Source organism: Brevibacillus sp. YAE8 (genome assembly GCF_057543335.1).
The window spans coordinates 230,687-345,763 of sequence record NZ_BAAIYG010000002.1; the positions used below are offsets into that span (position 1 = coordinate 230,687).

Below are 115,077 nucleotides of genomic sequence, written 5' to 3' on the forward strand. Positions count from 1 at the left end.
CGAGGCATACGGTGACAGGACCAGGCTCGCATCCCCTGTTTCGATTGCCGTGACAAACGCCCGGTCTTGCTTCCTGTACATGTCCACCGTTGCTTCTGTCGTGCGCGTTCCCGCCTCGTCCGTGATCGTCAGCTTTCGGCCGTCGATCTGGACGCGGAAATGCTTCCCGAGAATTTCCACCCCTGTGCGGTGATCGGCCTGGATGAAGCACGTATCGAGCTGCCCGATCGCCCCTGTTGCAAACGACAGGCTGACCGCCGATACATCGGGAATGTCGATGCCGTCGATGTCTTGCGAGGCCAAAAGCGCCATCTGGGCGTACACTTTTTCCACGTCCCCGGCCAAAAAGCGCATCATGTCGAGCGTATGCGTCGCCTGCTCAACAAGCTGGCCCCCGGATTTGCCCATCTGCCGCCACCACGGCGTCTCCACAAATTTGGTCAAATAATGGCCGCGCACCAGCGCGATTTGCTTGTCAGCCAAATAGTCGCGGGCCTGCTGCACGATGTCCAGATAGCGCAGGCAATAGCCTGTCGCGCTGATAATTCCTGCTTTCTCGATCGCCGCCTGCTTCCTCGTGACTGTCTCCAGATCCAGTCCGATCGGCTTTTCCACGAACAGGTGAATGCCTCTGGCCGCAGCCTGCTCCTCGATTTCTTCATGGGCAAAAGGCGGAACGCAGACAAACAGCGCATCGAGCTGTTCATGCGCGAGCAGCTCCCGCCAGGACGTGTAGCCCGCAGCCCCGATCTGCTCAGCCGTAGACGCCGCCGCTTCCTTGTTCACGTCGCAGACGGCTGTGACTCTCACCCGTTCGTCAGCGAGCAAGCCTTTCAGATGATGCTGTCCAATCCCTCCAACGCCAATCATTCCGATCTGTATGCTCACTCTCGTTCACCGTCCCAGCTAGCGTATGACTACCGGCTGCTTCTGCTCAGCCGACTGGTAGGCAGCAAGCGCGACTTCCACCGCCCGCATGCCGTCCTCTCCCGTTACCGATGGCGCTTTTTTCTCCCGGACGCTCGCGACAAAGTCGCTCACCAACTGGCTGTCCATGTCGTCGCCCCAGTTCACCCACTTCAAGCCTTTGTCGTTGCTGTACACGTCGAGCTTTTGCGAAAAGGCGTCGAGCGAAATCGTGCCTTCCGTGCCGATAATCTCCATCGTGACGTCGCCCCAGACCGGAAACGTCTTGTTGCGCGACCAACTGCAATCGAGCGTGGCAAACACGCCGTTTTCAAATTCGAGCGTCAAAATGCCGCAGTCGTCAATCGGAGTAGCGGAAAACTTGCTGTCTACCTCCGCGTACACCTCGCGCACTTCTGCGCCCATGAACCAGCGCATCAAATCGACGACGTGCACCGTATGGTCGATGACTGCGCCGCCGCCGGATTGGGCCGGATCGACGAACCAGCCGCCCGGATTTTGCCCCCGGTTCGTCCCGCGGATCGCCATGATGCGGCCGATCTTGCCTTGCTCCACGAGCTGTTTGGCCCGCACGACCGCCGGATGGAACCGGACCGGGAACGCCGTCTGCAAAATGACGCCTTGCTCGCGGCACACGTCGATCATTTCCTCGGCCGCCGCCAGCGTGGTCGCGAGCGGCTTTTCGCACAGGATATGCTTGCCTGCCTTCGCCGCTGCTACGGTATGCTCATGATGCTTCGCATTTTCCGAAGTGATGATGACCGCGTCGATGTCCGTTTTCAAAAGCTCGCGATAATCGCGGTAAAACGGTACGCCCCACTTCTCTGCCGCCGCCTTGCCGCGCGCTTCGTCCTCGTCGGCAACCCCGACCAATTGTACGCCCGCAAGCTTCCCGACAGCATTCGCGTAGCTGTACGCATGCATATGTGCGACACTGATGATTCCCAGTTTCATATGTGGTCCCCTCCTACACTAGCGTTACGGGCTTGCCCGTTTCGATTGACTCAAGCGCGGCTCGCGCGATTTCCACTGCCTTCACGGCATCCTCGACCGTCACGCGCGGCTCGCGGTCGTTTTCGATGCAGTCGATGAAGTGCTTCAGCTCGCGGAAATACGGATTTTCCCGCAACGGACTCTCCGGCACCGCCACTCCGGTCATGCCCGCCTGCTTCGCGCGGTTGACCGCGATCAGCGGCTTTTCCTTCGCGCTGTCGTACTGAATGATGCCTTCGCTGCCAGCCAGCTCCATTTTCATCGAGAAGCCTTCATGCGCCCACGAGCCTTCCACGTGCGCGATCATCCCGTTTTGAAACCGCAGCGTCACCAGCGCGTAATCCATCCGCGCGAATCCGCGCCCGAGCAAGCTTTTCGCATAGACGCGCTCCACGTCGCCGAAGCACCAGCGCAAAAAGTCAAAGTCGTGAATAATCATGTCCAGCACGAGGCCGCCGCTGTTTTTGTAGTCGGCATACCAGTCGTTCCACGCGGTCGGAAAAATCCCGCCCCGGAACGTCCGCGCCACGCCGACATTGCCAATCGCGCCGTCCTGCACCAGTTGACGGGACTTCTCGTACTCGGGGAAAAAGCGCAGGACGTGGCCGACGAACAGCTTGACGTTTTTCTCGCGGCAGTAGTCTACGATGGACTCTGCTTCTTCCTTGTTGCGCGCCAGCGGCTTTTCGCAGATGATGTGCTTGCCGGCGTCGGCTGCTTTTTGCACGTACGTCTTGTGCAGGTAGGTCGGCAGGCACACGTCAATGATGTCTACCCGCGCGAGCTTTTCCATCGCTTCCTCATAGCTTGCGAACCACTCTGTCTTCGTCTCGGCCGCCAGCTCGCGACCGCGTTCTGCGCGAATGTCGACAATGCCGACCAGCTCAACGTTTTCCATAGCAGCGTAAGAGCGTGCGTGAACAGTTCCCATCGTACCTGCTCCGATTACCAGAACATGATGCATATTGGTTTTTCACTCCTTCTGGGGAAAATGGCTATTTGGACCCGGTTAGGGTAATTCCCTCGACAAAATGCTTTTGCAAGAAAATAAAGACAATAATCATCGGCCAAATGGCAAGAACGGAGCCGGCCATCAAAATCGGATAGTTCGTCATGTTCGTATGTTCTCCGGTCAGATAAGCCAATCCTGCGGACAAGGTCATTTTATCCGGCGTACTGTTGACGATCAGCGGCCACATCAGGTCGTTCCAGGACCAGAGGGCGACGAAAATCGCCAGTGCGATCAGCCCGGGCTTGGCCAGCGGCAGCATGATCCGCCAGTAAATCTGGAAGTGGTTGCAGCCGTCCAGCTTCGCCGCTTCCTCCAGCTCTTTTGGCAAGGACATGAAAAACTGGCGCAACAGAAACGTTCCGAATGCGCTGAACAGTCCCGGCACAATCAACGCCGTGAGCGTATTCAGCCAGCCCAGCTCCTTCATGATGAGAAACTGCGGGAGCAAAAACACTTGCCCCGGCACCATCAAGACGGACAAAAACACGATGAACAAGGCGTTTCTCCCCGGAAACTCGATGCGGGCGAACGCGTACGCCGCAAGCGAACACAAGAACACTTGCCCGACGACTTTCACCACGGTAGTCAAGATCGTATTCCAGTAAAAATCGTAAAAAGGCAGCATCTCGAAAATATGCGTGTAGTTCTCCCATTGCAGCGCCGTCGGCCAGATGACAGGCGGCACCTGCGTCGACTCGCCCAGCGTTTTCAGCGAGGTGAGCACCATCCAGACAAACGGCGCGACCATCACCAGAGCGCCAGCGATCAAAACAAGATGAATCAATACGTTTTTGGCTGCTCGATTACGTCCTGTTCGGACACTCATCCCTCATTCCTCCCATCCCGTCATGCTCGCTTAATCGTAGTGAACCCATTTTTTCTGCATTTTCATCTGGACGGCCGTCACAATCAGGATCAGCACGAGCAGCACGACAGCCACTGCGGCTGCATAGCCTCCGTTGCCCGACTCGAAGCCGTTGGTGAAGAACAAATACGCGACTGTTTGCGTAGCCTCGGTCGCCGGATTGCCCAGCTTGCCGATCATCAAATAAATCAGGTCAAACACCTGGAAGGCGCCAATCAGCGACGTAATGCTGACGAAAAAAATCGACGGCGTCAACAGCGGCAGCGTGATGGTGAAAAACATGCGCACAGGTCCGGCGCCATCCATTTCGGCCGCTTCGTAGTAGCTGCGCGGAATGCCCTGCAAGCCCGCGAGGAAAATGACCATGTTGTAGCCGATCGAGCTCCAGACCGCCACGATAATGACGGCGTACAGCGCGATCGCCGGGTCGGATATCCAGCGCGGCCCCTCAATTCCCACCAGCCCGAGCAAGTAGTTGATTAAACCGTAATCGGCGTTGTACAGCCATCTCCACACCATCGCCACGGCAGCCGCCATCGTCACGACCGGCAAGAAATACAGCGTGCGGTAAAACGAGATGCCTTTGATTTTTTGGTTCAGCAAAACGGCGATCAATATGGAGATGGCGATACTGGCAGGCACCGCGAGCACCGTATAGACGAACGTATTTTTCAGCGCGATCCACATGTTCGGGTCCTGGAACAGCAGCACGTAGTTGTCGACGCCCGTCCATTTGTACTTGCCGAAGCCTCCCCATTTGGTAAAGCTGAGATAGATGGTTTGCACGACTGGCCATATGTAAAACACACCCAAACCGATCAGCGTCGGCGCGATCATGAGATACGCCCAAAGCCAGTCGCTTCGCTTCATCCGGTTCAACGATTTTTCCGCTTTTGGCCGGGCAGCGGCATGCACCTCAGGCTGAAGTTGGCTGCTCATCGCAATATCCCCCCTGACAATAAGCTCGTAGCAGGGGATGGCTCCGTTCACCCTCCGAAGCCATCCGCCCGTTGAAACCCTACTCTTGCGCCAGCAGCTCGTTCATTTTTTGCGCAAGCTCTTTGGCTGCATCCTCCACACTCATTTGGCCCGCCCAGGCTTTGGTCATGTACTCCGTCTCCAGCTTGGCCCACTTCGCCGTATCTTTGGAAATCGGGTACGCCTTGGCGTTCGCTGCCTGATCGATGAAAATTTGCAGATTGAAGTTCGGCATCGACTTGACCCACGTATCCTGGGTGCCGTTGAACGCCGGAATCGCCGCGCCTTTGCTCGCCTGAATCTCAGCCGCTTCCTTGGAGCCCAAGTACTTCACAAATTCCCACGCTTCTTTCGGATGCTTCGTGTTCGCCGCGATCACATTGCCCAGGCCGTGAATGACGCTGGTGTTTTCCTTGCCTTTTGGCAAATACGCGACGTCTACCTTGTCTTTTGTATATTCGTTGGTGTGAAAAGCGCTCGCCATCCACGAACCCGTGTAAATCATCGCCACCTTGCCCGACTCGAACAACTGCGTGGACTCGGTTTCCGACATTTGCGCCGCAGACGGGGACACTTTGTCGTTAATCATGTCGACCCACAGCTTCAGCCCCTCGATCGTTTCCGGTTTGTCAAAGCCCGACGACTTCTTGTCCTCGGAGATGACGTACCCGCCGCTCTGGAAGATCGTGTTGTAGTAGTTGTCCTGTCCGTACGGCGCTGCCGCGATGCCCCAGATGCCTTTTTTCTCGTCTGTCAGCTTTTTCGCCGCTTCCTTCAGCTTGTTCCAGTCCCATGTCTCGTCCGGATAAGGCACGTTCGCTTCATCAAACAGTTTTTTGTTGTACCAGAGGCCAATGGTGTCAAAATCTTTCGGCAATGCGTAGTTTTGTCCCTCGTATGTGTACAGATCAACCAGCGCCTTCGGGTAGTTCCCGAGGTCGATGCCGTCCGCCTTGATCTGGTCTGTGATCGGCAACAACACGTCGTTTGCCGCGTACTTGATGATCCGCGGGCCGTTGATCCAGAAAACGTCCGGCAACGTGCCGCCAGTCGCAGCCGCTTCCATCTTCGTCCAATACTGTTTGTTCGGCGTCAGCTCGATCTTGATGTCAATATTGGGATTGGCTTCGTGGAATTTCTTCGCAATTTCCTCCATGGCCGGCATCTGGTTTTTGTCCCACAGGGCGTACGTAAGCGTTACCTTTTCTCCGCTTGCCGCACCCGGCTGTTGCCCTTCAGACGGGGCGGCGCTTTGTCCGCCACCGGAACATCCTGCCACCGCTACCAACAGAGCGGCCATCGCCAATGAAACCAACTTTTTCATGTGAAATCCCTCCTCGACATTACGTTCTCCTCTGTTTTACCCCCAGCTTTTGATTGAAACGACTGTGCCTTGACCTCCGCGGCTCCCCCCTTTCACCATCCGAGGCTCACTTTCTTTTTCCAATGCTAAAATAAAGTCTGCAAAAAGGAACTACAGGCTGAAATGAAAAACGTCCTGTAGCAGTACGGCAGCGGCTGCCTTGACTTCAAAGTCCGCTCCCAGCATAGTCGGGCGGAACTCCAGCCCTTCCACCATGATGCCCATTGCCTGCTCCCGCACCTGTTTTTCGATGCGCTCGAACAAGACGTGGTTGTCGCGCATCATTTCCCCGCCGAGAATAATCAGGCTCGGGTTGAACAGATTGACCAGATTGACGATGCCGATCGACAAATACGACGCGATCTCTTCCACGATGTCCTCGCACACCTGGTCTTTTTGCTGCAAGGCTTGGCGGAACACGTCAAACGTAATTTTCGTCAAATCTCCGCCAGCCAGCTCCAGCACGAGCGTCTCTTTGCCGCGCGCAATCGCGGACAACAAGCCCGTGTAGATCGCCGGCCAGGCGACGTAGTTTTCCAGACAGCCGACATTGCCGCAATCGCAGCGCATGCCGCTCCGGTCCACTGTCGTATGCCCAAACTCGCCCGCGCCCCCGCGGCTTCCGCGGAAAATGGAACCGTTTACAACAAGACCTGAACCTACCCCTTCTCCGACTGTCACAAACAGCAGGTTGTCGGCATCAAGCCCCACGCCGAAGTTTTTTTCCGCCAGCGCGATCGCATTGGCGTCATTGTCCAGCCACGTCTCCATGCCAAAGCGCTGCTCGGCGAGATCCTTCAGCGGAACATCCGTCAGCCGCAGCTTGGAGTTGAAGCGAATCACGCCGCTTGCCGCATCGACAATCCCCGGCGCGATGATCGAAATGCCGAGGCAACGGGTGACATCCTCCACCTGCCCCAAGAAGTCCGCGATCGAATCCAGCACGTACTGCACGATCCGCTCGCTCACCATGCCAGGACCGACCGGGTACACCTGCTTGCGCTTGGTCGCCGCCTCCAGGTTCATCTCGGCAATCGTAATCGCCGTATTCGTGATGGAAACGCCGATCAAAAACTTCCCGTCCGGGCAAAAGCGCACCATGATTGGCTTGCGCCCGCCCTTCGATTCCCCTGTGCCATCCTCCGCTACCAATCCGTCGCGAATCAGCTCGTTGACGGCCGAAGTGACGGTGGTAGGGCTGATGCCTTGCCTTTTGGCGATGTCGCTGCGCGAGATGGGCCCATGCTGGCGGATTGTATCGAGTATGATAAAGCGATTCAGTTCTTGAATGAGTTTCAAATCTCCAGTCCTGCGCATCGTATAAGCTCATCCTTTGTTTTTCCAATGACTTTATAAAGTCATCTTAGCAGAATATTCAAACTTGTGTCAATTTGGATTTTTCAGTTTTTTATGAGTTTTCTTCGTGTTCCGGTTGCTGTCGGGAGCTTTGGAAATGGCATTGTCTTCCTGTATGATGGGGAGAGGAAGGTCTGCTTCTTGCCCCAAATCTCGCAACTAAACCAAAGGTGGTGCTGTCTATGGGTTCTCATCATTTGCTCCATCGAGAGATCAGAAGCTGCTTGCTGCCCTATCTGTTTTATTGCTTCCTCTCAAAACTGACGTTGCAAAGGTTCCGCCCGATTGAGGGCAAGAAAAAAGAATACGAGACAAAATGGCGCGAGAGCCGCTATTTGTAGGAGGTCTACCTGCGCATGTGCAATAACCTAATTTTTGGTATAATTAGAAAAAGTAGAATACTTATCCGACAAAGCAGGTGATTCGATTGGCAAGTTTGGGCGACTCTTCGATTGTGATGTTTCTGCCCTTGCTATTATTTTTGCTTTTCAACGCGATAAACATCCTCATCAGCATTTGGGCCTACCGCGATTCGCGGCGCAGAGGCAACAGCAAAGAATTTTCCGTTATCGTGCTGGTTGCGCTGCTTTTTTTCCCGGTGATCGGGTTGATTGTGTATTTGATTATACGGAAGGATTAGGCTTTGCCGGGATGCGATATTGAGCATCCCTCTTTCGTGTTCACCTGCCAGCCCTGCCAATCTGGCTCGACGGAATCACCGTTCAGCTTTGCGAAAAGGAGCATTTTCATAGACCGGCAGGCTCGAAGCTAAGCCAGCAGTCATTTTTTTGCGTGCCAAACAGCTCAACATGTCACCTATGCGGAGGGAACGATGAAGGAAACAAATCCCTAGATGGTTTTTTGGGCGCTGCTTGCTTGCCAGTGCCCAAAATCGCGTTGAATGGTGGATTGATCGGAAAAACAACGTCCGAGCGGTATGGCTGTTCGGCAGCTTTTTTATGTTTTATTTGGCGATGAACATCCCGTTTCTTGCTTCTATGCAGGAAAACGCAGCTTTTCACTGGGCAATCATATCGTGATGCACTTCGCGGCTTTGCAAGTAGTTAAGCAGTATTTTTCCAAATAAAAACATGAAAAGGAAAATTTTTCTTGATAGCTATTGCGAACATTAATATAATAATAGTGAATTTGGAATTTTAAGGAGGGGCTTTTGTGAACACTGCCATTGCGATTCTCACTTTTATCGGAGATCTCATACCATTAATCGTTCAACTGCTAAAAGCCTTTGCTTAATTTCCGAACGATCCGCAATGCAAGGGGCTGTTCCTCTGTCATTTTCCATGACGTAAGGGACAGCCCCTTCTCTCATTTAGCTCATTGTCTCAATTTCATTCCTATTGATGAGAAAACAATCGCCAGGTTTATCGCTAATTCTTTCGTGAACAAAAATAATCGTCCAGTCCATGGTCGAGTCAAACAGATACATATCAAAAGTGAAACGCGTGTAAGATTGCATCAATTTTGCTGCATCCATCGTAAACACTTTGCCGTATGCGAACTCTTTGCCTAACTTGCTTGTTGCGTCCCAGAAAAACAGCACTTCTTGTTTGCTTTTCAAAAAATCTGTTGCTTCTGCCAAGCTCATCCCTTGCATTTTGCAGCAAGCCTCTTTTCCTAAAAACTCCCAAAGGAATCCTCTGTGCAATGTTACATATCTTTTATAGAGAAACTTGCGAATTTGGTTACTGTCTACATCGAAAAATGTTTCTATGTACTGCCTGCGAAGCAGTTTTGCCCTCGCTTCTGGCAAAACGGGAATCTGCCGCACATTCACGACATCTGGCAAGTATTCTACTGAACGATAAACGTACATGTGATAATTGCCGCCTGATCCAAATACAAACTCTCTATATTCGCTATATTCGTCCTCTTCAAGCACCTCGTAATTCGTCATCGAAAACATGTCGTGTGAATAGTCCTCTAGAAAATAAGGTACTTTGGCATAAAGCCCCGCAGGTATTTTCGAGGCTATACACCTCTCCGGAAGATTTTCTATGGAACTGACTCGCTTGCCAATAATATATTTTTCCCCACTTGAAAAGAAATAAAAGACATTATTTTTCATCACATGTTCAATCTCTGACAAGATAGGGTCAGGCGCTTCGAAAAATTCATCCCAATCAAAACCCATATCAACTTCAATACCTGCGATATAAAATTCTTCCGTTGCTACAATGTTTAAGCGCATTCTATCCTCCTTATTTTACCAGAATCATAGCAGGAAAGGACGCAACTGTATATATGTTACGCCCTTTCCATTAGATTTATTTCAAACCACGCCACGGGAAGAAATGATGACCCCCCAGTCTTTGCCAAGAACCGTTTTTCATCTTCAGTAAGTGATAATGAGGAAGATTAGCGAGCCTAAGTTCCCCACCAGAGTAGTAATGAGGGTCTTCATATTTTTTATCATAATTCTTCTGTGTGACAACTTTTTCAGCATAATCTTTACGAACACTAAATGTGTCTCTTTCCTGACGAGCCAACAGTTGAGCTTCACTAAGAGTTAATGGATCCCCAACAATCACTCCACCCAGCCGATTTAAAAAAGCTCTAAAATGCTTCACTTTATTTCTTTTAATTTCGTATGTAACTGTTTCGCTAATCGACAGACTTTCTGTAACGATTTTAATAAATGACCTGCCTTCGTTATTCCCAATATCTTGAGCAAGTCTATCTTTTCTTGCAACATAGTCACTCAAATAATCGCTGACAATGATGGCTCCCGTAACAAGAGCAACAAAATCCCCTACCGGAAGTGGACCATCAATCGCAGCAATCACTCCCAATGCAGCCAAGCGCGCTGCCAACTGTCTTTCTGTCATACGAATCCCGGCATTTTTCAATACAGTTAGCGCTTCACTCGTTGCCATACTCCTAAGAGATACTTGTTTGGAAGACTCATCTTCTGGAAACTCGTTATGAATCTGGTAGTAATCATAATATTCTTGAGCAAGTGTATCTATGCGCTCGAAATCTCTCTGTAGTGCTTCTGGATCTACTTCTTCCATATATCTCATTGCATCAGTCTGATTCGTCGTATCAGGAACTTGATATTTATCAACAATTGATGCTACTTCTGCAAATAAGTACTCCTCATTTTCTTCCATATATTTGGTTAATTCATTATTCATTTCTCTTGCTTGTTCTGTCTCGGTTTCAGCCATTATTTCCATGAAATGCTCAATCTCGCTACGTTGAATATAGCCATCGTCTTCCTCAGTAGTGCTGGCGTAAACACCATTGGCATTTACAAAGAGAAGCCCCAAAATTAACAATACTGTTAACCACCGCTGATTTTTCAGCATAATAACTTGTTGATACTACTATCCCAGTAGCTCAACATTTCACTCCCTCCATTTTTAATTGGAAACTTTGGTTTTTGTTACCATTTATACTTATACTATACTTTTAATCTGCTTGTAAACAATTTTATGGATAAAATTTCCTATAATTCCATATTTTAAGCAAAGAACAATATTATGTATTGCCTATCTCCCCCGCTCCCCCAAAATAAAAAAACCCTCCCTTCCGACCATGGGAAGAAAAGGGAGGCTGGGTGGACTGGGTTCAAATCTCTAGTTCACCAAGTCGAACGAGTTCGACTACTGCCTGAGATCGACCTTTGACACCTAATTTTTGCATGACATTACTGATGTGATTGCGCACAGTCTTTTCGCTGATGAAGAGTTGTCCGGCAATCTCTTTGGTTGTCTTATCTTGGACCAAGAGTTCAAACACTTCTCTTTCGCGATTCGTTAACAACGGCTTGGTTTGGTCGCTACCCTTCAATCGTGCCACCCCTCCTTGTGGGCTCTACAGGAACAAGGTTGAGGGATTACAGAGTCACCTTATCCTATGATGGGGGGTGGGTGATGGTGCCGGAATTTCAAGGATTTTAGGCTTTTGCCTTACATCCTATTCAGAAAATGGGCAATGGGTTCCGAAACACCACACAAGAAACATTTTTGGCTTTGCCGCCGTGGCGAAAAAATTTTGTTGAGTCGACGGGCTGCCTGGCGTCTCTTTGGCCAAACAGGCTTCGTAATGCCCGCTTGGGGAGGCTGGCGTCGGAACCCAAAGGCCAACACCGCCCCCGACACTTCAGTCTATTCAAGTAGCGCGCTTGCTGCTCCCTTCTTTCCGGTTCCTTTTTCCAGCTTCTTTGCATGCTTGGTTCCCTTCCCTTGGAGCAAACGCCGCAAGCAAAAAGCCCCGATCCATTCAAGACTGGGGCTGCATGCGCTAAGCTTCCATCCTTTAAATAAACGGCGTCCGATGATACGTCTGCTCAAACTTCTCACGCAGTCCCTTTGCCAGCAGCGTAAACGAGCCGACCGCGATCACGAAGGCAACCAGCGGCGTGAGGAAAATCCAGGTGTAATTGCTGTACACGAAGCCCCGGTACGAACCGAGCAGCCCTGCCCACTCGTGCGTGATCGAGTGGAAAAGAACCGGGTCCATCGTCATTTTTGTCCCGCCCACGAAAAGGTCGAACATCCCGAGAAGCCCCATCAAGGTCATGATCGCGACCATTTCCGTGACCAATATAATGATGATCTGCTCCTTCAGATGCGGCAAGATATGCCGGAAAATGATCTGCTCGCGGCCCGCCCCGAGCGAGACGGCAGCCAGGACGTACTGCGACTCCTTGATCTGCTCCGTCTTTTGCCGGATCGAGGAAGCGACAGAGGGCGCTCCCAGCACGCCGACGACCACGATGAAAAACAACACAAGCGTGGATGTCGGCATCAGCGGGTTGATGCTGATCCCTTTCAGCAAGAAATAGACAGGGATGAAGATCGGCATGTAGCTCCAGGCATTTTCAATCGCCAGCCACCAGCGCTGGGGCTTGTCCTGCACGCCAATGTACAGGCCGAGAAAAATCCCGATCAACAATCGCACGGCGGCCACTGCCAGCGTGACGAACACGGTGTAAGGCGCGCCGTGAAGCAGCAAGGTCAGCAGGTCGTACCCCCATTTATCCGTTCCCAGCCAATGCTCCGCGGATGGAGGCAGCGGCGGTGCGACAATGATCGTTTTGCCGTTGACGACCTCGTTGCGCAGCTTTTCCTGAAAGTCCAGCTCATACGGGGCGATATACGGCCCGATCACGCCGATGAGCACGAGCAGCGCCACCAGGATGCCGCCGATCCACAATGACCAGTTGAATCGTTTTTGCATAGAAAAACCTCACTCGTTCCGAATAAAAATCGCGTTATTTGTAAACGACCACCCGTTCAAACAAATACAGAACCGCGCGGATGAGCACGTAGACCAAAATCGAGAGCAAAATGATCCCGAGCAGCCCCATCACCGCCGCGTTGAACTGGTAGCCGCCATCTTTGCTGAAAATAAAGCGGGTCAGGCCGACGACGTTGAGCAGGTACTCCACGATGAACAAGTTTGCTACCGTAATCGCGATCGTCTTTTTCAAATCCGCCACGAGAAACGGCTTGATGTTTTTGTACACGTGATGGGTGAGCACGTGCCAGATGCCCATTCCTTTTGCAAGCGCTGTCTTGATGTAGTCCTCGCCGCCGATCTGCGCGTACTTGAGGCTGACTACTTTCATCAGGAAAATCGTCGGTCCGATCGCCAGAAGCGTCATCGGGAACCAGTCGTTGGCGGAGTCGCTGGTAGGCGACAGCGTGATGATGCGAATATTCGTCAGCTTGTAAAAGGCAACGGCTGCCAGAATCGACATAAAAATCAGAATAAAATCAGGAATCGTGGCAACGAGGTTCAAAACCTTTTGCAGTTGACGAACCGCACGGAAGCGCTGCAAAAACAAGCCGAATACGAGACTGGCTACGACCGCGATGCTGACGCTGGCAAACAGCAGCTTGAACGTGTTCATGGCAAACGGTACGATATCTTCTGCAATGCTTCTCTCATTTTCGCCCAAATAGTACGTGCCGAGAGAACCACTCGCGATCTGCTGGATCAAGAATACGGTGTGAACGACGATCTCTTCCGGCGCGAAGACGATTTCGTCCTTGACCGTGTATAGCATAAACGGCCCGCCGCAGACGACGATCACTAGGAAGAACATCCCAAGCAGTTGTTTCACATATGCCAAGCACTCCTACCCCCTTACTAATTCCAACAATACACCATCTAAAAAAAATCATCTATACAATCAAAAAATATTTTATGTTTTTTTATATTTCAGACAATACAACCCGCAGGTGCAAATAGATTCAAAGTTGTGCGCATTAGAAAACCCGATGGCGCGAAGCCATTGCCAGACTCTTCGCAGCCAGCGGATACAAAACTTGCTTTCTCCCCCTGCTTCGAACTCTCGCTACGGTGCCCTTCTTCTGGCGAAAACCGCTCTTTCCCATTCTTACCTGCACAAAAAAAAGACGGCCGCAGCCGTCTCTTACCGAATGACGATAATTTGAATTTCCATCCGTCCCATGTCGTGCAGGTCGAGCGGAGCAGTCAAGGCTGTCCCTGTCACGTCCTTCAAATCGTGGTGCTGCACAAACAGCGGCGGCGTAATGTCGACGATCACACCGCGATTGGACAAAAGCGTACTGGCGTTGCCAGAGATCATGTTCCCCAACTCGGAAATCGCACTTTTCCCGAGCTCATCCATCTCCTGTACAGGAAAACCGCCCATCATGGCAGAGACGATGCGCAAAGCCAACTCCTCTTGCAGACCAAAAAACACGTCTCCTTGCAATTGACCTGTCATCCCGATACGAATCCAGGTGTGACCTTCCGAATTGCTCCATTCTTTTTCAGCTAATTCCCCACGCGAAATGTCTACATTGCACACTTGTTGAATCACGGAGGAGGCTGATTCAAGAAACGGATCTAGGTATTGGACTATCATTTGCGATCTCTTCCTTTCCCGGGCAATTATCTCTGCTATAGGACTATCATAATGTCGATATTTGGCAGATGCAAGACTATCACAAAAACTTTATAGGCAAAAGGTCACTTGTTCTGCGAATTTTCGGAAACCAATCCTCTACTTTGGCATCATTCCTTTTGGTATAAATGGCCGAGCACGTGCGCAAATCGAGCACTTCTACCCCGACCTCATGCCTGCTTAGCTGCCACATCGGCAAGCTGAGCTGCTCAAACGCAAACACCGTATCGCCAAACGCCAAGCATTCCCTGATGCACCGCTCGTCCGGATAGCTCTCATCGGATTCGAGCAGATGGACAGGCTCCAGGCCAAACTGCTGAAGCAGGTGCAGCCGATCCATGCACTGCTCCTTGCCGTGTTTCCCGGCAATTCTTCTCGGCGACAGCAGCGGAAACTCTCTCGTAACATATTCCCACTTTATCCCGTGGTAAAACATCGAATTTGCTTCCCCCCAAAGGAGCAGGCCCGGCTCTAGCGATTATCCGCTGTTGCCGGGCCATCCCTATTGCTTCTTTTTCCCGATCACATTCATCTCGGCACGAGCTTCCCGCCCCAGCGAATCAGTCGCGACAATCGTCAGTTTTTGCTTGCCTTCCTCAATCCGGTCCAGCACCAGGCGAAACCCTCCCCGGTCGTTGACGTCGACAGGCACATGATGATCGCCGTACGTAATTCGCAAGCTGACCGGCCCGGCTCCCGTCACCTTGCCCTCAATCGGCAGGAGCTCGCCTTCCTGGCCTTCCACCTGATTGTTCATCAGCTTGATCGTGGGAGCCGCGATCGTCCTCGCCCGGTAGTTCAACCGCTGTTCCCCCTGGCTGAGCACGACCGTGCCTGCGCTCGCATCTACGTACGCGTACAATAGCAGCGTGCTCTGGTTGCCTGCTCCATCTTTTCCTTCGATCAAGACGCGGTTTTCTCCTTGTTTCATCGGCAAAATGTGCGTCAAATTTTTATGCACAGGAATTTCCAACTGGTCTTCCTCGAAGTTGGCGACGATCTGGCCGTTGACGCTGGCCTGCCCTTTGTACGTCTGGTCGCGGTACAGGAAGCGGATCGGCAGCAGCATCGTTTTCGTCGCTGGATCAAACTGAATGTCTTCGGTCCCGTCGTTTTGGAGCTGGAGCATCGGCGGGCTTGTGTCGACGATGACCCGTTGCGTAAACTGCCGCGTGTTGCCGTACATGTCGGCAGTACTGTACACGACGTAGTTCAGCCCTTCCTGCAGCCGGAGAATCGTCTCGAACGAACCGTCTGCCTCCAGCTTGACAGGCGTTTTGTTGATCGAGAGCCGGACCCGATCCAGCAGCTCCTCGCCTGTGACCTTCCCGCGCAAGGCGACATCCGGCTGTTTGGATATTTTCAGATAGCTGAACAGATCGTCGGGAAATTCCACGAACGGCGGGACGGTGTCGCTTTTCCCGTTAATGTTTGCTACGCTGATGTTTCCGGCGTAATCGAAGGCGACTACGCTTATTTTTTTCTCCGGCTGATTGATGATCGTGCTGGTGATTTTCGGCGAATACGGGCCGCCTACTTTTTTCCCGTTGACGTAGAGCAGATAGCCTTGCACGTCTTTGTCGCGGCTGCTCCACTGCACCTTGTTTCCGGACAGAGAAGCGTTGAGGACTGGCGGCTTCGTGTCGACCCGGATCGGCAGCGTCATCGTTTGCCAATTGGCATCGCGGCCGTCGATTTTCGCCTTGATTAAAAACTGGTACGCTCCATCCGGCGCTTGCACATAGCTGCCTTTTTGCGGCGAAAAAATTTTGCCATCCCAGCTCCACGCCTCGCGCTCGGTGTAGTAATAAGGCGTTCCCAGCTTGGACTGGTCGTACTTGCTGACTTTTTCATCCCGCACCAGCGCGCGTATCGGCTTGCCGGACTGATCCGTTACTTCCACGACCACTTGCCGGGCGTTGCGCAAAAACGTAATCGAAGGAGCCGCGATATCGTAATGGCCGTCTCCGTTGGGAGAAAACGCAATCTGGCCTGGATCAATCTGTACGGTTCCGTCCTCTTTGACCCCGGTCACGCCCAAATAATCGCGGTAGCGCCATTTGTCGTTGCGCTTGTCGTGGTACCAGCTCGTCTTGACGCCCGTCCGCTTTTCCTGACTGCCAGCCTCCCATACAGGCTGGTCCATAATGCGCGGCTCGTCCCAGTCGCCGAAAAAGCCGAAGTAAGGGACGCGCAAGGCAGGCAGCGACTTGTCATCCGGCGCAAAGGAGATAAAGCCTTCGGCAAACTGGTTGCGGGCTGCTCCCTGCGGGATGGCGAGCGTCACCTTGACCTCGGCGCGCTTGCCAGGCTCCACGGTTACCTTCGGAGCGGAAAAGCGCAGTTGCGCCCCTTCCAGCGCGGTTGCCGTCAGCATGTTCAAGCCGTCCTTGCGCAAGTCGGTCATGACGCCGAACTCGTCGTGGAGCTGGTACGTTATCGGCTTTTTCCCGAACTTGTTATCAACAAACAAGGAAAACGTTGTCGTGTTCCCGATCTCTCCCAGCGAGACGCCAGCCTTGCCTTTGGCATCGACCACCACGGCAGGCGTCTGGATCGCTTTGGCGATTTGCATCAAGCCTGCTCCTTGAACGCGCGGGCTGTACGGATATTTTTTCACTTTGGCCTTGTCGGAAGCAGCCACGCTCACCCGCGGGTCCAAAATCGGCTCGGCTGTGTTCATCGCCGCTGCCTTCAACGTTTCGACCAAGGCCCGGCCTTGCAAGTTGCGCCCCTGCTTTTGGTAGGCTTGCTTGAGCAGCGCCATCCCGCCTGCTACGTGTGGCGTCGCCATGGACGTTCCGCTTTTGACTGCGTACTCCGAATCGCGGACGAGCGACAAAATCCCTCCGCCCGGCGCCGAAATTTCCGGCTTGAACTGCAGGTCAGGAGTCGGTCCCCAGGAGGAAAAGCCGGAAATCGTTCCGCCGTCCGGATAAGGCATCGGGTTTTGCGCGTACTCGCCATTGAAGGCGACCGTCACTTTTTTCCCTTTTTTCACCGCCTGCGCCAACTGCTCGCCCATCTGCTTCAGCACCGCCACCGCCGGAATTTGCTTCAAATGCTCCGCGCTGATGATGAGCGGCCCGGGTTCGTTGTTGTAAATAATCGCGCCGACGGCACCCGCTTCTTTGGCAAGGCGGAGCTTTTCATCAAAAGAAGTATCCCCCCGCTCCAAGAGCACGATTTTTTCCTTGACCGATACGTTGTAGTCTTCTTTTTTCCCTTTTCCCATGTAAACGAGCGGATACGGCTTCACCAGAGAAGCTATCGGATTGAGCGCCGACCCGCTCTCCACGTGCCCAGGCAAGTAGACGACGCGTTCCAGCCCTGGCACTCCCTGGACGCTGAAGCTGTTGCCCGCAAGCGTCGTCGCGTTGACGGATGCGACGGAAAACGCATCAGGGCTGAGGCCGGGGGAGCCGATCATGGCCACGTCCGGATTTTGCGCCCGCACCTTGTCGCTGCCGAAGTACGAGTCGTTCCCCGCTGCCGCCACGACGATGACGCCGTTGTCCACCGCCTTTTTCACGGCCATTTGCTCGACGTTCGACTCGTCCACATAACCGGCGGAGGAGCCGAGGCTGAGGTTGATGACATCGGCTTTTTTGGCGATCGAATCGTTAATCGCAAACAAGATCGACTCGCTCAAGCCTGGCACTTCCCCCTGGTAGTTGGAAAATACTTTTTGGCTCATGATTTGCGATTCCGGCGCGACTCCTTTGACTTTGCCGTTGGCGGCAATGATCCCGGCGACATGGATGCCGTGCTGCGATTCGGCTACGTCCTCGGTCGTCTGATTGCGGTCTGCCCAGTTGAAGCCCGGAATTACTTTTTGCGGCGAGCCTGACTTCTGCACAGCCAGCCGCTTGTCGTGCGGCGGCGGCAAATCAGGATGCCGCGGGTTTACGCCTGTATCAATGACCGAGATGAGCATTCCTTCTCCTTTAACCCCTGCCTCCCGCCAGGCGCGGTTCGCTTCGATCATCTCCAGCGTAGAGGCTTGTGCGCTGACAGCCTGTTCGCCCAGGACGACATGCTCGGAACGCTGCCACTCGTTGGCCCGCTCAGCGCGGACATGATTTCCGGCCTCGCCCGGCGCGTGGCTTGTATGTGATTGCTCCTTCATTTCCGCCAAATCGTGCATGACCACACTGCGCAAGCTGATGGCGTCGCCGTATGCAAAGACATCCGCGCGTGTATGGCCCACTGTCGTTACGGGAAGCAAAACCAACACTAACCCTAAGCTCATCACCTGTTTTTTCATCGTTTGCCCCCTTGTTGGAAGTACACCCATTATGTATCAGTTTTCACTGGGAGCCGCTCGGGTATTCTCGTCTTTTGCCCTAAGGTTGACAAAACAGGTGAATCAGCCTATATTTAATACCGTTAAATATTTCCTGTCCGAAATGTATTGTTATTAAGCTGCAAGGAGCTGAAACCAGCATGTCCTCCCCTTCCCCCGAGTCCATTGACCGCCTGCAAGAAGCTTTTCGCACCATCATGCGCACGTTGGGGACGCATATGGCCGAGCCTGTTCCCGGATTGACAGGTCCGCAATTTTACATCCTTCATCAATTGGAGCAACGCCAAAGATGTACCGTCGGCGAACTGGCCGATTCGATGATGGTCAAGCCCAGCGCGATTACCGCGATGATCGACCGGCTGGACAAGCACGGCTACGTCAGCCGGGAGCGCGATGAGGAAGATCGGCGCGTCGTCCATATCAGTCTGCTGGAAGCCGGAAAACACATTTTGGCCCAGGCGAAGCAGACGCGGCTGGAAACGCTCCGGCAACTGTTTTCCCACCTCACCGAAGAAGAGTGGGAGCAGTTCGTTCGCATGTTCGAAAAACTGGCAGTCGCCGCTGTCGCTGACGCAAGAAAAAAAGGCGTGCATTCCGGTTAAACCGGCGCACGCCTTTTTCTTTTGCCAAACGATTAGGAGAAGAAGAATTTCTTCACCGCATGTTTGGTCGTTTCTTTGTTCATGTGAGCAATCGAGGTCGTGAGCGGGATGCCTTTTGGACAAGCTTGCACGCAGTTTTGCGAGTTACCGCAATCGCCGATACCGCCGTCTTCCATCAGAGCTTCCAGACGCTCATGCTTGTTCATCATACCAGTTGGATGCTGGTTGAACAGGCGAACTTGGGAAATCGCAAACGGTCCAATGAACTCGGACTTCGCGTTCACGTTCGGGCAAGCCTCCAAGCATACCCCGCACGTCATGCACTTGGACAGCTCGTACGCCCATTGACGCTCTACTTCCGGCATGCGCGGACCTGGTCCCAGATCATGCGTACCATCGATTGGAATCCATGCTTTTACACGTTTCAACGCATCGAACATGCGGCTACGGTCAATCGACAAGTCGCGTTGTACAGGGAACGTGCTCATTGGCTCCAGACGAATTGGCTGTTCCAGTTTATCGATCAGCGCCGAGCAAGCCTGGCGCGGTCTTCCGTTGATGACCATCGAGCACGCGCCGCATACTTCTTCCAAGCAGTTCGATTCCCAGTTGACCGGAGAAGTTTTTTGGCCTTGCGCGTTGAGCGGATTGCGTTGAATCTCCATCAGCGCACCAATGACGTTCATACCAGGACGGTACGGGATTTTGAACTCTTCCTTGTATGGAGTGCTGTCAGGGCTGTCTTGGCGAGTAATAATCAGGTGAATCAATTTTTCTGCCATGATCCGTTTCCTCCTCTCTTAATGCTTCTTGTCAGACGTATAGTCACGTTTCCGTGGCGGGATCAACGAAACATCGATGTCTTCGTAGTAGATTTCTGGCGCGGTTGTTTCCGGATTGAACTTCGCCATAGTTGTCTTCATGAAGTTCTCGTCATCACGCTCAGGGAATTCCGGTTTGTAGTGAGCGCCGCGGCTCTCGTTACGCATGAGCGCACCGATTGTGATCGCACGGGAGAGGACGAGCATGTTCCACAAGTGACGAGTGAAGGAAGCACCTGCGTTGCTCCATTTGCTTGTATCGTTGATGTTGATTTTTTTGTAGCGCTCCATCAACTCTTGAATCTTTTCATCTGTTTTTTGCAGACGGTCGTTGTAACGAACTACCGTTACGTTGTCTGTCATCCACTCACCCAGCTCCTTGTGGATCAGGTAAGCATTTTCCGTTCCGTCCATTTTCAAAATGCTGTCGTATTTCGCCTGTTCTTTGCTCGTGTAGCTGTCAAAGAGAGTAGAAGACAGATCATCCGAAGATTGATTCAAGCCTTTGATGTACTCGATCGCTTTTGGACCGGCAACCATACCGCCGTAGATCGCGGACAACAGGGAGTTTGCACCCAAACGGTTCGCGCCGTGCTGGGAGTAATCGCACTCACCCGCTGCAAACAGACCAGGGATGTTGGTCATTTGGTTGTAGTCTACCCACATTCCGCCCATGGAGTAGTGAACGGCAGGGAAAATCTTCATCGGCACTTTGCGCGGGTCATCCCCTACGAATTTTTCGTAAATCTCGATAATACCGCCCAGTTTTACATCCAGCTCTTTCGGATCTTTGTGGGACAGATCGAGGTACACCATGTTTTCGCCGTTGACGCCCAGTTTCATGTCTACGCAGACAGAGAAGATTTCGCGAGTCGCAATATCACGCGGTACCAGGTTTCCGTAGGCAGGATATTTTTCCTCCAGGAAGTACCAAGGCTTACCGTCTTTGTACGTCCATACGCGACCGCCCTCACCGCGCGCGGATTCAGACATCAGACGCAGCTTGTCGTCGCCCGGAATCGCAGTCGGGTGAATCTGGATCATCTCACCGTTGGCGTAGATTACGCCTTGCTGGTAAGCGGCAGACGCTGCTGTACCTGTGTTGATGATCGAGTTGGTCGATTTACCGAAGATGATACCAGGGCCGCCTGTTGCCAAAATAACGGCATCTGCACGGAAGGATTGAATTTCACCGGAACGCATGTTTTGCGCGGTAATCCCGCGACAGGTTCCTGTCTCGTCCAAAACGGCTCCGAGGAAATCCCAATATTCGTACTTGGTAACCAGACCTTCTGCTTCGTAGCGGCGTACTTGCTCGTCCAGCGCGTACAGCAGTTGTTGTCCGGTTGTCGCACCTGCAAACGCAGTACGGTGATGTTTTGTTCCCCCGAAACGGCGGAAGTCCAACAGACCTTCTGGTGTGCGGTTGAACATGACGCCCATCCGGTCAAGCATATAGATAATTCCAGGTGCTGCATCGCACATTGCTTTTACTGGTGGTTGGTTTGCCAAGAAGTCTCCACCGTAAACTGTATCGTCGAAGTGCTCCCATGTGGAGTCGCCTTCCCCTTTGGTATTTACCGCACCGTTGATACCGCCCTGTGCACAAACAGAGTGGGAACGTTTTACCGGAACCAGGGAGAACAACTGAACGGGAACGCCTTTTTCTGCAGCTTTGATAGTAGCCATCAAGCCGGCCAATCCACCACCGACAATGATAAGTTTACCTTTTGCCATGATTTAGTCCCCCTATCCCTACAGAATGAAAGCCGACATCGCACGCAATCCGATGAAGGTTACAACTACGAATACGACCATAGTGAAGTATGTTGCAATTCGTTGGGAACGTGGTCCAACCGTAATTCCCCAGTGAACCAGGAACGACCAGAGTCCGTTGGAGAAGTGGAAAACCGTGCTGATAATCCCGATTGTGTAGAATACGATCATTGCTGGGCTGCTGAAAATGTTTGCGACCATGTCGAAGTCAACATGTGCACCCAATGCCTTCTGAATGCGAGTTTCCCATACGTGCCAAACAATGAAAATGAGGGTAATGATACCTGTTACCCGTTGCCACAGAAACATGTGGTTTCTGAAGTAACCGAAGTTCCCTACGTTTTGTTTCGCTTGGAACGCGATGTAGAGACCGTAAACAGCGTGAAACAGGATCGGGATGTAGATGAAGACAAATTCAACTACAAGCAGAAGTGGAACGTTTTCAATCAGACCTACCGTCTGGTTGAAAGCTTCGGCTCCACGGGTCGCCTGGTAGTTGGCTGTCAAGTGGAACAGCAGGAAGAGCCCGATCGGAAACAAACCAAGAAGTGAGTGCAGCTTGTGACTGAGAAAGCTATGGCCTTTCGCCATACAATGGTCCCCCTTTCAGTGTATGTAGCGCTCTTTTATGGACCTTTCTCCCATATCCTAACCCATTGCCTGACCCATTAGACATGCCAAAAAACCGTTAGCTCTCTCCACGCCTAACTTTGTCGGAATGTGTCAAAATACGAAAAAAAGTTGGGCAAAACTTTGACCAAATCCAATTGTACTCTTGTCGACACATAGCGTCAAGACAATCAGTAGACTAAATACATTGATAGAATAACTTTGTTTAGTTTCACTATTTTTTCTCTTAATCGGTCATGAAGCAAGCCTCCCTCTCATAATCTAGTACAGACAGGAGGGAAGCGAGATGAAAGATACCGATCAGTTGGCAGCCCTGTTGCCGCCCCACACGATTCCGGTGGCCGAACGCATGCACATGCCCTATCTCGGCTACCATCTGCTCCGCGAAACATTGACGAACGCCTTATTGGGAGACAGCGAAAGCCCGATATTGTACTGGCTGGGCAAAGACATCGGCCGGAAAATTCCGGTTCAGTCTTCCACGGGCCCGATTCTCCCTTTTATCCGCCTTGGGCTGGGACAGCTCGATCTCGTGGAAGAAACGGCAGACGCGATCGTCTACAAGCTCTCGCACACTATCTACAACTACCAAACGCCCGAGCGGCTCAGCCGCGCCTTGTCACTGGAAGCCGGAATCATCGCCGGCAGCATCGAGCAGTGGAAGGGCAAGGACACGTCCGCACAACTGGAGATCGAAAGCTCGTCCCGCATTCTTATCAAGGTGCGGACGCAAAAATAAACAAGCCGTTCGCCTTTGTGCGGGATACTGCCATACTTTTGTCATTGCAAAAGGCAGCGGGAACCCGCACTCGCGAATCATTCAAAAAGATGCCCCCTCTGCCAGCGGGCGAGGGAGCATTTGCTTCTTATAAGCCGTGCACGACTGCTGTTTCCGCCACATCAAGTCCGTATGCCGTATGCAGGCTGCGAACGGCAAGCTCGGTTTGGCCAGCAGGAATAACGCAGGACACTTTGATGTCCGACGTCGAAACCATTTTAATAGAAATTTCTTTTTCAGCCAAAACGCGGAACATCTCAGCGGCAACCCCCGGATTGTTCACCATGCCGGAGCCGACGATGGACACTTTGGTCAAGTTTTGCTCGAAGTCGACTTTTTCGAAGCCCAGCTCCGCTTTGTTGTTTTCCAGCGTATCCAGCGCCTTTTTCAAGTCATCTGCCGCGACCGTAAACGAAATGTTCGTGACAGCGGCATCGTAGGAGCTTTGAATGATGATGTCGACGTTCACCTGGTTGTCTGCGAGTGTATTGAACAGGCGGGAAAGAGTCCCCACCTTTGCAGGCATCCCGACAACCGTAACTTTGGCGATATCTTCGTCATGCGCGACTCCACTTACTACTCTTCCTGTTTCCATGTTGGCAACCTCCTCAACGTACGTACCCTCTTCGGCAGTAAAGCTGGAGCGGACCACCAGCCGTACCTTGTATTTTTTCGCAGCCTCCACCGAACGCGGATGCAGGACGCCTGCGCCGAGATTGGCAAGCTCCAGCATTTCATCATACGAGATCGTATTCAGCTTGCTTGCTGCCGGCACCATGCGTGGGTCGGCCGTGTAAACGCCAGAAACGTCTGTAAAAATCTCGCATTTGTCAGCATTCAGGCTGGCTGCCAGCGTAACCGCCGATGTATCCGATCCACCGCGGCCGAGCGTTGTAATTTCTCCTTCGTCGCTAAGACCTTGGAACCCTGCCACAATCACGACGCGGCCTCGACCGAGCTCCGCCTGAATGCGCTGTGGATCAATTTGCTTGATCCGCGCCCGGCCGTGGATCGCTTCTGTCGTCACTCCGGCCTGCCAGCCAGTCAAAGAAATGGCATCGTAGCCTTTGGAATGCAAGGCCATCGCGAGCAATGCGATCGATACTTGCTCCCCCGTGGTCAGCAGCATATCCATTTCACGCTCGGAAGGGTAGGCGCTGATCTGTTTGGCCATATCTACCAGGACGTCGGTAGATTTGCCCATCGCAGACACGACGACTACCAGGTCATGCCCTTCTTCTTTGTAGCTGATAATTCGGTCCGCAACTCGTAAAATTCGCTCAATAGTCCCTACAGAGGTGCCTCCGTATTTCTGCACGATCAACCCCATGCGGCTTCTCTCCCTTTTCTCATATCCAATGTTTGTAGAATGTATCGTTTTCTCTCGTTTTATTAGCTTGTTTTCGCTTGTTCGTTTATGGAAAATTTTACCTGTCACTTTATAAAAAAGGCACCGACAAGGAATAAGTACCTGCCGCTGCCTACTGTTTCGACATACCGGTTCCTCCCTCCCAATACACGCGGACAATGCAGCACATGACAGGACAACACCTATCACCGCTCACATTGACACACCGTGAGATAGCACTCCATCTGACGCCGGTTAAGAGCCAGATGACAGTCCTGCACTTGTTCAATGCAGACCCAGCATGGAGAACTACGGGTTTTCCTCCACACTTCGGCGAATTCCCCTTTCCCGCTCCCTTCACAGATACCCGATCTCAGGGTGGTACTCTTGGTTTTCGCGCCTCTACCTCACTTCATAAGGGAAGTGAGGCTAACTATTCTGTTTGAAACGCATTATATCACGGGAATCCGAACGGTTCAATTGCTTTTTGAAAAAAACGTTACGATTCCAGCTTGCGCAAATGGGCGATAATCTGCTTCGCCAGCTTGTCGCCGATCCCCAACTGCCGGAAATCCTCCACCGTCGCCTCGCGCATTTTTTTCAGCGAGCCAAAATGGGTAAACAACAGCTTGCGCCGCTTTTCGCCGATGCCCGGTATTTCGTCGAGCTGGGAGGAGAGCATCGTCTTCGTCCGGGATTGTCGGTGAAACGTAATCGCAAACCGGTGCACCTCGTCCTGAATGCGCTGCAGCAAGTAAAACTCGTAGCTGTCCCGCTTCAGATTCACCGGCTCCGGCGGATCGCCGTACATCAACTGCGCGGTTTTGTGCTTTTCGTCTTTGGCCAGGCCGCAGACCGGGATGTACAGCCCCAGCTCGTTTTCCAGCACGTCCATGGCGGCGCTGATCTGCCCTTTGCCCCCGTCGATGACGATCAGATCGGGCAGCGGCTGGTTTTCCTTCAGCAAGCGCGAATACCGTCTGCGGATTACCTCGCGCATGGAGCCGTAATCGTCCGGCCCTTCGACTGTCTTGATCTTGAACTTGCGGTATTCCTTTTTGTCCGGACGGCCGTCCGTAAAGACAATCATCGCCGACACAGGCTCGGTTCCTTGGATGTTGGAGTTGTCGAACGCCTCGATCCGGTGCGGGACGCCGATCCCCAGCACATGCCCCAGGTTGTGCACCGCCTGAACGGTCCGCGCGTCGTCCTTGGACATCAGGGCGAACTTTTCCTGCAGGGCGATCCGCGCGTTTTCACAAGCCATCTGTACCAGCTCGCGCTTTTTGCTGCGCTTGGGCGTCAACACCTTGACTCCCAGCCATTCACTCAACAGCTCCGGCTCGCTTTCCTCCGGCAGCAAAATTTCTTTGGGCAGCGCGTTTTGCTTGTCGTAGTAAAACTGGGTGACGTACGACATGAAGTCCTCGCTCTCGTTTCCGTAGTAAGGGAAGGAGGTCGTCTGCCGCTCGATCATCTTGCCCTGGCGCATGTAAAAAATTTGAATGCACATCCAGCCTTTTTCCACGGCAAAGCCGATAATGTCGCGGTCAACCGTATCGGTGAACGTAATTTTCTGCTTCTCCATCACCGCTTCGATGCTCTTGATCTGATCGCGGAACTCCTTGGCCCGCTCAAACTCCATCGCCTCTGCGGCCTGGAGCATTTTTTCCGTGAGCTGCTGCTTCATCTGCTCGTGTCCGCCGTCGAGGAAGCGGCTGATCTCATCTACCAGTCGCTGGTTTTCTTCAGCCGAAACCTCGTACACACAGGGGGCGAGACATTGGCCCAAATGGTAGTACAAACATACCTGCTTGGGCATGTTGCGGCATTTGCGCAAAGGATAGAGCCGGTCGAGCAGCTTTTTCACCTCGGACGCGTCGCCTGCATTCGGGTACGGCCCGAAGTATTTCGCCTTGTCTTTCAGCACCTTGCGGGTAATTTCCAGCCGCGGCTGCGCTTCGTTCGTAATTTTGATGTACGGGTAGGTTTTGTCGTCGCGAAGCATGACGTTATAGCGCGGGTCGTGCTTTTTGATGAGGTTGCACTCCAGCAATAACGCCTCGATCGCAGACGACACCACGATATACTCAAAGTCCGCGATCTCGCTGACCAGAAGCTGCGTCTTCCCGTTATGGCTTCCGGTGAAGTACGAGCGCACGCGGTTTTTCAGCACCTTGGCTTTTCCGACGTATATAATTTCCCCGTTTGCATTTTTCATCAGGTAGCAGCCGGGCTTTTCTGGCAGCACAGCCAGCTTGTCTTTCAAGGTACGGTTCATGGCTGCACCTCCTTTTTCCTTTTAACGGCTTTCGCTTTAGCGTTTTTTCATGACGGGCTGTTCCAGGACGTACAGCTCATCCTCCAGGGCGTTCATCCGCTCCAGCAACAGCTTGCGGCTGTCCTGTACGCCCTGGTTATAGTAAAACGGCCCGAGCTCTCTGGAAAAGAAGGCGATCAGCTCTTCCGTCTCCAGGTTGCCCAGCTCCTCGCCGTGTTCTGCGTGAAAATACCGTTGCACTTGCAACACGAGATATTCCGTTTGCTCTCTCGTCAGTTTGGTTGGCATCCGCATCTGGCTTCCTTCCATGGTTTTCCTCTGATAAGAATATACGTTCTACTCCCATAGTACCACGGATCGGGCAGCAAAAAAACTGCCGCTTCGATCTGAAAGCGACAGTTTTCCTCTGACAGCCAGCTTTTAATGCTTGCGTCCGCCTAAGTACGCTTCTTTGACGCGCTCATCGTTCAACAGCGCGTCAGCCGCCCCGTCGAGAACAATCTGGCCGGCTTCCAGCACATAGCCGTAATCGGCGATTTTCAGTGCCTGCTTGACGTTTTGCTCGACGATCAGCACCGTCGTGCCTTCCGCATTAATCTGCTTGATGACTTTGAAAATGTCTGCCACCACAATCGGGGCCAGTCCCATGGACGGCTCGTCCAAAAGCAGCAGCTTGGGGCGCGACATCAAAGCTCTGGCAATCGCCAGCATTTGCTGCTGCCCGCCAGACATCGTACCGCCCAACTGGGTCAGCCGTTCTTTCAAAATCGGAAACCAGGTCATCATTTTTTCCATGTCGTCCTTGATGCCTTGGGTGTCGTTGCGTTGGAAAGCGCCCATTTCGAGGTTTTCCAGCACGGTCATTTTGCCGAGGATCGCCCGCCCTTCCGGCACGAGCGCCAGTCCGCTTTTCACGATCTGGTGCGGCTTTTTGCCGTCCATGCGCTCCCCGCAAAACGTAATGCTGCCTGCCTCCGGCTTTAGTTGGCCGGCGATCGTGCGCATCGTCGTCGTTTTGCCTGCTCCGTTGGCGCCGATGAGAGAGACGATCTTTCCTTCCGGCACTTCCAGCGTAATGCCGCGAATCGCCTTGATTTGACCGTAGGAGGTCGAAAGGTTTTGTACGTGCAGCATGCTATTCTTCCTCCTTGCCCAAGTATGCCTCGATCACATCGGGGTTGTTTTGTACCTCTTCCGGCGTTCCGTCCGCAATTTTCACGCCGAAATTGATGCAGACGACTTTCTCGCACAAGTTCATGACCAGCCCCATGTCGTGCTCGACCAGCAAGACGGTCGTGCCGTCATCGCGAATTTTGCGCACCAGTTCCATCAGCGCTTTCGTCTCTGTCTCGATCATCCCGGCAGCAGGCTCGTCCAAAAGCAATAGCTTCGGCTCGGTCGCGAGCGCCCTGGCGATTTCCAGACGGCGCTGCTGCCCGTACGCGAGCGTATCCGAGCGGACGTCTGCCACGTCGGACAGCCCGACAAACTCCAGCAATTGTTCCGCTTTTTTCGCAACCGCCTTCTCCTCGGACCGCTGGCCAGGCGTGCGCAAAAGCGAAGCCCAAAACCCCGCCTTCATCCGCGCATGGCAACCTACCTTGACGTTGTCGAGTGCGCTCATGTGACCAAAGAGGCGAATATTTTGAAACGTGCGGGCAATCCCCATTTCCGTGATTTTGTTCGGCGGCATCCCGTTCAGCGTCTGTCCGGCAAAGGAAAAGGTGCCTGTCGTCGGCGCAAAAATTCCGGTGGCCATATTGAAGATCGTCGTCTTTCCGGCGCCGTTCGGGCCGATCAGGCCGACGATTTCCCCTTCGCGCACGGAAAAGGACACATCGCGCAGGGCCGTGATGCCGCCAAAGCTTTTTCCTACGTTCGCCAATTCCAGCAACATCTCACAGTCCCCCCTTCGCCTTGCTTTTGTCTTTTTTGAACCATTTTTTGAAAGTATCGGTACCGATCAGGCCGTGCGGGCGGAAAGCCATCACGCCGACCATAATCAGACCGTACATGAGCATTTTGTATTCGGCCAGGCCGCGCAAAACTTCCGGCAGCGCCGTCAGCACGAGCGCGCCAAACAATGGTCCCCACACGACCTCGCTTCCCCCGATCACGGCAAAGGAGAGAATTTCCACGACTTTGTGGTAGTTGAAATCGTCCGGCGTAATCGTCGTCGTAATGTGCGCGAACAAGCCGCCGCACACGCCGGCGAGCACCGATCCGATGACGAAGGCGAGCATTTTGTAGTACGCCACTTGCAGGCCCATCGCCCGCGCCGCTGTCTCGTCCGCCTTGATCGCTTCGAACGCCCGGCCGAGCCTGGACTTGTTCAGACGCAGCGTCAAAAAGAGAATGACAGCGAACAACAACAGCATGAACAGGCACGTAGACAAAGCTTTCATTTGCATGACGGAGACGCCCAATGTCGTCGCTTTCAGCCCGATCGCTTTCTCAAAATCGTACAAATAATTGCCGATGGATTGCAGGCCGGTCAGCCCCAACGCCCCGTTCGTAATCTCCAGATTGAGCAAAATGACGCGAATGACCTCGCCAAAGCCGAGAGTGGCAATCGCCAGGTACAAGCCGTGCAGCTTCAAGGTTGGCGCGCCGATGAGCAGAGCGATCAAGCCTGCCGCCAAACCGCCGATGAGGATGGCAACAAACAGCGGCATGTCCGCCTGCTTGGTCAAAATACTCGCCGTGAAGGCGCCGATGCTCATGAATCCGGCATGCCCCAGCGAGAGCTGTCCGGTGGAGAGCGTGATGTAAATGCTGATCGCCAAGATGCTGTTCAGCAAAATAAAGGTAAACACCTGTAAGTTATACGGATTGAGAATGTCCAATGTTTGCACCTCCTTTACGCTTTGCGTCCAAATAGTCCTTCCGGCTTCAGCAACAAAATCACGATGATGAGGCCGAACGCCACGGCATCGCGATAAGACGAGTCTCCGTAGGCGACGGTAAACACCTCGATGATTCCGAGCAAAACGCCGCACACCATCGCTCCGGGAATGCTGCCGACGCCGCCCAGAATCAACACCGCCAGCCCCTTGAACCCGAGCGTCATCCCCATCGTAGGAATGAGGGCGGAATACGCCATGCCGATCAAAATGCCCGCCACACCGCCGAGAGCAGAGGCGATGATGACCGTGACGACGATCACCATGTTGGTGTTGATGCCCAAAAGGTTTGCCGTATCCGTATTTTCCGCCGTCGCCCGGATCGCTTTACCCATCTTCGTCTTTTGAATCCAGAAGTGCAGGACAAACATGAGAAGGATGGAGATTCCCAAAATGACAAGATCCACGCTGCGAATTTGAATGATGCCCAGATCAAGCGGCTGACTTCCAAACGATTGCGGGAACGCCCGCGAGTCCGCGCCAAAAAACTTGTGCATCGCTTCCTCCACCAAAATGGCAAACCCGATCGTACTGATGAGCGAAGCCAGGTGGGGAACGTTTTTCTTGCGCAGCGGCCGCAGCGCTGTGTACTCCAGCACCAGCCCGAGAGCCGCCGAGATGACCACTGCCGCGAGCAGCGCGACGCCAAGCGGCATGTTCATGCTTGTCATCAGCACGAGGCCGACGAGCGAGCCAAAAATGAAAATTTGTCCATGAGCCATATTGATGATTCCGAGCACGCCGAAAATGAGCGTGTAGCCCAGCGCAATCAAGGAATAAGTGCTACCTACTGTCAAGCCATTGACTAATTGCTGCCAAAACAACTGCCTCACCTCACTGTAAAATGGTTGCCTGCCACGCGAAAACCAGCCGTTATTCTCGCTGGATCAGCAAGCGAAAGCGCACGCCTCGTCCTTTCTGATCCAGCGAGAAAACGTCATTGCCGATGGGAAAGAAGAGCCCGGGTTGCCCCGGGCATCATCCTATTCAAACGGGACGAATTTTCCATCTTTCGCGACAACGACTACTGCGTCTCCGATCGGGTTGCGCTTCTCATCGAAGGAAAGCTTGCCGGATACACCCGTAAAGTCTTTCAACTGGGCAAGCTGTTCGCGCAACGCTTCACGCTCGGCTTTGCCTGCTGCAAGCAGAGACTGCGACATGATGTACAGCGAATCGTACGCTTGCGCTGCGAATTGGTCAGGCTTCTTGTTGTATTTGGCTTCGAACGCCTTGACAAAGGCTTGTACCTTTTCGTCCTGCTTCTCAGGGCTGAACGGAGTCGCCACAATCAACCCTTCGGCTGCCGGGCCTGCAATTTCAAAAACTTTCGGATTATTGAAACCATTGCCGCCAAGGATCGTTCCGGTGATGCCGAGCTCGCGCGCTTTTTTCACAACCATGGAGCCTTCTTTGTACAGCGCAGATACGAGCAGCGCGTCCGGGTTGCCTTGTTTCAGCTTGGTCAGTTGGGCGGAAAAGTCGACGTCTCCGTTAGCAAAAGTCGCTTCCCCGGTAATTTCCAGGCCCATTTTTTCAGCCGTAGCTTTCATGACCTTGTAGCCATTCACAGAGAAATCGTCGTTGGAAGCGTAAATGAGCGCCACTTTTTTCAGGCCGTTTTTCTCGACTGCCGCTTTCATTGCTGTCGGAATCGCAATCGATTCAGGCAGCGAGTTGCGGAAGACGTATTCGCCGATGTCGTTGATGCCCTCGGATGTGTTGGAAATACCGAAGATCGGCGTTTCCGATTCGTTCGCGACTGGTCCGGCAGCGAACATTTCGCCCGAGAGCGTCGGCCCGATGATCGCGACGACATTATCCTGATTAATCAGTTTATTTACGGCGTTGATCGCTCCGTCTTTTTCCCCCGCCGAATCCTCGAACTTAAGCTCGATCTTGAGCTTGCCTTTATTCGCTTCATTCAGCTCGCCCAATGCCAGTTCCAAGCCTGCCTTTTGCGCTTCCCCGTATGCTGCGCCAGAACCGGAGAGAAAGCTGACCACACCGATTTTAGCCGTAAATTCTTGCCCGTCTGCACTGGCTGCCGGCTGCGAATCGCTGTTCCCTGCTGCTGGCGTGCTGGAAGTTCCTCCCCCGCTTCCACATCCCGCCATCAACACTGCGCCTAACGAAATCGTTGCCAGAGATCGCCACAACTGAAACCCCTTCACCTTCATCGAAAAGCCTCCCTTAATCTTTCTAAATAGACTGAATATATGAAGTTTAATAAAAGCATTCAAAAAAGGCAAATAATTTTCTCTGAGTAAACTTAATTTTTTGACAAACGATCGCTCGGTTGGAAGCCGCAACCATTATGTACCATCACGTTGAATGCGCTTACAATTATGCTCGTCCAAAAACGGGTGCGGCAGCGTTTCGGGAATGAGAAAAGCGGCTTGTTCTCGCCGCTTTCTCATGCTGTCTGTTTGCTTGTTTACAGGTGTTTGCCTACGGTTGCCATGAGAGCTTCTTTTGGTTGGAAACCGATTACTTTATCGACAGGCTGGCCATCCTTGAAGACGATCAAGGTCGGGATGGACATAACGCCAAAACGGCCTGCAGAATCCGGATTGTCGTCAACGTTTACTTTGACGATTTTGAGCTTGGAGCCGACTTCGCCGTCGATTTGCTCCAGCACAGGAGCGATCATTTTGCAAGGGCCGCACCAAGGAGCCCAGAAGTCAACCAGGACCGTACCGCCTTGCTCTACTTCCTGGGAAAAGGTGTTGTCAGTTGCATTAACAATTGCCATGGAAAGTTACCTCCTCGAAAAGTCAATTACTAAAAAAGGGTCAAATGCTACTTCAGTATATCATCCAAAAACAAAAATGACTATGGCGCCCCGCACTTTGTGCGCACTTCACGCTATAGTCTATCCAGTCGCTTCTTCCCTTATCGGTTGCTTTTTGCTTTATTGCCCTACTTGCTTGATGCGATTGATTTCCCGCTCATGATCGCTCACCTTTTTGTGCAGCAGGTCGATATCGGCCTCGATCAGCTTGTCTTGGCGCTCCAAACGCTCCAGCCGCTGAATCGCGTCGTCGCGGAAGTCGTACATCTCTTCACGAAATGCGTACATCTCTTCACGAAACGCGTACATCTCTTCACGAAACGCGTACATCTCTTCACGAAACGCGTACATTTCCGCCCTGAACTCGTACATCTCTGCCTTGAACTCCCGCAGCTCCTGCTGAACCTCTTTGACGATCCGGTTGTTCTCCCCCACCATGTGAATCAGTTGTTGCAACAGCTCTTCACTCATGCCGCTCACCTCTCCTTGGGTTTATTATAACAAGCAAGAACAGTGTAACGTAAGGGCTTGAGACAAAAAAAGCGTCCCCTCTTGCGGGACGCTTCTTGACATTTTCAACGGCCTGCTCAGCCTTAGACCAACACTTTTTTGAATTCGGCAGTAAGCAGTGGCAACACTTCGAACAGATCGCCTACGATGCCGTAATCCGCCACCTGGAAGATCGGCGCTTCCGGGTCTTTGTTGATCGCGACGATCACCTTGGAGCTGGACATGCCCGCCAAGTGCTGGATCGCCCCGGAAATGCCGCACGCAATGTACAGGTCAGGCGTTACGACTTTTCCCGTCTGCCCGATTTGCATCGAGTAGTCGCAGTAGTCGGCGTCGCACGCGCCACGGGACGCGCCTACAGCCGCACCGAGCACGTCTGCCAGCTCATACAGCGGCTGGAAGCCTTCCGCGCTCTTCACGCCGCGGCCGCCGGAGATGACGACTTTCGCTTCGGACAAGTCCACTTTGCCGCTTGTTTTGCGCACGACTTCTTTGACAATCGTGCGCAAGTCTTTGATTTCCAGGTCAACCGGAACGACAATCGCCTTTTTCGCAGCGTCCGGCGTGCCGATAGCGATATTGTTTGGACGGATGGTGATGAAAATTTTCCCGTCTACGAATTTGCGTTGTTGGAAAGCTTTGCCCGCATAAATCGGACGAACGAACACAGGACCCGCTTCGATGCTCGTCACATCGGAGACCAGGCCGTAGCCGAGCTTCGCCGCCACCCGCGGCGCGACGTCGCGGCCGATTGCCGTATGCCCCAAAATAACGGCATCAGGAGAGGCCAGCTCGATCAACTGCACAAGTGCTTGTGTATAGGCGTCAGGCGTGTACTGGGCGAGTGCCTCGTGATCCGCCGTGTAAACCGTGCTTGCTCCATGCTGTGCCAATACTGGCGCATGCGCTGCCGCGTCTGCCCCGAATACTCCCGCGACGATTTCGCCACCCTCGGCCAATGCTTGTGCTGCAGCCAACGCTTCCAGCGACACGTTGCGAAGTTGTCCGTCACGTACTTCTGTGAGTACAAGTACTTTTTTCATGGATATCCTCTCCCTCTCGCTTAGATCACTTTCGCTTCATTGCGCAACAGTTGCACCAATTCCGACGTCTGGGCTGCCAAATCGCCAGTGAGAATGCGGCCCGCCTGCTTTTTCGCTGGCAAGGTCTGGTCGACGATCTCGGTTTTTGCCTTCACTGCTTCGGCATTCAGGCCCAAATCGTCTGCGCTGAGTCGCTCCAGCGGCTTTTTCTTCGCTTTCATGATTCCGGGGAGAGAAGGATAGCGCGGCTCGTTCAGCCCTTGCTGTGCGGTAATCAGCACCGGCAGGCTTGTTTCCACGACTTCCAGATCGCCTTCCACGTCGCGCTCTACGCGAACAGTGGTGCCGTCTACTTCCAGCTTCACAGCGGTGGATACGTGGTTGATGCCCAGCTCTTCTGCAAGACGCGGGCCGCCCTGGCCTGCGCCGGAGTCTACCGCCATCTGTCCACCGATGATGATGTCAAACCCGACTTTTTTCGCAACCGCAGCAAGCACTTTTGCCGTTGTGTATTCATCGCCAAACAAAGACTCGTCATCCACGAGCACAGCTTTGTCCGCTCCCATCGCGAGCGCAGTGCGCAAAGAGCTTTCCACGCGGTCCGGCCCTACGCTTACCACTGTCACTTCGCCGCCGTGCTCCTCCTTGAGCTTGATCGCTTCTTCTACCGCGTACTCATCGTATGGATTGATGATGAACTCCACGCCATCCTCGGAAATTTGCCCGTTTTGGATGACGATTTTTTCTTCTGTGTCAAACGTCTGCTTCAACACAACCACGATATTCATCAGGATGCCTCCTCCTTAATGGTTCCTCGTACTGGTGATGCTGCAATCATCGGGTTACTTGTCTGTAAACTGCGGCGCGCGCTTTTCCAAAAACGCTGCCACGCCTTCCTTCATATCTTCTGACGCAAATGCCTCGCCGAATTTTTTCGCTTCCTGCTCCAGTCCTTCCGTCGAGCCAAGCTGCACGGTGTTGTGGACAGATTCCAGGGCGAGCCTGAGCGTGACAGAGCTTTTTTGGGTGATGGCGTAGGCCAGCTTCTTCGCTTCCGCGAGCAACTGTTCGGCTGGATATACCGCTTCCACGAGTCCGATGCGCAAAGCTTCCTCGCCGCCGATCATCTCAGAGGTGAGAATCAGTTGGGTCGCTTTTCCTCTGCCGACCAGTCGCGGCAAGCGCTGCGTTCCGCCGTAGCCAGGGATGAGTCCCAGATTCAGCTCCGGCAGTCCCAGCTTCGCTTCGACTGCGGCAAAGCGTATATGGCAAGCCATCGCAAGCTCCAGTCCGCCACCCAGGCAAGCGCCGTTAATGGCTGCGATAATGGGCTTCGGGAATGTCTCCAGTCGGTCGAACAACGCTTGGCCTCTCCTCGCCATCGCTTCCGCTTCAGCAGGGGCCAATTGGGTAAATTCCTTGATATCGGCTCCCGCAATGAAAAACCGGCCTTCTCCAGTCAAGACAATCGCTTTGACTTCCGCGTTGTTTTCCAACTGGTTCAAAAGTTCACTCAATTCATCGAGCACCGCTCTACCCAGTGCGTTAGCGGGCGGGTTGCTGATCGTCACGACAGCGACGCGATCAGCGATCTCTACATTCCAATGCGAATCCATGCCTCTCCCCCCAAACTAATCCCTATGAACAAACAGGCTATTTATCCCTTCTGAGCGAACGCTCAGTCTTGCTGTTTCCATTGTAACAAACGTTTTCGCACAAAAAAAGCTTTTCTTTCATTCTTTTCCCTTCATACCGAACAGGAAGAGGTTATGAATGGAATCAACATGAGAGACAAGATCGTACTTGCACTGCTTCATGACCCAAGATGTCGTCACTTCATCCAGCGTGCCAAAAATCATTTTCCTCGTCATCCTGACGTCCAGATCCGGCCGGAACACCGCTTGCTCTATCCCTTCCCGGATGATTTCTTCGATCAGGTTGAAATATTGCTTCATCACGTTGCCGATGCCTTCGCTGATGACCGGATTGGCCTGGCGCAGCTCAATCTGCGTAACTTTTGCCAAATCGTGGTCTTTGGCCAACTGGCTCAAGTGGGCATGCACGAGGACGTACAATTTTTGCTCGATGGATGTCGCTTCGAAAATCCGTTTGCGGTTTTCGTCCACGAACTGACCCATCTTCTCGTTGAACAACGAAATCAGGATATCATCCTTGTTTTCAAAATAGAGGTATATGGTGCCGTCTGCTACCTTCGCCTCTTTTGCAATCTTGGATACCTGGGCGCTGTAATAGCCTTGTCTGGCGATTACCCGTACAGCAGCATCAATAATGGCTTGATACTTTTCCCCCGTTTTTTTTGCCATAATAACCTCCATCTTTACTCGCAATGATGATAAGACAATTTCCGAAATGAATGATTATTCATTCATAAAATCAGTTTAATACAGGAACCCGGCGCTGTCAATTGCCCGGCGTGAACATGAATGACGGCGACAGCCTGTCCCGTGCAAGCTCACAAAAATGGCCGCTTCCTCAAAGGGACGCGAGCCGAACGGCAGCATCTGTGCGTCAGCTTGTTTTGATCTCGTCCTGTGCTTCCTGGCGAGCTTTGTCTTCTTCCTGCAACTGCCTGCGCAGCACTTTGCCCACCATCGTCTTGGGCAGTTCTGTGCGAAACTCGTACTTTCGCGGAATTTTGTAGGCGGCGAGCTTCTTGCGGCAATGCGCTTCGAGTTCTTCCTCGCTCGCCTGCTTGCCGTCCTTGAAGACGATGAACGCCTTTACCGTCTCGCCGCGATACGGGTCCGGAACGCCGATGACAGCCGCCTCCTGGATGGACGGATGCTCGAACAGCACTTCCTCCACCTCGCGCGGATAAATGTTGAAGCCTCCTGCGATTATCATGTCCTTTTTGCGGTCGACGATGTAGAAGTAGCCGTTTTCGTCCATGTACCCTACGTCACCCGTCAGCAGCCAGCCATCCTTCAAGACCGCGGCTGTCTCCTCCGGGCGGTTCCAGTAGCCGAGCATGACCTGCGGCCCTTTGACCGCCAGCTCGCCGACCTCGCCCTGCGGCAGCTCTTCTCCTGTGACCGTGTCGAGGATGCGACAGTCCGTATCCGGCCAAGGCATGCCGATGCTGCCGGTAATGCTTTTTTCCCAGATCGGGTTGGAGTGGGTCACTGGCGATGCTTCCGTCAGGCCGTAGCCTTCCACGAGCTTGCCTCCTGTCAGTTCCTCGAACTTGACCTTGACCTCGACGGGAAGCGGCGCCGAACCGCTGACACACGCCTCGATCGAAGACAGGTCGTGGTTTTTCAGGTCGGGGTGATTAATCAGGGCGATGTACATCGTCGGCGCGCCGGGGAACAAGGTCGGCTTGCGCTTGTCGATCATCTCGAAAATTTGTTTGACCTCGAACTTCGGCACGAGGATGATTTCTGCGGCAATGCAAATGCCTTTGTTCATCACTGTCGTCATGCCGTAGACGTGAAAGAGCGGAAGCACGCCCAAAATTCGCTCGCCGCCTCTGCGCAGCTTGTAGAGGACAGCCTGGCACTGCATCGCATTGGCGATCAGATTGGCATGCGTCAGCATGACGCCTTTGGCTACCCCTGTCGTGCCGCCCGTGTACTGGAGCAGGGCGATGTCCTGTTCCGGGTCGACTGGCACATGGACAGGGGTGACAGCGCTTTCTTTTACGGCGGAAAGAAAAGGCTCAACATCTGCGCTGTATGTAACCTGCGGAGTTTGCCCCTGTTTTTTCTGGACCAGCGGATACAGCCATTTTTTCAATAAGGGAAGAAAATCGCCAACACTTGTCACAAAAATACGTTTGAGTGGTGTGGACGAGCGGACTTGCGCTACGCGCTTGTACAGCAAATCCAGCGTGATGATCGTCTCTGCGCCGGAGTCTTCCAGTTGGTGAATCAGCTCGCGCTCCGTGTAGAGCGGGTTCGTCATCACTACGATCGCGCCTGCAAACAGCGCGCCGTAATAGCTGATGACGGCTTGCGGGGTATTCGGCAGCATGATCGCCACACGGTCGCCTTTTTGCACGCCCCGTTTGACCAGCGCGTTGGCAAATCGGTAAGACAGTTCCAAAAGCTCCCGGTACGAAATCGTCTTGCCCATGAAGTAAATCGCGTTGTTGTCCGGGTACGATGCAGCCGACTGCACGAGAAATTGCGTCAGCGGAATACGGGGGTAATCCAGTGACGGTGCAGTTTCGGACGGGTAATTGGCAATCCAAGGCTTGGCATTTGACATAGTCATTCCCTCCATCCCTTCAATGGCCTTGCCCCTCCCCTATGATCGTCATTCATAATCTCTTCCTTATTGCTATTGTATTCGAAAGATAGTTAATTTTCCAATTAAAAACGTTTTTGGATAAGAAAACGTGGCTTCGCCAAAAAGATTGGCGAAGCCTTCGTCGTCCCGTTCAAGCGGAGTATGTCTGTTTTCAGCGCCTTCCCTCGTTCGTCACGGCTGCAGCGCCGCGAGCACCTGCTGGCGAACCCGCTCGCGCTCCGCTGTCGGCACGAGATGATACCAGCCTACGATGCCGTTGTGCCAGATGCGCTCGTCCTGCCCGACCAGCGTATCGGTCTTGATTTTGTTCCGCGTCCCGTCGCCGTAGCTCAACAGCAGCGAGGCGATTTCCTGATCGGTCAGATCGGTTTTGACGTGCTGGCCCAAAATCTCCATCAGCTTGAACGCCTTCGTGTACATTTGCGCCGAAGTGCCCTTTTGCGCCAGGGCGGCCAAAATCTCCTGCTGGCGGTTGATCCGCTGGTAGTCGCTGTCTTCTTTGCCCAGGTCGCTTTTGCGGTAGCGCGCGTAATCCAGCGCCTGTTCGCCGGACAGCACCTGCAAGCCTGGCATCAGGTCAATGTACGTGTCGTCGCTCGGGTCGCTGTACTTCATCCGCTTTTTGACGTCGATCGAGACGCCGCCCAACTCGTCGACGATTTTGCGGAAGCCTTCGAAGTCCACAGAGACGTAGCGGTCGATCTTGATATCGAGAAATGTTTCCAGCGTCTCCTTGACCAGCTTCGGTCCGCCAAAAGCCATCGCATGATTCACTTTGTCATGGCCTTTGCCGGGCAGCTCCATGTAGCTGTCCCGCGGAATCGAGATGAGGTAGGCGGACTGCTTCGCGGGATGAACGGCGGCGAGCATCAGCGTGTCCGACCGCGCTTTTTCCCCGTCCCGGCTGTCCACACCGAGCAGCATGACGACGAACGGCTTCAACGGCTCGCTGCCCGTCAACAGGTCGCGCGGCGGCGGCAAAGTGGCAGCCGCCTGCTTGGCCCCGCCTTTTGCCTGTCCGTCGAGGGGCGCGTACCATTTTTCCGTCATCTGCTTATATTGATAGGCACTGTAGCCGATCGCAACGAGCGCTCCGGCCAGCAGGCAGGAAAACAGGTGAAACGCGATCTGTTTTTTGTATTGCTTCAAAAATGAAAAAAATGCCATGAAAAAAGCCTCCCCCTTTGCAAGCACAGCCGCTGCCTTTTTTTACTGCTTCAAGAGGCAGGGCTTGCTTCCATTTTTAACAGGGGAGACTTGATTTAAACGTGCTTCGTGCGCGCGGCAACAGAAAACGCTTTTGCTGCTACGCCCGCTCGACGACCATCGCCATGCCCATGCCGCCGCCAACACACAGTGTCGCCAATCCGCGCTTGAGCTGGCGGCGCTTCAGTTCGTGCAGCAAGGTCACGACGATCCGGCATCCGGTGGAGCCGACAGGATGGCCGAGCGAGATTCCGCTGCCGTTTACGTTGGTGATCTCGCGCGGCAGCTCGAGCAGCTTTTCGACAGCGAGGTATTGGGCGGCGAACGCCTCGTTCACCTCGATCAGCTCCATGTCGGCCAGCGTCATGCCCGCCTTCGCCAACGCCTTTTTCACAGCGGGCACCGGGCCGTAGCCCATCAGGTCCGGCTCTACTCCGGCTGTCGCCCACGAGACGATTCTGCCGAGCGGCTCGATACCAAGCTCCTTCGCTTTGGCTTCCCGCATCAGCACGACAGCGGAAGCTCCATCGTTCAGCCCGGAAGCGTTGCCCGCCGTCACGGTGCCATCCTCGCGAAAGCCTGGCTTCAGCTTGGCGAGGCTCTCCATCGTCACGCCGCGTCTCGGGAACTCGTCTTCCGTGACGACGACCTCTCCGGTGCGTTTTTTGATCGGCACGCCGATGATTTCCTCCGCAAACAGCCCATTGTCGATTGCCCGGATCGCGTTGTGCTGGCTGCGCATGGCGATTTCGTCCTGCTCCTCGCGGCTGATGTTGTACAAGTCGGCCAGACGCTCGGCTGTCTCGCCCATCAAAATCTGGTGATGCGGGTCCGTCAAAAGCTCCCACATCGCATCAGTCATTTCCCCGTGCATGAGCCTGCGGCCCCATCTGGCGTTTTTCAACACGTAAGGAGCGTTGCTCATGCTCTCTGTGCCGCCTGCGATCACCACTTCGTTTTCGCCGAGCAAAATTTGCGACGCGCCGCTGGCAATCGCCTGCATCCCGGACGCGCACTGACGCTGCACAGTAAAGCCCGTCACTTCCTTGCCCAGCCCCGCGTCAATAGCCGCGACTCTGGCGATGTTCGGTTCATCTGTGCGCTGGATGCAGTTGCCCAAAATAACCTCGTCGATCTGTGATGCTTCCAGGCCCGCTCTCGCCATGACGCCGCGAATGGCCACCTCCGCCAGCTTGCGAGCGCTTACATCTTTTAAGACACCGCCAAACGTACCGATTGGCGTACGTCCGGCAGCAGCAATGACGACATGCTCCATTTCTTTCCCCTCCACTGTCATGATTGTTTTTTATGTTCTCACACAGTAGTTACAAAATGGTTCACAGCCGTATTCTTCATCAACACCGTCACCCACTCGTCCGAATGGCGCTCGGTTTCCTTCTGAAAGCCCGCCTCCTCGAATGCCGCGAGCACGGCCTCCCGATTCCAGTCTACGATCCCGGAGAGAATAATTTGCCCGCCCGGTGCGATTCGTTCGCGAATCAGCGGAAGCATGGAGACGTTCTCGTCCCCTCCGATGTTGACCAAAATCAGATCAGCCTGCGGCGGGAGCTGGGCCGCGACCTCTGCGTCGGAAGCGTCGCCGATCACGACGCGAACCGCGTCCTCTGGCAGCTCATTGTTCGCCGCGTTGACTTGCACCTGATACTCGCTCTCCGGGTTGATATCAACGGCCCAGACCGGATGCTGCGCACCGTTGCGCGCACTGAACAGGGAGAGGATGCCCGAGCCTGTCCCGATGTCGAAAACGACTTTGCCCGTCAGATCCATCTCTTGCAATAGCAAAAGAATATCCTGCGTCGTCCCGTGATAGCCGGTACCAAACGCCGCCCCCGGATCAATCCACAGCACATGCTCGGCGTCGGCCAGCAACTGCGGGTCCGTCCAGCTAGGCGCCACCCACCAGTTGCCGACCCGCACCTCGCGAAACTCGTCCTTCCACGACTCGTTTTCTTCGGCTACCTGCTCGACTTCCTTGACCTGCACCTGGCCGTTCCAGCGGGAAATGTACGCCTGAAGCCGCGCGACATGCTCCTCTTCGCTATCCTGCTTCGGCTCAAACAAGTACGCCACGACAGGCCCTTCCGTATTTTCCGCGTAATCATAGCCGTTTTCCGTCGTCAAAATTTCGATCTGCGGCTCGACCCAGCCGAGCGTGTACGGGCTGCCCAACACTTCCGCCACAAATAAATCCTCTGTCATTTGCTCTACCAACAAGGTGTATTTCAACCACATGCTTTCCATGATGAATCTTGCTCCTTCCAGGTTGCTTTCGCCACATGGCAGTTGACTTGCCCGTTCCCGGCAACGCCGTACCGCTATTGTATCTGCTGTTGGCAAGTTTGCTAGGGAACATGGTATGATAGTAGAATGGACTATTTTACTGCAGGGAGGCTTGCCATGTTTGACGAATTTTTTTACCGACGCCGGAAAAACAAAGGATTGCTCGTCGTGATGATTGCCTTGATCCTGCTCGGCATCGGCATGTTTGCGATGGGGTTCTTTTATCTGTTCGCGTAAGGCGCCCATCCCGATTGTTCGCGCGCGCTTTCATTATACCCTATGAAAACCAGCTAGCCCAAGGTCTATCGCGAAAAGCCGGGACGCCAAGTTTTGTGCCGGGGTCGCTTTACTTCCTCTTGTTTACTCGATTATACTTGAGAATGTATTTTTCCTGTACGTTTGATATAGAAAGAAGGTTCACTCCATGTCGCGAATTCTCATCTCCGGGTACTACGGCTTTAACAATGCCGGAGACGATGTGGTCCTGTACGGCATCATCAGCTCTCTTACGCGGGAACAACCAAATATCTCTCTCGCCGTTCTGTCCAATCAACCTGATCGGACTGCGGAATTGTTCGGGATTGAAGCTTATGACCGCTGGAGCTTTGGAACCATCGTCCGTGAGCTTTCGCGCAGCGACATGCTAGTGATGGGCGGCGGAACGCTGATGCAGGACGTGACCAGTCCGCGCAGTGTTCTCTACTATTTGGGCATCGTCACCATCGCCAAGCTTCTCCGCAAGCCCGTGGTCTTTTACGCTCAAGGGTTTGGCCCTATTCTCAAATCACTCAGCCGCCAGGTCATCAAACGCGTAGTGAACCGGGTTGATGTCATTACCGTGCGAGACTATGAATCGGGAGAAGACTTCAAGGCGTGCGGCGTCAAAAAAGCGCCGATCCATGTCACAGCAGATCCTGCCCTGACGATCTCCCTTGACGATATACCGGATGCGCGCGGAAAAGAACTGCTTCAAGGCATGTTCGCCGACCCTGCCAAGCCTTTGGTAGCGATCTCCGTGCGGGACTGGAAGCAGGAACAGGCGTTCAAGCGGACCATCGCCAAAGCGGCGGACTGGTTTGTCTTGCGCGGCTGGAATGTCCTGTTTCTCCCGATGCACGTTCCCAGCGATTTGGCGCCATCCAAAGAAATCATGGCACAGATGACCCAGACAGGAGCACGTCTACTCGATGCGCCCGTTACTTTTCACGATATCATGTCTGTTTTGAAACAGTGCGACTACGTCGTCGGCATGCGCCTGCACTCGCTCATTCTCGCCTGCATGCTGCGCATTCCGTTTATCGGCATCTCCTACGATCCGAAAATCGACCGCTTTGTCGAGCGCGCCGGGATGCCGAATGCAGGCCACATCACGAAGCTGGACGAGACTCAGCTTCTCGCGCTGCTGGCCGAGAAAATCGACAAGCTCGACGCCGAGATTGAGGTCGTTACCGCGCATTCCCGCACGCTTGCGGTAGAAGCGGCCAAAAGCAGCGAGCTGGTGCTTCAGGCGCTGCGAAAATAAGGCTTTACAGGAAAGGAGGACGCGCTTATGTCCTTTTCTTCGCAAGTATTGCTCGGATTAAACCGGCTTTTCCCGCTCCCCGTTCACCCGTTCAACCTGGCGAACAACGGGGAGATGAGCTATACCGAATGGCAGTTTCAAAAAGGGGACCAGACGATTCAGTTTTTCCTCCCCTTCCACTCCCAAGAGCAAATGTTCAGCGACAAAACCGTGCTGGACATCGGCTGTGGCGGCGGTGGCAAAACATGTTACTACGCCACCTTCGGCCCGAAAAAGATGATCGGGATTGACATCGTTCCGCACTACGCCGAGGAAGGCAATGCCTTTGCCCGGGAAAAGGGGCTCGCTGACGTCGTTTCCTTCATGACAGGCGACGCTGCCCGCACGGATTTTGCCGACAACACGTTTGACACGATCATCATGAACGACGCGATGGAGCACGTGGGCGAGCCGGAAAAGACGCTGGAAGAGTGCTTCCGCATCTTAAAGCCCGGCGGACACTTGTACATCAACTTCCCGCCGTACTATCACCCGTACGGTGCGCATTTGTCAGACGCGATCGGCATTCCGTGGGTGCACGCCCTCTTTTCCGAACAGGCGCTGATCGACGCCTACAAAAAGCTGGTGCGCGATTTGCCGGACGGTTCTGACCGCATCTCGTTCCGCTTTGACAAACGGCCAGATGGCAGCGAGACGATCTCCTACATCAACCGGATGACGATCAAGCGTTTCCGCAACATTCAAAAAGGCGTGAAGCATCCTGCCGTCTACGAGCGCGAGATTCCGCTGCGCAACCAGCTTAAGGGCTTGGCAAACGTGCCTGGCTTCCGCGAGTTTTTCGTCAAAATGGTCGTCTGCGTGTATCAAAAATCCCCTTCCTCCTGATGTGGAGAAAGGGGATTTTCTTTTGCCCAGCCAAACTTGCGTTATTGTGCCTTCGACGACGCCTGTTTCTTGCGGATGAGGTTGATAAAGGCGCGCAGCTTGGCCCCGCCAGGCAGCCAGTCCAGCTCCTTGTCCTCGATCAGCGGGATCAACAGCAGCAGGCCCAAATAGACGACCAGTCCCACGCCTACGCCCGTAACCGTTTCGATGGCGCCAAGCAGGCGAACTTTTTCCTTGCCCGCGAGCAGCAGGCCAACGGCTTCGGTCGCGCCCCATGCGAGCAGCAGCATCAGGTTGGCGACGAGCAGCGGATAAATCGTATCAAAGCGCCAGTGGATCGGCACCTGCACGAGCTTGCTGATGACCCGCATGTTGAGAATGCAGACAAACGCGGTCGCGCACAGCCACGACAAGGACAGCCCGTCCATGCCGAACATGGAGGTGAACACGAGTGTCGTTGCGACCTTGACGATCACGCCGTACAACAGATGGCGCGCAGGAATTTTCTCTTTGCCGATCCCTTGCAAAATGCCGTTGGTCGCAAGTAGCAGCGAGAGCGGAATCGCGCTGATGCCCAGAATCGCCATCGCCCGCGTCCCTTCCATGTCGCCGTAGAGCGCCAGGTTGGCCCCTTCGGCTACGGCTGTCAGTCCAAGCCCAGCCGGCAGGCCGATCAGCCAGGCGAAGCGCAGCGACAGCTTGGTCAAGGTCGTGACGCGCTCCTGGTCTTTTTGCCGCTTGGCTTCCGCAATCGCAGGAACGATCGAGAGCGCAATGGAGGAGCCGAACAAACTCGCCATTTGCAAAAGCGGGCCGCCCCGGCTGTAAATGCCGAACCACGTATCCGCCGTCAAGCCGTCTACATTCCATATGTAGCGGAAAATATTGATCGCCAGAAACGAATCGGTCAAGCTGAAAATCGGAATGACGAGCGCGCTGACGCAGATCGGCCAGGCGATTCGCCACATGGAGCCGAAAAACGCGCGATCGTACCACCAGTCAAGACGTCCCCACTTTGCGTGTGCAAACACGGAGTTTTTCCGGTTGTGCAGCCACATGAGCAGCGCGAGAAAGCCGAGACTGAGCAGCGTGCTAATCATCGTCCCGAAGTTGACGCCCGTAATGACCGTATCGGTGTCCTCTCCCAGCCTGACCAGGTAGAGCGAAGCGACCAGAATGAAAATCACCCGCAACGTCTGCTCCACGATCTGCGACAGACCGACGTACAGCATTTTTTGATGGCCGTAAAAGAAGCCGCGAATGACGGCAATCAGCGGCACGAACAGCAAGGACAGCGAAATGGCCCGGATCGGCTCGATCAGATGCGGGTTGCCCATCAGCTTGGCAATCAGCGGCGAGCTGACGTACAAAATCGCGAACAGCACAATCCCGATCCCGCCCATCATCACCATGCTCCGCGCCAAAATCTGCCCGACAGAGCCTTGCTTGCCCTCGGCGAGCGCCTCGGCAATGACCCGCGACAGCGCGACTGGCACACCTGCCGTCGCCAAAATGAGGAAAGTCAGGTAGAGCGGGTACACCTCCTGATAGAGTCCAAGACCGTTGTCCCCGACGATCTCCTGCAGAGGGATGCGGTAAAACATCCCGATTACTTTTGACAAAATTCCCGCGATGGCCAGAATCAGCGCCCCTGCGAGAAAGTGACTTTTTTTCAACATGGGTAACTCCTTTTTGCGTCGCTTTGACTTGGGGGCTGGCTATCGCCATGAACCCACCCTCTATCCTACTATCATTTCCTCCTTCCAGCAAACAGGTATATCGATGGAATTTGGCTGGAATACTGGTGAAAAACAGATTCCATTGACTTCTTCGAATCGTCTGATGGGAAGCGTAGGAGGAATAAGGATGGCCCTAACGGGTTTTTTGATTCGCCAAGTACAGTGGCCCTTGATGGAGGTACTGAAGGAAAACCGCACGCGCCCGTACATGCGAAAGCTGCAAGCCGCCCAGCATTTGTCCAGGGAGGTGCTGGCAAGCCGCCAGCGCGAAAAGCTGCAAAGGCTGCTCGATCACGCTGTCCGGCACGTGCCGGCCTACGCCGACTACACTGAGGTCTGGAGCGAGTATCGGGAAGCGCCGGAACGCTTTTTGCAAAAGCTTGCGCCCCTCGACAAGACGCGTTTTCGGCGCAATCCCGACGCGTACTTGAGCAGCGGGATTCGCACCGACAAGCTGATCCAAAACCGCACGGGCGGCTCTACCGGGGAACCGACCCGCTTCTACCTCGACCGTCCGGCTGTCGAACATTACGAGGCGGCACGCTGGCTGGGCCTCTCGTGGCACGGCATCCAGATCGGCGACCCGTGTGTCATGCTCTGGGGCTCGCCGCTGGAGCTTAACCAGCAGCAGGTCAGGCAATATCGCTGGAAGGAGCGCTGGCTGAAAAACCGCTTGCTGCTCTCCGCCTACGAATTGGACGAACGCCGTCTGGATACGCAATTGAAGCTCATCAGACGGTTCCGCCCCGCCTATTTGTACGGCTACGCCTCGGCTCTGTACACGCTCGCGCAAATGATGCTGCAAAGAGGCACGACGCTCGGCATCCCGCTCAAAGCGGTCGTCTCCACGGCGGAGAGCTTGCACGAGCATCAGCGCCAGGCGATCGCAGCCGCCTTCGCAGCGCCTGTCGTCAACGAGTACGGCGCGCGCGACGGCGGGATTATCGCCTACCAATGCCCTGCCGGAAACATGCACGCCTTTTCCGAAAACAGCTATTTGGAAGTGGTCGATCCGCTCACGCACATTCCCGTGTTTCCCGGTGTTCCCGGCGCCCTGCTCGTCACGGATTTGCACAACAAAGCGATGCCGCGCCTGCGCTATCAACTGGGCGATGTCGTCGCGCTCTCTGCGAAAACGTGCTCGTGCGACATTTCGTTTCCGCTGCTCGAAGCGATCGACGGCAGGGAGGACGACATGTTCATCTCCCAGCACGGGCAGTACGTGCACGGCCACTACTTCAACCACATCGTCCGCAACCTGGACAGCTTTCGCACCTTCCAGATCGTCCAGCACGAGCCGCAGCGGCTGAGCCTGAAACTCGTGAAGGAGCCGGACCGCTTTTTGCCCGCCGATGAAGCGAAGCTTTTGGCGGGAATCCGCTCCGCGCTGGGCGAAGTGAGCGTGCAGGTGTCATACGTCGACCACATCCCGCCTACCGGCTCGGGAAAAATTCGCTACGCGATCCGCGAATGTCCGCTTACGAGCGTCCTGCCGCCGGAGTAGAGCGCTTCCTGACCTTTTGCAACAGCTCGGAGACGAGCGGCTCGCGCAGGAGCGCCATCACGGCCACGTAGACTAATGCGCCGCCTGCAATGCCGATCGGCAAATACAGCCAGACGGACAGAAGCGACAGCCACGGGTCGACGAGCACAATCGCCGCGCCCATGATCGCGCAGGCCAAAAGCGTCCTGGCTGCCGTTTTGAGAAAACTCGCCCGGACAGGGCTGCCTACCGCCCTCCAGAGCAGGACGAACAGCAAGAGCGCCTGACAGATGGCGGATACCGCATTCGCCAGCGCGATGCCGCCGTGTCCCAAGAGCGGGATCAACAGCCAGTTGGCCAGCACGTACACGCCAATTCCGATCGCCCCGATAATGACGGGCGTCTTGGTGTTTTCCAGAGCGTAAAAAGCGCGGGTGAGCAAATCGCGCGCTGCCAGGAAGTACAGCCCCAGGCCGTAAAACGGCAACGCCCAGGCCGTCAAGGCAACCGAGTGCTCATCAAATGCGCCGCGCTCAAAGGCGAGCCGCACGACTGGCTCTGCGTACAGGGCAAGTCCGACCGTGACGGGGACGAGCAGGATGAACAGATAGGCAAGTCCTTTTTGCAGGATTTGCTTCATCTCGGCCATCTCTCCCCGTTTCACGTGGCTGGCCAACAGAGGGAACAGCGGCAGCGTAAACGCGCCGACAAAAATCGCCATCGGCATTTGCACGATCTGGTTCGCGTTGGCAAGCGCCGAGACGACGCCCGTTCCTACCCCTTCTGCGAAGCCTCTTTCCATAAAGGTCGTCGCTTGTGCCACGACAGCGCCGATCAAAATCGGGATGACGCGCTCCCCCATTCCTTTTAAGGAAGCGTCGTCACGCCAGGCGAGCGACAAGCGGTGCCGATAGCCGAAGCCGCGCAAGGTCGGCAGCATTACAAGCATCGCCGCCAAATAGCCGATGCTCGTCGCAATCGCTAGGCCCACCGCTCCGTACAGCGGCACGAGCACATACATGCCGGCGATCACGAGCGCTCCGTTTGCTACCGTCCCCAATGTCGGGGTAAAAAAATGCTGGTGCGCATTGCACAGGCTCGACCACAAGCCAGTCAGCCCGATGAAGACGGCGGAAGGCCACATCCATTGCAGCATCTCGGCGGTCAGCGCCAACTTTTCCCCGGACAGGCCGAACATCGCGGCAAGCTGGTGGGAAAAGACGATGCCCAGCACAGACAGCAGTGCGAATATTCCCAGAATGATCGCAAGCATTTTGTGATACAGCTCGCCAGTCGGCTCTTTTTTTTCAATCAGTCCGCGCATCGTCGGGATCAGCACCGCGTTGATCGCGCCGGGCACGACCAGAAACAGCGTCAGCGGAATCGTGGCGGCGATGTTGAACGCATCCGCCTCCATCCCTGTGCCGTACAGACTGGATACGTACACGCTGCGAAAAAAGCCCAGCAATCTTCCCACGAGAGTCAGCACGACAATCATGGAAGCAATCCTCAACAAACTCATGACCCAATTCTCCTATCTCTCGTTCAAAACTACGGTGTCCGTCGCATCGACAGCAATCGGGCACAGCCTGTTTCTTCGTTCGTAGCAAGATCGAGACGTCTGGTTCCCCAGCTTGTTCCGTCTCAAACACACCTGTTATCATATCTTATTTCTAGCGTTCCTACCAACCTCTTTCCGCCCCAGCTTGCTTGCAGGTTGCCGGATTCATTATAATGGGTAGGTTAATCCCTACCTGTAGGAGGACTACAAACAAAATGAGAGAAACCGTGTTGAAGTGGGGAAGCCAATCAACCACGTGGTTGTATCTGCTGTTGGCCTATCCGGTAATCGACTATGTCTTGCGAAAGATTCTACCGATTCCAGTCGTTTCGTCTTTTTGGGATGAAGCGTTGCTCATCATCCTGATGGTGTTTACGTTCGGCGCCTTTTTGCAAACGAACCGGACCATGCCTGGAATCAAGCATTTGCTCAGTGCGTTTTTCGTCCTCGGCCTCGCCCTGATGGTGACGGACATGGCCAACTGGGAGGCGAGTGTGGAGGGTTTTCGCTCCGTCTACCAGTACATCATCGCCTTTTTGATGGGCTTTTATTTGCTGAAGTCCGCCGATGATCTGGACAAGTTTATGAAAGGACTCGCCCTGATCGGCTTTTTGGCTGCCGTCGTCGGGGTGATGCAAGTCGTGCTCGGAGTCAAAACGCCCGAATCGTGGGTGCAGGAAGGCGAAGCGATCACGACACGCGCCTTTTCGTTCGTCACCAGCCCGAACGTGCTCGGAAGCTACATGGCCTTGATCGCGCCAGTGGCCGCCGGACTGTTCATGAAAGCGACCAGCCGCAAGGAAAAATGGGTGTGGGCGATCGTCACCCTGACGACGTTGCTCGCCCTGTTGTTGACCGGATCGCGCGGAGCCTGGTTTGCGCTGGCTTTCGCTCTGTTCGTCTGCTTTTACATATGGAACAAGCGGATCGCCGGGTATTTGGTGCTCGCGGGCATCATCGGGCTCGTGGCCCTGTTCTTCGTCCCGGAATCGGTTCCGATGGTAGGTACGGTGAAAAACCGCATTTTCACCCTGTTTACCCCTGAATACTTCGAGTCGAGCAGCCAGGGCGGACGTGTAGGCCGCTGGGGTGAGGCGTATGACAAAATGCGCATCGAGCCGCTGTTTGGCGTCGGGCTCGGCCATCACGGGGGAGCCGTGGCGTCGAGGCATTTTGGCACGATCTACTCGGACAGCTACTTCTTCAAAAGTCTCGCCGAGTACGGCCTGATCGGGATTATCCTGCTGATCGGCCTGGTCGTCTCCATGCTCAAATACGGAGTCGGGCTTGTTTCCAAGCTGCAAGGCTCGCCGCACTTTTTCTCGGTGCTCGGACTGTTTGGCGGGTTGATTGCGGTCGCGACGCACAACCTCGTGGAAAATATTTTCGAGGTGCCGTTCATGGCCCTCTATTTCTGGCTGTTTGGCGGCTTCCTCTGCGCTCTGTACGTCGACCAAACACAAAACAAAAGGTGGTGAACCTATGCGCCGCAATCCTATTCTCTCTACGATAAGCTGGGCGCTGTACGCCATTGCCCTGTTTTTGATCTACCATTTGCTCGTCAAGCCCGCGTTTCTTGACTTGACGTGGATCGCTTTGCTGATTTTCCTGCCGTTGCTCGCTTTTTGCTACTACGTGATTCATCCGTCTGAACGGCGCCAGGTGCTCGTGTTTACGATCGGCTTTTTGCTGCTGGATCGCGCCCTGACCCGCGTGGACGTCAAAACGACAGCGGCTCTTTTGATCGGTGGCGCGGTTGCCATCATCGTCATTGCCCTGCTCGCCAAATGGTACGGCCGCCTGAACTGGCGCGCAGTCGGCTCGCTCGTGCTGATCGCCGTGCTGGCCAATGTCACATTCAACCGCTATACGCTGACGGCTTTGAGCCATTTTACCGTGCAGTACGAGTCCAGCCGGCTGTATAACGGCGACTGGGTGAACTACTTCCCGATGACGCTGTACGACGTCGACGGCGACGGCAAAATGGAGATCGTCACCTACGGCAACGCCGAGGAACTGCCGTTGCCCGAAAAGACAGAAAAGCCGGAGACAGAGGAAGAGAAACAGGCGTTGGCAGAAAAGCTGCGCCATTTGCAAGCGGAGCCGCTCACGCTCTACATCCTGACCTGGAAAGACGGACAAATGGTGCGGATGCCAAACGAGCAAATCCCGGCAGAAGCCATGACGCGAATCAAGGAAATGCTGCCGACCGACTACCCTGGCTTCCCGTATTACACCATGAAGGACGGGCAACTCGTACCGAACGTGCAGCGTCAGTCGTATTCCGAAGCGATGATGCAGGCGGGCACAACGGCTCACCGCGCCTTTGTGCTCGATCTGAACAACATCGCCAACATGCTGGAACAAAATCAGGGCAGCATGGATGTGCGCCAGGAGCTGGGCCGCAACTACAAAAACTTGCACATCACAAACGGCATGCTGACCGGTACGTATGACGGCAGACCATTTGGCGGCACTACAAAAGCCACCAAGCTGCTTTCGACGATGATGCTGCCGGATGGCCGCGAAGGTCTGATTGTCATTGGCGAGCATTTGAGTGTGCTGGCTGTCGAACCGGACGGCACGCTGACAGAAGCGTACCAGTTGACCCGCAAGCAGGCTGAGCTTGCAACAGGCGAGTTCATCCCTGCCGACATCGACCACGACAAAGTAGACGAGCTGCTCGTAGCAGGCCGCCCTTCGTACATTCTGAAGCCAAAGCCAGACGGTACCTGGGACATTCTCTGGGCGAGCAACGCTCACGACAAAAGCTTCCGCTTCTCCAACTTCGCCGCGGTTGGCAGCGACCAGACGCCGGAGATCATCGCCAAGGCGAGAAGCTGGGTCAGCACGACGGACGCGCCTTACTTGTCCGGCTACGACTACACGCCGGAGGGCCTGAAGCAAAACTGGCGCATTTACTTGCCGCTCATCAACGTCCAGATTGGAGACATCGACGGCGACAAGCAAAACGAAATCATCGCCTCCATGGAAAATACGCACCGCATTCTCGTGTTCAAACAGCACAGCATCCCTGTATTCTGGCTGACCATCGTTCTGTTCGCGGGACTGCTCGTTTACGGAGTCGTAAGGAGGGTTCGCCATGCGTAAACTGACAAAGGCATGGGCATTGCTCGCTGCCATCTGCACAGCCTCCCTGCTCGGCGGCTGCACGTATGAGTCCGGCACGAAGGCATTTGCCACCACCAACTTCGATACGCAGCCCGCGCCGCCGACTACGGCCCAAACCGAATCGGCTGCCGAATGGCTGAAAACCGCTCTGGAAAAAGGGAAAACGGCGGAAGAAGCACAGGCATTCTGGTACAGAGGCCACGTGCTTAACCGCATCCTCGCCCGGACGACGACCAGCATGTTCGACGGAGCCGTCCTCAACGACAAAGGGTACAACGTCGGCACGCGCATCGCCGCACAGCCTTATACGTACTATCGCATCGGCGACAAGCGCTACATCCGCACGAATGATTACTGGGTGACAGCGCCGGATGAGCCGCTCGAATTTGACGTGCTGAAAGGCTTCGAGGACTGGCTGCCGTTCATGGACCGGGCAGTGCAATTGCCGGATGAAAAAGTAATCGGCGTTGTCTGCGTGCCTTTCCAGGTGAAGATGACGGGCGCACAATGGCTAAAAGACAGCCAAAGCCCGCTGTTTGAACCGTTGAAAAAGCTGGTCGGCGACCGCCCTGACCTCGAATATATTTTGAAAGAATCGACAATCAAGGCGACGTTTTGGTACGGCAAGGAAGATCGCCTGATCCACCAGTACGAGACATGGATCATCTTGCCGCTGCCGGAGGCCGGAACGATGGACCAGCAGGTGAAGTTCAACCTGTACAAGTACGGCGACACAGGCGGCATCAACATCAAAGAGCCGGAAGAAGTGGAAAAATATTTGCTGTACTAGGGGCTGGCTTCGCTACAGCCGCTGGCAACAAAAAAGAGCCTGCTGCGAGTAAATTCGCGGCAGGCTCTTTTGTTTGCTGCGCTTCGTCAAGGCTTCGCTCTCTTACAGCCCGAGGCCGCCCGCTGCCTTGCCGGCTCTGGCCAGGATCAGGCTGTAGACGAAGGCGGCTGCCGAGCATATCCCCATCGCCCAGTAGAGCGCCGCCCCTCCGCCTTGCTGGAACAGCCAGCCGCCGACGAGCGAGCCAATGATGCCGGAAATGCCGAAAAACAACACGGCCAGCACTGTTTGCCCTGTCGCCTTCCACTCTTCCGGGATGATTTTGTACAAGTACTGAATCGTAGCTGTGTAAAACAGGACGAACGTGACGCCTTGCGTCAATTGCAAGTAAACGACCCACTCCGCCGAAGGGGCGATTGCACAGAGCACATAGCGGATCGCATACAGCGCGGAGGCGAGCATTATCAGCCTGAGTTCGCTCCAGCGGGCGAGCAGTCTGGCACTGATCGCGAAAAACGCGACCTCGCTCACCGCCGCCAAAAACCACGCTTGCCCGACATCCCCCGTCGTGCCGCCCAGGCTCTGCACATAGACGCCGAGGAAGCTGTCGTTCGTCCGGTGCGGAGTCGCCGCAATCAGCACGAGCAGAAAGAAGCGCTGCGTTTGCGGATAGAGGAAAAACTGCTTCAACTCCTGCCAGGACAACGACTTGCTGCTGGCAGGCGCATCCTGCATGACGAGCGCGCATACGTAGGCAAACACGCCGTAGCCGACAAACAGCCAGACGAGCTGCCCCATCCCCAGCCGATCGAGCGTCCAGCCGATGAACAGCGACGCCGTCGCGTAGCCGACTGCGCCAAACGTGCGGATCGAGCCGAAGCTTGTGCCGTGCAGTTCGGCAATCCGGTAGTTGAGGCTCTCGGTCAACGGATCGGTCGGCAGCAGGAAAAAATACATCGCGCCGACCAGCAAAAACAGCGCGAAAAACGAAGCCGAGGTGAACAGCAGGACTCCTGCCGCGATGGACAGACCTAAGGTCAACAGGATGATCCGCCTGATCGTCTTGTAGCGGTCGCTCATCATCCCCCAAAACGGCTGGGACAATATGCCGATAAACGAACCTGCCCCGATCAGTACGCCTATTTGCGCCGGCGTGATGCCGCGATAAGTCAAATAGACGGGCAAAAACGAAATGAAAATGGACAACAGGGAAAAATAAAAGAAATTGTACGCCCGCAAGCTCAGTATGGCAGTATTCACGTTCCACCTCATCTTGTTTTGGCATAGAAAGATAGCCCCGCAGCCTTTTGCAAGGCCCGAGGCTCGGCACGCTGTTCCGTTATCCGCTCACCAGCTCGTTCATCAGGTCGGCAAGCTGTCTCGCCTGCTCGCGGCGCTCGTATGGCTTCACGCGCTCCGCAAAATCTGCCCCGCGCGCCTCGCCGCTGCCCGTCTTCCCGCTCTGCTCCTTCCATTCGCGATACAGTTGCAAGTACGCCTGCTTGATCGCATCCTTATGCTCCGGATCAGCCACCTGGCCCAGACGGAAGTTTTCGATAATCTCTGTCGCTTCCCCTGCTTTGTTCAGCGCGAGAATCGGATTGCCGATCCCCATGTATTCGTACAGCTTGCCCGGAATGTACGCACCCGCGTCAGCGGACACGTCCCCGATGAGCAGCAGGGCATCGGCTGCTTTCATCAAGCCGAGCGCCTCCTTGTGCGGCAGGTTGCCCAATACGCGCACGATGTCAGCAAGCCCCAGCGCTTCCACGCAATCCCGGTTTTCCGAATACCCGGGATAGTCAAACACGCCTGCGAAGCTGAGCAGCAGTTCCTGCCTGTCTACCTGCCCCTCGTCGATCAGCTCGCGGATCGCTTGCAGCAGCAGCCGCGGATTGCGCTTTTGATACAAAATGCCCGCGTAGACCGCATGGAATTTTCCCGGCGCCGCATAGCTTGGCGTCAGCTCCTGAAAGTCGGCCTGGTCGAAGCCGTTGTAAATCAGCTCCATCCGCTTGATTCGCTCCTGATGCTTATTTTGGAAGTTTTTGGCAAAAGTGGCGGTGACGGTCGTAATCGCATCGGCCTTTGCCATCACTCTCGCTTCCATCCGCTCCTCCAGCCGTTCGCGCCAGGCAATGCCAGAGGTGTGCATGTTTTGCGTCCACGGATCGCGGAAATCCGCCACCCATTTGCAGCCGAACTCATCCGCGAGCTTCTCGGCAATCAAGTGGTTGGTAACAGGGCCAGAGGTGGAAAAAATCACGTCGATTTTTTCCTGGCGCATGATTTCCCGTCCGAGCTTGAGCGCATTGGGCAGCCAGAGAATTTGGTCGTCCGGGATCAACAAGTACGGCTTGAGCTTTTTCAAGACGTTCACGACCTGCTTTTTCACCCGCTGCTTCAACGATACACGCGGGGCGTCGTCAGTCGAGCTACCTGCGGCAACGGCAGTGGCTTGTCCTCTCCCCGGCAGCAGTTGCCACTCTTTTGCCCGATGAATGTTCACCTCGCCTGGAAGCTGCGCCAGAAGTGAAGGATCAAGCGTGGCGTGGTAGACTGGATCGACGGTAAGCACGTGGACGTTCCAGCCGAACTCCCCCAAATATTTGGCCATTTTCAACGGCCGTGGAACACCGCCGCCGCCGATGGGAGGAAATATGTAGCATATGATTAACACGTTGTGCGCTTTCATCTTGTAACCGTCCTTCTCGTTTTTACGTTTTCCATCCTAAACGATACCACAAGTGCTGTCTTATTGCGAATCTATCAGCCATCTGCTATAGTGAGAATGGCTTTGTTTACGCATGGAAGGCTCGCAGCCCTTCGCGGCGCTGTGCCAGCTTTTTTCTTTTTAAAAAAACAATCGCTCCTCCATGAACAAGCCTCGACAGAGGTTTTCTTGAATAAGATTCGGGTGAATTTACATGAGCAAACTACGCGTCCTCCACGTGATTGGCGGGGGGGAATTTGGCGGTGCGGAACAACATATTCTCAATCTGGTTACGACTTTTCCTGCGGAGGAAGTAGACGTCGCCGTCGTCTGCTTCTACGATTCGCTCTTTGCCGAGAAGCTGCGGGCTGCTGGCATCAAGGTGATTGCGTTGAACCAGTTCGGCCGATTTGACATTCGTCTGCTGCAAGCTTTGCGGCGCACGTTCCTCGCTTTTGGGCCTGCGATCATCCATACGCACGGGATCAAGGCCAACTTTTTTTCCCGGCTGGCCGCGCTCGGCATGAAGGTGCCTCTCTTGACGACCGTACACAGCTCGCTGCGCTACGATTACGCAGGCGCGTTGGCCTACGCGATCGTCAGCATGATGGAACGGAGCACCCGCCACTGGAATCGGCACTACATCGCCATCAGCGGCGCCATTGCCGACGTCTTGCGCGAGCAGGGCGTGAAAAGTTCCGCGATCAGCGTGATCTACAACGGGATGGATTTGTCTCCTTACCAGCAGGATCAGCTTCGCGAGAGCGACCGCAGCCGTTTTCGCGCGGAGTGGAACGTGCCGCAGGACGCCTTTTTGTTCGGAACCGTAGCGCGATTCGTTCCAGTCAAAGGCTTGCCGATTCTGCTCGACGCCTTTCACGCGCTTGTGCAGGACAAAGCAGCGTCGCCTTATCTCGTGCTGATCGGCGACGGCTCGGAACGTCCGGCGCTGGAAGCGAAGGTGCAGGAGCTGGGCCTTGCGGAGCGCGTCCGCTTTGCCGGGTTTCGGCAGGACATTCCGGCTTGCCTGCATGCCATCGACGGCTTTGTTCACTCCTCCCTGTACGAAGGGCTCGGCTACACGATTATCGAGGCGATGGCCGCCAAAGTGCCTGTCGTCGCAAGCAACGTGGGCGGCGTGAAGGAATTCGTCTTCCACGAGCGCACGGGACTGGTTGTCGAGCCGAACGATTCCGCAGCATTGGCGCGAGCAATGGAACAGCTCTGGACTTCGCCACAACTGCGCGAGACGCTGGCGCAAAACGCCTTGGAAAAGGTCGAAGCCACTTTCACGATTCAGCAGATGACCGCTCAAATTTTGTCTCTGTACCGAAAGCTGTTGTCATAAGCGAAGCACGACTGGCCGTCTGATGGACGCTGCTCGTGCTTTTTGCGCTGCCGCTGGCGGGTAAAAACTGTTTGAACAATCTGGATTCATGGTTGCCTCCGCAGGGACAATCTGGTTACATAGAACTGGAACAATTATGAATCGCACGTGAAAGGATGACACGAAGCATGAAACTTTTTCTCTCGGTAGACATGGAAGGCATCTCCGGCATCGTCGACACCAGCTACATCAATCCTGATTCGGGCGTAAACTACCAGCGCGGCCGCCAGTTCATGACCGATGACGCCAACGCGGTGATCGAAGCGGCGCTTGCCAGCGGCGCGACGGAAATCGTCGTGGCGGACAGCCACAATACGATGAACAACATTTTGTGGGAAAAGCTGCACCCGAAAGCGCGGCTGCTCGCTGGCTCGCCCCGCGATTGCTCGATGATGCAGGGGCTAGATGAGAGCTTCGATGCCGCCATGTTTATCGGCTACCATACCCGCCAAGGAGTTCCTGGCGTGCTCAGCCACACCATGTCCGGCGTCGTCCGCAACATGTACATCAACGGACGGGTCGTAGGCGAATTTGGCTTTAACGCGGCAATCGCGGGCTTGTACAACGTTCCGGTCATCATGGTGTCCGGCGACAACCTCATCGCCGAAGAAGCGCGGGAGCTGATTCCTGGCATCCGTACAGCGATCGTCAAGGAAGCGGTGTCGCGCACAGCCGCTATCTGTCTGTCGCGCGAGGAAGCGACCGCCGCACTGAAGGAGCAGGCGGCGCTTGCGCTTGGCAATGTATCCGCCATCGCTCCGTTTACGAACGACAGTCCGCTTACGCTGGCCATGGAGTTTTCCCATGCCGGCCAAGCCGAAATGGCGGCAATCGTCCCTCACACCCGCTATGAGACGGCGACAAACACCGTTTATTACAGCACGGACGATCCGCAGGACTTGTACAAAACGATGCGGGCGATGCTGAACCTCGCTTCCGAGGCAGAGTTTTTCTAGGACTTTACTCGTGGCAAAAGGAAAAAGGCAAGGCATAGCGCCGTGCCTTTTTCGCGCTCCGTTATGAGCTGCTTTTCTGCCTTCCTTTGCGCAGCATGGGTGCCTCCTGTGCTGTAGGTTCCGCCTCCGCCCGCAACCTGTGTGGCCGATGCGTCCGCGTGGCGCCAGGAATGCAGCCGCCGGACAAAGGGTGTGGGAAAAAAAGGCGATTGCGCCGGAATGCAAAAAAACAGGCCCAGCAAGTGGGCCTGTTTGTCGTTTTTGGCTTTTACAGTTTGCGAACGTTCGTCGCCTGTGGGCCGCGTTGACCGTTTTCCACGTCAAACTCGACCTCTTGCCCTTCATCCAGGGATTTGTAGCCTTCTCCCTGAATCGCGGAGAAGTGGACGAACACATCATCCGCACCATCCCGTTCGATAAAACCGAAACCTTTTTCGCTGTTGAACCATTTTACTCTACCACGTTCCATTTTTGCCTCCTAGCATGTATCCCTTACATGATTGAAATATGATCTTACCTGGTTACTATTGCCATAAACGAAACGAGTTATACATCCAAAAAAGAGAGCGCGGCGAAAACGGCTCTGCCAGCCCTCCTTGCTGCGAAAAAGCACTCCGGTTCAAGACAGTCGAAAAGCTCTCTAACTTGCCTGACTGCGAGACGAAAGAGCCTCCATAAACGCTTTCGCTGGGCGTTTACAGAGGCTCTTTTTTCCGGTTTGGTTGCACCCGTACCCTCGCGCAACTCCCCAGCACGCGGTATTTCGCTGTCGGAGAGCGGTCGGTCGACCACTTGCTGTCATTTGCGCTTGATTAAATGCGCACAACAGTAGCCTTGCTGACCGAGTTGAGCGGAATGCGGTTTTTCGTATCGAACAAAATCGCGGAGTCGGCCATTTGCGCCGCTACTTCATCCCAGTTTACGTCCGCGAACTGTTTTTGCACAGCCGTCAAAATCAAGGCGTCGGCACCGCGAACGGCTGCCTCCAGACTGTCTTGCTTGTGCTCGTACGCAGTCGGTACCGCCGGGTCATACGAGCGCACCTCGACTCTTTTGGCGAGCAACAGCTTGATGATGTCGTGCACAGGGCTGACGCGGTCGTCGTTGGAGAAGTCCTTCATCGCAAGCCCCAGTACAGCTACACGGCTGCCTGCAAGCGTCTTGCCTTTTTGCTGCAACGCTTTTTCCAGCATGCCGATCAGCACTTCCGGCACAGCATCGTTAGTCATGCGCGCCTGCTGCAAGATCGGCAGCGACACGCCCAGCTCGCGAGCTTTTGGCTGCAAGTAATACAGGGCGTTCGGCAGGCAGAAGCCGCCAACGCCAGGACCAGGCGTCAATAGGTTCACGCGCTTGTGCGTGTTGGCAACCTTAATCAGCTCGAACGTGTCGATTCCGAACGCCTCGGAAAAGCGGGCGAACTCTTGAACCATCGCGATATTGACGTCGCGCTGGATGTTTTCGATGACTTTGGCGGTTTCGACCACGCGGATGTCCGAGATCGTAATGTCTGTTTCGCTGATGAAGGAAAGCAGCTCTTTTCCTTTCTCGGCGCTCTGCTCGTTGATGCCGCCAAGCACGAGCGGCATGTGGATGAACTCTTCAAAAGCTCGTCCTTCGGCAATCCGCTCGGAGCAGTACGTCAAATAAAAGTCGACGCCTGCGACGAGGCCGCTCACTTCTTCGAGAATCGGCTTCAGCACTTCTTCCGTGGTCCCTGGAACGACCGTGCTGCGAATCATGATCGTATCGCCCTTTTTCAGCACGCTGCCGAGCGATTGGGCACAGCTTTTCAACGGTCCGAGATCCGGGTCGCCGTTATGCACCGGCAAACCGACGGTCACAATATAATGATCGACTTCCGCAGCCGCTTCCTCGTAGGAAGTGGTAGCGCGGAAACGCTTTGCTTCAATTTGTTCCTTGAGAATCTCCGGCAAGGTTTTCCCCTGATAGGACTCCAAATGGTGGGAATGCGCCGCATTAATTTCATCCACGACGTGAGGCAAGGCGTCAACGCCGACGACGTTTGCTCCCTTCATGGCATAGGTAAGAGCAAGCGGCAAGCCAACAAACCCTAATCCCACTACAGCTACGCGCACAGGCTGAGTCATTGCGTATCTCCTCTTTCACGTTCTCTAAGGTAAGGTCCGTGCAACCGTACAGTCGCGCGGCCAACTTGCAAATTGCTTATGACAGATAGTAAATGCCCGCAGCGATAAAAACCACGCACAATCCTATGAGGACCTTGTACAACGTCTCCAAGGCTGCTCCTCCCCATGATTCATATTGTCGGCTTTGGCCCTGTCCAAAAGGGCATGGGACCGCACCCGTCTGGGAAAAAAAGTGCGGAACTCTCTGCCAAATCCTAATTATACTCTCGATTGAAATATCGTTCAACAAGGGTTTGTTTTCATGCCGAACCGGAAGTGTCCAAAAATACGGTCAGCGGCCCGGTCACATAAACTTGGCAGGCAAGCCGATACCCTTGCTGCACGGCTTCTCCCAGACGGTATTGCTCGGTCTCGGACGGCGGAGGGGCCGAGCCTGCTGGAATATTCATCCTGACCATACAAGTTCGACACTTTCCCGTCGTGCAGAAAAAATCGATCGGAAGCTGCGCGCGCACCAGCGCCATCAGCAAGTTTTCCCCCCGCGCAAGCGAGATGCTGCGCTCCTTGCCGCCTTCCCATACGGTTGCTGCGAACTGCTCCGGACGGTTGCTTCCCATCCCCACACGCTTTCCCTCCCCGCTTCTGATCGAAAAACAGTGCGCCCTACTTGGACAGGCTCGCTCCGATAATATAAGAAAAGCCGATGGACAGGACCATCGCGATGAAGCCGATCGCCCTGTTGTCATTGGCTATTTCCTCATCCACCTTGAACGAGGGGGTCATAAATTCAAAAATAAAGTAAGCGATCAGAAGCAAGCAAAAACCGAATGAACCCCAGATCAAAGCCTGCCCTAAAGAAAGATTCGCCTGAATCGAATAGCGGAAAACATTGGCGATGCCAAAAATTTTTCCGCCCGTTGCCATCGCGACGGCCATGTTCCCACGTTTCAGCTCTGCCCATACACGATAGCGCGTCACCAGCTCGAAAATCGCCAAAAACAAAATCATCGCGAGTCCGGTAACGGTAAAGTAAGCAGCAGTTGCAAAATATGGATTGTGCAGAAGGCCTGCCATGGAATCTCCTCCCGACATCTCTATTTCAGTTCGGCAATGGTCGCGCCAACGCCGCCTTCCCCCTGTCCGCCCAGGCGGAAAGATTTGACGTTGCGGTGGCTTCTTAAATATTCATGCACACCTTTGCGCAAAACGCCCGTACCGTGTCCGTGAATGATGGAAACCGAGTGCAGTCCAGCCAAAAGCGCATCGTCGAGAAACTGGTCCATTTCCCGGATGGCGTCCTCGACGTTGTATCCGCGCAAGTCGAGGTCCATTTTAATGCTGGCCGTTCTGCGCTTGACGGATGTGTACGGCGCGGCTTGCGGCTTTTGCGTAATCGAGTTTTGCACGTTCATGTCTTCGCGTCTGACCTTCATTTTCATAATGCCGATCTGGACGAGAAACTCGTCGTTGTTCACCTTTTCCAGCACGGTTCCTTTTTGGCCGAAGCTGGTGACCATGACTTCATCGCCCACCTTGATCTGGGTGGCGCGAACGGCCTTGGCCGGCTTTTTCACTTTTTCCTTCTCCAGCTCAAGCACGGCATTGCCGAGTCGTTTTTTCGCATCGATCAGCCGGTGCTCCTTGATCTCCACGCCTTCGTCTCTCATCTCGCGCAGCTCGCGAATGATCGTCTCCGCCTCTTCTTTTGCCAATTGAACGGCGATCCGCGCTTCGTCTTCCGCCCGTTCCATCAGCTTGTTTTTCTCCTCGGCAAACCGGGCGCGTTCTTCCTCGAGCTGACGGCGCAATTCCTCCGCTTCTTTTCTCGCCGCCGCTGCCGCCAGTCGGTCAGCCTCGGCGGATTTGCGGTTGCGCTCCAGAGAAGCGATCATGCTCTCCACCTGGTTGTCTTCCTCACTGATGGAGCCGCGGGCCACCTCGATGATCGCCTCGGGCAGTCCGAGACGTCTGGCGATGGCAAAAGCGTTGGAGCGTCCCGGCACGCCGACGAGCAAACGGTACGTCGGGCGCAAGGTTTGCACGTCAAATTCCACGCTGGCGTTGATGACCTCGGGCCTGTCGTACGCATACGCCTTCAGCTCGCTGTAGTGCGTAGTGGCGACCAGTCTGGCTCCAGAGTCAATCACGTGGTCGATGATCGACATGGCGAGCGCCGCCCCTTCTGTCGGGTCCGTACCCGCTCCCAGCTCGTCGAACAGCACGAGGCTTTTCGCGTCCATCTTTTCCAGAATGGAAATGATGTTTTTCATATGGCTGGAAAAGGTGGAAAGGCTTTGCTCGATAGACTGTTCATCCCCAATGTCGGCAAACACGGAAGAAAACACCGTCATCTCGCTCTCTTCTTCTGCCGGAATGTGCAGTCCCGCCATCGCCATCAGCGACAAAAGCCCGATCGTTTTAAGCGAGACGGTTTTCCCGCCCGTGTTCGGACCCGTCACGACGATCGCCTGGTACTCGCCGCCCAGCTCGACGTCGACAGGAACGACGACCTCGCGCGGGATCAGCGGATGGCGCGCTTTTTTCATGTTCAAATAGCCGCGGTCGTTCAGCTTGGGACAGACGGCTTTCATGCTCCAGGCAAGCTGGGCTTTGGCGAACATGAAGTCAAGCTCGGTCAGCGCATCGACATTCTCGACGAGCGCATCCACGGCAAAAGCGACTTGCTCGGTGAGCAGGTACAAAATCCGCTCTACCTCGCGCTCTTCCCGCAGTCGCAGTTCACGCAGCTTGTTGTTCATCGACACGATCACTTCCGGCTCGATGAACAGCGTAGCTCCGGAAGCGGACTGGTCGTGGACAATCCCGCCGAACACGTGGCGGTATTCCTGCTTCACGGGAATGACAAAGCGATCGCCGCGAATCGTGACGATGTTTTCCATCAGCATTTTTTGATAAGAAGAGGAGCGCGTCATCTGGTCCAGCTTTTCCCGGATGCGCGACTCCACCTGCCTGATCTCCTGGCGCACTTGGCGCAGCTCCATGCTGGCGCTGTCCATGACGTCTCCGTTTTCGTCAATACAGCGGCGAATTTCCATTTCCAGCTCGCGCAAGCCTTCGATGCGCTCGGCTTGCTGCTTTATGAGCGGCATTTCGTGGTCCTCGCACATGTCCAGCAAAAACGTCTTCAAACGGCGCCCCGCCATGACCGTGCTGGCGATGTCCAATAGCTCCATCGGCGCGAGCATCGCATTCAGCCTGGCGCGCTGCACAGAACCGCGGATATCGCGAATGCCGCCGAGCGGAGCGCTGCCTTTCAGGCGCAGGACAGTGGCAGCCTCTTCGGTGCCCTGCTGGGCGATTTTCACTTCGTCCAGCCGCACGAAGGGGGTCAGTTCCGCTGCTTTTTCTTTTCCATATGTGCAAGATGCCTTGTCGACTAACAGGGCGATAATTTTATCGTATTCCAAAGTTTTTAATACCCGTTGTTCCACTGTATCCTCCTTATTTCCTCACCGGCGACCGTCGGACTGCGCGGATAAGTACAACGGTCTGAACCTTCAATCACTGCGATTTCCTCATTATATCATGTCAGCCGTTCCAAGGATAATTTTACACGCACCCGCTTTGGCATAGTTCGGCTCGGAAATAGCCAGAATGAAAATGAACCAATCCAAAAGGAGGAGTTTACATGACGATCATGCGTCATCTCGTCCGCTTCGTCGTCGCTTCCGTCGTCCTGATGTTCGTCGGCTTTCTGGTACCCGGGTTTTCTGTAAGCAGCTTCTGGACTGCTTTTCTTGCCGCTGTCGTAATCGCCCTCTTGGGCTGGGTCGTGGAAGCCATGTTCGGAGATCGCATTTCCCCCTACAATCGCGGAATCATCGGCTTCCTCGTCAGCGCTGTCGTGATCTACCTGACACAGTTTATCGTCTCCGGTTTCCATGTGACTGTCATCGGAGCGCTTCTGGCGTCTTTGGTAATCGGGATCATCGACCTGTTCATTCCGATCAAGACCCATATGGACATGCGCAATGGGGATGCCGGAAACCGCCAGGAAACGTAAGACCCGCTTTACGCGAAAAGAGCCAACCCGTCACATGCGGGCTGGCTCTTTTTCAGTTTGATCGGCCTTCTATTGCGGTTGTGCAGACTGGCGATGAATCATCCCAGCCAGGTAGCCTGCGCCAAAGCCATTGTCGATATTGACTACCGCGACTCCGTTAGCACACGAGTTGAGCATGGTCAACAGCGCCGAAACGCCGCCAAAGCTGGCGCCGTAGCCGACGCTCGTAGGCACCGCGATAACCGGCTTGTCGACGAGTCCAGCCAGTACGCTGGCGAGCGCCCCCTCCATGCCGGCCACACAGACGATGACGCTGGCACCCCTGATCTCCTCCAGGCGCTGGAACAGCCGATGGATTCCGGCGACCCCCACATCGACAATCACCTTGACCTCACTGCCAAAGCAGCGCGCCGTCCAGGCCGCTTCCTGCGCCACCTGCCAGTCTGACGTGCCCGCTGCCACGACCGCGACGTAGCCATCACGCTCCGGCACGAGCGGCTCTTTTGTGGACAAAAGCAAGCGCGCCTCTGCTATGTACTGGACGTCTGGCCACCGCTTCCGGACTTTGTCTGCTTGCTGCTCGCTTGCCCTGGTGACCAAAACGAGCTTTTGATGCTCGCGCAGCCGTTCCATAATCCCGACGAGCTGACTGGCGCTTTTGCCCTCTCCGTAGACGACTTCGGGAAATCCCGTCCGCGCTGAACGCGCCAGATCGAGAGTGGCGTAGTCCAGGCGGCTGATCCCGGAAAGCTGCTCCTCGGCCTGCTCCACGCTCAACCGTCCGGAAGCGACTTGCTGCAAAATGCGTTTGACGTCATCCATGCTGTTTTTTCACTTCCGTTCCCAGCACGGCGTTCATGCTGCCCGTCTGATAGCCGAACAAATCGAGCGTCACGTAGGAAAAGCCGATCTCCTGAAGCGTCCTGTTGATCTCGACGTGGTGTGCGAGCAGGCGGCTGAAATCCGCCGGGCTGACCTCAATGCGCGCAATCGTGTCGTGGTGGCGCACCCTGACCTGGTGAAAGCCAAGGCTGAGCAGATAGCCTTCCGCCCGGTCGATCTGGTCGATTTTTTCCAGCGTAATCTCCGAGCCGTAGGGAATCCTGGAGGAAAGACAAGCAAAGGACGGTTTGTTCCACGTAGGCAGCCCCATTTCCTTGGACAGCGCCCTGATCTCGTCTTTGTAAAACCCGGCCTCTTGCAGCGGGCTGCGCACACCGCGCTGGGCGGCAGCCATCCGACCGGGACGGTAGTCGCCGCGATCGTCCATGTTCGCTCCGTCGCAAATGACTGCCTTCCATTTGTTTTCTTCGGCCATCCGGCCCAAATGCTCGTACAGGCCGTCTTTGCAATAAAAGCAGCGGTTCACCGGATTGGACACAAAATTCGGATTTTCCATCTCGCGAATTTCCGTTGTGACAAACCGTGCGCCAAGCTGGGCGGCAAGCCGCTTCGCCGCCTCAAACTCGCGGGTGGGAAACGTTTCCGAAGCGGCAGTCACGGCAATCGCTGCCTCGCCCAGTTCCTCAACCGCCCTCGCCAGCAAAAACGTGCTGTCCACGCCGCCTGAAAACGCCACCAGCACTGTCCCCATTTCGCGCAAGACCGCTCCCAGTTTCTCGTTTTTTTCTGCCAGCGTCCAGTCTTCGCTATCTGTAGTCAGTTGGTTGCCCACTTCCATGAGTTGCCCCTCCTTTTTGTCCAAGCTTTTGCCGCACAACGCGAAAAGAGAGGCCAGCGCCCCTCTTTTCTCCTTAATCTATCGGCTTATCATTTGCATCTTCCTGAAGGATCTTCAGCAGTTCTTCGTACTCCTGCCGCAAGCGGAAGTATTCATCCGCGATGTTTACCGCAGAGAGTACGGCAATTTTAGCGGTGTCCAGTCGATGGTTGCCGTTCGCGATTTCGTTCATCTTGTCATCAACGAAACCGGCCACCATGCGTATGTGATTGACACTTGCCTTGCCACTGAGCCGGTATTGTTGGCCGAAGATATCCACCGTCAAACGATTTTTCCCATCACCTTGCACGAGGGGTTCCTCCCTACTGCGACCTTTGCTCTACTGTATCCTTTTTAGGTTACTGAAAATGTCAGAGTTCGTCAAGCCATCTTACATCCGCAGTTCGGCACCCGTATTGTTTTTCAGCGCTTCGACAACAGCGGTTGTCACCTGCTGGATTTCTTCATCCTGCAAAGTGCGCTCCGCGTGGCGGAACACGAGAGCAAACGCCATGCTCTTCTTGTCCTGTGCAATCCGCTCGCCTGTGTACACATCGAACAAGGTCAACGATTCCAGCAGCTCGCCCGCCGCTTCGCGAATGGTCGCTTCCAACGCACCCGCAGGCACGCTGCGGTCTACGACCAGCGCCAGGTCGCGCGTTACAGCCGGGAACTTAGGCAACTGGCTGTAGTGTCCAACCTCGGCAGCCGCCTCGATCAGCACAGCCACATCCAACTGGAACACGTACGTCTCAGACAGATCGTACGCTTTTTCCGTACCTGGGTGTACTTGCCCCAGATAGCCCAATCGTTTGTCGCCTGCCCATACTTCCGCTGTACGGCCTGGGTGCATGCCGGCAATGTCCGCTGCCGCTTTGTACTGGGCTGTGCGGATGCCCAGGCGCGCCAGGAGCGAATCGACAATCCCTTTGACCTGATAAAAGTCTACAGGCTGTTTCGCGCCCATCCAGTTTTGCGGCAAAAGCTGCCCTGTCAGCGCACCTGCCACGTACAGACGCTCTTCCGGAAGCTGCGTCAGCGACTCTTCGCGCGTCAAAAACACGCGGCCCAGCTCAAAAATGGCGACGTCGTGATTTTGCCGATTTTTGTTGTAGGCGACGGTTTCCAACAGACTTGGAACGAGGCTGGTGCGCAGTGTGCTGTGCTCCTCGCTCATCGGCATCAAGAGGGACACCGGGCTTACTTTTTCCTGATGCAGACCCGCAACTGCCTCCACGCGGTCCGGGTGCACCAGTGCGTAGGAAATCGCCTCGCTCAAGCCCGTGCCGATCAGATGGTGACGGATCGTGCGGCGCAGCTTTTGCTCGTGCGTCAGTTGGCCTTGCGTGGTCGAGCCAGTCGGCAGGCTGGTCGGGATGTTATCGTAGCCGTACAGACGCGCCACTTCCTCCACCAAATCTTCCGGCAGTGTAATGTCGCCGCGTCTCGTCGGCACGGTAACGGTCCAGCTTTCGCCTTCGGTTGTGAACGGAAATTGCAAACGCGTAAAAATCGGGGAAACGTCTGCGGCAGACAGGCTCGTTCCCAGATGTTGATTGATTTTGTCCAAAGTCACGGTGACAACGGCCGGCTTCGCTTCGTTTACGACTGCGGAGCGGATGCCTTTGGACACGCTGGCCCCGGACAGTTGCTGGATCAAAGCAGCGGCACGCTCTCCCGCTTCCTGCACGCGCGCCTGATCGACGCCTTTTTCCCAACGGACGCAGCCTTCTGTGCGCATGCCGAGTGTGCGGGCGGTGCGGCGGACTGTTTTTGGCGTAAACCAGGCGGCTTCGAGAATGATTTCCTTCGTCTCGTTCGTAATCTCGGAGTTGGCTCCGCCCATCACGCCGGCGATGGCCAAGCCTTTTGCCGGGTCGGCGATCAAGAGAGTCTGCTCATCCAGTTCGCGCTCCTGGTCATCCAAAGTAACGAGCTTTTCCCCTGCGTTTGCCAGGCGGACGACAATTTTGCGATCCTGAACCTGCGCCGCGTCAAACGCGTGCAGCGGCTGCCCGTACTCCAGCAAAACGTAGTTGGTGACGTCTACCACGTTGTTGATCGGGCGAATGCCTGCTGCCATCAGGCGATTTTTCATCCATTGCGGGGAAGACGCAATTTTGGCATTCGTGAAGTGGCGGCCGTGGTATTGGTAGCATTCGTTTTCGGCTGCGATCGTAACTTCCAGCGGGTTCTCCCCGCCGTCTTCGGTCAGCTCGATTTGCGGCAGCACCACTTCTTTGCCCAAGATAGCGGCCACCTCGTAGGCAACGCCGAGCATGCTCAGGCAGTCAGAGCGGTTTGGCGTCAGGCCAAGCTCCAGCACGTAGTCGTCCAGCCCGAGGTAGGAGACTGCGTCCATACCGATTTCCGCATCCTCCGGCAACACCATGATGCCTTCCTGCTGGTCTTTTGCCAGCAGCTTGTCGTTTAGCCCCAACTCTTTTGCCGAGCAAATCATGCCCTGGGATTCCACGCCGCGCAACTTGGAGCGCTTGATGTTCAGGCCCCCGGGCAGTTTTGCGCCGATCAGCGCGACGGGTACTTTTTGCCCTTTGTCTACGTTTGGCGCTCCGCAGACGATTTGCAGGTCTTCGCCTTGCCCCGCATCGACCACGCATACGCTCAGACGGTCAGCGTCCGGGTGCTTGCTGCGTTCTTTGACATACCCGATCACTACACCGGAAACACCTGCGTTGCGCGATTCTACTGCGTCTACCTCAATCCCGCTGCGAGTCAGCTTCTCAGCCAGCTCCTGGGGCGTCGTTCCACTCAGATCGACGTATTCGGATAACCATTGATACGATACCTTCATCTTTGCCTCTCCTCTCTAGCCTCGGTTGAACTGACGCAGGAAACGAACGTCGTTGGTATAAAAATGGCGGATGTCCTCCACCCCGTATTTGAGCATCGCGATACGCTCTACCCCCATTCCGAAAGCAAAGCCGCTGACTTCCTGCGGATTGTAGCCGGCCATTTCCAGCACGCGCGGGTGCACCATGCCGGAGCCCAAAATCTCGATCCAGCCCGTTTGCTTGCACACGCGGCAGCCGTGACCGCCGCAGTTGAAGCATTGCAGGTCGACCTCTGCGCTAGGCTCGGTGAACGGGAAGAAGCTCGGACGCAGGCGAATTTGCTGGTTTTCCCCGAACATTTGGCGGGCAAACGTCAGCAGAATCCCTTTCAGATCGCTCATGCCGATGCCTTTGTCAACCACGAGGCCCTCGATCTGCGTGAACTGGTGGGAGTGGGTCGCATCGTCATCGTCGCGGCGATACACTTTTCCGGGACAGATGATCTTCACAGGCGTCTTGCCTTCTTTTTTCAGCATCGTCCGCGCCTGCACCGGAGACGTATGGGTGCGCATCAAAATTTCGTCCGTCACGTAAAACGTATCCTGCATGTCGCGCGCCGGATGGTCTTTTGGCAGGTTGAGCATTTCGAAGTTGAAGTGGTCCATCTCCACTTCTGGTCCTTCTGCCACCTCGAAGCCCAGACCGATGAAAATGTCTTCGATCTCCTCGATGATGCGGGAGAGCGGGTGCATCGTTCCGGCAGGCACCGGACGCCCTGGCAAGGTTACGTCTACCGTCTGGGACGACAGCTTCGCGTTCAGCGCCGCTTCTTCAATCGCCTGCTGCTTGCTGGAAAAAGCTGTCTCCAGCGCTTCCCGCACTTCGTTGACCAGTTGCCCGACTACCGGACGCTCTTCGGGAGACAGGCTGCCCATCCCGCGCAGCAGTTCTGTCAGCTCGCCCTTTTTCCCCAAATATTTGACGCGCAACTCCTGAAGTTGTGCAGCTTCCGTCACCTGGCTGATTTGCCCCAGCGCGGACTCCTTCATTTCTTGCAACCGAGTTTGCACTTCGTATCGCTCCTTTTTTCTGTAGATAAAAAAAGAAAAACCCGCCCCAAAAAGGGACGAGTTACTTTTTTCTCGCGGTACCACCCTTGTTAGACAGACGGCTCGCTTTCGTGACAAAGCTGTGACAATATCACTAACAGCGAACGAGACTTCTGTCTCACTTCAGCTCATTGGTAACGGGAATGACCCGGCTGCTCCTACTGCGCGAAAGCGGTTCAGAGTGCGGCTTCGGAGTGAATTCGGCAGCTATCGTGCTAAAGATGCTCGCAGTCTGTGGCACCTTCTCCCTGAAAAACAGATAGGACCTGCGTACTAGTCTCCGTCATCGCTTTGCGTTATAATCGAGATGTAGGAAAATTATAGCGCAACAAGAGAGAACTTTCAATTATACAAATGTTACATATCACTTGTTCTCCCTAGTTCGATTTTCGCAAATCCGAAAGGGGACTTTTGACATGATCGAGAAGGTTACGGCCCTTTATGATAAGACATGCGTCTGTCGGCATTGCCAAGCGACTTTTTCCACCAAACGGATCAGAACCGGCGCTCTTACCATGATTCACCGCGACAGCGACTTCTATACCACGTTCAAGGAGCAGTCGCTGAATCCGATTTTATATACCGTCAACGTCTGCCCGGTATGCGGCTTCGCCTTCACCGATCAGTTCACAAGCAAGCTCGCTCCGTGGCAAAAACAGGCCGTCGAGGAGCACATCTCCATGAAGTGGCAGCCAAAAGATTTCGGCTCCATTCGCAAGGTGCAGGAAGCGATTGTCAGCTACAAGCTGGCGATTTACGCCGCCGAGCTGACCGATCAGCCGCACTCGGTCAAAGCGGGCCTGTACTTGCGGCTCGCCTGGCTGTACCGCTACATGGACAATCTCCCGGAAGAGCTGCGCTTCATCGCGATGGCGGTCGACGAGTACGAGGAATCGTACATTCACTCCGACTATGCCCACGGTGACAAGGAAATGTCCGAGGTCAGACTGCTGTACCTGATCGGCGAGCTGTACCGCCGTCTGGAAAAATTCGAACTGGCGATCAAATATTTCGGCAAGGCGCTCGCTTTTCGCAACCATACGATTGAGAGCGGTATCATCCGCATGGCGCAGGATCAGTGGCAACTGGCGCGCGAGGAATTTAAAGAGAAAAAAAGCGAGCAAAAGATCGGCTGATAGCGGCATGAATGCAGGTATTTCAACTTTGTTGTTGGAATGCCTTTTTTTCTTTTGCATGGCGCAGGGAGAAGCGGGAGGCATAGCGCCGGAGAATGGTTTTCTCTGAACGGCTCTCGCCTTTTTGCCTTTTGTTTTGTGCGAGCGGGCGGCAGATCAGTTCGCGGCTGTCAGCGCTGAGCTCGCCAAGCAAGGGGAGGCGGACTTTTTAACGCCTTCGCCTACCTGGTCCACGATGCCAGCGAACTCGTTGCCGGGAATTTGCGGAAGCTTTACGGAAATGCCTTGGGGTGTCCAGCCGCTTCGGATCGCGCAATCGTAATGCTTTACCCCGGCCGTTTTCACGCGGACCCTAACTTGCCCCGGACCCGCCTGCGGATCGGGAAACGTCATGACCTCCATGACCTCTGGTCCGCCTATTGAACGAAATGCTGCTGCTCTCATTGTGCAACTCTCCTATATTTTTCCGGATTGGGTAACAACGTTTAACGCAATGTTTTTAATGCGCCGCTCCAGGCAATCAGTTCGTCTAGCATGGCGTTTACTTTATCTACGTGCAGTTCGGCGGGGTTGAATGTTTGGAAATTTTCGAAATCGGCAAAGATCGAAAATGTCGGGTGCGCGCGGACGTCTGCCACGAGCAGCTCTCCCAAAATTCCGCGCAAATGCTCGGCTGCACGCGCCCCGCCCGTCGATCCGTAGCTGACGATGCCCGCAGCCTTGTTGTTCCATTCCGTGCGTGCCGAATCCAGCGCGTTTTTCAATGCTCCCGTGATGCTGTGATTGTACTCCTGGACGATGAACACGAATCCATCCAAGCTGGAAAGCTTTTTGGACCAAGCGACCAGGCCAGGCTCATTGCCTGTGCCTTCCCCGAAAAAAGGCAATTGAAACTCGGCGATATCTACAATTTCATACATCGCATCTCCGCGGCCATCGGCAATGCCTTTCACCCAGTTTGCGACTTGCGGGCTTACCCGCCCTTGGCGCGTGCTTCCCAAAATAATGCCAATTTGCAATTGTTTCATGAAGAATCCTCCCATCATTCGATGTTTGTTCGCTTCGTGTCCTCCACCTTTTGAGCGGCTTTCCTGTTCCTTCCGCGTTGCCTATCACCATACGGCTACGGCACATAGGCATATAACAAAACCATACTATGCTCGTGCAGAGCGCCCCAAGAACCAGGAAAGCTGGATGGAAACGGGCGCGCGAGGCAGGTGTGGGGCGAATTTTCGCTAGGCTGTTTGCTGGTGGGCGGCACCTTTCTGGACGCTCAGCCTCCCCTCTGTCCACTCTTCCACTCTGACACTGCCCAGCGAGTCACTTGGGAGACGTTGAGCCAAAGTGTGTTGTGCTCCTTGCATGCTTTATTTTACAATCACTTACATATAAACAAAAATATATCTTAAATCATACAGATCATATACTCAGGTATATAGGAAAGGAGAGCATGCGCATGGAGTTGTTGCAGTTGCACTATTTTCGCACGGTAGCCCGGACGGAGCACATGACGAAGGCAGCCCAGGAGCTGTGCATCGCGCAGCCTGCGCTGAGCAAGACGATTTCGAGGCTGGAGGAAGACTTGGGAGTTCCCTTGTTCGACCGACACAGAGGCCGGATTCGTCTGAATGCGTTCGGCAAAGCTTTTCTGGACAAAGTCGAAAAGGCGCTCACCCTGCTGGAAGAAGGCAGAAAAGAAGTGTCCGAGCTGGCCGGACTTGAACAAGGGAGCATTCACCTCGCCACGTCGACGCTGGATCGGTTGACGGATGCGCTGGGCGAGTTTCTCGCGCTGTATCCGGAAGTCAGCTTTCGGATTACGCAAGCTTCGATGGAAGAAATGACGCAGTTGGTGGAGGCTGGCGAAGTCGACATGTGCTTTACAGCGCTGCCAATCAATCGGCCCGACATTAGCACGGTGTCCCTCCTGAAAGAAGAAGTGTACCTGGCCGTTCCCCACGGACATCGGTTTGCGGGGAGGAAAAGCGTTCGCTTGAGCGAACTGGCGGAGGACCCGTTTATCGGGTACAAGGAAGGGTTTCCTTTTCAAAAAATGAACGATTTGTTTTTCCGAGAAGCCGGGATCACGCCTAACTTCGTCTGCCGGGTCGACGAGCCTACCGCCATTGCCAGCCTCGTCCGGGCGGGGCTAGGCGTCGCGCTCGTAGGCAACTGCGGAGGCCCGGGCTCCCCGCTGAACCTGCTGCGGATTGAGTTTCCCGTGTGCCAGCGCAATTTCCAGATTGCCTGGAACGAGAAGCGGTACTTATCGCTTGCTGCGCGTAAGTTTCGCGACTTTCTCATCGGGTACTTTGCGGAAGTGGGGGAAACCGGGGAATGAGAAGCGCGGTGAGGTAGGGTGTCGGTGGTGGTGAGGTGCGGACTTTGATGCGGCGTGAGGCGGTGCGGGCTGGGAGGCGGCTCGGGCTGCAAAGCGGCGCGGGCTGCGAGGCGCGGCGGCCTGCGAGGCGCGACGCGGACAGTAAGGCGGCGCGGGCTGTGATACCGCGCAAACTGTAATGCCACGCGAGCTAAATCGCACCATCCAGAAACTACAGCACGCCCCCTTTCACCTTGCCCTGCTGATCGCCCTCCCAAAATTCACACGAAAAAAAACAGGGACACTGGACTCTTTTCCCCAGTATCCCTGCTTTGCTGTCACTGTCTTCTGTTGCGCTGCGCTTCATACACAAAAATGCCCGCCGCGACGGCGGCATTCAGCGATTCCGCTTTGCCGTACAGCGGAATGTGCACGAGCTGGTCGGCGCAGGCCAGCATCTCTTTGGACACGCCTCGGCCTTCGTTGCCGATGACGAGCGCGATCTTGCCGCAATAATTCGCCTGATCGTAGGACACGCTGTCTTGTGCCAAGGACGAGACGAGGACACGCCCGCCTTGCTGCTTCCACTCGTTTGCCGTGGCAGCGAGCTCCCGCGAAAAGACAGGCAGGCGGAACATGGCGCCCATCGTGGCCCGCACGACTTTTCCGTTGTAAATGTCGACGCTGCCCTTGCCCAGCACGACTCCATCCACACCGGCGGCCTCTGCCGTTCGCAAAATCGTGCCCAAATTGCCCGGGTCCTGGATTTCATCGAGGAACAAAAGCAGGGCATTTTCCTTGGCTGACAGCTTGTCAACCCATTCGTCCCACTGACTCGCCGTCTTCTTCACTGCCGCGACGATTCCTTGCGGCGATTTCGTTTCCGACAGCTTGGCCAAAACCGCAGCGGACGCCGCGATTACTTGCGTAGCCTGGGGATGGTTCGCCAATGCCCGCTGGCAGGCGGGATCGAGGCTGCGCTCCTGATCGTACAGGATGGTCGTCACTTCCGCCCCGCTGTTCAGCGCCTCCTCCACCAGATGCGCGCCTTCGACGAGGTAGCGTCCCTGCTCCTCCCGGCCTTTTTTATCGAGCAACTGGTGCAGTCTTTTCACCAGCGGATTTTGAACTGAAGTAATGATTTCATGTGCCATCGTTATGCCCGCTCCTCAAATGCTTTCAAGTCTTTGTTGTTTCCGATTACAACAAGAACGTCTCCGTACTGGATCACTTCATCCGGGCTTGGAGCGATGTTGAATTTGTCCCCGCTTTTGATCGCGATGACGTTGACCTCGTACTTTCTGCGGATGTCGAGCTGTCTCAAGTTTTGCCCGACCAGCTTGGACGATACGACGACCTCTGCCACGCTGTAGTCCTCCGCCAGCTCGATAAAGTCGAGGACGTTTGCGGAGATGAGATTGTGCGCCACACGCACGCCCATGTCCCGCTCCGGGAAAACGACGCGGTCGGCCCCTACTTTGTACAACACTTGTCCGTGCCGCTCATTTTGCGCTTTGGCGACGATTTTTTTCACGCCCAGCTCCTTCAGCGTCAAGACAGTGAGGATGCTCGCCTGAATGTCGACCCCGATCGCCACGACCACTACGTCGAAGTTGCGAATGCCGATTTCCTTCAAGGCGCGTTCATCTGTCGAATCAGCCGCGACAGCGTGGGTGACATACTGAATATTTTCATTGATGCGCTCTTCGTTTTCATCAATGCCCATGACTTCGTAATCCATCTCGTACAGCGTCCTGGCAACACTGGAACCAAAACGGCCCATTCCGATGATGGCAAACTGTTTTGACATGCTGATCTTCTCCTTCGATCCTATATCCAATAACTTGCATTATAGCATTAGACAGCGTAGCTTTGCACAGGCGAAACCAAAAGATGCCCGTGTCCAATGAAATCGCTTCGCGACAAAGGGGTATGAGCAATCCGGCGAAGACAAATACTAACTCATGAATTTATTCTCACAAGAGAGGTGCTGGCTAAGGTATGAACATTGCCTCGCTCAATTTGCGTCAAGCGATCATGTACAAAATGCAAGGCTCGGATTCCGGAGCGGTAGAAGAAACGATCAGCGATGCGATCGCAAGCGGCCAGGAAAAAACCTTGCCTGGTCTCGGCGTCCTGTTTGAAGTGCTGTGGCAAAACAGCGATGCTTCCTCCCGCCAGGAGATGGTCGAAACTATCGCTTCCCATCTGCCCGCTCAAGCGGAAAAGCCGATTTAATTGGAAAGCCAACCGAACACGAGCAAAAGGGAGAGACGCCACTACGTCTCTCCCTTTTTGTCTTCTGCCACCTGCTGCGAGGAGCGCGAACGAATCAACTGAAGCACAGCCAGCAAAATCGGAAAGAGCACCGTTGGCAAGTAGCTGAAATACGTCAGCTTTTGGGCGTAGGCAAAAAATTCGACGATGTTTTGCGGCCACAGCGCGACGTAAAAAAGCGGGAAGAAGAAGATCAGCGCGATGATTCGCTGAAAGCGGATCCCTTTTTTCAACCACAGCCGCGTGGCGAAAATCATCGAGTAGTACATGTTGCCGAACGTCGTAAACACGGACGCCATCCAGATCGTGAGAAAAGCCGACTCTATCCGTTCCAGAAACCAGCCGGTTTGTTGCGCGGTTTTGACCATATCCAGCGTCGGCCAGATCAGATGCTGCAACTCCTCGTAGCCAAACACCACGATGCCCGCCGCAGCGGTCAGCACATACGACACGATCGTGAAGGCAAACCCGCTCCAGGCCGCCAGCGAAATCCGCGCTCCCGGCATCGCCAGCCCGAAGTAGATCATCATCAGCTCAAATCCCGTGTACATCGTAAACGTTCCAATCGCGGTGCTGGCCACTCCCTGCCATGAATCAATGTGCAGCGGCAGCAGATTGTACCAGTTCGCACTGTTGATCGTCACGTACGGGATGATGAGGATCGGCACAAACATGATCGGAAACAACAGCTCGTTGACCCTGACCAGCACCTCGAACTCGTGCATGCACAAGTACAAGACGATCAAAAGCAAAGTCAGCAAAATCACTTCAAGGGGCGTGTCCAGCAGGACAGACGTGACAATGACCTCGCCAAACCCGCGGGCGACCATCGCCGTATTCAAAAATTGAAACAGGAGGTACAAAAGCACCCACGGGATGTTGAGAATTTTTCCCAACCACGGGTGCCGATGGCCGCCAAAGACGAGCGGGCCGTACTCTACAAAGGTCAGTCCTGGATACTGCCTGCTCAAATAGATGATCGCCATAAGAGGGATAACCACAATCAACCCGCCAACGAGAGGCCCCAGCCAGCCCACTTCCTGCAGTTCCGTGCTGGCGGTACGCGGTAAGGTAAGGATTCCCACCCCGATCATCGAGCTAATCAGGATTGCGATTAGTTGCCATGTACTGATGTTGCCCCTTTGATTTCCCATCTTTATCGGCTCCTATTGCATTTCCATACCTAAACGGCGAATTTTGATCGTATAGTCAACGCCAATTGGAAAATTTTTAAAATCCTTCTTCCAGTCGTGCTTCTCCCAGTAATCCCGGTAGTGGTGCGCTCGAAGCGCCAGCCCGAGCTTCAAAATGTCGCTGTTGTACTCCTTTTGCAACTGGTGAAACAGCTTTTTCGCCCGTTCCTCCATCTCCTTTTTAATCAAGCCCTGCATTTTCTGGATGAAAACTTCCGGGGACATGTTCGTATTGGCGGTCACTTCCACGATATCTCCCTGCAGCTCGCAGGAAAACATCGCGGCAAGCGCCCCTTTGTTGTTCCTTCCTTTCAAATCCAGTCTCGTTTTGACAAAGTGAGGCCGGAATGTCACATAGCCGTTGTCCGTACCGGGCAGCGGGATGACGACATCGCCCCCGCGCTCTTCGTTTCGCAGTTGCAAAAACGACCACGACTGCACTTCGTTGAGCGTCCCTACCATTTTGTGCCCGCGAAAGACGGCCACGCCTCTCCAGCGTACCTCGGTCGCGCTCGCCTGAACGTAGTTGAGAAAAGGCTCCATCGTCTTGTTCGAGGTCTGGTTGAAGTAGTCTCCCAGCGTCTGATCGGGAATCGTGCCCATCTTCGCTCCGTTTTCGATCAGGTCCATCAGAAACACGACGGGGACTTGCGCGAGCTGCGGCTTGATTTTGAGCAAGGTGGCCGCTTCCCCCTTGACGACGATCGGCCACATCAGGCGGCGGATTTGCGGCTCCCGGCGAAAGCTGTCCATAATGTCGCCGATGCCTTTTCTCGCTACTTCTTCACTGACGGCAAGCACGCGGGTATGGCCCAAAAACAGCTTCTGGTTCAGCCGAATTTGCAGATTGTTGTTGGCATCGAGAATCGTCCGGCCCGTCACGCTCATGATCTTGACCGCATCGGCATTTCCGCCGCCGCCTTGTCCGCTGCTTCCGGCGATCTTGATCGGGATCGGAATTTGCACAGTCAATCTGTACAACTCTTCTTGTCCCTCTACCATATCTACCGCAATGGCAAGTACGGAAGTGCGCTCCTCCAGCTCCCTTCTGTCCCAGCAGCCCGTCAAAAGAGAGACGCACACGCACAGAACTGCCAGCCCAAGCCATCCTTTAGCCATCTGCATTCCTCTCCTTTTGTTTTCGCCCCAGGTCCCGGATGAAAAGCATTGTCAAATAGAGAATAGGGATCCCCAAATTGAGGATGAGGCTGTAAACGCCCAAATAGGAGCTGATCCGAAACAGTTCTACGATGTTTTGCGGCCACAGCGCGATAAAGTAAAGGGGGATGAACATGACTGCCGAGAGGATTCGCTGAAAACCCATCCCTCTGTTGAACAACTGGCGCAAGCCGTAAATGAAAGCGTAGTAGGCGTTGGCCACGGTAGTAAAAACAGCCGTTACCCACACGGCCAGAAAGGCGGATTCCAGCCTTTCCAAAATCAGTCCCGGTACCTGTGTGGTCTTCACCAGCTCCAAGGTTGGCCAGGCTACGCGCTGCAGCTCCTCGTAGCCGAAGACGACGATGCCCGCCACTACGATCAAGGTGTAGACGACCAGCGTGATCGCGATGCCGTAAAAACCAGCTTTTACTTTGCTCTTGTTTTCGTGCGCGTAGGCGAAAAAAATGAGCATGATTTCGTAGCCGGAAAAAGAGTAGACCGCTTCGTAAGCTCCCTTGAGCAGCGACGGGCCGGTCGCTCGAAAAAGCGGCAGCAGATTGTTCCACTCCGCTTTTTGAAACGAGGCGAGCGCAATGAACAGCACAGGGAGCAAAACGAGCGGCAGCAACAGCTCATTGATCCGGGCCACGACATCCAGATCGTGCAACGTGAGGATGAATGCCAGCGCAAACATGGTAATAATGATGACTTCCAGCGGTGTGTCGAGCAAAACGGAAGTCACTACGACTTCGCCAAAGATGCGGGAGACAATCCCGGTCGCAAGGTACATGAAGCCGAGATAGGCGAGAATCCAGGGGAAGCTGAGCCACTTGCCCAGCCGCGAATTTTTTTTGGCCCCCCAGACGATCGTGCTGTACTCGACGAAGGTCATTCCCGGAAAACGCTGGCTGAGCTTTGCGATCATCCAGACAGACACAAAGGCAATGACGGAACCGAATACAGGCGACATCCAGCCCGCTTCATACAAGATGGCTGAGGTGGAACGCGGCAATGTCAAAATGCCTACGCCGATCAGCGTACTGGTAATCAAGGACGTCTGCTGCCACAAGGAAAACGTTTGTTGTCGGCTGCTCACGTCCTGCCTGCTCACGGTTTTTCATCCTCTCTCATGCGGATTTCATCCTGGATGTGAAACATCGTCGGGCGAGTTCTCAACAAGTGATGGGGCGCACGGATGAACAAATCCTTCATCCCCTTCAGATTCAACGGGCTAAGCGGCGACATGTAGGGCACGCCGAACGACTTGAGCGATGACAAATGAATCAGGATGACGATCAAAAACAGCATGATTCCGTACAGGCCGAACATTCCTGCGAGCAGCATGACCGGGAAGCGCAGCATCCGAATGGCAATCGCCGCACTGTAGCTGGGCGAAGCAAAGGAACCGATGGTCGTCACCGCCACGATGATAACCATGACAGGGCTGACCAGACCCGCGGATACGGCTGCCTCCCCGACCACCAGCGCCCCGACGATCCCGATCGTAGGTCCGATCGGCCCTGGCAGCCGGACGCTCGCCTCCCGCAAAATCTCAATCGCCAGCTCCATGAACAGCGCCTCTACCAGCGAAGGAAACGGCACCGTCGATCTCCCTGCCGCCATCGCGATGACGAGCCGGGAAGGAATCATCTCAGGATGAAACGAGCTAAAGGCGATGTAGAGCGAAGGCAACAGCAGCGCAATCGTAATACTGATAATGCGGATAAATCGCAGCAACGTCGCGATGTAAAACCGCTCGTAATAATCCTCTGGACTTTGGTAAAACTGGGAAAAAACCGCCGGGGCAATCAAGGCAAAAGGCGTTCCGTCCACCAGAATGCTCACCTTGCCTTCCAGCAAGTTTGCCACGACCTTGTCCGGCCTCTCCGTATTTTGAATCTGCGGAAAGGGCGACCAGCGGCGGTCCTGAATCAGTTGCTCGATGTAGCCGCTCTCCAAAATCGAATCGACGTTGATTTTCTCCAATCTCGCCAGCATTTCTTGCACCAGCAGCGGATGGGCCAGGCCATCAATGTACATGACGTAAACATCTGTCTGCGTCCGTTGGCCGATCACCATATGGCGCACTCTCAGGTTCGGGTCTTTCAGGCGAAACCGGATCAAGGCGGAATTGACGCAGAGCGTCTCGCAAAAGCCGTCCCGCGGCCCGCGCACGACAGACTCGGTCTGCGGCTCGTCGACGCTTCGGCGGTCCCAGCCCCGCGTGTTGTTCAAATACGCTTTGTTGTCGCCATTGCGCATGAGCACGGCGCTTCCTGACAAGATGTTGCGAATGACCTGTCTCAGCCCGTCCGTCGACTCCAGCTCATTGGATGCCGGGAGGTCGTCGGGAATTTTCGGATCGGACATGTACACAATGATAAACTCGCTGATGATGTTGCGATCGACCATCCCGTCGAGAAAAACGATGGCGCAATCGGTGTCGCGCTTGTCGCGAAAGCGGCGGACGACCAGGTCGTCGCATTTTCCCAGCTCTTTCTCGATCATGATGATGTTTTCGTCCACATCCAACGAAAGCTCTATATCCGAGACACTTTCCATGCTTCGATCGGCATGATGGTGTAACGCCTTCTCCTGAAGGGTTTCCTTCCGCTTTTGCCACGCTTTCCAAAACTGGCTCAACGCTTTCCCCTCCTAGATCGTGGGCATGCGATTTCGAGTACGGATAGTGTGCCCAAGAAAGGAAATGAAAACCCATTTTATGCGAAGAAACGAAAAAGGCCCGACAGATGTCGGACCTCTCTCATATAGCTGCGCTCGACTTATTGTTTGCTTGCGGGCAAGCCTTTTACCGGCTCTCCCAGCAGCGGAGTGGAAAGAACGTAAATGCCGTGGTTGGAGAAGGCCCAGATCAGGTTGCGGTCCCACTCGACGAAAATGCTGTGCACCGGGTTGGAATGCTCGCTCTGCTCAATACCGCTGCCGTCGTTGCGCAAATACTCACCGGACATTTTCGGCACAAAGTAAGCGCCAATCGTCGGTTTGTTCGGGTCTTTCAGGTCAAACACTTGCACACCCGCGTTGTAGAACGCATACGGCATCACGGTCTGGCTAGGCGTGCCCGGCTGAATCGCCGCATAGCCGCTGTAGTAGACCATTCCCGTCGTCTCGACCTTGGTCACGTCGATGTTGTCGCCTTCGGTTCCGCTCACGCTCATCGGCATGTCAATGTGGGACACGGCTTTCATGTTGTTCGGGTCGCTGATGTCAACCACCCAGAAGCCGTAGCCGCCCATGGCCGCATACCCGTACTTGCCGCCTTCTTGCGCGGGTCAGTAATGTCGTACACGTTGTACATCGTCGTCTCGTAGTCGTACAAATACCGGCGGCCGTTCAGGTCAAACGTGGCCTGCCAACTGTGGCCCCAGCCCGCCACATACGGGTAAAACCCTTCGATCTTCATGTTTTTGAGATACTGGTTTTGATCCAAGTACGGCAAGCTTCCCTCAAAAGGCTGCGGCCCTTCGTTGTCCGGCGTAGCCGTCGGGTGCTTGAACGTGCCCGTTTTGCCATCGTACCCCCACGTACCCGCAGCAGGCTCGGTCGGTTCGCCTGGCAGCAGCTTGTGCTCCCCTTTTGGATACGGCGGCGGTGCGTCAGGCGCATTCACGTTCAGTCCTGTGCGCAAAGCGACAAAGCTGTTGGTCTGGGTTGCCCCGGCTGCATCCACTGCCGTCAGTGGAAAAAGCGCACCTGCTGCGAGCGCAGTGGCAAGCCATGCACTGACCACCCGCTTCGTCTGTTTCTTTTTCAATGAATATTCCCCCCTGCCTGTTTTTTCGTCAACGCTCTTATGAGAAAGTCTCGATGTTACGAAGAAATGTCTTTCTTGTCGCTTTCGCTTTGCTTGCCCATGTTCACGGATGCTTCATAGGCAGCCGGGTTTGCCTTTTTCCAGATGAAGTAGGCGATCGTGATGACGATAAGCAGCGGGAAGCCCATGGTCAACGTGTCCTTGAACTCCGGCTGGAACCAGGTCGAGAGTACGACGCAAGCCAAAAGAACAGCTCCGACAATCGTCAGATACGGGTAGCCGATCATTCTCACCGGGAGCTTGCGCCCGCCCATTTTCTCCCATTTGCGGCGGAAGAACAGGTGCGTCACAAAGACCATGAACCAAGCGAACATGGCGCCGAAGCTGGAGAGCGAAATCATGACGACAAACGACTGGTCTGGCGCGACGATGTTGATAATCGAGGCAATGGCAATCCCGATCGTGGACAAGGCCAGCGCTTTGACCGGGACGCCTTTTTTGCTCAGCTCCCCGAGCTTGGCAGGAGCGAAGCCGCCGCGCGCCAAGGAAAATACCATCCGCGTGGAAATGTACAGTTGGCTGTTCATCGCAGACAAGGCAGCGGTCAGTACGACGAAGTTCATGATCCCGGCCGCACCATGAATATTGATTATTTGAAATACTTTGACAAACGGACTCGCATCACTTCCGGCATTTTGCCACGGCACGATCATCAGCATCAGGGCGAGCGTCAGGATGTAGAACAGGACGAGACGGACAACGGCGGATTTCAGCGCCATCGGCACGGCTTTTTCCGGCTCCTTCGCTTCCCCTGCGCTGACTGCGATCATTTCGATACTGAGATAAGAGAACAAGGAGATGAAGATCGCGATCCACATGCCCCACATGCCGTTCGGGAAAAAGCCTCCGTTGTTGGTGAAGTTTTGCGGACCGATCTCCGGGTTTGCGCTACCGCCGAATACGACATAAGCTCCGAATACGATGAACAAAATAATGGCAGCGACTTTAATCATCGAGAACCAGTATTCGACAGTACCGAACAGGTTCACACTGGTAGCGTTTACATAAAGGAGTACGGCTGAGAAAATGACGATCCAGACGATGCCCGGCACGTCAGGGAACCAGTATTTCATGTAGACAGATATCGCGGACACTTCGGTGCCGACTGCGCAGACCAGGCTGAACCAATAGGCGTAGCGGACGGAGAAGCCTGCCCACGGATTGACGTAGCGCTCCGCGTGAGCGCCGAACGATCCTGTCGTCGGATGCGCGACGGTCATTTCAGCCAGGCAGCCCATCAGCAAAAGCGCGATGACCGCCCCGATCAAATAGCTGACGATCACGCTCGGCCCGGCAAAGCCAATCGCCATCCCGCTTCCCAAAAACAGCCCGGTACCGATTGCGCCCCCGATGGCAATCATGGCTAGCTGGCGGGTGGTTAACCCGCGCTGCAGCCCTTTTTCACGCTCCATGATGTCCTGAAAATGGTTTTGCTTTGACAATTGCGCACACTCCTTTGCCCAAGCGACTAGGCGACAACACCGCGCTTGTTCTCGAATTTTTCGTACCGTTTTTCTTGCATGATCGCTTTTAGCACCTGCACGCTTTCCCACACCTCGGTGTACGTGTTGTAAAAAGCAACCGGAGCGAGGCGAATGATGTTCGGAGCGCGGAAGTCAGGGATGATGCCGCTCTCCTTCAACGCCTTGCAAATCCGGACGGCTTCTTCGTGCTCCAGGCTGACGTGGCCGCCGCGGCGCTCGTCTTCCTGCGGATTGGCAATGGCAAAGCCCATGCCTGCCAACTCCACTTCGATCAAGTCCATCATGTAGCGGGTCAGCTTCAACGATTTTTCCCGCAGCTTCTCGATTGGGACTTCCTGGAACATTTCCAGCGAGCCGATTAATGGTGCGACGCTCAGCATATGCGGTGTGCCCAGTTGATAAGCGCCTGCCGTCTCGCATACATCCAGCGTGTGCTCCATATCGAACTGTTTGTCTTTTTTCGAGCTGTACCAGCCAGTCAAGCCCGGCACTCTACCAAAATGCTTGCGGTTGACATACAGGCTTCCGACGCTGCCAGGGCCGCCGTTGACGTATTTGTAGTTGCACCAGTAAGCGAAGTCGACTCCCCATTTGCTGAAGGAGTGCGGAATCGCTCCGACCGAGTGGCAGCCGTCAAAGCCGATGAGGATGCCTCTTTCGTGCGCCGCTTTGGTCAGCCGTTCGATATCGAGCAACTGTCCGCTGCGATAGAGCACGGTCGGCAAGATGACGAGCGCGACTTCCTCGGTCATGGCGGCGATGATGTCGTCCTCCTCGATCAGATGGCCATCCCGCGAAGCGATGCGAATCAGCTCTTTCTCTGGGTCCAAGCCGTGCAGCTTGATTTGGCTTTGCAAGGCGTAAATGTCTGTCGGAAAATCAAGCTCGGTCGCGATGATTTTCGTTCTTTTACCTTCCGGGTGATAAAAGGTGGCGGCGAGCTGGTGCAAGTTGACCGTGGTCGAGCCTGTGACGATTACTTCCTCGGGCTCCGCGCCGATGAGAGATGCGCTCATTTCGCCCAGTTTTTCTGGCAGGAAAAACCACGGATGCTCGCCGGTTGTCCACCCGTCAATGCCGAGCTCTTTCCACGACTGCAAAATGTCCTGCAAGCTTTTCTCCGCTCGTTTGGACATCAGTCCCAAGGAATTGCCATCCAGGTACATCGAAGGCAGCAAGTAAAACTCTTCGCGGTATTTCGCCAACTCGTCCTGGGCATCCAGTTGCTGCGCGTAGTTTTTGCTGAGTGGAATGGATGATTGAGCCATCGTAACCTCCTTGAAATTTCCGTTACAGAAAACGGGTTTGTTCTTTTGTGACTCCCCCCACGCCCCAGTGGGAAGGGGGAAGCTCTGTTACCAGCACGCGGACCTGGTCCGGCTTTACTTGCAAGCTGGCAGTGACAGCCTGGGTAATTCCCTCGATCATTTGCCTGATCTGTTCCTTGTCTCGCCCTTCCAGTATGGACACCTGTACAATCGGCATCAAAACCACCTCTGTCTTTTTCGACAGTCCGAAAAGTCGCTGCCCGTGTTGGCTGTCTATGCCTGACAGCCAAAGGAGACGCTGCCGAGGCCGTCGACAGTGACCGTAATGACATCCCCCGGCTCGAACGGAATCGCTTCCGTGATCGCGCCGGACAGGACGATCTGGCCTTTTTTCAAGCCCAGGCCGCGCTCGCCCAGCTTGTTGACAGCCCAGGCCATCGCCGCTGCGGGCGAACCGAGCACGGCCGCTCCAGAGCCTGTAGTTTGTATGACGCCATTTTTGCTCATGACCACACCAGCCAGGGCGAGATCGTATTCGTCGGGCGCTACCCATTTGCTGCCGACGAGAAAAGCCGAAGAGGAGCAATTGTCCGCCACGACGTCCGGGAGGGTGAAGCGGAAGTTTTCGTAACGGCTGTGCCCGCCAGATCGTCCCCGAGCAAAAACGCGATTTCCGGCTCGGCCTTCGGATGGATGAAGCGTCGGTAGGAAAGCGGCTCCCACTCCAGCGCGAGCATCCCGTCCGTCAAGTAGCCGTAAATCGCTTCGTGCACGCCCATCATCTGCTGCTTGGCCCGGCTGGTCAAGCCCAGCTTCAAGCCGATGCAGCGCTCGCCATCCGCTTCCATGCGCGCAATCAGTTGCTGCTGAAGCTCATAGGCCGTCGCAATGGGCAAATCGGGGCAGCGGGCTGTCAGCTTCTCCACCTCGCGCCACTCGCGGTATGCCGCAAGTAAATATTCGACCATCTCTCTCTGTACTTCCTGCGTCACTGCCATTTGTCATCTCCCCGCCCTTTGCAGCTTCGCCAGCTCAGCCGCCACATCAATAATCATGTCTTCCTGCCCGCCGACGGCTTTGCGTCTGCCGACTTCGAGCAAAATATCCCGCGGATCGACGCCGAAGCGTTTGCCCGCCCGCTCTGCATGCAACAAAAAGCTGGAGTACACTCCCGCATAGCCCATGACGAGACTGCCTTTGCGGATTTCCTGCGGATGCGGCATGATTGGACCGACGATGTCTTCGGCGACATCCATCAGTTTGTACAGGTCGATGCCGAGATCGACGCCCATGCGATCGAGCACCGCGATCAACACCTCTGTCTGCGCGTTGCCCGCTCCTGCGCCGAGACGTCCGCTTCGGTCACATGCGTGGCTACCCGGACAAGTCCCGCCCCGCGCTTTTGCGCTTCTTTCAGCTCATGCACCGTGCCGATGCCCGGTATGAGCAGCACCGCGACTTTTGCTTGCCTGCACGAAGCGACCGCCGCTTCGATCAGCTCCATTTCGTCGACGAGCGAGCGACCGTACTGGATCGTCGAGCCGCCCAGACCGTCTCCGTGGCTCACCTCGATGTAAGGAACGCCTGCCTCATCCAGCCCTCGGGCGACGGCCTGCACCTGCTCGCGCGTGAACTGGTGGGCGACGACGTGGCTGCCGTCGCGCAAGCAAACTTCTGTCATTTTGATTGGTCGATCGCTATTTTGTTCCAAGGCTTACCCCTCTCCCATCCAAAAGATGACGGGCGACCTCTTCTCCCACCCGCACAGCCGCAGCCGTCATGATGTCCAAATTGCCAGCGTAGGGCGAGAAGTAGTCTCCCGCACCTTCGACCTCCAGAAATACGGTCACGCGATTTTCTTCGAACAGCGGCTCCTGCTTCAGCCGATAGCCGGGAACGTACGCTTGCACCTGCTCGACGATCTCCAAAACAGACTGGCGAATCGCCGCCTCGTCCATCTGCTTTACTTCGCACTAAACGGTGTCGCGCATTTCGTGGCCGAACCGTTCGAGCAACAGCCGGATGTTCAGCGGCTCGTAACTCAGCGAGTCGAAGTAAAAGTTTTTCGTATAGAAGCTTGGCGGCTGCTCTGTCACGCGCAGATGCGGCCAGACGTTCCAGCCTTGGTCCAGGCGCGGCATCCGCTCCCGGCCCAGCGTCTCCCACGGATGGACAAACAGCGGCACGTCCCACTTCGCGCAGCTTTCAAAAAACGGCAGGAAGGCCGGATCGTCGAGGTTTTGCCCGTTGATGTTCGTGCCGATCTCGATTCCTTTCAGCCCTAACTGATGAATGCAGCGATCCAGCTCGCGGATCGAGCGGTCCACGTCCTGCAGCGGAACCGTTCCGAGTCCGATGAACCGATCGGGATATTGGCGCACCGTGTCGGCGATGAAATCGTTTTGCAGCCGGGCCATCGCTTCCGCCGCCTCTGCAGAGGAAGTCTATTCTGGCTGCCATTCGTTCACTTCCTCGGATGCTACATGCCCGCAGCTTTTGCATGTCCGCAAATCTTCACTGCCATTGAACGCATGAATCGCTTCTTTTACTTGCTTTTCGATATCTGTCAACTGCACGCGTGTCCGATGCATCTCGTGGTCGCATTTTTCGCAGAACCAGACGAGGTCTTCCAGCTCGCCGTGATCGCGGTTGCGCTCGATGACCAGGCCAATCGTATCTGCCACGCGATGCGGGGAATGCGGGACATTCGCTGGCAAGAGAAACATTTCCCCCTCGCGCACCGTCACTACCTCCCGCTTGCCTTCGGCGTTGATGATTTCCACGTAGCAATCGCCCTTGAGCTGGTAAAAAATTTCTTCGGACGGGTCGACGTGGAAGTCGCGGCGCTTGTTCGGGCCGCCCAGCACCATCATCATCAGCTCGGCATTTTTCAGACGACCTTGTTGTTCACTGGCGGTTTCAAACTGTCCTTGTTTTCCTCGATAAACTTCCAGATGTTGACCGGTTTGGTGATGGTGCTCATGATACGACACGCTCCCTTTGGCTGGTTTGGATTGGTTTGCTGCAAACAACGTCATCGTCGGCCGGGGCGGCAAAAGCAGCAGCTCTCCCTGGCAAAACGGCACATTTCTTCGAACAGGCGGCAGGGGTTTGGGTATGGTTGACGAATGGTTCTGTACAGACTTCTCCCTGTGGTGTTTTCGGGTGGCCGCTTGAAAACTGCTCCAACAAGAGGGAAGTCTCTTTTTTTGCCCATCAGCCTCGATACCCAAACCGCCTGGAAAGCGCCAGTGCGGCATGCTTGACTTGCTGAATGAACGTCGTCATTTTGTCGTCGGGGAAACGGTGCTTGGGCCCGGCACAACTGATGGAGGCGATCACCTTCCCCTCGTGGTTGAAAATCGGTGCGGCTACGCATTTCAAGCCGATTTCGATCTCTTCGTCGTCAATCGCGTACCCTTGCTCGCGAATTTTTTGCAGCTCCCGCTTGATCGCCTCCGGGTCGGTCAGCGTAAAAGGGGTAAGCGCTTTCAAATCTGCTTGTTGCAAGATGTGATCGACAGTCGCCTCGTCCAAATAGGCGAACAACGCCTTCCCTCCCCCCGTACAGTACAAGGGAGCGCGCTTTCCGAGCATGGAGTACATCCGCAGAGAAGCAGGCGCCTCGACTTTTTCCACGTACACCACTTCGTCTTTGTCGAGCACGACCAGGTGAACCGTCTCTTGCAGCGTCGCCACGAGGCTCTGAATGATCGGATAGGCGAGATTGCGCAGCTCCATTCCACTGCCGACCAGATTTCCCAGCTCGAACAGGCGCAGCCCCAGCTTGTACTTTTGATCGGTCGGCTTTTGTTCCAGGTACCCCCTGTGCTCCAATGTTTTCATCAAGCCATGAACCGTGCTTTTCGACAGCTTCAGGCGATCACTGATCTCCTTGACGCTCAGCTCTGGCTCGGTGAGAGAAAACAACTCCAGGATGTCGATGGCTCGATCTACCGATTGGATAAACTTCTCGCTCATGTTCCTCCTTTTCGTTCGATATTATCGAACAATATTCGATAATGTTGACTACACTTCTTATTATAGGCTTGATTCCCGAAATGCGCAATATACAATTCAGAGTTTTCTGACAGTAATCTTTTTTGCAAGCAGCCAAACAAAAAAAGAACCTCGCGCCATCGTTGCTCACGAGATTCTTGCTTTATTGTCGGCCGATCCAGACGACCAGCGCAATTTGCAACATACAAAACAGTGGGACCAAAAACAAAAAGGAGGCGTGCCGGGTCTTGTGGCGATGAATCAGCATCCCCGCCAATGCGCCTGGCCCTCCGCCGAGAAAAGCGGCCAAAAGGAGACTGGCCTCGGGAATCCGCCAGCTTTTCTTTTTCGCCAGACGCTTGTCCGCACGCATCAAAAACCAGGCATAGCCGTTCAAAACGAGGGCGCCCGCAGCCACGACGATCGCCTCGTAGCTGAAATACCCCGCAAGGACGAGGAGCCATCCGGCCGCAAGCACCAGATTGCGATTGCGCCTGTGGATTGCCACCTGCTCATGTCTCATCGCCTACTCTCCTTTTGCCCGAAACGCCCGGTTGCTGACGATGACCTTGCGCACGATCAGCCAGGCGGCCAGCGCGACTACGATGACCAGCAAGGCGTAGAAGCCGTACTGGCGAATCATCCCGATAATCGCCTCCACGTTGTTTCCGAACACGTAGCCGAGGAAGTAAAACGCGATGGTCCAGACAAGCCCGATCGGATACGAAAGCAGCGCGTAGCGGCGATACGTCATGCCGCCCAGCGCCACCAAATACGGAACGACGTGGCGGACAACCGGGAACAGGTAGCTGATGCACAAAGCCGTCGTCCCGTATTTCTCCAAAAGGCCCGTGGACCGCTCGACGGCGTGCCGCATCTTTTCGCTTTTGGACAGCCATTGCAGGATCGGCTTTCCGAAGTATTTTCCCAACAAAAAACCGATGGTCAATCCGGAGGCAACGCCCATGTACCCGGCCAAAAACGAGTAAAACGGGTCCAGAAGGCCGATCGAGGCGAGAAAGCCTCCGGTCGCCACGACCAGCTCATCCGGAATGGGCAAGCCGACGATTCCCAGCCAGAGCAGGAAAAAAATCGCGACGTAGCCGTATTGCTCTATGATTGACATCAGCAGGTTGATTTCCATGAGGCAAAATCCCCTATCTTCGCCACTGGCGGCAAAATCTTGCGCAGGCTGGCAGCGGCTCTCGTGCAGTATGTGACTCTTAGTAATTACGTACAAACACGTAAAAAGGTACTTGTCTATTTTGCAATAGATGAACCATTTTTATCAAGCGAAGAAATCACGGACAAAAACAGCCCGTCCATCAGCCAAGATGCTTGAGCGCCTCCCGCCTGCTCAGGTTCGACAGCACAGTCCTTTCCACAAAGCCACGCACTGCTTCCGGTTCTGTCTTGGCATACTCCCGCAAAGCCCAGCCGATTGCTTTTTGGATAAAAAACTCCTTGGAAGCCCCACAGGACTCAATCAAGGCGAAAAGCAGCTCCCGATCCGTCTTGGCCTTGTAAGAAAGCTGAAACAGGAGCGCCGTCCGCGCGAGCCACATATTATCGCCTTTGACCCAGTCAGTCGTGTTCGGGCGGATCAGCTCGGGGTAGCGGGAAAAAAGCGTGCCTGTTGTATGTGCGGCGAGATAGTCGACCGTATCCCACCACGACTTCGTTGTAATCCACTTGACTACACGCGGCAGGTGCTCGGGTGTCAGTTGCTTTTTCGTCTTTGCCAACAGATCCATTGCCACGTATTGGTACTCGCGCTCAGGCAATGCCCACAAGCGCGCCACGACCTGCTCCCAGTCTTGCGGGATGCCGTGCTCGCGAAACAACTGTCTGGACAGCTCGCGGCGCAGCGGAGCCTTGATCCCCAAAAAAGGAAACTGATTTTTCATGTACCGCTCCATCGGCCCGGCGTTCTTGGCATCCGCATGGCTCGCGAGCAAGCGGACAGCCGCTGTCGTAAAGGCACACGTCATCGCGCTCCCTCCTTCCCCGTGAAAGCTCGTGCTGCTTCGCTTTCCCTGCGATCAGCCGGCAGCATGTACCTCCTGATTCACGACTGCAAAATCGTTCTTATCCTCCTTTTTATACGGATAGTACACGACCAGCGTAAAATCGCCCTCGATAACTTCCCCGGTTCTCAACCACGTCTCAATGTCAAACGTCACCTTCGCCGTTACCGTGTGCTTGAAATAGTCCTTTTCCAGAGCGGCATGCGCGGCAAAGTCTTCGCGCAGCCGGTCGCGCTGCTCGTAGATGGCGGCGTACGTCTTTTGCATCGCCTCTTTGTCCAGGACGTCCTCCCACCACAGCTTGCGCGGACGATGCTTCTGGTTGCGCAAGTAATCGAACTTCATCAAGCTCTGCACATGCCCAAGCCCCTCCACGTTCTCGTGCTGCAAAAAAGCTTGCAGGCGCAAAAACAAATCTTCAAGCTGATGGCCGATGCGGCTCCAGCCCTGCTGTTCCCAATAGTCGCCAAACGTCTGGAAGAAGTCAAACGGCGTCTCGAACTGATTCGCCAACAGCCACTCCAGCGTGAGGTCCATCCGGTGTGCGTTCCAGTATTTTTCCAGGACGTCTTCCACCCGCTTGATCTTTTGCATGTCCGCAAACGAGAGGACGTTGTTGCCCAAAATCTCGTACGGCGCTTCATCCATGAACACGTAGCCGTGGTTGGCGGCACGCGCTCGCACTCCGGTCCCGCGCAGCATTTTCAAAAAGCCGAGCTGCAACTCCTCCGGGCGCAGGGCGAACACATCGTTGAACGTCTTGCGGAACGACTGGTAGTCTTCCTCCGGCAAGCCTGCGATCAAGTCCAGGTGCTGGTCGATTTTGCCCGACTCCTTGATCTGCGTCACGGTTCTGGCCAGACGGTCGAAGCGTTGAATCCGCTGTACGAGGCGGTTTGTCTCGTCGTTGGTGGATTGGACGCCGATTTCGAAGCGGAAAATGCCCGGCGGTGCGTTTTCAGTCAAAAAGTCGAGCACGTCCGCCCGCAAAATATCGGCCGTAATCTCAAATTGAAACACCGTTCCATTGTGGTTGTCGATGAGGAACTGGAAAATCTCCATTGCATACTTTTTATTGATGTTAAACGTGCGGTCCACGAATTTAATCGTCTTCACACCGTGGCGAATCAGCCGCAGCAAGTCTTCCTTGACCCGCTCCAGGCTGAAGTAGCGCACCCCGTCTTCAATGGAAGACAGACAGTACTGGCATTTGAACGGACACCCCCGGGATGCCTCGAAATAGACGACGCGGTTGTTCAGCTCGTCGAGATGATCCGCATAGGGCGACGGAATCGTATCCATCTCTTCAATCTGGGCTCTCGGTGCCGAAAAGCGAACGTACTCGTCGTCGCGATAGGCGATTCCCGCTACATCCCGCAGGCGAGGAGGCTTGCCCTCGGCTTTCGCCTCCTGATAGGCTTGCAGCAGCTCCAAAAAAGTCTGCTCCCCTTCTCCGATGGCGATCACGTCAATCTCCGGATGCTTTTTCATCCACTCGTCCGCGTCGTAGGTCACTTCCGGCCCGCCGAGAATGACAGCGACGTCGGGGCATACTTTTTTCAGATTGCGGATCACATCGAGCGTCTCGCGAATGTTCCAGATATAACAGGAAAAAGCGACGATATCGGGCTGTCGCTTGTAGATGTCTGCGACGATGTTGAGCGTCACATCGTTAATCGTGTACTCCACCAGCTCGATGCCCGGAAAAGCTTTCTGGGCGTAGCTGCGCAAATAGCGCAAGGCCAGCGAGGAGTGGATGAACTTGGCATTTAAGGTCGATAGTACAATCTTCATGGATGGGTCTACTCTCCTTGCACAAAATCCGGCGACGAAAAAAACCATCAGGCAAACGATGGTCTGGCGTCCAACCGGGCGATTCCTTTCGTAACAGTACCATACGAGGCCAGAGCACGGCAAATCCGGCCCGGCCCCGCTCAGCGATTCAGTTCGCGCACGACATGCCCCAGCTCAGGCACAATCAGCCGATTCATCGCGAGCTTGACCGCCCCAGTCGAGCCAGGCGTGGAAAAGATCATTTTTCCCCCTCTGGTGCCCGCCACAGCGCGGCTGAGCATGGCCGCCGAACCGATGTCCTCCGTATAGCTCAGCATCCGAAACAGCTCGCCGAAGCCGGGCATTTCCTTTTCCAGCAAACCGGAGACGGCTTCGAACGTGTTGTCTCGCGGCGAGATGCCTGTCCCGCCGTTGAGCAGGATGACTTGCACCTCGGGATGCGCGATTCCCGCTTCAATCGCGGCAGTCACCTCGGCAGGCTCGTCCTTGACGATCTGGTAGAGGGCGACGTGATGCCCTGCCTCGGTTAATAGTTGCCTCATTAATTGTCCGCTCTTGTCCGTCTCTTCGGTTCGCGTATCGGAAACGGTAATGACCATGCACGTCACCTGTTTTGGTGACAGCGCCTTGTGCTCCTGTGTGCTCATATCGTGATCTCCCTCATTTTCTGCTGGCTTGTTTCTCTTATTCTACCATTTTCTCTCGGCACGGGTCTTGCCAACCGTCCTTTTGCAACGATTTCTTCACTTCTTCTACCCTAGAGGACGCTGTTTTCGATATAATGCTGGTGACAGTTATTTTTGACAGACAAGGAGGCGTACCCGGATGGCAGAACGCCCATTTTTTTCGTTTCATTTTCACAAGCAATCCCATACGCCGATTTATGTGCAGCTAGCCGACCAACTGAAAACGGCTATTCTGCGCGGGGCCTTTCTTGTAGACGGACAACAATTGATCTCGCTGCGGGACATGAAAACCGTCAGCGGCTGCTCGCTGGAAACCGTGAAAAAGGCGTACGACCATCTCGCGCTGGAAGGCTGGCTGGAAGCCGTGCACGGCAAAGGCTACTACCTGACGACGCTCGCAAAGGAAGCTCGTCTGGAAAGCCGCTTGCCGTTGACCGACATCCCGATTGCCTCGCTGGCTGACTCCTCGCCCCGCCCTGGCGAAGAGCTGGTCAAGCGGCTGCGCGGCGCTTTTTACGACAGTTTGACCGTGCTGGACGAGCCTTCCGCGCAAAAGAAAATCAGACGGACACAGGCGGCCAAAGTATTCGCCGATCACCTGAAGAGACGCGGCTTGCCGCACTCGCCCGAGCGCGTGCTGCTGTTCAACCGCAGCACCAGCGGCTTCGCCTTTCTCGCGCAGCGCGTCATGAATCCGCGCGATGTCGTCTACGTAGAGGAATACAGCTACCCGGTCTTTTTGCGCCTGCTCAGCCAGTGCGGGATCACCGTCCGCCCGATCCGCCTGGACGAAGAAGGAGTCAGCATCGAAGCGCTCGATGCCGAACAGGAGCACTACCCGGCCAACTGGCTGTTAATCAACCCGCACTACCACTTCCCGACAGGCATCAGCTACTCGTTGAAGCGCAAGGAAGAGTTGCTCGCCTGGGCTGAACGGCACAGCGTGCGCATCGTGGAAAACGACCACTACGGCGACCTCTGGTTCGAGGAGCCGAGCAAACCGATCTACGAGATGGCTTTTCAGCAAAAAAGCCCTGTCGAGGTGTACTACCTGCACTCTCTGTCGAAAACATTGGCGCGCGACCTGCAGCTAGGAGTCCTGATGCTGCCTGCCGATTTTAGCGAAGAGGAACTGGAACGCTACAGGCAGATCGTGTCCATGACCGGAGCAGAGCCGTCCTTGCTCGTCGTCGAGGCAGCGGTCCGGCTGCTCGACGATCCATGGTTTTCCGAGGTGTATTTGGCGGACCGCCGCGCACTGTTCCAATCCCGCTTTTTGCGGCTGTGGAAGGAAAAGAACCACGCTCTCCCGGCCCACGCGCGCATGTACCCGATCACGGGCGGGCTCAACACGTGGATCGAGTGGGGCACGCCGACCGCAAACGCGACCGAGCTGGAAGAAAGAGTCGTCGCCATCCTGCGCGAAGAAGGTCTGGAGCTGACCTGCGGCCATGCGTTCCGCGTAGCCGACGAGCCTGCTGACACGAAGCGCCGCCCGGCTGTGCGCTTCCCGCTCGCTCCGATGGAGGAACGGGAGCTGAAGCATTGGCTGCATCGCTTGGGAGCTGCGCTGCTGCGGTAATATTATCGGGGGCCAGACAACGATACGCCCGTATGCCGGCGAGAGCAGAGGGCGTATTTTCGCTCGCCAAAATGGCTCAATCACCATCGGCTGAACGCGCAAAAACCCTGCCGCTGTCCATCTGGACGCCGTGGCAGGGTTCTTTTTTGCTTTTTTTACTTAGGCTGCCATTGTTTGGACAGCTCGTCGCGCACGAGTTGGCCCATTGCTACTGTGCCAATCGCCTTGCTCGGATCTGCCGCGATATCGCCTGTGCGGTGTCCCGCTTCGAGGACGGACCAGACGGCGTTTTCTACTGCCGCCGCAGCCTCATCCATGCCGAGCGAGAGGCGGAGCATCATCGCGACAGAGAGGATCGTTGCCAGCGGATTGGCAATGCCTTTTCCGGCGATGTCAGGAGCGGAGCCGTGCACCGGTTCGTACAGCCCGAAGCTTCCCGCTGCCAGACTTGCCGAGGCCAGCATGCCGATCGAGCCTGTCAGCATCGCGGCCTGGTCGCTCAAAATGTCGCCGAACATGTTTTCCGTCACGATGACGTCAAACTGCTTCGGAGCGCGCACGAGCTGCATCGCGCACGAGTCGACCAGTTGGTGGGACAGCTCGACATCCGGGTAGTCGGCCGCTACCCGCTCTGCTACCTTGCGCCAGAGGCGGGAGCTTTCCAGCACGTTCGCCTTGTCGACAGACACGAGACGCTTTTGGCGTTTGCGAGCGATCTCAAAGCCTACACGGATAATCCGCTCGACTTCCGCTTCGGTGTAAATGCATTGGTCTTCGGCTACTTCGCCGTTCGGACCGTCGTAGCGCTTTTTCTCCCCGAAGTAAATGCCTCCGGTCAGCTCGCGCACCACGATCAAATCTACGCCGGACACCACTTCCGGCTTGAGCGTAGAAGCTTCGACGAGCGAGCTGTGCATCGTCGCCGGGCGAATGTTGGCAAACAGCCCAAGCTCCTTGCGAATCCCCAAAAGTCCTGTCTCCGGGCGAAGGTGCCCCGGATTTTGATCCCACTTCGGGCCGCCTACTGCACCGAGCAGCACCGCGTCGGCCTGCTTCGCCAGCTTGACGGTCGCTTCCGGCAGCGGAGTTCCGTCGGTGTCGATGGCGATTCCGCCGATCCGGCCTTCCTCGCACGTAAATGTGACGCCTTCGCGCTCTCCTACAAGCTGAAGGACTTTGACTGCTTCCTGCATGATCTCTGGTCCGATACCGTCACCAGGAAGAACGGCGATGCGATAATTTTTCTTCATCGTTTATCCCGCTTTTCTTTTCTGTAATGGTTTTTCGTTCCTTGCTGGTTTCTTTTTTCCTATCCAATCCGTTTTGTTCTAGTTTGCAGCGACTGGCACGGATTCCCCGCGGCGCTCCAAAATTTTGTTGATCGCGCGCACGTAGGCGATCGCGCTCGCTTCCAGCACGTCTGTGCTGACTCCGCGGCCAGTGACGGTCAGCTCGCCTTGCTGGAGGCGGACGAACACTTCGCCGAGCGCGTCCTGTCCGTGCGTGACCGAGAGAATTTTGTAGTCGATCAAGGTGACTTCTTCGCCTGTGGCGCGGTCAATCGCCTTGTAGATCGCATCGACGGAGCCGTTGCCAATCGCCGCTTCCTCGACGACCGAGTCGTCAGCCCGCTTCAGGCGGACGCTTGCCGTCGGCACGGAAATGTTGCCGTAGGCGAGCTGCACCGATTCGAGCTGAAACGCTTCGGCACCGCGAACCATTTTTGTATCGATCAGGGCAAGAATGTCGTCGTCCGTAATTTCTTTTTTCTTGTCGCACAATGCCTTGAAGGCGGCAAAGGCGGCATTGACTTCCTCTTGGTCGAGGTGGTAGCCCAGTTCCACCAGCTTTTCCTTGAACGCGTGACGGCCAGAGTGCTTGCCGAGCACCAGTTTGTTCGACTTGAAGCCGACCGACTCCGGACGAATGATTTCGTAGGTGGTGACTTCCTTCAAGACGCCGTCCTGGTGAATGCCGGACTCGTGGGCAAAAGCGTTCGCGCCTACGACGGCTTTGTTGCCCGGCACGATCATTCCTGTCAAACGGCTTACGAGCTGGCTGGTCCGCGCGATTTCCTTCAGATGAAGTTTGGTTGTCGCCTGGTAATAGTCCTTGCGTGTCTCCAGTGCGAGCGCCACTTCTTCCAGCGCCGCGTTGCCTGCGCGTTCGCCGATCCCGTTGATCGTACCTTCTACCTGTGTAGCTCCGCCTTCCACGGCAGCCAAGCTGTTTGCGACAGCCATGCCCAGGTCATCGTGGCAATGACAGCTCAGGCGGATTCCTTCTGTCTCTGGCACGCGCTTTTTCAGTTCGCGGAAAATGTTGCCGTACTGGTACGGCGTCATGTAGCCGACGGTGTCCGGAATGTTCACGGTTGTCGCGCCTGCCTTGATGACCGCTTCCACTACCTCGGCCAAAAAGTCGATCTCTGTCCGCGCCGCATCCTCTGCGGAAAACTGTACTTCTGTGAAGTATTTTTTCGCATAGGTGACCGCCTCCACCGCACGAGCAAGGACCTGCTCCTTGCTCATGTTCAGTTTGTACTGGCGATGGATCGGAGACGTTGCAAGAAAGACGTGGAGGGATGCGTTTTGCGCGTTGCGCAGCGCTTCGTACGCCTTATCCATGTCGTCTTTGACGGCACGTGCGAGACTTACGACGGTGGAGTTTTTCACCCGCTTCGCCACTTCGGCCACAGACTTTTGGTCGCCTGGGGAAGCAGCCGCAAAGCCAGCCTCAATTCTGTTTACGCCCAGCTTTTCCAGTTGAAGGGCGATCTCCACCTTTTCGTTCGTGCTGATGTTGACGCCCGGAGACTGCTCCCCATCGCGTAATGTCGTATCAAAAATCTCAATGGTCCGCATGAACTTTTCACCTCCACTTTTTTTCCTACATTATATATGTCTCTCTATACGGGTCCTTATTGCCCGATTTTCGCTTCTTCTTTTTTCGTTTCTTTGTTCAGCCAGGACATCATGCCGCGCAGTTGTTGTCCGACTACCTCGATGCCGTGCTCTGCTTCCAGACGGCGGCGGGAAGTGAAGCCAGGACGGTTTGCCTGGTTTTCCAGGATCCAGTTGCGAGCGAATGTACCGTCTTGGATTTCAGCCAGCACTTTTTTCATTTCTTTGCGCGTTTCTTCTGTGATGATGCGGCGGCCTGTGCTGTAGTCACCGTACTCAGCCGTGTCACTGATGGAGTAGCGCATGCGAGCCAGACCGCCTTCGTACATCAGGTCGACGATCAGCTTCAGCTCGTGCAGGCACTCGAAGTAGGCGATCTCTGGCGCGTATCCTGCTTCTACCAGCGTATCGAAGCCTGCTTTTACCAGCTCGCTTGCTCCGCCACACAATACTGCTTGCTCCCCGAACAGGTCTGTTTCTGTCTCTTCGCGGAAAGTCGTTTCGATCACGCCTGCTTTTGTGCAGCCGATTCCGCTGGAGTATGCGAGTGCGAGGTCTTTTGCATTGCCAGTCGCATCCTGGTAGATCGCGATCAGGCCAGGTACGCCAAAGCCTTCTTGGTACACGCGGCGCACGAGGTGACCCGGGCTTTTTGGCGCAGACATGATAACGTCTACGTCAGCAGGCGGCACGATTTGCGCGTAGTGGATGTTGAAGCCGTGGGAGAAGCAGAGTGCTGCGCCGGATTTCAGGTTTGGCGCGATCTCGTCGCGGTACACTTGCGCCTGGCGCTCGTCTGGCATGAGGATTTGCACCACGTCAGCGCGTTTGGTTGCTTCGGCCACTGTCAACACTTCGAAGCCGTCTTTTGCCGCTACGTCCCAAGACTTCCCTGGGCGCAGACCTACTACTACTTTATAGCCACTGTCGCGCAGGTTTTGCGCTTGCGCATGTCCTTGGCTGCCGTAGCCGATGATGGCGATTGTTTTGCCGCGCAGTACCTCTTTGTTTACGTCTGCTTCATAATACATTTTTACCATTTGTGTAGCCTCCCTAAAATTATGTTTAGTTTGAATTTCTATTCTGAATTTTGCAATTTAAACCGTTGCTGCGGCTGTTGCTGGAACAATACTGCGCGCCATCGCTACTGATCCTGTTCTCGTCAGTTCGAGCACCCCGTAGCTTTGCAAAAGCACAAGCAGCGCGTCGATTTTTTCGGTGTCACCCGTTACTTGCACGATCAGCGAGGTAGGTCCCACATCGACGATCGCGGCGCGGAACGGCTCGACAATCCCGTTCAACTCGGCCAACTGGCTCGGTGATGCGCTCACCTTGATAAGCGCCAGCTCCCGGGAAACGTACGGGTTTTCGCTGAGGTTCGTCACCGAGATGACGTCGATCAGCTTTTGCAGTTGCTTCATCAGTTGTTGAATCTGGCGGTCATCCGCTCCGGTGGTAATAATCATCCGGGACAGCCCTTGCTCCTCTGTTCCTCCCACCGTGATGCTGTCGATGTTGAAGCCGCGTTGCCCGAACAAGGTCGCGACTCGGGTCAATACGCCGGGGTGATCGTTGACGAGTACGGCGATCGTATGTGTTTGCATCCTAGTCGTCCCCCAATTCCATCTGATCTAATGTGTCGCCCGACGCTACCATCGGATACACGTTTTCTTCCTGCGCGACGCGGAAGTCCACGACGACTGGCCCATCATGGCGCAGCGCTTCGGCCCAAACGGCTTCTGCCTCTTGCGGAGTGGTGGCCCGCAAGCCTTTGACGCCGTACGCTTCCGCCAGCTTGACGAAATCCGGGCTGCACGTCAGGTCGATCTGGCTGTAGCGATTGTCGTAGAACAGCTCCTGCCATTGGCGAACCATCCCCAGGCACTGGTTGTTCACAATCGCGACCTTCACCGGAATGTTGTACTGGGAGACGATCGCCAGCTCCTGGTTGGTCATCTGGAAGCCGCCGTCGCCCACTACGGCGATTACCGTGCGATCCGGGTGCGCGATCTGTGCGCCAATCGCTGCCGGGAAGCCAAAGCCCATCGTGCCGAGGCCGCCGGAAGAGATAAAGGAGCGCGGGTGCTTGAACTTGTAGTATTGTGCTGTCCACATCTGGTGCTGTCCAACGTCTGTCGTGACGATCGCTTCCCCATCTGTGGAGCTGTACAGAAGCTCAATGACCGCTTGCGGCTTCAGTACGTCGCCGTCTTTTTTGTACTTGTACGGATACTGTGCCTGCCATTCCTTCAACTGGCTGATCCACGCCTCGGAATCGCATTTGCGGGCAACCGGAATCGCTTTGGCCAGGGTGCTTTTCACATCGCCTGCCACAGTGACGGCTGTCTCGACGTTTTTCCCCAGCTCGGCAGGGTCGATGTCGACGTGGACGATGCGGGCTTTCGGAGCAAACTCCTTGGTGCGTCCCATCGTGATCCGGTCATCGAAGCGAGCGCCGAGGCCGATGACACAGTCCGCATTGAGCAACGCCTGGTTGGCTGTGTAGCTGCCGTGCATGCCCGGCATGGCGAGCGCCAATTCGTGCGTGCCCGGGAAACCGCCCAGCCCCATGAACGTGTTGATAACCGGGATGCGCGTCTTCTCCGCAAAAGCGAGCAGCTCTGCTTCGGCTTTTGCGGCGATGATGCCGCCGCCTGCCAAAATGACCGGGCGCTTCGCTTCGCCAATCGCGTCAACAAATGTCTGCACCTCTTCGTCTGTCGGCACGAGCGTGTCGCGGTAGCCGCGAATCTCGACCTTGTCGGGATAAGTGAACGGCGCCTTCGCGTTGGCCACATCTTTTGGAATGTCGATGAGGACCGGGCCCGGACGACCTGTAGAAGCGATGTGGAACGCTTCCTTCACGATGCGCGGAAGCTCGCGGACATCGCGGACGAAGTAGCTGTGCTTCGTAATCGGGATGGTGATTCCGGTAATGTTCGCTTCCTGGAACGCGTCGGTTCCGATCAGCGACTGGGCTACGTTTCCGGTGATGCACACCAGCGGAACCGAGTCCATCTGGGCTGTCGCAATTCCGGTTACGAGGTTGGTCGCCCCCGGACCGGAAGTGGCGATGCATACGCCCGGTTTGCCAGTAGCGCGGGCGTATCCGTCTGCTGCGTGGATCGCGCCCTGCTCATGGCGAGTCAGGATGTGCTTGAAGTAGCTCCCGTACAAGGAATCGTAGATCGGGAGCACCGCTCCGCCTGGGTAGCCGAAAATGTATTCGACTTCCTCCAGGATCAGACAGCGCAGAAGCGTTTCTGCTCCTGTCACTTCCTCCCCGAACTGAATCGGTGGAATGCCGTTCTTTTTCTGCAATTCGGCCATTTCAACACTCATTTTCCTCTCCTCCTCCCACTTCTTAAAGCAGCTATAAAAAATACCTATGGACACATAGAAAAACCCTTTCGCCCCGACACGGTTCGGTTTCCATGTCTTTTGGGGCGAAAGGGTTCGCGGTACCACCCAACTTTATCGGCGCCTCGCGGTCAGCCGATCTCAGCCAGTCACAGCAAATGCGGACTGTAACACGCTAACGGGTGTCAATCGGTTTTCCCTACTTTTTGCACGAGGCAAATTTCAGCAAAACAGCTCAGAGGTGAGCAATGCAGCGTACCCTATGCCCGTTCTCAGCAACCAGGGCTCTCTGTAAAAGGGGAGACGCGCACCATCCTCGTCATAGCCTGCTATTATAACAATATTTCTAATATTGTTGTTGTCAGAAAATAAAGTGTTACGTCTGATTATAGCTAGGCACTTTGGGGGTGTCAACGAAAACAAAAAGATTTTACTATACTTTCGTCCGAACGAATGCTCAGTAGAAAATGCCGGAACGGCGCGGTTTTTGCGTGAAAGCGGATACATTTTCTTTCGGCTTGTCCCCTTTCTCGGGAAAGGAAACGGACCGGCAATGCCCGCCCTTCCCTTTTGTTCGTAAACTTGTTTTACAGATTGTCGCGAAGTCCCTCGATCAAAATTTGCGCCACCTCGGGACGGGTAAATTCCGGCGGCGGGGTCTGGCCGCTGCGCAAAAGCGCGCGCACTTTTGTCCCGGACAGCGTCAGATGCTCGCTTGCAGCGTGTGGGCACGTCTTGGCCGTCGCCATTCCTTGGCAGGCTGTGCAATAAAAGCTGTGCTCATAAAACAGCAACTGGATGCCCAGCTCCTCTGGCGCAAATGCAGAGAAGATGTGCTGCGCGTCGTACGTCCCGTAGTAATCGCCCACGCCCGCGTGATCGCGGCCTACGATGAAGTGCGTGCAGCCGTAGTTTTTGCGGACGAGCGCGTGGAATACCGCTTCTCTCGGACCTGCGTAGCGCATCGCCGCCGGGAAGGCCGCGAGCAGCACGCGCTCTTTCGGGTAGTAGTTTTCCAGCAGGGCGAGGTAGCTTTTCATCCGCACTTGCGCGGGGATGTCATCTGACTTGGTTTCCCCCATCAGCGGGTTGAGAAAAAGCCCGTCGACGATTTCCATTGCCGCCTTTTGGATGTATTCGTGCGCCCGGTGGACGGGATTGCGCGTCTGGAAGCCGACGACGCTCTTCCAGCCGTTTTGGGAAAAAAGCTCTCTCGTCTCGCGCGGCGTCAAATAATATTCGGCAAACCGCTCGGGCTGCGGCCGCTTGAGCACATGCACCGGACCGCCCACGTACAGCCCCGGTTTTTCCATCAGCTTTTTCACTCCCGGATGCGCCCGGTCCGCTGTCCGAAACACTTGTCTTGCCTCCCGGGCTTTATCGGGCTGGTAGAGGCTTTGCACCTGGAGTATGGCGTAGTCTTCGCCATCTTCGCCGCGCAGCCATACCGCATCCCCCGGCTCGATGTCCGCGTGCTCGGCCGCATCGACTGCCAGCGTCACGGGCAGCGGCCAAACCGTCCCGTCTGCGAGCCGCATCCGCTCCACGACGGAATGGTAGTCGTCCTCGCAAAGAAAGCCTGTCAGCGGGGAAAAGGCGCCAATGGCGAGGCAGTCTATGTCAGACAACGTCCATTGATCGACCACGATTGCTTTTTTGCCAGCGGCTCTGGTTATCGCTTCCGGCTGACTTTCCAGCCGTTCAATCAGCGTCCCACCGTGTGGCGAGATCGTATGCATAGCGTGTCCTCCCTTTTGTTCCCTTACTTGTGCAGGCCGCATTCGGTCTTGTCAAAGCCGGCCCAGCGGCCCGCGCGCGGGTCCTGCCCTGACTGGACAGGCCGGGTGCAAACACTGCAGCCAATACTTGGATAATTGCGGTCGTGCAAAGGGTTGTAGGGGACATCGTTCGCGTGTATATATGCCCACACCTGGTCCATCGTCCAGTCCGCGAGCGGGTTGAACTTCACCAGCTTGAATTTATCGTCCCATTCCACTTTTTTCGCATTGGCGCGGGTAGGCGCCTGATCGCGGCGAATGCCGGTAATCCAGGCGTCGTAGCCGGACAGCACCCGTGTCAAAGGCTCTACTTTGCGGATTTGGCAGCACAGATTCGGGTCTGTCTCCCACAATTTGTCTCCGTGGCTCTTCTCCTGCTCAGCCAGCGTCATCTGGGGCAGCACCTGGATAAATTTCGTCTGGTACCGCTCCTCCAGCTTGTCGCGCGTCTCGTACGTCTCGGGAAAATGTTTGTTCGTATCGAGATAAAAAACAGGTATCGTCGGGGCCAGTTTGTGCAGCATGTCGATCAGCACGACATCCTCGGCACCGAAGCTTGAGGCGAGGACGAGGTTGCCTGCGAAGTGTTCCACCGCCAGAACAAGCACATCCTGCGGGGATTTGGCTTCCATCCGGTACGCCCACACTTGCAGCTCTTCGTCCGCCATCCTCTGGCGATTGTTCATCAGCGAAACTCCTTTCCTGCTAGGATTCCCCCACCATCATATGTCGGGAGGCAGGAAGTGGCGATTCGTCCTGCTGACAAAACTGCCGCGACGGCACCGAAAGAAACGAAAAGAGCGACCAGACCTGTAGCCGATCGCTCCTCGCGGATTGCTCCCTCTTATTTTTTGTCAGAGTCACTGTTTGCTGCCGGGAAAATAAACGAACTGCCTGTCGGAATCGTGTTGAGATTCGCCTGGTCTACATTTTGTGCCGCCGGTGCTCCTGTGATGAAGACGACGGGTGCTACGTAGGCATCATCCTTTTCTTTGGCGAACGCTCCCGGAACGAACAGCGCCGAACAGACCACCGCAGTTGCACCCATCATTACCATCCACTTTTGTTTTTTCATCTCTACTCTCTCCTATCCAATGTTTTCCTTTGACGCTTTTTATTGTACGGCAGGGAGCCATCCTCTCGACACGGACGGGAGATTGTTTTTTGCTCCAACCTGAGACGGAGCCGCCTCTACGCCCGTTGTCCATTTTCTTTAAAAAAACGATGGCGTTTCGTTGCTGCCCTTGCGCTTTTCGGATGTTCATTCATAGGGGAGAGCCTCTCCGACAAGCAAAAAAAGCCGACCTTCCCCACCAGGAAAGATCGGCTTTGCTTTTTGCGTATGTGCTTACGCGTTCAGTTTGCCTTTTGCAACTGCTGCCAGTTCGTTGAACGCAGCTTTGTCGTTCACAGCCAGGTCAGCCAGCATTTTGCGGTTCACTTCGATGCCAGCCACTTTCAGGCCGTGCATCAGACGGCTGTAGGACAGACCGTTCAGGCGAGCTTGCGCGTTGATACGGGTGATCCACAGTTTGCGGAAGTCGCGTTTCTTTTGACGACGGTCGCGGTATGCATAAAGCAGGGATTTCATTACTTGCGCATTAGCGGATTTAAACAGGCGATGTTTGGAACCGAAGTATCCTTTCGCCAGCTTCAGGATTTTCTTATGACGACGGCGTGTAACAATGCCACCTTTTACTCTTGGCATACTAAACTCCTCCTGGTCTTTCCAGCATGGCGGCCTACTGCTAGGCGCTTAGGGAGCTCATGCTGCGTAATGTGTGTAATGATGCGAAAACTTACAGGTAAGTGAGCATTTGCTCCATGCGTTTTTGATCGCCTTTGGAAACGAGTGCAGCTTTGCGCAGGTGGCGCTTTTGCTTAGTCGTTTTGTTGGCGAACATGTGGTTACCAAATGCGCGGTCGCGCTTCAATTGGCCGCTTCCAGTCTTTTTGAAACGTTTTGCAGCAGCCTTGTTGGTTTTCATTTTAGGCATCTGAAAAGTCCTCCTGTCTAAACTACTATCTTACTTTTCCGCTTTCGGAGCCAGAATCATAATCATGCTGCGGCCCTCGATCTTCGGTTTACGCTCAGGCGTAGCGAGATCTTCACACTGAGCAGCTACACGCTCCATAACGCCAAGCCCGATTTCGGAGTGGGTGATTTCACGTCCACGGAAACGGATCGTACACTTCACCTTGTGGTGATCCTCCAAGAACTTGCGGACGTTGCGAAGCTTGGTTTGAAAATCGTGTTCTTCGATGTTAGAAGAAAAACGCACTTCTTTCAGCTCGATGATCTTCTGGTTTTTCCGTGCTTCTTTCTCCTTTTTCGCCTGCTCGTACTTGAACTTTCCGTAGTCCATGATACGGCATACAGGCGGTTTGGCTGTCGGAGCAACGTTTACCAGATCCAGTTCGGCTTCCTGGGCAATGCGCAACGCTTCCCTGAAGGGTACGACTCCCAATTGGCTCCCGTCAGCGCCGATCAAACGGACTTCACGGGCACGGATCGCTTCGTTGATTAACATTTGATCCTTGCTAATACTTGCCACCTCCGTCAATTTCGAGAAGGAACAAAAATGTGCGAACGCATCTGCGCCCGCACATATCTCACCTAAGCAATTTCATCAGATCCAAGGATCTTTGCATAAGAGTTACCTGTCAACAGTCGTGTCGGACGTCGACCCAGGTGAGAAGCTGGGCGCCTCTGCTTGTTCTCGAAGTATGAAGTGTTTATACACGCAACTTATAATACAAGGTAGAGTTGTCTTTGTCAAGGCTTATCGCTTTTTATCCTCCGATGTGGGACATTTCCACCTTCGGACGCTTTTGCAGCCCCGGCGTTTCGTCCAGCCGTTCTTCCGAATAGCGCTCGTCGCGCTTTTCCCAGATCGCGCGAATCTGCTCCTGGATTTCTTCGTCGCTTCGCCCGCTGCGCAGCGGCTCGCGCAAGTCATAGCCGGCGGAGGCGAACAGGCAGTTGTACATTTTCCCCTCTGCCGACAGCCGCGCCCGCGTACAGGTAGAGCAAAAGGCTTGTGTCACCGACGAGATCAGCCCAATCTCCTGATCGCTCCCCTCGTAGCGGTAGCGCGAAGCGACCTCGCCGAAGTAGTTCGCCTCGACCGGGACGAGCGGCATTTCTGCGTCGATCATCCGGACGATTTCGCTGGAAGGCACGACCTGATCGAGCTTCCAGCCGTTGCTGTTGCCTACGTCCATGAACTCAATGAAGCGCAGCGTATGGCCTTGCTCGCGGAAATAACGGGCCATCGGCAAAATGTCCTGGTCGTTGACACCGCGCTGGACGACCATGTTGATTTTCACCCCGAGTCCCGCTTCCGCCGCCGCGCGAATCCCGTCGAGCACGGCATCCACCGGATAGCCTCTGCCGTTTAACATGCCAAACCGCTCGTTGTCCAGGCTGTCGAGGCTGACGGTGACGCGATCAAGCCCGGCTTCCTTCAAAGCCTGGGCATGGCGGGCGAGCAGCGAGCCATTGGTCGTCATGGCGATATCGTGAACGTCCTCTATTTTTCGAATCATTCGTATTAATTCAGGCAAATCCCTGCGCACGAGCGGTTCTCCGCCCGTAATCCGGATTTTCCGCACGCCGAGCGCTGTGAATATTTGGGTCAAGCGGGTAATTTCTTCAAACGACAGCAGTTTGTGCTGCGGCAAAAATTCAAACTCCGGCCCGAAAATTTCAGCCGGCATACAGTACCGGCAACGAAAATTGCATTTGTCTGTCACGGAAATGCGCAGATCACGGAGAGGACGCTTTCGTGTGTCACGTACTTGCATCTGCTCTAGCACTGGTGGTCACCCTCCTTTTCCTGGCTGAGCCTGGCATGCCACTCTATCTCCTGTTTGTCTCGTATTGATGTCCAACATGCGATTCCGGCTTTTTATTAGCGTACCATATTCCGCCTGCGAACGGCTCCTGTTCCTGCACTTTTCGCTGTTGCAAAAGCGGTCGCAAGCCGATGAAAATCGGAAAAATGACCCGGTGCACGCCAATGTGCAAACCATTTTTTTTGACTATTCCCTTTTGTATAAACATAGGATAATATGACTATATATTATGCTCTATATATTCCTCTTCAATAAGGAAAGCGAAGATCAGCCGTTTGTATGTGGGCACTTGAATGGCTGGGAGCGAGTAGTGCAACCGACCCTATTTTCGTTGTAGGGTCGGTTTATTTTATCCCAGAACAAAGGCCTTGTCCACTGCTCAGAAACGGCAAGCTGCAGCAATGGCAATCGCCCCCTCTTTCTCAATTTTTGAGTAAATCAATAAAATGTAAAATTCGGAGGTCTGCATGCAATTTTTTGCAAAGAAAGCAAAGCCATGGAATGAGTATGTGAAAGCTTCCCACGCAACTGACATTGCCGAAGTGGGCGAACGCGTGAAAGAGCGCCTGTCTTTTTTGGGCGTGGATCAGGATACATTGGCGCACGTCAAAGAGGCTGCTACCACGATTTACCCCTTTAAAGCAGAGATCGTATCCCGGTTTTACCAGTCGATCACTAACGTTCCCCACCTCCAGAAGATCATCCTCGACAACTCCAGCCTGGAGCGGTTGAAAAAAACTTTGGAGGTCTACCTGGAGCAGTTTCTCACAGCAGAAGTCAACCATGAGTACGTGAAAACGAGAATTGTCATCGGGCAAGTTCACAGCCGCATTCATCTGACAGCCGATCATTTTATTTCTGCACACCATCTGCTGATTCAGATCATGACCACGATTTTGATGGAAAAATGGAGCAATCAGCCGCATCAGATGATGAAAATGGTCACCGCTGTGCAAAAATTGGCAGCATTCGATCAGCAACTGATTGTGGAAGTGTATATGGAAGAGACGTTCAAATCGTTTTTGTTCGGCATCTCCGGCATGCTCAACCATATGACCCAGCTCGACACGACGAAGCAGCTTATCTCGGGAATGGACGAGCAGATCGAGGAAAGCCACAGCGTCACCGCAGCAACGGAAGAAATGAGCGCCTCGATTCAGGAAGTCGCCAACCACGCGGTCAAAGTCGCAGAAGGGACAGACGAAGCGGTGCAATCCGCTGAACAGAGCAAACAGATCATCAATGCCGCTCTCGGCGACATCCGCCAGGTGGGCCACGTCTTTGTCGAGGTCATGAGCAGGGTAAACCAGCTCAATCAGGAGATTCATCAGACACAGGACGTCATCCGCATCATTCGGGAAATCGCCGAGCAGACCAACCTGCTCGCGCTGAACGCCAGTATCGAGGCCGCCCGGGCCGGAGAGCAAGGGCGCGGCTTTGCGGTCGTAGCCACTGAGGTGCGCAAGCTGGCCGAGCATACAAAAGAACAGATCAGCCGGATCACAGACAACATGGAGTCGCTGCAACAAGTTTCGAAGCGAGTGACGGAGCAGATGGACAGCACGAGCAAGCTGGTGGAGCGCAGCGTCGGGGAAGCCCAGTTCGCCGATGTCGCCCTGAACAAGATTGTGTCCACCATGCAGGAAATCAGCCAATCCACCTCGCAAATTGCCGCCATGACCGAGGAACAGGCTTCTTCTGTCACGGATATCGCCCACCGCAACTCCACGATTTTTGACCTGAGCACACATTCGCAGCAAATCGCCAAAGACACCGCGCAAATCATTCTCGAACTGAGCCGGAAAATGGATGAGTACCGCAAGACGTTCTTTACGATCAATGTCAAATTGAGCTACAAAGACATCGTGCGCGTGGCCAAAACGGATCATTTGCTGTGGAAATGGAAAATTTACAACATGTTCCTTGGTTTGGAAAACCTGGTCGCCGCAGAAATGGCCTCGCACCATCACTGCCGACTGGGGACGTGGTACTACAGCGACTTGCCGCCGCTTGTGCGCAACAACCCGACCTTCAAAAAGCTGGAGGAGCCGCACAAATTAGTACATTTTTACGCCAAGCAGGCAGTGGAAAAATACCAGGCCGAGGATCTCGCCGGCGCCCAGGAAGCGTACGAGCAGCTTCAACGGGCGTCCCATGAAGTCGTAACACTGCTTACCCGTCTGGAAAATGAGCTGTAGCAGTTGTCGCCACCGTTTTCGCCAAAAACAAAAGGGCCGTTCCCACCGTTCGGGTGAGAACTGCCCTTTTTGCTTTACTTCATTTCGTTGATTTCGGCGCGGATTTTTTCCACGAACTCATCAACGGTCATGGCGCCTTCATCGCCTACTCCCCGTCTGCGTACAGACAGAGTGCCGTCTGTCACTTCTTTTTCCCCGATAACCAGCATGTACGGGATTTTTTGCACTTGCGCTTCACGGATTTTGTAGCCGATTTTTTCGTTGCGCGCATCCAGCTCTACGCGGATGCCAGCTTGTTGCAGCTTTTCTTTGACTTGCTCGGCGTACGGAATGTGCACCTCGCTGATGTTCATCAAGCGCGCCTGGATTGGAGTCAACCAGACAGGGAATGCGCCTGCGTAGTGCTCGATCAGGATGCCGATGAAACGCTCCATGGAGCCGTACATCGCACGGTGCAAGACAACCGGACGATGCTTTTCGTTGTCTTGGCCCACGTAAGTCAGGTCGAACTTCTCCGGCATTTGGAAGTCGAGCTGGATGGTTCCGCATTGGTGACGGCGTTTCAGCGCGTCGGTAATTTGGAAGTCGATCTTCGGTCCGTAGAACGCACCGTCGCCTTCCTTGATTTCATACGGCATTTCCAGTTGCTCCAGCACCTTTTTCAAGGAGCTTTCCGCTGTTTCCCACAGCTCGTCGGAGCCCATGGAATCTTCCGGGCGAGTCGAAAGTGCTACGCTGTATTCAAAGCCGAACACTTTGTAGATTTTGTCGATCAGCTTAATCATGTTTTTGATTTCGCTCTCGATCTGGTCAGGGCGGACGAATACGTGTGCGTCATCCTGGCAGAAGGTGCGAACCCGCAGCATGCCGTTCAGCGCGCCGGAATATTCGTGGCGGTGAACCTGGCCGAACTCGGCATAGCGAATCGGCAAGTCGCGGTAGGAATGCATTGCGTTTTTGTAAATGAGCATGTGTCCTGGGCAGTTCATCGGCTTCAAGGCGTAAGTCGCGTTGTCGACTTCAGAGAAGTACATGTTTTCCTTGTAGTGATCCCAGTGACCGGATTCTTTCCAGAGGCGCTCGTTCATGAGGAACGGCGAGCGCACCTCTGTGTATTGGGCAAGCTGTTGCAGGCGGCGGGAGAACTGCTCCAGCTCGTTGCGGACAGTGAAGCCGTTTGGCAGGTAGAACGGCATGCCAGGCGCTTCCTCGGAGAACATGAACAGCTCCAGCTCTTTGCCCAGTTTGCGGTGGTCGCGCTTTTTCGCCTCTTCGATGAAGTGCAGATATTCGTCCATATCCGCTTTTTTCGGCCAAGCGGTACCGTAGACGCGCTGCAGCACCTGGTTTTCCGCTTTTCCGCGCCAGTATGCACCTGCCACGCTCATCAGCTTGAACGCTTTGATGTAGCCAGTGGACGGCAAGTGCGGGCCGCGACAGAGGTCGAAAAATTCGCCCTGCTCGTACAGGGTGATCGTCGCATCCGCCGGCAAGTCGCGGATGAGTTCCAGCTTCAGATGGTCGTTGAGGTTTTGGAAAATTCTTGTCGCCTCGTCGCGGCTGACGACTCTGCGGCGGATCGGCAAGTCTTCCTTCACGATTTTTTCCATTTCCGCCTCAATCTTGCCCAAGTCTTCTGGCGAGAGCGAGACCGGAATGTCCATGTCGTAGTAGAAGCCGTCTTCGATCACAGGACCGATCCCGAATTTGACTTCGCTGCCGTACAGGCGTCTTACTGCCTGGGCGAGCAAGTGAGCGGTACTGTGACGGTAAACTTCCAAGCCTTCCGGCGAATCGAGGGTCACGATTTCAATTGCTGCGTCATCCTCAAGCGGCGTGTACAGATCCACGACTTTGCCGTCTTTTTTGCCGGCTACTGCTTTTTTCTTCAGGCTCGCGCTGATGGAGCCTGCGATCTCTTCGATGGTGATCCCAGCTTCGTACTGACGGACTGCTCCATCCGGGAACGTTACGTTAATTTGTGCCACCTTGGATTCTTCCTTCCTGTTTGTTGTTTTTGAGAAAATAAAAAACACCCATCCCAGAAGGGACGAGTGTATTCTCGCGGTACCACCCTAATTCAAGTCTGTTTTTACAAAACGGGCCGTGCAAAACGGATGCCCGAACAAACTCCTCATTGACATGGTAACGGTATGGAACCGGCAAGCCGTTAGTAAAAGCGTACGCTTCGTTCCCGGCTGCTACTCGAAGGGGGTAGATCCATATCGTCTCGCAGCAAGCTTCCAGCCAAGGCCCGCCTCTCTAGAGCGATCTCGATATCGTCCATGTCCTTCTCATCGTATTTGTAAGCGATATTCACTCTTGTTGCTGCTAATTATAGTTTAGTCGGATTGTTCCCGTCAAGTACACGTCTTTGCCCAAGGCATAACGAACAGGAATGGCAGGTGATGAGCCTGCTGTCAAAAATGCTGCGGATCGTTTGCACAAGCCCCGGCTTCTCCCCGGCCATGTGCAAAACGATGCTCTCCGGTGCCAGTGTAACCAGCGCGCTGACCAAGTAATCTTCATCGCGGCATTTTTGTTCGTCCATGCTCAGCACGGAATCGAGCTGTTCCAGCCAAAGGCGGTCTCCCTTTTTGTCATAAAGATGGAAAGGTTTGTCCACACTAGGAACAACATGGACCACTTCCTGTTTCACTTCCTGTACGGCGATAAAATAGCGCAGAAGCTCGACAAATTCCTGGTATTGCTTGTCTTCCAAATATTCGTCGATTCCCGATTCGACCAGCTCGAACAGTTCATTCCAATGCTCCTGCAGCCGGAACCTGACGAACCCCAATACGTTGATAGTTCGCTCCTGCTCCAAGTATAAAAAGGCTTTGCGGTAGACGTTTGCCTTTCGAGTCGTGGCGGCCAGCAGTTCGCGTCCGTCCAGCTCGATCTCTCGGCACATGCGCTCAATGTAGGGAAAAATTTCCGGCCATTCTTCTTCCATCTGCTCCGCCGCCAACAAATCGGCAGCCATTTCCTGCATGATCGCCGGCTCTTTGACCTGCGTCACCCACTCCGCCAATGTCAATGCCACAAAAGCTCTCGCCCACTCTATCGTCTGCGCATCGTATTCCTCTTCGCACCAGCTTTGAAAAAGGAACGTGCAGTAGTCGTCCTGTTCCTGCTCCTTGTATGTAATGCGCACCGGGGCAGTATTGACCCGCTCCATCATCTCATTTACGATAACGCGATACGTGCCACTATGCTCAGGGACATTCTCCAGCAAGACGCGAAACGTTTGCATTTTCATCCCCCCAACCGCAATTGTAGTTACAGTATATGTCCCTTTATGGGCGATATACTTTTAAACGATTGGAAACCGGGGATTGGAAGTTGCTCGTGGGGATAGAAAAACACGCTGCCAGATCGTCTGTTCCGCTCTTGCGAAAAGACGATCTGGCAGCGTGTTGCTGAACGTTTTTTCATTTAGTTTTGCATCACAAAATCTCTTTCCGCCATCTCGCCGTCCTTGAACACGCGCAAGATGTCGTACTGGGTGTTGCGCTGCGCCGGGATTTTGCCTGCGCCGCGGATCAGTTCGAGAATCTGGTTGGTGTTCACCTTGTAGGTACATGCGGCTGCCGAGACGACGTTTTCTTCCATCATCGTCTGACCGAAATCGTTTGCCCCGTAGGAAAGGGAAAGCTGGCCGTACTCTGGACCCATCGTCACCCAGGAAGCCTGGAGATTTTCGAAGTTGTCCAGCATCAGTCGGCTGATCGCCAGCGTCTTGAGGTATTCCTCCGGCGTATTGTTCACGGCTTTCATGTTCGTGTTGTCCGGCTGGAACGTCCAGACGATAAACGCCTTGAAGCCGTGCGTCTCGTCCTGTGCTTCGCGAATGCGCATCAGGGACAGCACGCGCTCCTCCATTTCCTCGCCGAAGCCGATAACCATCGTCGCCGTACCTGGCAAGCCGATGCGGTGAGCAGCTTTTTGCGTGTCGATCCACTCTTTCCACGAGCCTTTCAGGCGGGAAATTTTGCGGCGGGTACGGTCGTCGAGAATTTCGCCGCCCGCTCCCGGCAACGAATCCAGCCCTGCGGCCTTCAGTTCCTTGAGCACGTCTTCGACCGTCATGTTGGAAACTTCCGCGATTTTAATCACTTCCGCTACCGACAAGGAGTGCATCGTAATTTGCGGGAAGCGCTGCTTGATCGCGCGCAGCAGGTCGGTGAAATAGTCGATCTTCAGATCCGGGTTGGTCCCGCCCTGCATCAAGATTTCCGTGCCGCCGACGTCAATTGTCTCCTGAATCTTTTGGAAAATAGTCTCTCTGGGCAATACATAGCCTTCGCTTGAACCGGGACGACGGTAAAAGGCGCAAAAGCGGCAATACGTATCGCAAATGTTCGTGTAGTTCACATTTCGGCTGATGACAAACGTGGCAATGGGCTCTGGGTGGTGCTTTTGCATCACCAGATTGGCGTAGTGTCCGATCTTCTCAATTTCATTGCTGGCAAACAGAGCGAGGCCGTCTTCCAGGCCCAGTCGTTCTCCGGCAAGGGCACGTTCCAATATAGCATCGATCATAAGGATCACTCCTCGTACCTTACGTAAATTCCATTCCACATGATATCACAATCGGGACATAACGGCTATAGTTCGGGGTGCTGGCACAAACAGGGCGCGACGATGGTACGACGAAAAACAGCCCCGCCAAAAGCAGGGCTGTCCGTTTCTGTTGCTATAGGTATCATTCATATCCGATCTGCTCATACACTTCCGGTTCCCAATAAATGACGGTTTGCGAAAGCGGCAGATTGGTTTCGCGCGCGCCATTCGGCTGGCCGTTAAAGTAAATGATTTCCGTCACGGCTACCCGATCTCCGCGCACGTCAATTTCTCCCGTCAACTGCAAGCTGGTTCCATCCGGCGCATAAAAAACGACTTTCCCCGATCCCAATGTCTTCATGGGTTCCTCCAATACTGTATGTCCTTCTTTTCTATACTAATGGATATTCTTTCCTATCGTCAATGAAAAAGCGAGGGACTTCTTTACCACCCGCCTCCTCTTCTTCCGGGCCGAATCGCGCAGGACGAATCTCCCCAAAGCGAGAAGACGCCAGGAAAACGTAACCCCCCGGCGTAGAAAAACGTATCCCCTACTGTTGGATCAGCCAATTGGCGGTCTGTGTTTGGACAAAGCGGCATATCCTAACTACTGAAATGCGATTTTTTCCTGTATAATGGAAACCCGAGAGGAAACGTCCTAAGGAGATGCTCATGCTCGATCAAATCACACAACTGTTCATGCAATATGGAATATGGGGACTCTTTGGCATGGCATTTTTGGATTCGTTCATCAGTCCGATTCCTCCCTTTTTTATGCAAATTGCGATGAGTCTGCTCGACCCCGGTTCAGCGCTCCGCTTTGCGACCGTGGCCTTTACCGCCTCGATTCTCGGCGCGCCGATCGGCTTTTTGCTCGGCAAATGGCTCGGCAAACCGATTTTGCAAAAGCTGCTTCCGGAAAAATGGGTCGTGGTCGCCACCGAGAAATTCGCCAAAAACGGGGACGCTGCCGTGCTGATCGGCGCTTTTACTCCGATTCCGTTCAAGGTGTTTACCGTGCTGAGCGGCGTGTTCAACTACTCGCTGACAAAGCTCATGCTCTTTGCCATCGTCGGCCGGGGCTTGAAATTTTTTCTGATCGGAACCTTGTTTCACCTGTACGGCAAGCATGCCAAAGTGCTGCTGGATGAATACTTGGAGGTCACTCTGCTGGGCGCCGCCGCGCTTGTGGCGATCGGCTGGTTCATCTGGAACAAGCGCCGAAAACGCTATGCCTGAAAAGCTGTCGTGACAACCAAAAACGCCCGGGCGTGCCATGTGCAACTGCCCGGGCGTTTTTTCGCTTGTTTTTTTCAGGTAGCGGAAGCAAAGGCCGTCTGCTGCTGGAGCGCTTCCACCGGGATCGGCTCGCAGTCCAGCAGCTCGCGGAAAAACTGGACGTCCAGCAGTACGTCGCCTTGAATGCCGCGCTTTGCTTTTGGCGTCAAATGCTTTTGCGCATACAGCTTTGCCAGCACGTATTTGCGCGCGTTGTTGTCTTTGGCCACCTGGTCCTCGGCCTCGCTGACGATGCAGGAGAGCGCGTACAGGTCGATCATGTGGTCGGCGAGCGCCTTCAATTTATATGTCACATAATCAGGCGACTGCCGGAAAAGATAGGCGATATTTTCCTCCAAAACCGCAAGCTCTGCTTGCAATAGCTCGGCAAACGGCTGTGAAAAGGCGTGACGCCAGCCTTCGATACGGGAGCGCAGCAGCCGGGCGAACACGACATGGCTGTTTTCTTTTTGCATGA

General features: G+C 54.8%; 103 protein-coding genes, 6 pseudogenes, 2 riboswitches and 1 other annotated feature (2 of these 112 only partly in view). Of the genes and pseudogenes, 18 read left to right on the top strand and 91 right to left on the bottom strand.

Annotated elements, in window-relative coordinates:
• From AC27IT_RS03950 to AC27IT_RS03980, 7 genes are all read right to left on the bottom strand, one after another.
• On the bottom strand, positions 1–888 hold the 5' portion of the coding sequence (locus AC27IT_RS03950; protein WP_005833819.1) for a Gfo/Idh/MocA family protein. Its footprint begins 84 nt before the window's first position; the window shows 888 of its 972 coding nt (coding positions 1–888); the start codon lies at positions 886–888; its stop codon lies beyond the left edge, outside the window.
• 18 nt (positions 889–906) lie between these two features.
• Positions 907–1,881 carry a Gfo/Idh/MocA family protein gene (locus tag AC27IT_RS03955; protein WP_005833821.1) on the bottom strand — a complete coding sequence of 325 codons (975 nt, stop codon included), beginning with the start codon at positions 1,879–1,881 and terminating at the stop codon, positions 907–909.
• A 13-nt stretch (positions 1,882–1,894) separates the two neighbouring features.
• The gene (locus AC27IT_RS03960; protein ID WP_025847164.1) at positions 1,895–2,884 is read right to left on the bottom strand and encodes a Gfo/Idh/MocA family protein; all 990 of its coding nucleotides are present in this window, start codon (positions 2,882–2,884) and stop codon (positions 1,895–1,897) included.
• A gap of 31 nt (positions 2,885–2,915) precedes the next feature.
• Complete coding sequence (locus AC27IT_RS03965; RefSeq protein WP_007780639.1) at positions 2,916–3,758, bottom strand: carbohydrate ABC transporter permease; 843 nt, start codon at positions 3,756–3,758, stop codon at positions 2,916–2,918.
• Positions 3,759–3,788: 30 nt separating this feature from the next.
• Positions 3,789–4,736 carry a carbohydrate ABC transporter permease gene (locus AC27IT_RS03970; protein WP_005833827.1) on the bottom strand — a complete coding sequence of 316 codons (948 nt, stop codon included), beginning with the start codon at positions 4,734–4,736 and terminating at the stop codon, positions 3,789–3,791.
• A 79-nt stretch (positions 4,737–4,815) separates the two neighbouring features.
• Positions 4,816–6,099, bottom strand: coding sequence for an ABC transporter substrate-binding protein (locus tag AC27IT_RS03975; protein ID WP_005836649.1), 1,284 nt, complete (start codon positions 6,097–6,099; stop codon positions 4,816–4,818).
• Positions 6,100–6,249: 150 nt separating this feature from the next.
• Positions 6,250–7,455 (bottom strand): ROK family transcriptional regulator, encoded by a 1,206-nt coding sequence (locus AC27IT_RS03980; RefSeq protein ID WP_283858983.1) that lies wholly within the window; start codon positions 7,453–7,455, stop codon positions 6,250–6,252.
• A gap of 466 nt (positions 7,456–7,921) precedes the next feature.
• On the opposite strand from AC27IT_RS03980, the gene AC27IT_RS03985 reads away from it, so the two are divergent.
• Positions 7,922–8,134: a PLDc N-terminal domain-containing protein gene (locus AC27IT_RS03985; protein ID WP_005836646.1), complete on the top strand. Its 213-nt coding sequence runs from the start codon at positions 7,922–7,924 to the stop codon at positions 8,132–8,134.
• A 690-nt stretch (positions 8,135–8,824) separates the two neighbouring features.
• On the opposite strand, the gene AC27IT_RS03990 is transcribed toward AC27IT_RS03985, so the two are convergent.
• From AC27IT_RS03990 to AC27IT_RS04025, 8 genes are all read right to left on the bottom strand, one after another.
• Positions 8,825–9,703 (bottom strand): hypothetical protein, encoded by an 879-nt coding sequence (locus AC27IT_RS03990; RefSeq protein ID WP_238501425.1) that lies wholly within the window; start codon positions 9,701–9,703, stop codon positions 8,825–8,827.
• A gap of 76 nt (positions 9,704–9,779) precedes the next feature.
• Positions 9,780–10,793 carry a hypothetical protein gene (locus tag AC27IT_RS03995; RefSeq protein ID WP_238501424.1) on the bottom strand — a complete coding sequence of 338 codons (1,014 nt, stop codon included), beginning with the start codon at positions 10,791–10,793 and terminating at the stop codon, positions 9,780–9,782.
• Positions 10,794–11,085: 292 nt separating this feature from the next.
• Complete coding sequence (locus AC27IT_RS04000) at positions 11,086–11,307, bottom strand: helix-turn-helix domain-containing protein (RefSeq protein ID WP_003387736.1); 222 nt, start codon at positions 11,305–11,307, stop codon at positions 11,086–11,088.
• A gap of 468 nt (positions 11,308–11,775) precedes the next feature.
• Positions 11,776–12,699 carry an ABC transporter permease gene (locus tag AC27IT_RS04005; RefSeq protein ID WP_005834904.1) on the bottom strand — a complete coding sequence of 308 codons (924 nt, stop codon included), beginning with the start codon at positions 12,697–12,699 and terminating at the stop codon, positions 11,776–11,778.
• 34 nt (positions 12,700–12,733) lie between these two features.
• Entirely contained in the window at positions 12,734–13,597 is an 864-nt protein-coding gene (locus tag AC27IT_RS04010; protein ID WP_025844125.1) for an ABC transporter permease subunit, read from the bottom strand.
• Positions 13,598–13,900: 303 nt separating this feature from the next.
• A complete protein-coding gene (locus AC27IT_RS04015) occupies positions 13,901–14,359 on the bottom strand; it encodes a chemotaxis protein CheX (RefSeq protein WP_005834907.1) in 459 nt (152 codons plus the stop codon).
• 79 nt (positions 14,360–14,438) lie between these two features.
• The gene (locus AC27IT_RS04020) at positions 14,439–14,834 is read right to left on the bottom strand and encodes a hypothetical protein (protein ID WP_025844126.1); all 396 of its coding nucleotides are present in this window, start codon (positions 14,832–14,834) and stop codon (positions 14,439–14,441) included.
• A 66-nt stretch (positions 14,835–14,900) separates the two neighbouring features.
• Complete coding sequence (locus AC27IT_RS04025; RefSeq protein WP_487091607.1) at positions 14,901–18,665, bottom strand: S8 family serine peptidase; 3,765 nt, start codon at positions 18,663–18,665, stop codon at positions 14,901–14,903.
• 179 nt (positions 18,666–18,844) lie between these two features.
• Between AC27IT_RS04025 and AC27IT_RS04030 the strand changes: the two genes are divergently transcribed.
• Positions 18,845–19,306, top strand: a complete 462-nt coding sequence (locus tag AC27IT_RS04030) for a MarR family winged helix-turn-helix transcriptional regulator (RefSeq protein ID WP_005834913.1) — start codon at positions 18,845–18,847, stop codon at positions 19,304–19,306.
• 32 nt (positions 19,307–19,338) lie between these two features.
• Here AC27IT_RS04030 and sdhB read toward each other — a convergent pair whose 3' ends face one another.
• From sdhB to AC27IT_RS04045, 3 genes are read right to left on the bottom strand one after another with little or no spacing between them, the layout of a single operon-like run.
• Positions 19,339–20,088, bottom strand: coding sequence for a succinate dehydrogenase iron-sulfur subunit (gene sdhB, locus AC27IT_RS04035; RefSeq protein WP_005834915.1), 750 nt, complete (start codon positions 20,086–20,088; stop codon positions 19,339–19,341).
• An 18-nt stretch (positions 20,089–20,106) separates the two neighbouring features.
• On the bottom strand, positions 20,107–21,864 hold the full coding sequence (gene sdhA / locus AC27IT_RS04040; protein ID WP_005834917.1) for a succinate dehydrogenase flavoprotein subunit: 1,758 nt from the start codon (positions 21,862–21,864) through the stop codon (positions 20,107–20,109).
• A gap of 18 nt (positions 21,865–21,882) precedes the next feature.
• Positions 21,883–22,494 (bottom strand): succinate dehydrogenase cytochrome b558 subunit, encoded by a 612-nt coding sequence (locus AC27IT_RS04045; protein WP_005834920.1) that lies wholly within the window; start codon positions 22,492–22,494, stop codon positions 21,883–21,885.
• Between the two features lie 325 nt (positions 22,495–22,819).
• Here AC27IT_RS04045 and AC27IT_RS04050 point away from each other — a divergent pair, with 325 nt between their 5' ends.
• Positions 22,820–23,272, top strand: coding sequence for a DUF2507 domain-containing protein (locus AC27IT_RS04050; protein WP_005834922.1), 453 nt, complete (start codon positions 22,820–22,822; stop codon positions 23,270–23,272).
• 127 nt (positions 23,273–23,399) lie between these two features.
• On the opposite strand, the gene AC27IT_RS04055 is transcribed toward AC27IT_RS04050, so the two are convergent.
• The 18 genes from AC27IT_RS04055 to AC27IT_RS04140 all read right to left on the bottom strand — a co-directional run bounded on the left by AC27IT_RS04055 (position 23,400) and on the right by AC27IT_RS04140 (position 41,930).
• On the bottom strand, positions 23,400–24,641 hold the full coding sequence (locus AC27IT_RS04055; RefSeq protein ID WP_487091608.1) for an aspartate kinase: 1,242 nt from the start codon (positions 24,639–24,641) through the stop codon (positions 23,400–23,402).
• 244 nt (positions 24,642–24,885) lie between these two features.
• A riboswitch (Lysine riboswitch) is annotated at positions 24,886–25,072 on the bottom strand.
• Between the two features lie 86 nt (positions 25,073–25,158).
• Positions 25,159–26,940, bottom strand: a complete 1,782-nt coding sequence (gene uvrC / locus AC27IT_RS04060; protein WP_005834926.1) for an excinuclease ABC subunit UvrC — start codon at positions 26,938–26,940, stop codon at positions 25,159–25,161.
• Positions 26,941–26,976: 36 nt separating this feature from the next.
• Positions 26,977–27,228: a DUF2164 domain-containing protein gene (locus AC27IT_RS04065; RefSeq protein WP_005834928.1), complete on the bottom strand. Its 252-nt coding sequence runs from the start codon at positions 27,226–27,228 to the stop codon at positions 26,977–26,979.
• 132 nt (positions 27,229–27,360) lie between these two features.
• Positions 27,361–28,074: an ABC transporter ATP-binding protein gene (locus tag AC27IT_RS04070; RefSeq protein ID WP_005834930.1), complete on the bottom strand. Its 714-nt coding sequence runs from the start codon at positions 28,072–28,074 to the stop codon at positions 27,361–27,363.
• Position 28,075: 1 nt separating this feature from the next.
• A complete protein-coding gene (locus tag AC27IT_RS04075) occupies positions 28,076–28,837 on the bottom strand; it encodes an ABC transporter ATP-binding protein (RefSeq protein ID WP_025844129.1) in 762 nt (253 codons plus the stop codon).
• A gap of 1 nt (position 28,838) precedes the next feature.
• The gene (locus AC27IT_RS04080; protein ID WP_035316637.1) at positions 28,839–29,795 is read right to left on the bottom strand and encodes a branched-chain amino acid ABC transporter permease; all 957 of its coding nucleotides are present in this window, start codon (positions 29,793–29,795) and stop codon (positions 28,839–28,841) included.
• Positions 29,796–29,800: 5 nt separating this feature from the next.
• Positions 29,801–30,667, bottom strand: a complete 867-nt coding sequence (locus AC27IT_RS04085) for a branched-chain amino acid ABC transporter permease (RefSeq protein ID WP_007776691.1) — start codon at positions 30,665–30,667, stop codon at positions 29,801–29,803.
• Positions 30,668–30,826: 159 nt separating this feature from the next.
• Positions 30,827–32,023 carry an ABC transporter substrate-binding protein gene (locus tag AC27IT_RS04090; RefSeq protein ID WP_005834938.1) on the bottom strand — a complete coding sequence of 399 codons (1,197 nt, stop codon included), beginning with the start codon at positions 32,021–32,023 and terminating at the stop codon, positions 30,827–30,829.
• A gap of 257 nt (positions 32,024–32,280) precedes the next feature.
• Complete coding sequence (trxA, locus tag AC27IT_RS04095; protein WP_005834940.1) at positions 32,281–32,598, bottom strand: thioredoxin; 318 nt, start codon at positions 32,596–32,598, stop codon at positions 32,281–32,283.
• A 159-nt stretch (positions 32,599–32,757) separates the two neighbouring features.
• Positions 32,758–33,108, bottom strand: a complete 351-nt coding sequence (locus tag AC27IT_RS04100) for a hypothetical protein (protein WP_327944528.1) — start codon at positions 33,106–33,108, stop codon at positions 32,758–32,760.
• 122 nt (positions 33,109–33,230) lie between these two features.
• A complete protein-coding gene (locus tag AC27IT_RS04105) occupies positions 33,231–34,190 on the bottom strand; it encodes an electron transfer flavoprotein subunit alpha/FixB family protein (RefSeq protein ID WP_005829227.1) in 960 nt (319 codons plus the stop codon).
• Between the two features lie 20 nt (positions 34,191–34,210).
• Positions 34,211–34,978, bottom strand: coding sequence for an electron transfer flavoprotein subunit beta/FixA family protein (locus AC27IT_RS04110; protein WP_283858968.1), 768 nt, complete (start codon positions 34,976–34,978; stop codon positions 34,211–34,213).
• Positions 34,979–35,032: 54 nt separating this feature from the next.
• Positions 35,033–35,806 (bottom strand): enoyl-CoA hydratase, encoded by a 774-nt coding sequence (locus AC27IT_RS04115; RefSeq protein WP_025844132.1) that lies wholly within the window; start codon positions 35,804–35,806, stop codon positions 35,033–35,035.
• A 117-nt stretch (positions 35,807–35,923) separates the two neighbouring features.
• Complete coding sequence (gene fadR, locus AC27IT_RS04120) at positions 35,924–36,514, bottom strand: fatty acid metabolism transcriptional regulator FadR (protein WP_025844133.1); 591 nt, start codon at positions 36,512–36,514, stop codon at positions 35,924–35,926.
• 205 nt (positions 36,515–36,719) lie between these two features.
• Positions 36,720–38,420, bottom strand: a complete 1,701-nt coding sequence (locus AC27IT_RS04125; protein ID WP_025844134.1) for an AMP-binding protein — start codon at positions 38,418–38,420, stop codon at positions 36,720–36,722.
• A 213-nt stretch (positions 38,421–38,633) separates the two neighbouring features.
• Complete coding sequence (locus tag AC27IT_RS04130) at positions 38,634–39,629, bottom strand: LCP family protein (RefSeq protein ID WP_283858965.1); 996 nt, start codon at positions 39,627–39,629, stop codon at positions 38,634–38,636.
• 139 nt (positions 39,630–39,768) lie between these two features.
• On the bottom strand, positions 39,769–40,944 hold the full coding sequence (locus tag AC27IT_RS04135; protein WP_025844136.1) for a thiolase family protein: 1,176 nt from the start codon (positions 40,942–40,944) through the stop codon (positions 39,769–39,771).
• Positions 40,945–40,982: 38 nt separating this feature from the next.
• Positions 40,983–41,930 carry a 50S ribosomal protein L11 methyltransferase gene (locus AC27IT_RS04140; protein WP_005829239.1) on the bottom strand — a complete coding sequence of 316 codons (948 nt, stop codon included), beginning with the start codon at positions 41,928–41,930 and terminating at the stop codon, positions 40,983–40,985.
• A 463-nt stretch (positions 41,931–42,393) separates the two neighbouring features.
• On the opposite strand from AC27IT_RS04140, the gene csaB reads away from it, so the two are divergent.
• Together csaB and AC27IT_RS04150 are read left to right on the top strand one after the other, a co-directional pair.
• A complete protein-coding gene (gene csaB, locus AC27IT_RS04145) occupies positions 42,394–43,491 on the top strand; it encodes a polysaccharide pyruvyl transferase CsaB (RefSeq protein ID WP_487091609.1) in 1,098 nt (365 codons plus the stop codon).
• A 27-nt stretch (positions 43,492–43,518) separates the two neighbouring features.
• A complete protein-coding gene (locus tag AC27IT_RS04150) occupies positions 43,519–44,376 on the top strand; it encodes a class I SAM-dependent methyltransferase (RefSeq protein ID WP_005829242.1) in 858 nt (285 codons plus the stop codon).
• Between the two features lie 41 nt (positions 44,377–44,417).
• Here the strand turns inward: AC27IT_RS04150 and AC27IT_RS04155 are convergent, their stop codons facing one another.
• Positions 44,418–46,055, bottom strand: coding sequence for a polysaccharide biosynthesis protein (locus tag AC27IT_RS04155; protein ID WP_005829244.1), 1,638 nt, complete (start codon positions 46,053–46,055; stop codon positions 44,418–44,420).
• A gap of 187 nt (positions 46,056–46,242) precedes the next feature.
• On the opposite strand from AC27IT_RS04155, the gene AC27IT_RS04160 reads away from it, so the two are divergent.
• A complete protein-coding gene (locus AC27IT_RS04160; RefSeq protein WP_309479520.1) occupies positions 46,243–47,619 on the top strand; it encodes a phenylacetate--CoA ligase family protein in 1,377 nt (458 codons plus the stop codon).
• Here AC27IT_RS04160 and murJ read toward each other — a convergent pair.
• Positions 47,594–49,120 (bottom strand): murein biosynthesis integral membrane protein MurJ, encoded by a 1,527-nt coding sequence (murJ, locus tag AC27IT_RS04165; protein WP_007776648.1) that lies wholly within the window; start codon positions 49,118–49,120, stop codon positions 47,594–47,596. The two genes, AC27IT_RS04160 and murJ, sit on opposite strands and share 26 nt — an antisense overlap.
• A gap of 254 nt (positions 49,121–49,374) precedes the next feature.
• On the opposite strand from murJ, the gene AC27IT_RS04170 reads away from it, so the two are divergent.
• From AC27IT_RS04170 to AC27IT_RS04180, 3 genes are read left to right on the top strand one after another with little or no spacing between them, the layout of a single operon-like run.
• The gene (locus AC27IT_RS04170) at positions 49,375–50,637 is read left to right on the top strand and encodes an O-antigen ligase family protein (RefSeq protein WP_487091610.1); all 1,263 of its coding nucleotides are present in this window, start codon (positions 49,375–49,377) and stop codon (positions 50,635–50,637) included.
• Between the two features lie 4 nt (positions 50,638–50,641).
• Positions 50,642–52,270 carry a DMT family transporter gene (locus AC27IT_RS04175; RefSeq protein ID WP_005829249.1) on the top strand — a complete coding sequence of 543 codons (1,629 nt, stop codon included), beginning with the start codon at positions 50,642–50,644 and terminating at the stop codon, positions 52,268–52,270.
• A complete protein-coding gene (locus AC27IT_RS04180) occupies positions 52,263–53,081 on the top strand; it encodes a hypothetical protein (RefSeq protein WP_007776647.1) in 819 nt (272 codons plus the stop codon). The genes AC27IT_RS04175 and AC27IT_RS04180 overlap by 8 nt, the downstream gene beginning before the upstream one ends.
• A 102-nt stretch (positions 53,082–53,183) precedes the next feature.
• Here the strand turns inward: AC27IT_RS04180 and AC27IT_RS04185 are convergent, their stop codons facing one another.
• Together AC27IT_RS04185 and AC27IT_RS04190 are read right to left on the bottom strand one after the other, a co-directional pair.
• Positions 53,184–54,341 (bottom strand): MFS transporter, encoded by a 1,158-nt coding sequence (locus tag AC27IT_RS04185; protein ID WP_487091611.1) that lies wholly within the window; start codon positions 54,339–54,341, stop codon positions 53,184–53,186.
• Positions 54,342–54,420: 79 nt separating this feature from the next.
• Positions 54,421–55,776, bottom strand: a complete 1,356-nt coding sequence (locus AC27IT_RS04190; protein WP_487091612.1) for a glycosyltransferase family 4 protein — start codon at positions 55,774–55,776, stop codon at positions 54,421–54,423.
• A 232-nt stretch (positions 55,777–56,008) separates the two neighbouring features.
• Here AC27IT_RS04190 and AC27IT_RS04195 point away from each other — a divergent pair, with 232 nt between their 5' ends.
• Together AC27IT_RS04195 and AC27IT_RS04200 are read left to right on the top strand one after the other, a co-directional pair.
• Positions 56,009–57,142 (top strand): glycosyltransferase, encoded by a 1,134-nt coding sequence (locus AC27IT_RS04195; protein WP_025844139.1) that lies wholly within the window; start codon positions 56,009–56,011, stop codon positions 57,140–57,142.
• 167 nt (positions 57,143–57,309) lie between these two features.
• On the top strand, positions 57,310–58,137 hold the full coding sequence (locus AC27IT_RS04200) for a M55 family metallopeptidase (RefSeq protein WP_005829257.1): 828 nt from the start codon (positions 57,310–57,312) through the stop codon (positions 58,135–58,137).
• A gap of 268 nt (positions 58,138–58,405) precedes the next feature.
• Here the strand turns inward: AC27IT_RS04200 and AC27IT_RS04205 are convergent, their stop codons facing one another.
• From AC27IT_RS04205 to AC27IT_RS04225, 5 genes are all read right to left on the bottom strand, one after another.
• A complete protein-coding gene (locus AC27IT_RS04205) occupies positions 58,406–58,606 on the bottom strand; it encodes a cold-shock protein (protein WP_005829259.1) in 201 nt (66 codons plus the stop codon).
• A 343-nt stretch (positions 58,607–58,949) separates the two neighbouring features.
• Positions 58,950–60,248, bottom strand: coding sequence for a nucleotide sugar dehydrogenase (locus AC27IT_RS04210; protein WP_221843101.1), 1,299 nt, complete (start codon positions 60,246–60,248; stop codon positions 58,950–58,952).
• Between the two features lie 299 nt (positions 60,249–60,547).
• Positions 60,548–60,865 (bottom strand): 2Fe-2S iron-sulfur cluster-binding protein, encoded by a 318-nt coding sequence (locus AC27IT_RS04215; protein ID WP_005829262.1) that lies wholly within the window; start codon positions 60,863–60,865, stop codon positions 60,548–60,550.
• A 46-nt stretch (positions 60,866–60,911) separates the two neighbouring features.
• Positions 60,912–61,322 carry a DUF350 domain-containing protein gene (locus AC27IT_RS04220; RefSeq protein ID WP_005829263.1) on the bottom strand — a complete coding sequence of 137 codons (411 nt, stop codon included), beginning with the start codon at positions 61,320–61,322 and terminating at the stop codon, positions 60,912–60,914.
• A 20-nt stretch (positions 61,323–61,342) separates the two neighbouring features.
• Complete coding sequence (locus AC27IT_RS04225; protein WP_005829265.1) at positions 61,343–63,700, bottom strand: endonuclease MutS2; 2,358 nt, start codon at positions 63,698–63,700, stop codon at positions 61,343–61,345.
• Positions 63,701–63,897: 197 nt separating this feature from the next.
• Here AC27IT_RS04225 and AC27IT_RS04230 point away from each other — a divergent pair, with 197 nt between their 5' ends.
• Positions 63,898–64,272 carry a phage holin family protein gene (locus tag AC27IT_RS04230; protein WP_005829266.1) on the top strand — a complete coding sequence of 125 codons (375 nt, stop codon included), beginning with the start codon at positions 63,898–63,900 and terminating at the stop codon, positions 64,270–64,272.
• Between the two features lie 69 nt (positions 64,273–64,341).
• On the opposite strand, the gene larB is transcribed toward AC27IT_RS04230, so the two are convergent.
• The 5 genes from larB to pheS all read right to left on the bottom strand — a co-directional run bounded on the left by larB (position 64,342) and on the right by pheS (position 69,857).
• On the bottom strand, positions 64,342–65,094 hold the full coding sequence (gene larB / locus AC27IT_RS04235; protein WP_005829268.1) for a nickel pincer cofactor biosynthesis protein LarB: 753 nt from the start codon (positions 65,092–65,094) through the stop codon (positions 64,342–64,344).
• The gene (gene larE / locus AC27IT_RS04240) at positions 65,087–65,953 is read right to left on the bottom strand and encodes an ATP-dependent sacrificial sulfur transferase LarE (RefSeq protein ID WP_122952554.1); all 867 of its coding nucleotides are present in this window, start codon (positions 65,951–65,953) and stop codon (positions 65,087–65,089) included. The genes larB and larE overlap by 8 nt, the downstream gene beginning before the upstream one ends.
• Positions 65,954–66,026: 73 nt before the next feature.
• Positions 66,027–66,302: a cell division protein ZapA gene (zapA, locus tag AC27IT_RS04245; protein ID WP_005829271.1), complete on the bottom strand. Its 276-nt coding sequence runs from the start codon at positions 66,300–66,302 to the stop codon at positions 66,027–66,029.
• A gap of 81 nt (positions 66,303–66,383) precedes the next feature.
• Positions 66,384–68,807 carry a phenylalanine--tRNA ligase subunit beta gene (gene pheT / locus AC27IT_RS04250; RefSeq protein WP_487091613.1) on the bottom strand — a complete coding sequence of 808 codons (2,424 nt, stop codon included), beginning with the start codon at positions 68,805–68,807 and terminating at the stop codon, positions 66,384–66,386.
• A gap of 15 nt (positions 68,808–68,822) precedes the next feature.
• On the bottom strand, positions 68,823–69,857 hold the full coding sequence (pheS, locus tag AC27IT_RS04255; protein WP_005829276.1) for a phenylalanine--tRNA ligase subunit alpha: 1,035 nt from the start codon (positions 69,855–69,857) through the stop codon (positions 68,823–68,825).
• 455 nt (positions 69,858–70,312) lie between these two features.
• Here pheS and AC27IT_RS04260 point away from each other — a divergent pair, with 455 nt between their 5' ends.
• The gene (locus AC27IT_RS04260; RefSeq protein ID WP_007776620.1) at positions 70,313–71,032 is read left to right on the top strand and encodes a DUF2225 domain-containing protein; all 720 of its coding nucleotides are present in this window, start codon (positions 70,313–70,315) and stop codon (positions 71,030–71,032) included.
• A gap of 210 nt (positions 71,033–71,242) precedes the next feature.
• On the opposite strand, the pseudogene AC27IT_RS04265 reads toward AC27IT_RS04260, so the two are convergent.
• Positions 71,243–71,476, bottom strand: a pseudogene (locus tag AC27IT_RS04265) (alcohol dehydrogenase catalytic domain-containing protein); the annotation flags it as partial.
• Positions 71,477–71,517: 41 nt separating this feature from the next.
• The gene (locus tag AC27IT_RS04270) at positions 71,518–72,060 is read right to left on the bottom strand and encodes an NADPH-dependent FMN reductase (protein ID WP_487091614.1); all 543 of its coding nucleotides are present in this window, start codon (positions 72,058–72,060) and stop codon (positions 71,518–71,520) included.
• A 428-nt stretch (positions 72,061–72,488) separates the two neighbouring features.
• Here AC27IT_RS04270 and AC27IT_RS04275 point away from each other — a divergent pair, with 428 nt between their 5' ends.
• Positions 72,489–73,373 carry a LysR family transcriptional regulator gene (locus tag AC27IT_RS04275; protein ID WP_283858941.1) on the top strand — a complete coding sequence of 295 codons (885 nt, stop codon included), beginning with the start codon at positions 72,489–72,491 and terminating at the stop codon, positions 73,371–73,373.
• A 317-nt stretch (positions 73,374–73,690) separates the two neighbouring features.
• Here AC27IT_RS04275 and rlmB read toward each other — a convergent pair whose 3' ends face one another.
• Together rlmB and AC27IT_RS04285 are read right to left on the bottom strand one after the other, a co-directional pair.
• Positions 73,691–74,506: a 23S rRNA (guanosine(2251)-2'-O)-methyltransferase RlmB gene (rlmB, locus tag AC27IT_RS04280; protein WP_005829286.1), complete on the bottom strand. Its 816-nt coding sequence runs from the start codon at positions 74,504–74,506 to the stop codon at positions 73,691–73,693.
• A 2-nt stretch (positions 74,507–74,508) separates the two neighbouring features.
• Positions 74,509–75,162, bottom strand: coding sequence for a potassium channel family protein (locus tag AC27IT_RS04285; RefSeq protein ID WP_005829288.1), 654 nt, complete (start codon positions 75,160–75,162; stop codon positions 74,509–74,511).
• Between the two features lie 191 nt (positions 75,163–75,353).
• Here AC27IT_RS04285 and sspI point away from each other — a divergent pair, with 191 nt between their 5' ends.
• Positions 75,354–75,590 (top strand): small acid-soluble spore protein SspI, encoded by a 237-nt coding sequence (gene sspI, locus AC27IT_RS04290; protein ID WP_005829290.1) that lies wholly within the window; start codon positions 75,354–75,356, stop codon positions 75,588–75,590.
• 41 nt (positions 75,591–75,631) lie between these two features.
• On the opposite strand, the gene AC27IT_RS04295 is transcribed toward sspI, so the two are convergent.
• The 20 genes and pseudogenes from AC27IT_RS04295 to AC27IT_RS04390 all read right to left on the bottom strand — a co-directional run bounded on the left by AC27IT_RS04295 (position 75,632) and on the right by AC27IT_RS04390 (position 93,037).
• Positions 75,632–76,783, bottom strand: a complete 1,152-nt coding sequence (locus AC27IT_RS04295; RefSeq protein ID WP_005829292.1) for a GerAB/ArcD/ProY family transporter — start codon at positions 76,781–76,783, stop codon at positions 75,632–75,634.
• Between the two features lie 12 nt (positions 76,784–76,795).
• Positions 76,796–77,941: a Ger(x)C family spore germination protein gene (locus AC27IT_RS04300; protein WP_487091615.1), complete on the bottom strand. Its 1,146-nt coding sequence runs from the start codon at positions 77,939–77,941 to the stop codon at positions 76,796–76,798.
• Positions 77,934–79,079, bottom strand: coding sequence for a GerAB/ArcD/ProY family transporter (locus tag AC27IT_RS04305; protein ID WP_025844148.1), 1,146 nt, complete (start codon positions 79,077–79,079; stop codon positions 77,934–77,936). Before AC27IT_RS04305 ends, AC27IT_RS04300 begins: the two co-directional genes overlap by 8 nt.
• A gap of 11 nt (positions 79,080–79,090) precedes the next feature.
• Complete coding sequence (locus AC27IT_RS04310; RefSeq protein ID WP_487091616.1) at positions 79,091–80,626, bottom strand: spore germination protein; 1,536 nt, start codon at positions 80,624–80,626, stop codon at positions 79,091–79,093.
• 140 nt (positions 80,627–80,766) lie between these two features.
• Complete coding sequence (locus AC27IT_RS04315; RefSeq protein WP_487091617.1) at positions 80,767–81,240, bottom strand: hypothetical protein; 474 nt, start codon at positions 81,238–81,240, stop codon at positions 80,767–80,769.
• Positions 81,189–81,758 (bottom strand): hypothetical protein, encoded by a 570-nt coding sequence (locus AC27IT_RS04320; protein WP_483072573.1) that lies wholly within the window; start codon positions 81,756–81,758, stop codon positions 81,189–81,191. The genes AC27IT_RS04315 and AC27IT_RS04320 overlap by 52 nt, the downstream gene beginning before the upstream one ends.
• Before the next feature lie 56 nt (positions 81,759–81,814).
• The gene (locus AC27IT_RS04325) at positions 81,815–83,260 is read right to left on the bottom strand and encodes an amino acid permease (protein WP_487091618.1); all 1,446 of its coding nucleotides are present in this window, start codon (positions 83,258–83,260) and stop codon (positions 81,815–81,817) included.
• A gap of 26 nt (positions 83,261–83,286) precedes the next feature.
• On the bottom strand, positions 83,287–84,570 hold the full coding sequence (gene kynU, locus AC27IT_RS04330) for a kynureninase (protein ID WP_487091619.1): 1,284 nt from the start codon (positions 84,568–84,570) through the stop codon (positions 83,287–83,289).
• Between the two features lie 22 nt (positions 84,571–84,592).
• The gene (locus AC27IT_RS04335) at positions 84,593–84,787 is read right to left on the bottom strand and encodes a 4-oxalocrotonate tautomerase (RefSeq protein WP_007776590.1); all 195 of its coding nucleotides are present in this window, start codon (positions 84,785–84,787) and stop codon (positions 84,593–84,595) included.
• 56 nt (positions 84,788–84,843) lie between these two features.
• Positions 84,844–85,568 (bottom strand): annotated as a pseudogene (locus tag AC27IT_RS04340) (2-keto-4-pentenoate hydratase).
• A 3-nt stretch (positions 85,569–85,571) separates the two neighbouring features.
• Positions 85,572–86,281, bottom strand: a pseudogene (locus AC27IT_RS04345) (hypothetical protein).
• Positions 86,268–86,561, bottom strand: a pseudogene (locus AC27IT_RS04350) (acetaldehyde dehydrogenase (acetylating)); the annotation flags it as partial. The pseudogenes AC27IT_RS04345 and AC27IT_RS04350, both read right to left, overlap by 14 nt.
• A pseudogene (locus AC27IT_RS04355) lies at positions 86,562–87,005 on the bottom strand (amidohydrolase family protein); the annotation flags it as partial. It abuts the pseudogene before it with no gap.
• A 9-nt stretch (positions 87,006–87,014) separates the two neighbouring features.
• A pseudogene (locus AC27IT_RS04360) lies at positions 87,015–87,553 on the bottom strand (3-hydroxyanthranilate 3,4-dioxygenase).
• A gap of 233 nt (positions 87,554–87,786) precedes the next feature.
• On the bottom strand, positions 87,787–88,551 hold the full coding sequence (locus AC27IT_RS04365; RefSeq protein WP_487091620.1) for an IclR family transcriptional regulator: 765 nt from the start codon (positions 88,549–88,551) through the stop codon (positions 87,787–87,789).
• Positions 88,552–88,732: 181 nt separating this feature from the next.
• Positions 88,733–89,092: a DUF1294 domain-containing protein gene (locus AC27IT_RS04370; protein WP_026557750.1), complete on the bottom strand. Its 360-nt coding sequence runs from the start codon at positions 89,090–89,092 to the stop codon at positions 88,733–88,735.
• Positions 89,093–89,095: 3 nt separating this feature from the next.
• The gene (locus AC27IT_RS04375) at positions 89,096–89,713 is read right to left on the bottom strand and encodes a DedA family protein (RefSeq protein ID WP_025844155.1); all 618 of its coding nucleotides are present in this window, start codon (positions 89,711–89,713) and stop codon (positions 89,096–89,098) included.
• 181 nt (positions 89,714–89,894) lie between these two features.
• Positions 89,895–90,560 carry a DNA alkylation repair protein gene (locus AC27IT_RS04380; RefSeq protein WP_221843090.1) on the bottom strand — a complete coding sequence of 222 codons (666 nt, stop codon included), beginning with the start codon at positions 90,558–90,560 and terminating at the stop codon, positions 89,895–89,897.
• Between the two features lie 51 nt (positions 90,561–90,611).
• A complete protein-coding gene (locus AC27IT_RS04385; protein ID WP_005829315.1) occupies positions 90,612–92,390 on the bottom strand; it encodes a B12-binding domain-containing radical SAM protein in 1,779 nt (592 codons plus the stop codon).
• A gap of 140 nt (positions 92,391–92,530) precedes the next feature.
• On the bottom strand, positions 92,531–93,037 hold the full coding sequence (locus AC27IT_RS04390; RefSeq protein WP_005829317.1) for a MogA/MoaB family molybdenum cofactor biosynthesis protein: 507 nt from the start codon (positions 93,035–93,037) through the stop codon (positions 92,531–92,533).
• A gap of 178 nt (positions 93,038–93,215) precedes the next feature.
• Between AC27IT_RS04390 and AC27IT_RS04395 the strand changes: the two genes are divergently transcribed.
• On the top strand, positions 93,216–94,658 hold the full coding sequence (locus AC27IT_RS04395) for an aminotransferase-like domain-containing protein (RefSeq protein WP_005829318.1): 1,443 nt from the start codon (positions 93,216–93,218) through the stop codon (positions 94,656–94,658).
• Between the two features lie 155 nt (positions 94,659–94,813).
• On the opposite strand, the gene leuB is transcribed toward AC27IT_RS04395, so the two are convergent.
• The 12 genes from leuB to moaA all read right to left on the bottom strand — a co-directional run bounded on the left by leuB (position 94,814) and on the right by moaA (position 106,506).
• Entirely contained in the window at positions 94,814–95,908 is a 1,095-nt protein-coding gene (leuB, locus tag AC27IT_RS04400; RefSeq protein WP_122953458.1) for a 3-isopropylmalate dehydrogenase, read from the bottom strand.
• A 78-nt stretch (positions 95,909–95,986) separates the two neighbouring features.
• Positions 95,987–97,522 (bottom strand): 2-isopropylmalate synthase, encoded by a 1,536-nt coding sequence (locus AC27IT_RS04405; protein WP_005829322.1) that lies wholly within the window; start codon positions 97,520–97,522, stop codon positions 95,987–95,989.
• Positions 97,523–97,578: 56 nt separating this feature from the next.
• Positions 97,579–98,601, bottom strand: a complete 1,023-nt coding sequence (ilvC, locus tag AC27IT_RS04410; RefSeq protein ID WP_005829324.1) for a ketol-acid reductoisomerase — start codon at positions 98,599–98,601, stop codon at positions 97,579–97,581.
• A gap of 57 nt (positions 98,602–98,658) precedes the next feature.
• A complete protein-coding gene (gene ilvN, locus AC27IT_RS04415; protein WP_005829326.1) occupies positions 98,659–99,165 on the bottom strand; it encodes an acetolactate synthase small subunit in 507 nt (168 codons plus the stop codon).
• 1 nt (position 99,166) lies between these two features.
• Complete coding sequence (gene ilvB / locus AC27IT_RS04420) at positions 99,167–100,903, bottom strand: biosynthetic-type acetolactate synthase large subunit (protein WP_025844158.1); 1,737 nt, start codon at positions 100,901–100,903, stop codon at positions 99,167–99,169.
• A gap of 605 nt (positions 100,904–101,508) precedes the next feature.
• Positions 101,509–102,660, bottom strand: a complete 1,152-nt coding sequence (sat, locus tag AC27IT_RS04425) for a sulfate adenylyltransferase (protein ID WP_007776549.1) — start codon at positions 102,658–102,660, stop codon at positions 101,509–101,511.
• Positions 102,661–102,683: 23 nt separating this feature from the next.
• Positions 102,684–103,385 (bottom strand): phosphoadenylyl-sulfate reductase, encoded by a 702-nt coding sequence (locus AC27IT_RS04430; protein ID WP_283858922.1) that lies wholly within the window; start codon positions 103,383–103,385, stop codon positions 102,684–102,686.
• Between the two features lie 158 nt (positions 103,386–103,543).
• Positions 103,544–103,774 (bottom strand): hypothetical protein, encoded by a 231-nt coding sequence (locus tag AC27IT_RS04435; protein WP_007776543.1) that lies wholly within the window; start codon positions 103,772–103,774, stop codon positions 103,544–103,546.
• Between the two features lie 273 nt (positions 103,775–104,047).
• Entirely contained in the window at positions 104,048–104,407 is a 360-nt protein-coding gene (gene rplT / locus AC27IT_RS04440) for a 50S ribosomal protein L20 (protein WP_005829335.1), read from the bottom strand.
• A 91-nt stretch (positions 104,408–104,498) separates the two neighbouring features.
• Positions 104,499–104,696: a 50S ribosomal protein L35 gene (gene rpmI / locus AC27IT_RS04445; protein ID WP_005829336.1), complete on the bottom strand. Its 198-nt coding sequence runs from the start codon at positions 104,694–104,696 to the stop codon at positions 104,499–104,501.
• 30 nt (positions 104,697–104,726) lie between these two features.
• Positions 104,727–105,230 (bottom strand): translation initiation factor IF-3, encoded by a 504-nt coding sequence (gene infC / locus AC27IT_RS04450; protein WP_005829338.1) that lies wholly within the window; start codon positions 105,228–105,230, stop codon positions 104,727–104,729.
• 262 nt (positions 105,231–105,492) lie between these two features.
• Complete coding sequence (gene moaA / locus AC27IT_RS04455) at positions 105,493–106,506, bottom strand: GTP 3',8-cyclase MoaA (protein ID WP_193373869.1); 1,014 nt, start codon at positions 106,504–106,506, stop codon at positions 105,493–105,495.
• 298 nt (positions 106,507–106,804) lie between these two features.
• Positions 106,805–106,888, top strand: a riboswitch (cyclic di-GMP riboswitch).
• A gap of 136 nt (positions 106,889–107,024) precedes the next feature.
• On the opposite strand from moaA, the gene AC27IT_RS04460 reads away from it, so the two are divergent.
• A complete protein-coding gene (locus tag AC27IT_RS04460; protein WP_025844163.1) occupies positions 107,025–108,755 on the top strand; it encodes a methyl-accepting chemotaxis protein in 1,731 nt (576 codons plus the stop codon).
• A gap of 74 nt (positions 108,756–108,829) precedes the next feature.
• On the opposite strand, the gene thrS is transcribed toward AC27IT_RS04460, so the two are convergent.
• From thrS to AC27IT_RS04480, 4 genes are all read right to left on the bottom strand, one after another.
• On the bottom strand, positions 108,830–110,743 hold the full coding sequence (gene thrS / locus AC27IT_RS04465; protein ID WP_007776535.1) for a threonine--tRNA ligase: 1,914 nt from the start codon (positions 110,741–110,743) through the stop codon (positions 108,830–108,832).
• 55 nt (positions 110,744–110,798) lie between these two features.
• Positions 110,799–111,062: a binding site (T-box leader), on the bottom strand.
• A gap of 28 nt (positions 111,063–111,090) precedes the next feature.
• Entirely contained in the window at positions 111,091–112,011 is a 921-nt protein-coding gene (gene ytxC / locus AC27IT_RS04470; protein WP_007776531.1) for a putative sporulation protein YtxC, read from the bottom strand.
• Between the two features lie 182 nt (positions 112,012–112,193).
• Positions 112,194–113,300 carry a cyclic dehypoxanthinyl futalosine synthase gene (gene mqnC / locus AC27IT_RS04475; protein WP_005836134.1) on the bottom strand — a complete coding sequence of 369 codons (1,107 nt, stop codon included), beginning with the start codon at positions 113,298–113,300 and terminating at the stop codon, positions 112,194–112,196.
• 163 nt (positions 113,301–113,463) lie between these two features.
• Positions 113,464–113,682 carry a hypothetical protein gene (locus AC27IT_RS04480; RefSeq protein ID WP_005836136.1) on the bottom strand — a complete coding sequence of 73 codons (219 nt, stop codon included), beginning with the start codon at positions 113,680–113,682 and terminating at the stop codon, positions 113,464–113,466.
• A 311-nt stretch (positions 113,683–113,993) separates the two neighbouring features.
• Between AC27IT_RS04480 and AC27IT_RS04485 the strand changes: the two genes are divergently transcribed.
• Positions 113,994–114,560, top strand: coding sequence for a YqaA family protein (locus AC27IT_RS04485; RefSeq protein ID WP_005836138.1), 567 nt, complete (start codon positions 113,994–113,996; stop codon positions 114,558–114,560).
• Between the two features lie 74 nt (positions 114,561–114,634).
• Here the strand turns inward: AC27IT_RS04485 and AC27IT_RS04490 are convergent, their stop codons facing one another.
• Positions 114,635–115,077, bottom strand: partial view of an acyl-CoA dehydrogenase family protein gene (locus AC27IT_RS04490; protein ID WP_431809281.1) — the final stretch only. 1,369 nt of this gene lie beyond the right edge of the window; only the last 443 of its 1,812 coding nucleotides appear in the window; its start codon lies beyond the right edge, outside the window — the gene reads right to left on this strand; the stop codon is at positions 114,635–114,637.

What these genes read in the sequence shown, in the direction of transcription:
- AC27IT_RS03955 (WP_005833821.1), bottom strand. Translation starts at nt 1,881, where the DNA reads ATGAAACTGGGAATCATCAGTGTCGCACATATGCATGCGTACAGCTAC.
- AC27IT_RS03960 (WP_025847164.1), bottom strand. Translation starts at nt 2,884, where the DNA reads ATGCATCATGTTCTGGTAATCGGAGCAGGTACGATGGGAACTGTTCAC.
- AC27IT_RS03965 (WP_007780639.1), bottom strand. Translation starts at nt 3,758, where the DNA reads ATGAGTGTCCGAACAGGACGTAATCGAGCAGCCAAAAACGTATTGATT.
- AC27IT_RS03970 (WP_005833827.1), bottom strand. Translation starts at nt 4,736, where the DNA reads ATGAGCAGCCAACTTCAGCCTGAGGTGCATGCCGCTGCCCGGCCAAAA.
- AC27IT_RS03975 (WP_005836649.1), bottom strand. Translation starts at nt 6,099, where the DNA reads ATGAAAAAGTTGGTTTCATTGGCGATGGCCGCTCTGTTGGTAGCGGTG.
- AC27IT_RS03980 (WP_283858983.1), bottom strand. Translation starts at nt 7,455, where the DNA reads ATGCGCAGGACTGGAGATTTGAAACTCATTCAAGAACTGAATCGCTTT.
- AC27IT_RS03990 (WP_238501425.1), bottom strand. Translation starts at nt 9,703, where the DNA reads ATGCGCTTAAACATTGTAGCAACGGAAGAATTTTATATCGCAGGTATT.
- AC27IT_RS04005 (WP_005834904.1), bottom strand. Translation starts at nt 12,699, where the DNA reads ATGCAAAAACGATTCAACTGGTCATTGTGGATCGGCGGCATCCTGGTG.
- AC27IT_RS04015 (WP_005834907.1), bottom strand. Translation starts at nt 14,359, where the DNA reads ATGATAGTCCAATACCTAGATCCGTTTCTTGAATCAGCCTCCTCCGTG.
- AC27IT_RS04020 (WP_025844126.1), bottom strand. Translation starts at nt 14,834, where the DNA reads ATGTTTTACCACGGGATAAAGTGGGAATATGTTACGAGAGAGTTTCCG.
- AC27IT_RS04025 (WP_487091607.1), bottom strand. Translation starts at nt 18,665, where the DNA reads ATGAAAAAACAGGTGATGAGCTTAGGGTTAGTGTTGGTTTTGCTTCCC.
- AC27IT_RS04030 (WP_005834913.1), top strand. Translation starts at nt 18,845, where the DNA reads ATGTCCTCCCCTTCCCCCGAGTCCATTGACCGCCTGCAAGAAGCTTTT.
- sdhB (WP_005834915.1), bottom strand. Translation starts at nt 20,088, where the DNA reads ATGGCAGAAAAATTGATTCACCTGATTATTACTCGCCAAGACAGCCCT.
- sdhA (WP_005834917.1), bottom strand. Translation starts at nt 21,864, where the DNA reads ATGGCAAAAGGTAAACTTATCATTGTCGGTGGTGGATTGGCCGGCTTG.
- AC27IT_RS04045 (WP_005834920.1), bottom strand. Translation starts at nt 22,494, where the DNA reads ATGGCGAAAGGCCATAGCTTTCTCAGTCACAAGCTGCACTCACTTCTT.
- AC27IT_RS04050 (WP_005834922.1), top strand. Translation starts at nt 22,820, where the DNA reads ATGAAAGATACCGATCAGTTGGCAGCCCTGTTGCCGCCCCACACGATT.
- AC27IT_RS04055 (WP_487091608.1), bottom strand. Translation starts at nt 24,641, where the DNA reads ATGGGGTTGATCGTGCAGAAATACGGAGGCACCTCTGTAGGGACTATT.
- uvrC (WP_005834926.1), bottom strand. Translation starts at nt 26,940, where the DNA reads ATGAACCGTACCTTGAAAGACAAGCTGGCTGTGCTGCCAGAAAAGCCC.
- AC27IT_RS04065 (WP_005834928.1), bottom strand. Translation starts at nt 27,228, where the DNA reads ATGCCAACCAAACTGACGAGAGAGCAAACGGAATATCTCGTGTTGCAA.
- AC27IT_RS04070 (WP_005834930.1), bottom strand. Translation starts at nt 28,074, where the DNA reads ATGCTGCACGTACAAAACCTTTCGACCTCCTACGGTCAAATCAAGGCG.
- AC27IT_RS04075 (WP_025844129.1), bottom strand. Translation starts at nt 28,837, where the DNA reads ATGTTGCTGGAATTGGCGAACGTAGGAAAAAGCTTTGGCGGCATCACG.
- AC27IT_RS04090 (WP_005834938.1), bottom strand. Translation starts at nt 32,023, where the DNA reads ATGAAGGTGAAGGGGTTTCAGTTGTGGCGATCTCTGGCAACGATTTCG.
- trxA (WP_005834940.1), bottom strand. Translation starts at nt 32,598, where the DNA reads ATGGCAATTGTTAATGCAACTGACAACACCTTTTCCCAGGAAGTAGAG.
- AC27IT_RS04100 (WP_327944528.1), bottom strand. Translation starts at nt 33,108, where the DNA reads ATGAGTGAAGAGCTGTTGCAACAACTGATTCACATGGTGGGGGAGAAC.
- AC27IT_RS04105 (WP_005829227.1), bottom strand. Translation starts at nt 34,190, where the DNA reads ATGAAAAAAGTACTTGTACTCACAGAAGTACGTGACGGACAACTTCGC.
- AC27IT_RS04110 (WP_283858968.1), bottom strand. Translation starts at nt 34,978, where the DNA reads ATGAATATCGTGGTTGTGTTGAAGCAGACGTTTGACACAGAAGAAAAA.
- AC27IT_RS04115 (WP_025844132.1), bottom strand. Translation starts at nt 35,806, where the DNA reads ATGGATTCGCATTGGAATGTAGAGATCGCTGATCGCGTCGCTGTCGTG.
- fadR (WP_025844133.1), bottom strand. Translation starts at nt 36,514, where the DNA reads ATGGCAAAAAAAACGGGGGAAAAGTATCAAGCCATTATTGATGCTGCT.
- AC27IT_RS04125 (WP_025844134.1), bottom strand. Translation starts at nt 38,420, where the DNA reads ATGTCAAATGCCAAGCCTTGGATTGCCAATTACCCGTCCGAAACTGCA.
- AC27IT_RS04130 (WP_283858965.1), bottom strand. Translation starts at nt 39,629, where the DNA reads ATGGCATTTTTTTCATTTTTGAAGCAATACAAAAAACAGATCGCGTTT.
- AC27IT_RS04135 (WP_025844136.1), bottom strand. Translation starts at nt 40,944, where the DNA reads ATGGAGCATGTCGTCATTGCTGCTGCCGGACGTACGCCAATCGGTACG.
- AC27IT_RS04140 (WP_005829239.1), bottom strand. Translation starts at nt 41,930, where the DNA reads ATGGAAAGCATGTGGTTGAAATACACCTTGTTGGTAGAGCAAATGACA.
- csaB (WP_487091609.1), top strand. Translation starts at nt 42,394, where the DNA reads ATGTCGCGAATTCTCATCTCCGGGTACTACGGCTTTAACAATGCCGGA.
- AC27IT_RS04150 (WP_005829242.1), top strand. Translation starts at nt 43,519, where the DNA reads ATGTCCTTTTCTTCGCAAGTATTGCTCGGATTAAACCGGCTTTTCCCG.
- AC27IT_RS04155 (WP_005829244.1), bottom strand. Translation starts at nt 46,055, where the DNA reads ATGTTGAAAAAAAGTCACTTTCTCGCAGGGGCGCTGATTCTGGCCATC.
- AC27IT_RS04160 (WP_309479520.1), top strand. Translation starts at nt 46,243, where the DNA reads ATGGCCCTAACGGGTTTTTTGATTCGCCAAGTACAGTGGCCCTTGATG.
- murJ (WP_007776648.1), bottom strand. Translation starts at nt 49,120, where the DNA reads ATGAGTTTGTTGAGGATTGCTTCCATGATTGTCGTGCTGACTCTCGTG.
- AC27IT_RS04170 (WP_487091610.1), top strand. Translation starts at nt 49,375, where the DNA reads ATGAGAGAAACCGTGTTGAAGTGGGGAAGCCAATCAACCACGTGGTTG.
- AC27IT_RS04175 (WP_005829249.1), top strand. Translation starts at nt 50,642, where the DNA reads ATGCGCCGCAATCCTATTCTCTCTACGATAAGCTGGGCGCTGTACGCC.
- AC27IT_RS04180 (WP_007776647.1), top strand. Translation starts at nt 52,263, where the DNA reads ATGCGTAAACTGACAAAGGCATGGGCATTGCTCGCTGCCATCTGCACA.
- AC27IT_RS04190 (WP_487091612.1), bottom strand. Translation starts at nt 55,776, where the DNA reads ATGAAAGCGCACAACGTGTTAATCATATGCTACATATTTCCTCCCATC.
- AC27IT_RS04195 (WP_025844139.1), top strand. Translation starts at nt 56,009, where the DNA reads ATGAGCAAACTACGCGTCCTCCACGTGATTGGCGGGGGGGAATTTGGC.
- AC27IT_RS04200 (WP_005829257.1), top strand. Translation starts at nt 57,310, where the DNA reads ATGAAACTTTTTCTCTCGGTAGACATGGAAGGCATCTCCGGCATCGTC.
- AC27IT_RS04205 (WP_005829259.1), bottom strand. Translation starts at nt 58,606, where the DNA reads ATGGAACGTGGTAGAGTAAAATGGTTCAACAGCGAAAAAGGTTTCGGT.
- AC27IT_RS04210 (WP_221843101.1), bottom strand. Translation starts at nt 60,248, where the DNA reads ATGACTCAGCCTGTGCGCGTAGCTGTAGTGGGATTAGGGTTTGTTGGC.
- AC27IT_RS04215 (WP_005829262.1), bottom strand. Translation starts at nt 60,865, where the DNA reads ATGGGAAGCAACCGTCCGGAGCAGTTCGCAGCAACCGTATGGGAAGGC.
- AC27IT_RS04220 (WP_005829263.1), bottom strand. Translation starts at nt 61,322, where the DNA reads ATGGCAGGCCTTCTGCACAATCCATATTTTGCAACTGCTGCTTACTTT.
- AC27IT_RS04230 (WP_005829266.1), top strand. Translation starts at nt 63,898, where the DNA reads ATGACGATCATGCGTCATCTCGTCCGCTTCGTCGTCGCTTCCGTCGTC.
- larB (WP_005829268.1), bottom strand. Translation starts at nt 65,094, where the DNA reads ATGGATGACGTCAAACGCATTTTGCAGCAAGTCGCTTCCGGACGGTTG.
- larE (WP_122952554.1), bottom strand. Translation starts at nt 65,953, where the DNA reads ATGGAAGTGGGCAACCAACTGACTACAGATAGCGAAGACTGGACGCTG.
- pheT (WP_487091613.1), bottom strand. Translation starts at nt 68,807, where the DNA reads ATGAAGGTATCGTATCAATGGTTATCCGAATACGTCGATCTGAGTGGA.
- AC27IT_RS04260 (WP_007776620.1), top strand. Translation starts at nt 70,313, where the DNA reads ATGATCGAGAAGGTTACGGCCCTTTATGATAAGACATGCGTCTGTCGG.
- AC27IT_RS04270 (WP_487091614.1), bottom strand. Translation starts at nt 72,060, where the DNA reads ATGAAACAATTGCAAATTGGCATTATTTTGGGAAGCACGCGCCAAGGG.
- AC27IT_RS04275 (WP_283858941.1), top strand. Translation starts at nt 72,489, where the DNA reads ATGGAGTTGTTGCAGTTGCACTATTTTCGCACGGTAGCCCGGACGGAG.
- rlmB (WP_005829286.1), bottom strand. Translation starts at nt 74,506, where the DNA reads ATGGCACATGAAATCATTACTTCAGTTCAAAATCCGCTGGTGAAAAGA.
- AC27IT_RS04285 (WP_005829288.1), bottom strand. Translation starts at nt 75,162, where the DNA reads ATGTCAAAACAGTTTGCCATCATCGGAATGGGCCGTTTTGGTTCCAGT.
- sspI (WP_005829290.1), top strand. Translation starts at nt 75,354, where the DNA reads ATGAACATTGCCTCGCTCAATTTGCGTCAAGCGATCATGTACAAAATG.
- AC27IT_RS04295 (WP_005829292.1), bottom strand. Translation starts at nt 76,783, where the DNA reads ATGGGAAATCAAAGGGGCAACATCAGTACATGGCAACTAATCGCAATC.
- AC27IT_RS04300 (WP_487091615.1), bottom strand. Translation starts at nt 77,941, where the DNA reads ATGGCTAAAGGATGGCTTGGGCTGGCAGTTCTGTGCGTGTGCGTCTCT.
- AC27IT_RS04315 (WP_487091617.1), bottom strand. Translation starts at nt 81,240, where the DNA reads ATGGGCGGCTACGGCTTCTGGGTGGTTGACATCAGCGACCCGAACAAC.
- kynU (WP_487091619.1), bottom strand. Translation starts at nt 84,570, where the DNA reads ATGGCTCAATCATCCATTCCACTCAGCAAAAACTACGCGCAGCAACTG.
- AC27IT_RS04335 (WP_007776590.1), bottom strand. Translation starts at nt 84,787, where the DNA reads ATGCCGATTGTACAGGTGTCCATACTGGAAGGGCGAGACAAGGAACAG.
- AC27IT_RS04365 (WP_487091620.1), bottom strand. Translation starts at nt 88,551, where the DNA reads ATGAGCGAGAAGTTTATCCAATCGGTAGATCGAGCCATCGACATCCTG.
- AC27IT_RS04370 (WP_026557750.1), bottom strand. Translation starts at nt 89,092, where the DNA reads ATGAGACATGAGCAGGTGGCAATCCACAGGCGCAATCGCAATCTGGTG.
- AC27IT_RS04375 (WP_025844155.1), bottom strand. Translation starts at nt 89,713, where the DNA reads ATGGAAATCAACCTGCTGATGTCAATCATAGAGCAATACGGCTACGTC.
- AC27IT_RS04380 (WP_221843090.1), bottom strand. Translation starts at nt 90,560, where the DNA reads ATGACGTGTGCCTTTACGACAGCGGCTGTCCGCTTGCTCGCGAGCCAT.
- AC27IT_RS04385 (WP_005829315.1), bottom strand. Translation starts at nt 92,390, where the DNA reads ATGAAGATTGTACTATCGACCTTAAATGCCAAGTTCATCCACTCCTCG.
- AC27IT_RS04390 (WP_005829317.1), bottom strand. Translation starts at nt 93,037, where the DNA reads ATGAGCACACAGGAGCACAAGGCGCTGTCACCAAAACAGGTGACGTGC.
- AC27IT_RS04395 (WP_005829318.1), top strand. Translation starts at nt 93,216, where the DNA reads ATGGCAGAACGCCCATTTTTTTCGTTTCATTTTCACAAGCAATCCCAT.
- leuB (WP_122953458.1), bottom strand. Translation starts at nt 95,908, where the DNA reads ATGAAGAAAAATTATCGCATCGCCGTTCTTCCTGGTGACGGTATCGGA.
- AC27IT_RS04405 (WP_005829322.1), bottom strand. Translation starts at nt 97,522, where the DNA reads ATGCGGACCATTGAGATTTTTGATACGACATTACGCGATGGGGAGCAG.
- ilvC (WP_005829324.1), bottom strand. Translation starts at nt 98,601, where the DNA reads ATGGTAAAAATGTATTATGAAGCAGACGTAAACAAAGAGGTACTGCGC.
- ilvN (WP_005829326.1), bottom strand. Translation starts at nt 99,165, where the DNA reads ATGCAAACACATACGATCGCCGTACTCGTCAACGATCACCCCGGCGTA.
- ilvB (WP_025844158.1), bottom strand. Translation starts at nt 100,903, where the DNA reads ATGAGTGTTGAAATGGCCGAATTGCAGAAAAAGAACGGCATTCCACCG.
- sat (WP_007776549.1), bottom strand. Translation starts at nt 102,660, where the DNA reads ATGCATACGATCTCGCCACACGGTGGGACGCTGATTGAACGGCTGGAA.
- AC27IT_RS04430 (WP_283858922.1), bottom strand. Translation starts at nt 103,385, where the DNA reads ATGAACAATCGCCAGAGGATGGCGGACGAAGAGCTGCAAGTGTGGGCG.
- AC27IT_RS04435 (WP_007776543.1), bottom strand. Translation starts at nt 103,774, where the DNA reads ATGAAAAAACAAAAGTGGATGGTAATGATGGGTGCAACTGCGGTGGTC.
- rplT (WP_005829335.1), bottom strand. Translation starts at nt 104,407, where the DNA reads ATGCCAAGAGTAAAAGGTGGCATTGTTACACGCCGTCGTCATAAGAAA.
- rpmI (WP_005829336.1), bottom strand. Translation starts at nt 104,696, where the DNA reads ATGCCTAAAATGAAAACCAACAAGGCTGCTGCAAAACGTTTCAAAAAG.
- infC (WP_005829338.1), bottom strand. Translation starts at nt 105,230, where the DNA reads ATGTTAATCAACGAAGCGATCCGTGCCCGTGAAGTCCGTTTGATCGGC.
- moaA (WP_193373869.1), bottom strand. Translation starts at nt 106,506, where the DNA reads ATGCAAGTACGTGACACACGAAAGCGTCCTCTCCGTGATCTGCGCATT.
- AC27IT_RS04460 (WP_025844163.1), top strand. Translation starts at nt 107,025, where the DNA reads ATGCAATTTTTTGCAAAGAAAGCAAAGCCATGGAATGAGTATGTGAAA.
- ytxC (WP_007776531.1), bottom strand. Translation starts at nt 112,011, where the DNA reads ATGCAAACGTTTCGCGTCTTGCTGGAGAATGTCCCTGAGCATAGTGGC.
- mqnC (WP_005836134.1), bottom strand. Translation starts at nt 113,300, where the DNA reads ATGATCGATGCTATATTGGAACGTGCCCTTGCCGGAGAACGACTGGGC.
- AC27IT_RS04480 (WP_005836136.1), bottom strand. Translation starts at nt 113,682, where the DNA reads ATGAAGACATTGGGATCGGGGAAAGTCGTTTTTTATGCGCCGGATGGA.
- AC27IT_RS04485 (WP_005836138.1), top strand. Translation starts at nt 113,994, where the DNA reads ATGCTCGATCAAATCACACAACTGTTCATGCAATATGGAATATGGGGA.